The sequence below is a fragment of the Anaerostipes sp. AF04-45 genome (assembly GCF_003461725.1).
GTDB lineage: Bacteria > Bacillota > Clostridia > Lachnospirales > Lachnospiraceae > Anaerostipes > Anaerostipes caccae.
In genome coordinates, this window is the sequence record NZ_QTXQ01000005.1 from 1 (window position 1) to 115,343 (window position 115,343).

At 43.0% G+C, this 115,343-nt stretch carries 117 protein-coding genes, 6 tRNA genes, 1 CRISPR repeat array and 1 riboswitch (1 of these 125 running past the window's edge); of the genes, 9 read left to right on the forward strand and 114 right to left on the reverse strand.

The window, feature by feature from the left end; all coding sequences use genetic code 11:
• Nucleotides 1-793 precede the first annotated feature (793 nt).
• The 53 genes from DWV34_RS08585 to DWV34_RS08845 form a co-directional block, all read right to left on the reverse strand.
• Entirely contained in the window at nucleotides 794-1,516 is a 723-nt protein-coding gene (locus DWV34_RS08585) for a type III toxin-antitoxin system ToxN/AbiQ family toxin (RefSeq protein ID WP_118475970.1), read from the reverse strand.
• A 405-nt stretch (nucleotides 1,517-1,921) separates the two neighbouring features.
• Nucleotides 1,922-3,253, reverse strand: coding sequence for a hypothetical protein (locus DWV34_RS08590; protein WP_118475972.1), 1,332 nt, complete (start codon nucleotides 3,251-3,253; stop codon nucleotides 1,922-1,924).
• 15 nt (nucleotides 3,254-3,268) lie between these two features.
• The gene (locus DWV34_RS08595; protein WP_118475974.1) at nucleotides 3,269-4,669 is read right to left on the reverse strand and encodes an ArdC family protein; all 1,401 of its coding nucleotides are present in this window, start codon (nucleotides 4,667-4,669) and stop codon (nucleotides 3,269-3,271) included.
• Between the two features lie 240 nt (nucleotides 4,670-4,909).
• A complete protein-coding gene (locus tag DWV34_RS17185; RefSeq protein WP_158565680.1) occupies nucleotides 4,910-5,071 on the reverse strand; it encodes a hypothetical protein in 162 nt (53 codons plus the stop codon).
• 38 nt (nucleotides 5,072-5,109) lie between these two features.
• On the reverse strand, nucleotides 5,110-5,907 hold the full coding sequence (locus DWV34_RS08600; RefSeq protein WP_199485886.1) for a helix-turn-helix domain-containing protein: 798 nt from the start codon (nucleotides 5,905-5,907) through the stop codon (nucleotides 5,110-5,112).
• A 149-nt stretch (nucleotides 5,908-6,056) separates the two neighbouring features.
• Nucleotides 6,057-6,320 (reverse strand): hypothetical protein, encoded by a 264-nt coding sequence (locus DWV34_RS08605; RefSeq protein WP_118475978.1) that lies wholly within the window; start codon nucleotides 6,318-6,320, stop codon nucleotides 6,057-6,059.
• Between the two features lie 21 nt (nucleotides 6,321-6,341).
• Nucleotides 6,342-7,550 carry a lysozyme family protein gene (locus DWV34_RS08610; protein ID WP_118475980.1) on the reverse strand — a complete coding sequence of 403 codons (1,209 nt, stop codon included), beginning with the start codon at nucleotides 7,548-7,550 and terminating at the stop codon, nucleotides 6,342-6,344.
• Nucleotides 7,551-9,380, reverse strand: a complete 1,830-nt coding sequence (locus tag DWV34_RS08615) for a VirB4 family type IV secretion system protein (RefSeq protein WP_118475982.1) — start codon at nucleotides 9,378-9,380, stop codon at nucleotides 7,551-7,553.
• Nucleotides 9,381-9,989, reverse strand: coding sequence for a hypothetical protein (locus DWV34_RS08620; protein WP_147342253.1), 609 nt, complete (start codon nucleotides 9,987-9,989; stop codon nucleotides 9,381-9,383). It lies immediately after the preceding gene.
• A complete protein-coding gene (locus tag DWV34_RS08625) occupies nucleotides 9,913-10,173 on the reverse strand; it encodes a hypothetical protein (RefSeq protein ID WP_118475987.1) in 261 nt (86 codons plus the stop codon). The genes DWV34_RS08620 and DWV34_RS08625 overlap by 77 nt, the downstream gene beginning before the upstream one ends.
• A gap of 23 nt (nucleotides 10,174-10,196) precedes the next feature.
• On the reverse strand, nucleotides 10,197-10,613 hold the full coding sequence (locus DWV34_RS08630; RefSeq protein WP_118475989.1) for a single-stranded DNA-binding protein: 417 nt from the start codon (nucleotides 10,611-10,613) through the stop codon (nucleotides 10,197-10,199).
• A complete protein-coding gene (locus DWV34_RS08635) occupies nucleotides 10,606-10,980 on the reverse strand; it encodes a hypothetical protein (protein WP_118475991.1) in 375 nt (124 codons plus the stop codon). Before DWV34_RS08635 ends, DWV34_RS08630 begins: the two co-directional genes overlap by 8 nt.
• 60 nt (nucleotides 10,981-11,040) lie before the next feature.
• Nucleotides 11,041-14,691: an isopeptide-forming domain-containing fimbrial protein gene (locus DWV34_RS08640; RefSeq protein WP_158565682.1), complete on the reverse strand. Its 3,651-nt coding sequence runs from the start codon at nucleotides 14,689-14,691 to the stop codon at nucleotides 11,041-11,043.
• A 201-nt stretch (nucleotides 14,692-14,892) separates the two neighbouring features.
• Nucleotides 14,893-15,948 (reverse strand): serine/threonine protein kinase, encoded by a 1,056-nt coding sequence (locus DWV34_RS08645; RefSeq protein ID WP_158565683.1) that lies wholly within the window; start codon nucleotides 15,946-15,948, stop codon nucleotides 14,893-14,895.
• Between the two features lie 481 nt (nucleotides 15,949-16,429).
• Nucleotides 16,430-16,945: a hypothetical protein gene (locus DWV34_RS08655; RefSeq protein ID WP_118475997.1), complete on the reverse strand. Its 516-nt coding sequence runs from the start codon at nucleotides 16,943-16,945 to the stop codon at nucleotides 16,430-16,432.
• Between the two features lie 432 nt (nucleotides 16,946-17,377).
• The gene (locus DWV34_RS08660) at nucleotides 17,378-18,388 is read right to left on the reverse strand and encodes a hypothetical protein (protein WP_199485887.1); all 1,011 of its coding nucleotides are present in this window, start codon (nucleotides 18,386-18,388) and stop codon (nucleotides 17,378-17,380) included.
• A 10-nt stretch (nucleotides 18,389-18,398) separates the two neighbouring features.
• Nucleotides 18,399-19,595 (reverse strand): hypothetical protein, encoded by a 1,197-nt coding sequence (locus DWV34_RS08665; RefSeq protein WP_147342255.1) that lies wholly within the window; start codon nucleotides 19,593-19,595, stop codon nucleotides 18,399-18,401.
• A 277-nt stretch (nucleotides 19,596-19,872) separates the two neighbouring features.
• Nucleotides 19,873-20,199, reverse strand: coding sequence for a hypothetical protein (locus DWV34_RS08670; RefSeq protein WP_118476004.1), 327 nt, complete (start codon nucleotides 20,197-20,199; stop codon nucleotides 19,873-19,875).
• Between the two features lie 13 nt (nucleotides 20,200-20,212).
• Nucleotides 20,213-20,422 carry a hypothetical protein gene (locus tag DWV34_RS08675; protein WP_118476007.1) on the reverse strand — a complete coding sequence of 70 codons (210 nt, stop codon included), beginning with the start codon at nucleotides 20,420-20,422 and terminating at the stop codon, nucleotides 20,213-20,215.
• A 12-nt stretch (nucleotides 20,423-20,434) separates the two neighbouring features.
• Complete coding sequence (locus DWV34_RS08680; RefSeq protein WP_118476010.1) at nucleotides 20,435-21,277, reverse strand: conjugal transfer protein TrbL family protein; 843 nt, start codon at nucleotides 21,275-21,277, stop codon at nucleotides 20,435-20,437.
• 11 nt (nucleotides 21,278-21,288) lie between these two features.
• Nucleotides 21,289-21,636 carry an Mbov_0395 family pilin-like conjugal transfer protein gene (locus DWV34_RS08685; protein ID WP_118476012.1) on the reverse strand — a complete coding sequence of 116 codons (348 nt, stop codon included), beginning with the start codon at nucleotides 21,634-21,636 and terminating at the stop codon, nucleotides 21,289-21,291.
• Between the two features lie 5 nt (nucleotides 21,637-21,641).
• A complete protein-coding gene (locus tag DWV34_RS08690) occupies nucleotides 21,642-23,585 on the reverse strand; it encodes a VirD4-like conjugal transfer protein, CD1115 family (protein ID WP_118476014.1) in 1,944 nt (647 codons plus the stop codon).
• The gene (locus DWV34_RS08695) at nucleotides 23,569-24,867 is read right to left on the reverse strand and encodes a relaxase/mobilization nuclease domain-containing protein (protein WP_118476016.1); all 1,299 of its coding nucleotides are present in this window, start codon (nucleotides 24,865-24,867) and stop codon (nucleotides 23,569-23,571) included. Before DWV34_RS08695 ends, DWV34_RS08690 begins: the two co-directional genes overlap by 17 nt.
• Nucleotides 24,868-24,872: 5 nt before the next feature.
• Nucleotides 24,873-25,178 (reverse strand): MobC family plasmid mobilization relaxosome protein, encoded by a 306-nt coding sequence (locus tag DWV34_RS08700; RefSeq protein WP_118476018.1) that lies wholly within the window; start codon nucleotides 25,176-25,178, stop codon nucleotides 24,873-24,875.
• A gap of 24 nt (nucleotides 25,179-25,202) precedes the next feature.
• Entirely contained in the window at nucleotides 25,203-25,394 is a 192-nt protein-coding gene (locus DWV34_RS08705; protein ID WP_118476020.1) for a hypothetical protein, read from the reverse strand.
• A gap of 269 nt (nucleotides 25,395-25,663) precedes the next feature.
• The gene (locus tag DWV34_RS08710) at nucleotides 25,664-26,050 is read right to left on the reverse strand and encodes a hypothetical protein (RefSeq protein WP_118476022.1); all 387 of its coding nucleotides are present in this window, start codon (nucleotides 26,048-26,050) and stop codon (nucleotides 25,664-25,666) included.
• A 41-nt stretch (nucleotides 26,051-26,091) separates the two neighbouring features.
• On the reverse strand, nucleotides 26,092-26,439 hold the full coding sequence (locus DWV34_RS08715; RefSeq protein ID WP_118476024.1) for a hypothetical protein: 348 nt from the start codon (nucleotides 26,437-26,439) through the stop codon (nucleotides 26,092-26,094).
• Nucleotides 26,440-26,459: 20 nt separating this feature from the next.
• Entirely contained in the window at nucleotides 26,460-27,404 is a 945-nt protein-coding gene (locus DWV34_RS08720; protein WP_118476026.1) for a DUF3991 domain-containing protein, read from the reverse strand.
• 177 nt (nucleotides 27,405-27,581) lie between these two features.
• Nucleotides 27,582-27,842 (reverse strand): AbrB/MazE/SpoVT family DNA-binding domain-containing protein, encoded by a 261-nt coding sequence (locus tag DWV34_RS08725; RefSeq protein ID WP_118476029.1) that lies wholly within the window; start codon nucleotides 27,840-27,842, stop codon nucleotides 27,582-27,584.
• Between the two features lie 78 nt (nucleotides 27,843-27,920).
• Nucleotides 27,921-28,652 (reverse strand): hypothetical protein, encoded by a 732-nt coding sequence (locus tag DWV34_RS08730; protein WP_118476031.1) that lies wholly within the window; start codon nucleotides 28,650-28,652, stop codon nucleotides 27,921-27,923.
• 13 nt (nucleotides 28,653-28,665) lie between these two features.
• Complete coding sequence (locus DWV34_RS08735; protein ID WP_118476033.1) at nucleotides 28,666-29,568, reverse strand: ParB/RepB/Spo0J family partition protein; 903 nt, start codon at nucleotides 29,566-29,568, stop codon at nucleotides 28,666-28,668.
• On the reverse strand, nucleotides 29,561-30,337 hold the full coding sequence (locus DWV34_RS08740) for a ParA family protein (RefSeq protein ID WP_118476035.1): 777 nt from the start codon (nucleotides 30,335-30,337) through the stop codon (nucleotides 29,561-29,563). Before DWV34_RS08740 ends, DWV34_RS08735 begins: the two co-directional genes overlap by 8 nt.
• 130 nt (nucleotides 30,338-30,467) lie before the next feature.
• Nucleotides 30,468-30,668, reverse strand: coding sequence for a hypothetical protein (locus DWV34_RS08745; RefSeq protein WP_118476037.1), 201 nt, complete (start codon nucleotides 30,666-30,668; stop codon nucleotides 30,468-30,470).
• An 18-nt stretch (nucleotides 30,669-30,686) separates the two neighbouring features.
• Nucleotides 30,687-31,007, reverse strand: a complete 321-nt coding sequence (locus tag DWV34_RS08750) for a hypothetical protein (RefSeq protein ID WP_118476039.1) — start codon at nucleotides 31,005-31,007, stop codon at nucleotides 30,687-30,689.
• Nucleotides 31,008-31,255: 248 nt separating this feature from the next.
• Entirely contained in the window at nucleotides 31,256-32,161 is a 906-nt protein-coding gene (locus tag DWV34_RS08755; RefSeq protein WP_006566084.1) for a homoserine O-succinyltransferase, read from the reverse strand.
• Nucleotides 32,162-32,182: 21 nt separating this feature from the next.
• Complete coding sequence (locus DWV34_RS08760; protein ID WP_225103662.1) at nucleotides 32,183-33,553, reverse strand: ComEC/Rec2 family competence protein; 1,371 nt, start codon at nucleotides 33,551-33,553, stop codon at nucleotides 32,183-32,185.
• A 12-nt stretch (nucleotides 33,554-33,565) separates the two neighbouring features.
• Nucleotides 33,566-35,521, reverse strand: coding sequence for an NAD-dependent DNA ligase LigA (ligA, locus tag DWV34_RS08765; protein ID WP_022260746.1), 1,956 nt, complete (start codon nucleotides 35,519-35,521; stop codon nucleotides 33,566-33,568).
• Complete coding sequence (locus DWV34_RS08770; RefSeq protein WP_006566087.1) at nucleotides 35,511-36,239, reverse strand: pseudouridine synthase; 729 nt, start codon at nucleotides 36,237-36,239, stop codon at nucleotides 35,511-35,513. Before DWV34_RS08770 ends, ligA begins: the two co-directional genes overlap by 11 nt.
• 175 nt (nucleotides 36,240-36,414) lie before the next feature.
• The gene (locus DWV34_RS08775; RefSeq protein WP_006568586.1) at nucleotides 36,415-36,612 is read right to left on the reverse strand and encodes a heavy-metal-associated domain-containing protein; all 198 of its coding nucleotides are present in this window, start codon (nucleotides 36,610-36,612) and stop codon (nucleotides 36,415-36,417) included.
• Nucleotides 36,613-36,656: 44 nt separating this feature from the next.
• On the reverse strand, nucleotides 36,657-38,258 hold the full coding sequence (locus DWV34_RS08780; RefSeq protein WP_022260747.1) for an MBL fold metallo-hydrolase RNA specificity domain-containing protein: 1,602 nt from the start codon (nucleotides 38,256-38,258) through the stop codon (nucleotides 36,657-36,659).
• 2 nt (nucleotides 38,259-38,260) lie between these two features.
• On the reverse strand, nucleotides 38,261-39,328 hold the full coding sequence (locus DWV34_RS08785; RefSeq protein WP_118476043.1) for a GNAT family N-acetyltransferase: 1,068 nt from the start codon (nucleotides 39,326-39,328) through the stop codon (nucleotides 38,261-38,263).
• Nucleotides 39,329-39,883: a 2-C-methyl-D-erythritol 2,4-cyclodiphosphate synthase gene (gene ispF / locus DWV34_RS08790; RefSeq protein ID WP_118476045.1), complete on the reverse strand. Its 555-nt coding sequence runs from the start codon at nucleotides 39,881-39,883 to the stop codon at nucleotides 39,329-39,331.
• A 122-nt stretch (nucleotides 39,884-40,005) separates the two neighbouring features.
• Nucleotides 40,006-40,079 (reverse strand) — tRNA-Met (locus DWV34_RS08795).
• A gap of 27 nt (nucleotides 40,080-40,106) precedes the next feature.
• Nucleotides 40,107-40,179, reverse strand: a tRNA-Val gene (locus DWV34_RS08800).
• A 161-nt stretch (nucleotides 40,180-40,340) separates the two neighbouring features.
• Nucleotides 40,341-41,660 carry a C39 family peptidase gene (locus DWV34_RS08805; protein WP_009288978.1) on the reverse strand — a complete coding sequence of 440 codons (1,320 nt, stop codon included), beginning with the start codon at nucleotides 41,658-41,660 and terminating at the stop codon, nucleotides 40,341-40,343.
• 38 nt (nucleotides 41,661-41,698) lie between these two features.
• The gene (locus DWV34_RS08810) at nucleotides 41,699-44,230 is read right to left on the reverse strand and encodes an SbcC/MukB-like Walker B domain-containing protein (protein WP_118476047.1); all 2,532 of its coding nucleotides are present in this window, start codon (nucleotides 44,228-44,230) and stop codon (nucleotides 41,699-41,701) included.
• Nucleotides 44,227-45,363 (reverse strand): exonuclease SbcCD subunit D, encoded by a 1,137-nt coding sequence (locus DWV34_RS08815; RefSeq protein WP_009288980.1) that lies wholly within the window; start codon nucleotides 45,361-45,363, stop codon nucleotides 44,227-44,229. Before DWV34_RS08815 ends, DWV34_RS08810 begins: the two co-directional genes overlap by 4 nt.
• A 16-nt stretch (nucleotides 45,364-45,379) precedes the next feature.
• Nucleotides 45,380-46,207, reverse strand: a complete 828-nt coding sequence (locus DWV34_RS08820; protein WP_006566404.1) for a Cof-type HAD-IIB family hydrolase — start codon at nucleotides 46,205-46,207, stop codon at nucleotides 45,380-45,382.
• Between the two features lie 11 nt (nucleotides 46,208-46,218).
• Nucleotides 46,219-47,943, reverse strand: coding sequence for a single-stranded-DNA-specific exonuclease RecJ (gene recJ / locus DWV34_RS08825; protein WP_118476049.1), 1,725 nt, complete (start codon nucleotides 47,941-47,943; stop codon nucleotides 46,219-46,221).
• 78 nt (nucleotides 47,944-48,021) lie between these two features.
• Nucleotides 48,022-50,280: a protein translocase subunit SecD gene (secD, locus tag DWV34_RS08830; protein ID WP_118476051.1), complete on the reverse strand. Its 2,259-nt coding sequence runs from the start codon at nucleotides 50,278-50,280 to the stop codon at nucleotides 48,022-48,024.
• A 15-nt stretch (nucleotides 50,281-50,295) separates the two neighbouring features.
• Nucleotides 50,296-51,657, reverse strand: coding sequence for a thioether cross-link-forming SCIFF peptide maturase (gene scfB, locus DWV34_RS08835; protein ID WP_118476053.1), 1,362 nt, complete (start codon nucleotides 51,655-51,657; stop codon nucleotides 50,296-50,298).
• Between the two features lie 89 nt (nucleotides 51,658-51,746).
• Nucleotides 51,747-51,890 (reverse strand): six-cysteine ranthipeptide SCIFF, encoded by a 144-nt coding sequence (scfA, locus tag DWV34_RS08840; RefSeq protein WP_006566408.1) that lies wholly within the window; start codon nucleotides 51,888-51,890, stop codon nucleotides 51,747-51,749.
• 75 nt (nucleotides 51,891-51,965) lie between these two features.
• Entirely contained in the window at nucleotides 51,966-52,826 is an 861-nt protein-coding gene (locus tag DWV34_RS08845; protein ID WP_022260750.1) for a PHP domain-containing protein, read from the reverse strand.
• Nucleotides 52,827-52,872: 46 nt separating this feature from the next.
• On the opposite strand from DWV34_RS08845, the gene DWV34_RS08850 reads away from it, so the two are divergent.
• Complete coding sequence (locus tag DWV34_RS08850; RefSeq protein WP_118476055.1) at nucleotides 52,873-53,235, forward strand: TIGR04086 family membrane protein; 363 nt, start codon at nucleotides 52,873-52,875, stop codon at nucleotides 53,233-53,235.
• A gap of 23 nt (nucleotides 53,236-53,258) precedes the next feature.
• Here DWV34_RS08850 and DWV34_RS08855 read toward each other — a convergent pair whose 3' ends face one another.
• The 8 genes from DWV34_RS08855 to DWV34_RS08890 form a co-directional block, all read right to left on the reverse strand.
• Complete coding sequence (locus DWV34_RS08855) at nucleotides 53,259-54,389, reverse strand: 5-methyltetrahydropteroyltriglutamate--homocysteine S-methyltransferase (protein WP_009288985.1); 1,131 nt, start codon at nucleotides 54,387-54,389, stop codon at nucleotides 53,259-53,261.
• 111 nt (nucleotides 54,390-54,500) lie between these two features.
• Nucleotides 54,501-54,794 (reverse strand): preprotein translocase subunit YajC, encoded by a 294-nt coding sequence (gene yajC, locus DWV34_RS08860; protein ID WP_009288986.1) that lies wholly within the window; start codon nucleotides 54,792-54,794, stop codon nucleotides 54,501-54,503.
• 58 nt (nucleotides 54,795-54,852) lie between these two features.
• Nucleotides 54,853-55,980, reverse strand: coding sequence for a tRNA guanosine(34) transglycosylase Tgt (tgt, locus tag DWV34_RS08865; RefSeq protein ID WP_022260751.1), 1,128 nt, complete (start codon nucleotides 55,978-55,980; stop codon nucleotides 54,853-54,855).
• A 10-nt stretch (nucleotides 55,981-55,990) separates the two neighbouring features.
• Entirely contained in the window at nucleotides 55,991-57,088 is a 1,098-nt protein-coding gene (gene aroC / locus DWV34_RS08870; RefSeq protein ID WP_006566414.1) for a chorismate synthase, read from the reverse strand.
• 18 nt (nucleotides 57,089-57,106) lie between these two features.
• Nucleotides 57,107-58,018, reverse strand: coding sequence for a S1 RNA-binding domain-containing protein (locus DWV34_RS08875; RefSeq protein WP_022260752.1), 912 nt, complete (start codon nucleotides 58,016-58,018; stop codon nucleotides 57,107-57,109).
• 76 nt (nucleotides 58,019-58,094) lie between these two features.
• Entirely contained in the window at nucleotides 58,095-60,191 is a 2,097-nt protein-coding gene (locus DWV34_RS08880) for a hypothetical protein (protein ID WP_118476057.1), read from the reverse strand.
• Nucleotides 60,192-61,982: a serine/threonine-protein kinase gene (locus DWV34_RS08885; protein ID WP_118476059.1), complete on the reverse strand. Its 1,791-nt coding sequence runs from the start codon at nucleotides 61,980-61,982 to the stop codon at nucleotides 60,192-60,194.
• A 1-nt stretch (nucleotide 61,983) separates the two neighbouring features.
• On the reverse strand, nucleotides 61,984-62,733 hold the full coding sequence (locus DWV34_RS08890) for a PP2C family protein-serine/threonine phosphatase (protein ID WP_009288993.1): 750 nt from the start codon (nucleotides 62,731-62,733) through the stop codon (nucleotides 61,984-61,986).
• A gap of 150 nt (nucleotides 62,734-62,883) precedes the next feature.
• On the opposite strand from DWV34_RS08890, the gene DWV34_RS08895 reads away from it, so the two are divergent.
• From DWV34_RS08895 to DWV34_RS08905, 3 genes are read left to right on the forward strand one after another with little or no spacing between them, the layout of a single operon-like run.
• Nucleotides 62,884-63,231, forward strand: a complete 348-nt coding sequence (locus DWV34_RS08895; protein ID WP_006566419.1) for a GntR family transcriptional regulator — start codon at nucleotides 62,884-62,886, stop codon at nucleotides 63,229-63,231.
• Between the two features lie 17 nt (nucleotides 63,232-63,248).
• Nucleotides 63,249-63,947: an ABC transporter ATP-binding protein gene (locus DWV34_RS08900; protein ID WP_022260755.1), complete on the forward strand. Its 699-nt coding sequence runs from the start codon at nucleotides 63,249-63,251 to the stop codon at nucleotides 63,945-63,947.
• On the forward strand, nucleotides 63,941-64,723 hold the full coding sequence (locus tag DWV34_RS08905; RefSeq protein WP_118476062.1) for a hypothetical protein: 783 nt from the start codon (nucleotides 63,941-63,943) through the stop codon (nucleotides 64,721-64,723). Before DWV34_RS08900 ends, DWV34_RS08905 begins: the two co-directional genes overlap by 7 nt.
• A 68-nt stretch (nucleotides 64,724-64,791) precedes the next feature.
• Here DWV34_RS08905 and DWV34_RS08910 read toward each other — a convergent pair whose 3' ends face one another.
• The 7 genes from DWV34_RS08910 to DWV34_RS08940 form a co-directional block, all read right to left on the reverse strand.
• Nucleotides 64,792-65,082: a hypothetical protein gene (locus DWV34_RS08910; protein WP_006566422.1), complete on the reverse strand. Its 291-nt coding sequence runs from the start codon at nucleotides 65,080-65,082 to the stop codon at nucleotides 64,792-64,794.
• Between the two features lie 73 nt (nucleotides 65,083-65,155).
• Entirely contained in the window at nucleotides 65,156-65,839 is a 684-nt protein-coding gene (locus DWV34_RS08915; protein WP_022260756.1) for a DUF2461 domain-containing protein, read from the reverse strand.
• A 13-nt stretch (nucleotides 65,840-65,852) separates the two neighbouring features.
• On the reverse strand, nucleotides 65,853-66,704 hold the full coding sequence (locus tag DWV34_RS08920) for an RNA polymerase sigma factor (RefSeq protein ID WP_118476064.1): 852 nt from the start codon (nucleotides 66,702-66,704) through the stop codon (nucleotides 65,853-65,855).
• Between the two features lie 98 nt (nucleotides 66,705-66,802).
• Complete coding sequence (gene thrC / locus DWV34_RS08925; protein WP_118476066.1) at nucleotides 66,803-68,290, reverse strand: threonine synthase; 1,488 nt, start codon at nucleotides 68,288-68,290, stop codon at nucleotides 66,803-66,805.
• 154 nt (nucleotides 68,291-68,444) lie between these two features.
• Entirely contained in the window at nucleotides 68,445-69,584 is a 1,140-nt protein-coding gene (locus DWV34_RS08930) for a M20 metallopeptidase family protein (protein WP_009288999.1), read from the reverse strand.
• 9 nt (nucleotides 69,585-69,593) lie between these two features.
• Entirely contained in the window at nucleotides 69,594-70,025 is a 432-nt protein-coding gene (locus tag DWV34_RS08935) for a DUF1700 domain-containing protein (protein ID WP_006566427.1), read from the reverse strand.
• A 36-nt stretch (nucleotides 70,026-70,061) separates the two neighbouring features.
• Complete coding sequence (locus tag DWV34_RS08940) at nucleotides 70,062-70,667, reverse strand: histidine phosphatase family protein (protein WP_009289000.1); 606 nt, start codon at nucleotides 70,665-70,667, stop codon at nucleotides 70,062-70,064.
• Nucleotides 70,668-70,915: 248 nt separating this feature from the next.
• Between DWV34_RS08940 and DWV34_RS08945 the strand changes: the two genes are divergently transcribed.
• Nucleotides 70,916-71,305 (forward strand): thioesterase family protein, encoded by a 390-nt coding sequence (locus tag DWV34_RS08945; protein ID WP_006566429.1) that lies wholly within the window; start codon nucleotides 70,916-70,918, stop codon nucleotides 71,303-71,305.
• 74 nt (nucleotides 71,306-71,379) lie between these two features.
• On the opposite strand, the gene DWV34_RS08950 is transcribed toward DWV34_RS08945, so the two are convergent.
• Complete coding sequence (locus tag DWV34_RS08950) at nucleotides 71,380-71,988, reverse strand: ECF transporter S component (RefSeq protein ID WP_009289001.1); 609 nt, start codon at nucleotides 71,986-71,988, stop codon at nucleotides 71,380-71,382.
• A gap of 125 nt (nucleotides 71,989-72,113) precedes the next feature.
• Nucleotides 72,114-72,267: riboswitch (FMN riboswitch) on the reverse strand.
• A 210-nt stretch (nucleotides 72,268-72,477) separates the two neighbouring features.
• Here DWV34_RS08950 and DWV34_RS08955 point away from each other — a divergent pair.
• Entirely contained in the window at nucleotides 72,478-73,506 is a 1,029-nt protein-coding gene (locus DWV34_RS08955; protein WP_006566431.1) for a 3-deoxy-7-phosphoheptulonate synthase, read from the forward strand.
• Here the strand turns inward: DWV34_RS08955 and DWV34_RS08960 are convergent.
• The 10 genes from DWV34_RS08960 to DWV34_RS09005 form a co-directional block, all read right to left on the reverse strand.
• Nucleotides 73,477-74,040, reverse strand: a complete 564-nt coding sequence (locus DWV34_RS08960; RefSeq protein ID WP_006566432.1) for a hypothetical protein — start codon at nucleotides 74,038-74,040, stop codon at nucleotides 73,477-73,479. The two genes, DWV34_RS08955 and DWV34_RS08960, sit on opposite strands and share 30 nt — an antisense overlap.
• Before the next feature lie 102 nt (nucleotides 74,041-74,142).
• A complete protein-coding gene (locus DWV34_RS08965; RefSeq protein ID WP_009289003.1) occupies nucleotides 74,143-74,670 on the reverse strand; it encodes an NUDIX hydrolase in 528 nt (175 codons plus the stop codon).
• 15 nt (nucleotides 74,671-74,685) lie between these two features.
• The gene (locus tag DWV34_RS08970; RefSeq protein WP_009289004.1) at nucleotides 74,686-75,825 is read right to left on the reverse strand and encodes a mannitol dehydrogenase; all 1,140 of its coding nucleotides are present in this window, start codon (nucleotides 75,823-75,825) and stop codon (nucleotides 74,686-74,688) included.
• Between the two features lie 44 nt (nucleotides 75,826-75,869).
• Nucleotides 75,870-76,577, reverse strand: a complete 708-nt coding sequence (locus DWV34_RS08975) for a DeoR/GlpR family DNA-binding transcription regulator (RefSeq protein WP_006566435.1) — start codon at nucleotides 76,575-76,577, stop codon at nucleotides 75,870-75,872.
• Nucleotides 76,578-76,666: 89 nt separating this feature from the next.
• Entirely contained in the window at nucleotides 76,667-78,523 is a 1,857-nt protein-coding gene (locus tag DWV34_RS08980) for a PTS mannitol transporter subunit IICBA (protein WP_006566436.1), read from the reverse strand.
• Nucleotides 78,524-78,574: 51 nt separating this feature from the next.
• A complete protein-coding gene (locus tag DWV34_RS08985) occupies nucleotides 78,575-79,375 on the reverse strand; it encodes an SDR family oxidoreductase (RefSeq protein ID WP_009289005.1) in 801 nt (266 codons plus the stop codon).
• Between the two features lie 282 nt (nucleotides 79,376-79,657).
• Entirely contained in the window at nucleotides 79,658-81,205 is a 1,548-nt protein-coding gene (gene rny, locus DWV34_RS08990) for a ribonuclease Y (RefSeq protein ID WP_006566438.1), read from the reverse strand.
• An 80-nt stretch (nucleotides 81,206-81,285) separates the two neighbouring features.
• Complete coding sequence (locus DWV34_RS08995; RefSeq protein ID WP_009289006.1) at nucleotides 81,286-82,599, reverse strand: alpha-amylase family glycosyl hydrolase; 1,314 nt, start codon at nucleotides 82,597-82,599, stop codon at nucleotides 81,286-81,288.
• Nucleotides 82,600-82,628: 29 nt separating this feature from the next.
• Complete coding sequence (locus DWV34_RS09000) at nucleotides 82,629-85,766, reverse strand: FtsX-like permease family protein (protein WP_022260758.1); 3,138 nt, start codon at nucleotides 85,764-85,766, stop codon at nucleotides 82,629-82,631.
• 9 nt (nucleotides 85,767-85,775) lie between these two features.
• Nucleotides 85,776-86,480, reverse strand: coding sequence for an ABC transporter ATP-binding protein (locus tag DWV34_RS09005; RefSeq protein ID WP_006566441.1), 705 nt, complete (start codon nucleotides 86,478-86,480; stop codon nucleotides 85,776-85,778).
• 181 nt (nucleotides 86,481-86,661) lie between these two features.
• On the opposite strand from DWV34_RS09005, the gene DWV34_RS09010 reads away from it, so the two are divergent.
• Complete coding sequence (locus tag DWV34_RS09010; RefSeq protein ID WP_118476070.1) at nucleotides 86,662-87,495, forward strand: helix-turn-helix domain-containing protein; 834 nt, start codon at nucleotides 86,662-86,664, stop codon at nucleotides 87,493-87,495.
• Nucleotides 87,496-87,533: 38 nt separating this feature from the next.
• Nucleotides 87,534-87,989, forward strand: a complete 456-nt coding sequence (locus tag DWV34_RS09015) for a VOC family protein (RefSeq protein ID WP_118476072.1) — start codon at nucleotides 87,534-87,536, stop codon at nucleotides 87,987-87,989.
• Between the two features lie 174 nt (nucleotides 87,990-88,163).
• Nucleotides 88,164-89,041: direct repeats of the CRISPR family, unit length 30 nt; unit sequence ATTTCAATACAACTCTTGTTTTTATTAATC.
• Between the two features lie 212 nt (nucleotides 89,042-89,253).
• Here the strand turns inward: DWV34_RS09015 and DWV34_RS09025 are convergent.
• From DWV34_RS09025 to rd, 7 genes are all read right to left on the reverse strand, one after another.
• Nucleotides 89,254-89,427: a DUF4250 domain-containing protein gene (locus DWV34_RS09025; RefSeq protein WP_118476074.1), complete on the reverse strand. Its 174-nt coding sequence runs from the start codon at nucleotides 89,425-89,427 to the stop codon at nucleotides 89,254-89,256.
• 16 nt (nucleotides 89,428-89,443) lie between these two features.
• Nucleotides 89,444-89,647 carry a dihydroorotate dehydrogenase gene (locus DWV34_RS09030; protein ID WP_118476076.1) on the reverse strand — a complete coding sequence of 68 codons (204 nt, stop codon included), beginning with the start codon at nucleotides 89,645-89,647 and terminating at the stop codon, nucleotides 89,444-89,446.
• A gap of 15 nt (nucleotides 89,648-89,662) precedes the next feature.
• Entirely contained in the window at nucleotides 89,663-90,046 is a 384-nt protein-coding gene (locus DWV34_RS09035) for a DUF6512 family protein (RefSeq protein WP_233444251.1), read from the reverse strand.
• Nucleotides 90,047-90,088: 42 nt separating this feature from the next.
• A complete protein-coding gene (crcB, locus tag DWV34_RS09040) occupies nucleotides 90,089-90,454 on the reverse strand; it encodes a fluoride efflux transporter CrcB (RefSeq protein ID WP_118476080.1) in 366 nt (121 codons plus the stop codon).
• Between the two features lie 3 nt (nucleotides 90,455-90,457).
• On the reverse strand, nucleotides 90,458-91,015 hold the full coding sequence (locus DWV34_RS09045) for a beta-class carbonic anhydrase (RefSeq protein WP_006566450.1): 558 nt from the start codon (nucleotides 91,013-91,015) through the stop codon (nucleotides 90,458-90,460).
• A gap of 4 nt (nucleotides 91,016-91,019) precedes the next feature.
• On the reverse strand, nucleotides 91,020-91,511 hold the full coding sequence (ybaK, locus tag DWV34_RS09050) for a Cys-tRNA(Pro) deacylase (RefSeq protein ID WP_006566451.1): 492 nt from the start codon (nucleotides 91,509-91,511) through the stop codon (nucleotides 91,020-91,022).
• Between the two features lie 176 nt (nucleotides 91,512-91,687).
• Entirely contained in the window at nucleotides 91,688-91,846 is a 159-nt protein-coding gene (rd, locus tag DWV34_RS09055; protein ID WP_009289014.1) for a rubredoxin, read from the reverse strand.
• A 323-nt stretch (nucleotides 91,847-92,169) separates the two neighbouring features.
• On the opposite strand from rd, the gene DWV34_RS09060 reads away from it, so the two are divergent.
• Complete coding sequence (locus tag DWV34_RS09060; protein WP_118476082.1) at nucleotides 92,170-92,835, forward strand: Crp/Fnr family transcriptional regulator; 666 nt, start codon at nucleotides 92,170-92,172, stop codon at nucleotides 92,833-92,835.
• Here the strand turns inward: DWV34_RS09060 and DWV34_RS09065 are convergent.
• From DWV34_RS09065 to DWV34_RS09195, 28 genes are all read right to left on the reverse strand, one after another.
• The gene (locus tag DWV34_RS09065) at nucleotides 92,832-93,335 is read right to left on the reverse strand and encodes an O-acetyl-ADP-ribose deacetylase (RefSeq protein WP_118476084.1); all 504 of its coding nucleotides are present in this window, start codon (nucleotides 93,333-93,335) and stop codon (nucleotides 92,832-92,834) included. The two genes, DWV34_RS09060 and DWV34_RS09065, sit on opposite strands and share 4 nt — an antisense overlap.
• 14 nt (nucleotides 93,336-93,349) lie before the next feature.
• Nucleotides 93,350-93,736, reverse strand: a complete 387-nt coding sequence (locus DWV34_RS09070; RefSeq protein WP_118476086.1) for a hypothetical protein — start codon at nucleotides 93,734-93,736, stop codon at nucleotides 93,350-93,352.
• A gap of 117 nt (nucleotides 93,737-93,853) precedes the next feature.
• A complete protein-coding gene (locus DWV34_RS09075; RefSeq protein WP_118476088.1) occupies nucleotides 93,854-95,329 on the reverse strand; it encodes an AAA family ATPase in 1,476 nt (491 codons plus the stop codon).
• On the reverse strand, nucleotides 95,319-96,638 hold the full coding sequence (locus tag DWV34_RS09080) for a vWA domain-containing protein (RefSeq protein ID WP_118476090.1): 1,320 nt from the start codon (nucleotides 96,636-96,638) through the stop codon (nucleotides 95,319-95,321). The genes DWV34_RS09075 and DWV34_RS09080 overlap by 11 nt, the downstream gene beginning before the upstream one ends.
• A gap of 11 nt (nucleotides 96,639-96,649) precedes the next feature.
• Entirely contained in the window at nucleotides 96,650-97,633 is a 984-nt protein-coding gene (locus DWV34_RS09085; RefSeq protein ID WP_118476092.1) for a leucine-rich repeat domain-containing protein, read from the reverse strand.
• A 357-nt stretch (nucleotides 97,634-97,990) separates the two neighbouring features.
• Entirely contained in the window at nucleotides 97,991-98,317 is a 327-nt protein-coding gene (locus DWV34_RS09090) for a hypothetical protein (RefSeq protein ID WP_009289020.1), read from the reverse strand.
• A gap of 506 nt (nucleotides 98,318-98,823) precedes the next feature.
• On the reverse strand, nucleotides 98,824-99,399 hold the full coding sequence (locus tag DWV34_RS09095) for a helix-turn-helix domain-containing protein (protein WP_009289021.1): 576 nt from the start codon (nucleotides 99,397-99,399) through the stop codon (nucleotides 98,824-98,826).
• 121 nt (nucleotides 99,400-99,520) lie between these two features.
• Entirely contained in the window at nucleotides 99,521-100,294 is a 774-nt protein-coding gene (locus DWV34_RS09100) for an alpha/beta fold hydrolase (RefSeq protein WP_118476095.1), read from the reverse strand.
• Nucleotides 100,294-100,908: a TetR/AcrR family transcriptional regulator gene (locus tag DWV34_RS09105; RefSeq protein ID WP_006566464.1), complete on the reverse strand. Its 615-nt coding sequence runs from the start codon at nucleotides 100,906-100,908 to the stop codon at nucleotides 100,294-100,296. The genes DWV34_RS09100 and DWV34_RS09105 overlap by 1 nt, the downstream gene beginning before the upstream one ends.
• A 74-nt stretch (nucleotides 100,909-100,982) precedes the next feature.
• Nucleotides 100,983-101,729 carry a Nif3-like dinuclear metal center hexameric protein gene (locus DWV34_RS09110; protein ID WP_227032334.1) on the reverse strand — a complete coding sequence of 249 codons (747 nt, stop codon included), beginning with the start codon at nucleotides 101,727-101,729 and terminating at the stop codon, nucleotides 100,983-100,985.
• Nucleotides 101,730-101,872: 143 nt separating this feature from the next.
• Complete coding sequence (locus DWV34_RS09115) at nucleotides 101,873-102,361, reverse strand: hypothetical protein (protein ID WP_006566467.1); 489 nt, start codon at nucleotides 102,359-102,361, stop codon at nucleotides 101,873-101,875.
• Between the two features lie 94 nt (nucleotides 102,362-102,455).
• Nucleotides 102,456-103,829: an FAD-binding oxidoreductase gene (locus DWV34_RS09120; RefSeq protein ID WP_118476099.1), complete on the reverse strand. Its 1,374-nt coding sequence runs from the start codon at nucleotides 103,827-103,829 to the stop codon at nucleotides 102,456-102,458.
• 3 nt (nucleotides 103,830-103,832) lie between these two features.
• The gene (locus tag DWV34_RS09125; RefSeq protein ID WP_006566469.1) at nucleotides 103,833-104,495 is read right to left on the reverse strand and encodes a methionine ABC transporter permease; all 663 of its coding nucleotides are present in this window, start codon (nucleotides 104,493-104,495) and stop codon (nucleotides 103,833-103,835) included.
• Between the two features lies 1 nt (nucleotide 104,496).
• On the reverse strand, nucleotides 104,497-105,510 hold the full coding sequence (locus tag DWV34_RS09130) for a methionine ABC transporter ATP-binding protein (RefSeq protein ID WP_006566470.1): 1,014 nt from the start codon (nucleotides 105,508-105,510) through the stop codon (nucleotides 104,497-104,499).
• Nucleotides 105,511-105,535: 25 nt separating this feature from the next.
• On the reverse strand, nucleotides 105,536-106,387 hold the full coding sequence (locus DWV34_RS09135) for a MetQ/NlpA family ABC transporter substrate-binding protein (protein ID WP_243000841.1): 852 nt from the start codon (nucleotides 106,385-106,387) through the stop codon (nucleotides 105,536-105,538).
• Between the two features lie 200 nt (nucleotides 106,388-106,587).
• Nucleotides 106,588-106,719 carry a hypothetical protein gene (locus DWV34_RS17865; protein WP_006566473.1) on the reverse strand — a complete coding sequence of 44 codons (132 nt, stop codon included), beginning with the start codon at nucleotides 106,717-106,719 and terminating at the stop codon, nucleotides 106,588-106,590.
• Between the two features lie 98 nt (nucleotides 106,720-106,817).
• Complete coding sequence (locus DWV34_RS09140; protein WP_006566474.1) at nucleotides 106,818-107,210, reverse strand: VOC family protein; 393 nt, start codon at nucleotides 107,208-107,210, stop codon at nucleotides 106,818-106,820.
• 59 nt (nucleotides 107,211-107,269) lie between these two features.
• Entirely contained in the window at nucleotides 107,270-108,184 is a 915-nt protein-coding gene (locus tag DWV34_RS09145) for a helix-turn-helix transcriptional regulator (protein ID WP_118476103.1), read from the reverse strand.
• Between the two features lie 125 nt (nucleotides 108,185-108,309).
• A tRNA-Lys gene (locus DWV34_RS09150) sits at nucleotides 108,310-108,382 on the reverse strand.
• A 28-nt stretch (nucleotides 108,383-108,410) separates the two neighbouring features.
• Nucleotides 108,411-108,482 (reverse strand) — tRNA-Gln (locus tag DWV34_RS09155).
• A 107-nt stretch (nucleotides 108,483-108,589) separates the two neighbouring features.
• Nucleotides 108,590-108,662: transfer RNA gene (locus tag DWV34_RS09160), tRNA-Lys, on the reverse strand.
• 27 nt (nucleotides 108,663-108,689) lie between these two features.
• A tRNA-Gln gene (locus DWV34_RS09165) sits at nucleotides 108,690-108,761 on the reverse strand.
• A 143-nt stretch (nucleotides 108,762-108,904) separates the two neighbouring features.
• Entirely contained in the window at nucleotides 108,905-110,398 is a 1,494-nt protein-coding gene (locus DWV34_RS09170; RefSeq protein ID WP_158565685.1) for an Ig-like domain-containing protein, read from the reverse strand.
• 175 nt (nucleotides 110,399-110,573) lie between these two features.
• Nucleotides 110,574-111,440, reverse strand: coding sequence for a nitroreductase family protein (locus tag DWV34_RS09175; protein WP_227052008.1), 867 nt, complete (start codon nucleotides 111,438-111,440; stop codon nucleotides 110,574-110,576).
• Between the two features lie 217 nt (nucleotides 111,441-111,657).
• Nucleotides 111,658-112,266: a cytidylate kinase-like family protein gene (locus DWV34_RS09180; RefSeq protein ID WP_006566479.1), complete on the reverse strand. Its 609-nt coding sequence runs from the start codon at nucleotides 112,264-112,266 to the stop codon at nucleotides 111,658-111,660.
• Nucleotides 112,267-112,291: 25 nt separating this feature from the next.
• A complete protein-coding gene (locus DWV34_RS09185) occupies nucleotides 112,292-112,903 on the reverse strand; it encodes a cytidylate kinase-like family protein (RefSeq protein ID WP_009289029.1) in 612 nt (203 codons plus the stop codon).
• 136 nt (nucleotides 112,904-113,039) lie between these two features.
• The gene (gene asnB, locus DWV34_RS09190; protein ID WP_006566481.1) at nucleotides 113,040-114,890 is read right to left on the reverse strand and encodes an asparagine synthase (glutamine-hydrolyzing); all 1,851 of its coding nucleotides are present in this window, start codon (nucleotides 114,888-114,890) and stop codon (nucleotides 113,040-113,042) included.
• Nucleotides 114,891-114,957: 67 nt separating this feature from the next.
• Nucleotides 114,958-115,343, reverse strand: partial view of a dipicolinate synthase subunit B gene (locus DWV34_RS09195; protein WP_009289030.1) — the 3' portion only. Its footprint extends 196 nt past the window's final position; the window shows 386 of its 582 coding nt (coding positions 197-582); its start codon lies off the right edge, out of view — the gene reads right to left on this strand; it ends in the stop codon at nucleotides 114,958-114,960.

Sequence of the window (115,343 nt, forward strand, 5' to 3'; positions counted from 1 at the left end):
TGGCACTAAAATAACGTGCGGTTAGTACCTCCCACATTCTGCCGTCGGACAATATGAGGAACAACTTCTCCTTTTATTTATCTTCACTCCATATGTCCTAGATTATGTTAAAATAATTTCAAATCCTGTTTAACCCGCGACACTGGAAATGTATTTTTCTGAAAAATAGAATAGGATTTAAATGATTTATCTATTATATGTCCTTATCCCCCTTTACAAAGGAGAAGGATTATTTATGCACAAAAGAAAAAACTACAGCAAACTTATATATTACTTCAACCGATTAAATCAGGAAAATAAAGATTATATTATATCTCTTATGATTCAACTTTTCCGGGATCAGTTCAAAAACAATTGTCAAAGAAGTAAAACAAAAAACCTTGAAAATATTATTTATTTCTATAAAGAATAATTTGACAATAATTCAACTTATGTTCCATTGGAACATAAGTTAATCAATCCCAGTGTTTATGCGGGTCTACACTCTTTTCTCTATATATCAAAGTTTCTTTTTCTGTTACCGGCCTCTTCCTTATCAGCTAACTAATGAATCAAAGAAATATACTTCTGTCTTCTAGCAAGCTTCCTATTTGTATTACGATGTAATACAAATAGCTTGTTGGGGTATCCCCAATCCCCTTTTAAAATTTGGGAGGTTTCCCAATCCCTCTTTTTAAGGGCAAAAAAATAAAGCCCCCGAAGGGACTTTACCTTTCTAATATATCTTCCAAGCCCCGCATAAACACTGGGTTTCTTCAACTTATGTTCCAGTGGAACATAACTAGTTTTTATACTATAATTCCATATCTTGATCTAGGTTTATCCCCTGTTCTTTCATATGCTCTGGCTGTTCCAGCGTAACTTCTTTCGCTTGTATTGGAAGATCCTCCGCCCTTACTTGATTCTTCTCCTCTTCTGATCTTATATTCAACGTTTCTAATTTTCTATCTGTTTCTTTTAAATTCTCTAAACTAACATCAGTTTCAAGTGTTACCGCAACATCTATTTCTGGAGAGTTTATAAACCCTATATAAGCAGTCTCAAGCTCTTTGAAGTTACAACACCGTTTCTGTAACGCTTCGGATACATTATTTTGAGTCATTTTATTGTATAGTTTAAATGCTTTATTATAAATTTTATCCCGATTCGCATTACACCAACTAATCTGGTTTTTTAATAGATTTTTATAATTTTTTTCAGCTACGCTCTCTTCTGGTAAGTTTTCAATATTTATTTCATATAAAGTTCCTAGGTCTGCCGGAACCATATTATTCAAATTAATTGCACCTAATTCTCCCTGCTTAATTTTAATAAAGTCAATTTGATTTTTCATTTTTTGATGTTTTAATTTTGGTGATGTTAAAGGAGCAAAATAATTTAATTCTTTTATTGAGAAAACTACCCCAATAAATGGGCGATTTTCTTTTTCATCCTTTATGTAAGGAACTTTTTTATCAGTTTCTCTTAGATATTCGTTATAAATAGGATTCATTCGATACAGCTTTAATCGTTTCATTCATTTCCTCCATAAAAATAGGACTGGATAACTTACCAGTCCTACTTTTTTCATTCCCACTTACTGGTAGGGTACACCGCTTTTTTCATCCCCACTTACTGGTAGGGTACACCGCTTTTTTCATTCCCACTTACTGGTAGGGTACACCACTTTTTAGAATATTTCATACTAATAATGAGATAATCTTTCTATACCTTTATTCTAACACATTTTTTATTGCTGTCAATAGCTCTATTTATATATTAGTTTATTGTTCCTACCCAACTAACAAATATTATATGTCACCTATTTAACATCCAAATCTGAATAAATGCTATAATTCTTCAACTTATGTTCCACTGGAACATAAGTTATTTATCTTTTATTTTGCAAGTTAGGATACCTTATCTTTTGTATTTGTAATTTCTATGGTTCCAAATCTAATGCAGGTTCTTTTTGCGCCCCAGAAAGTGTTTCTTGTTGTAGCCCTTCATACTGTTTATTCAACAGTTTTTGTTCCAGTTTATCAAAGTCATAATTTCTCTCTTGAAAATTATGAAACTGATTCGGCTTGGGATTTCCTTTCTGATAATTTGAATTATTATTTGGATTAGATCTTTGATAACTTTTTCTTTGGGGAACTTCTTTCTTTTGGCTCTGTTCTTTAACCGGATAAATACTCTTCCATCCATTGACGACCGTTTGATTTAACATTTCTGCTTGACGATGAATATTTGGTTCAAGGAAAGCAACATGAGCTAGTGTTGCACCAATCTGAGATTTCATAAGTGGATGTCCACTTTCTTCTCTATAAAGTACATAATTTTTCATAGCTTCATTGAGTTCAGGATCCTCATGGTATTGAGGTTCTTCATCCTTCAGTGGCTCTTGCTGCTGATCCTCTTTCTCCTGCTCTTGCTGCGGTTCCTCTTTCTTCTCTGGTTCTCCTTCTTGCTGCGGTTCCTCTTCCTGTTTTTCTGGTGTCTGTTCATCCACAAGTTCTTGAGCCTGATCTATAGTCTGATCAGATATAATCTCCTCTTGAATCTCTGGCTGTTTGATTGCCTCGCTGACTTCTTCTACCACTTCCTCTAAGCTTTCCGGTTCTTTTTGTGCCTCTTGCTCAGAAATCTGTTCCTTGATAACTTCTTCGGAACGCTGCGCCAACATCTCTGAAATTTTAGGACTTATAGATGTTTCTGTTTCTCTGCTTGGAAAATGTACATATAACTTTGTAGCACGCAGCAAACTTTCTAAGATTTCTTTAAGTTGATCTTTGATTTTGTCTAAGACTTTCTGTGTCGTCATAGTCAAGCGGATATCCTTCATCTGGTCTGCCGTCATAGCTGGACTTTCAAAAGCCTTGATATCTAAACCGAGTTTCATTCCAAGTCGTACTTGTTCCATTTGTTGAGCAGAATAATTTAAGCTAACAAATTTGCTGACATCCAGGTCTTGTTCTTTACCTAACCGAATCTGCTCCATCTGCTTTGCATTTAAATCCGGATGAACATACATATCCACATCTAGATTTTGTTCCATCCCTAATCGGATCTGCTCCATTTGTAGAGCTGAAAATCTTGTGTGTGCATACTTTTCGACTTCTATACCATTTTCAAGGCCAAGTCGAATTTCTCGCATTTGATTTGGTTGAAAAATTGGGCTTTGATAAATGGTTGTATCTATATGATGCCGAACTCCCAGTTTGATTTCCACCATTTGAAGATTGTTGAATTGCTGTTTTTTTGTATCTGCCATAATTATGCTCCTTTCCTATGGTTCTAGTTCCTCTCCCAAATCCAAGTCCTGAGATTCTTCCATTGTCTTAAATTTAAAATCTACCAATGTTTGATTTAAGGTAGAAATAACACCTCGTGCCAAATCTTGAATAGTATCCGAATGTAATGGTTGTTTCTTAGGTAAACCAATTTGTCTTTTATTCAAAAATTCCTCTGGAGTCAAATCATATTCTGCCGCTTCATCCTTCAAGATTTCTTTTTCTGAAACTGTTTCTATGGCTGCCTGACTGCCGGGTACATGCTCCATGATTGGTCGTTTCTCTGCTAACTCTGGTTCTTGATCCGGAAAATTTTCCTCAACCCAAGTTCTAAATATCTTTTCCACCTCTTTCCCATCCAACTTTGGATATTTGTTTCTCCAGTCTTTAATGTGCTGTAATCCGATTTCAGGATCTTGATTTTTTAAACTCAGTTTCATGGCCCTTTTTACCACTGACACTTCCATATTGTTCGTAAGATTCTTAAATGGCTCATTTTCGATATACTCTTGATAATTCGATATTAAATACTCACTAATTTTTTCGGCACTTTGACAAGCCCGAAATAGTTCGTTTGGATCTTCTTGTAAGATCCGGATCCATGACTTAAGATAATTGGAATGATCCCGAAGGCCATCATGATCCGCCTCAAGTCCCAGGTCTGATTCTAAAAATGCAGATGAGATCTCTGCATTTAGTTCTTCCCTGGCATAGCCTTGTGTCCCAAATTGGTTCTTCAGCGGTCGGTTTAAACGAGACGTATGACCCGTACTATGTGCCATTTCATGTAAACCGACAGAAAGAAAAGCCTCTGGAGATTTAAAAAAACCACGTGGTGGGAGGACAATTCGGTCATTTTCTGGAGAATAATAGGCCTTTTCCTGCGCTGCCTCTACAATTTCACACTCAGAAGACGAAAAGAAGTGTTCAGCTAATTTTAATATCGCATCTTCCTGTAACGCCGCCTGTTTCGGCAGTGGCTCCACCCCGTCCATTTGTTCTGCGTTAAACACCCGGAAGTAATTGCACACTGGATGCTCCAGACACACTGTTTTTTTGACTTCCTGTCCCTGCTCATCCTTTTCTTTGATCTCCTTTGTGAAGATCCACTTTTCCAGTAGAACACTTTTTTCTCCTTTGCGGATGTGGTATCCCTGATCGGATGCCTGTTTGAAGGTCATCCACCTGGGATCCTGATAGCCTTTTTCTACCGCAGCCATAGAAAGCCGCAGCCGGTTACCTCCCTGGTAGTTTACACCGCTCAATGGATTCTGTGGCCGCAATGCTTTTGAATTCCATTTTTCCTTAGAAAACAGGTAACCTTGCTCCATGTTGGAGATTATTTTTTGAACCAACTCTTTTCTGGAACTTTTGACTAATTCTATTGCACTTGCCACCCTTATCCCTCCTTCTCTAAGAATGTTCGGAAGTCAATAATCTCTTCTCCTGTCAGCTCCTCTTCCGGAATATCCATTTCGTCTTCGGCAGCTCCTAACAGCTGTTCTTGCATTTCCTGCACAGACTACACCCCCTTTTATAAACTTTAGATAACTAAGGTTTATTAGTTTTTTTTCTGTTACCCTTTTTCTTTTGTTACCCATCGTTTCGATAGGGTGACATTGCTTGTCAAAAAGAAATCAGGTTTTGGCAGTTATTTCCATGTCATCTTCATTGATAGCTTCCAGACAAGCATTTAACCGTTCTTCTACGGTCATATTTCTTCTTGCAAAGATTAATGCCAGACGTTTTTCTACTTCCTGATCCGTCAGATAAGTCTGCTTTGCTTTTTTCTTATCCATTCCGTTCACCTCCCTTCTTTGATCGGTTATTTATCGTATTAGAAGACTGCCTGACGGTCAATTCCTTGCCTTTTAACAGCCTTTCTTTGATCGACCCAGGCATTGTACTGTCTGTAATTTATAAGAGCTAAAACAAGACATGTTCTTTGTATGCAATTTATTTCTCTTTCTATTTTTACTTCGGACTTTTCCTCAAACTGTTCTAAACATAATTGAATAATATTGATTTGTTCTCCTCTAATATTTTTCTGGAGTCGTTTGATATATCCCAGGGTTTCCAGTCCAGTAAGGATGCTCTCAAAAGCACTGTAAGGGATATTTAAGCGTTCAGAAAGCTCATGGGTAGAAAAGTATGCCATAGCCTCTTGATCGGCCGCAAAAAGGAAATACGCAAGAACCAGCCGTTCCCTTGCTGAACTCTTCTCTAGTGTGAAAACCTGACGGATACAGCGACATTTATATTGAGTTTCTGGTTTAAGTTCCTGTTGATCAATCCAATCTAAAAAATCTGGATCTTTTAGAATCCATGTTTTCCAAATTCCTTCGTTCTTACCGGAACAAAATGAGTGTTCTGGAAAAGTTAAATAATATTTATTTGTCGCCTGTTCTCCAAAAATAAATTGCGGAATTACTGCAAGATATCCTTTTTCCTCTAATGATTTGATCTGTCTTTGTACGGTTCGTTTGGCCAGGCCGGTTTTAAATGCTATCGTCTCAATGGCCGGATAGGAATATCCTTTCTGATCCGAGAGCTGACATAAAAAAAGAGCAACCGATTTTCCAGCAGCGGTTACTCTTGGATCTTCCAAGATCATGTTTGTTATTTGATATTTCATGTCAATTCCTTTCATAAAATTTTCAAAACACCATTGACATTACTTACGAAAGGAATTAAAATATAATTACTTTTAACGACTGTAAGCAATGCCAATGTATTGTTCTTATGTGTCACAAAAAGGGGCCTATTGCAACTAGGCCTCTTTTTTTATTGTACGCCGGGATTCGGATTTTGATTTTCTGTTGTCTCCCCTTCTTCTAGCGGTTTTTCTATCTCCCAGTCAGATGTATCTTTGGGAGCCTCTGTCATTTTTTCTTCTGTTGTTGTAGTTTTTTCTCTTTGCTGTACTGTGGTTGTGGAAGTTCCTGGCACTTCTTTCTTTTCTTTTTGCTGCAGAAAAACAGCGCAGGCAATGATCACAAGAACGAGCAGAAAAGATCCCAAGATTCCTATTAATTTTTTCTCTCTCATATGTTTTAATCTCCTCCTTCTTTACTTTGAGATAATCCAAAAAGGTCCGCCGGCGGATGCTCCGGAACGTGCTTCTGAAATAATCAAGTCCAGGCTCCAAGTTTGGCCAGTTCTTTGTCGGGATCCGCAATCTGCGACCGTTATTTTTCCATCTTTGATTCCGGATAGAACAATGAAATGACCACCTTTCGTAAAGTGCCCTGGAGCCATGATCGCAATAACCAATTTCCCGGATTTTAAGGCTTTGACAATTTGACTTTTGTTTTTTCCTACTCCCTTACATTTAAGACCATAGTTCCGGGTTAAGGCTGGAATCACATCGTGTTTAGAACCTGATCCGGCCACATAATATCCACGAGCGGCCGCCCATGTGCAAGTCTGGCGTGGTGTTACTCTCTTTCTGGATAACGTAGAAATACAGATAGCGGCTGATGTCGGCCCGCATCCGCTCTTTCCTATAGTACTGGAGCCATACGGAAGGGTCTTCCAAGCCGCATCCCCCTGATTATAATAGACCACTTTAAGTCCACAGTTGCCCTCCAACAATAATACTTCTGCAGAACTATCTCCCGTTGCAATCGAATAATACTTCATGACTTTTTCGGCATGATCCGGAGTACCTTTTGCTCCCGCCGGCATCATTGTGGCACTGTATTCCTGGCTTAGTGCTAAGGTATACTTTCCACCATGTTTTTTGATCCAGCTGATCCAGCGGTCCATGCCATAATTGTAACCTTGCACAGCGACTTTGATGTGATCAATATCGTAGGGGCTTTCCACATCTGCTTTCTTCAAAGCCCCTTTAAGCTCTTGAATACCAGCGTTAATACTGCATTCGGCATGGCCGACCGGGATTCCATTTGGTCCCTGCACATGCCCACCCTGCTTATTTTTTGTAATCAGACAGTATTTGCCGAAGGCTCCCTCTGCAGCCTGCATTGGATCCGGCTCGTGGCCCCCCGATTCAACCATCATAAGGGCTAATGCCAGATCTTCATATCCGGTAATTTCATACTTGGCACAATACTTTGTTACCATCGGCCGGTATGCTTCTACTTCTTTACTCAGGGGTTCTCCTGCAGTACCTCCGGAGGAAGAAAACATAGAAGCTACTCCGGCTAAGATTAAAATAAACAAAAAAATAGGAATCAAGAGAATTGTCAAGAGACGTTTTCTTGATTCCTGATCTTCCAACTGGCGTTTTAATAATAGCAGTAATTTTGGATCCATTTATCTGCCTCCTGCCTTTCCGAAATATGCCCATTTATAATCCGGGATGGTAAAATTGATGTGAAATCGTTTGGATCCAGCCATAAAAAGAGCATGGCCCCGGCGTTTACTTTCTAGTAATTCTCGTTCTGCCTCGGTCAGATGATAAAGGTCATTGGTTTCTTCCAAGTTTTTTCCATCTGTACCGAACAGTATTTTGTAACACGGTGTGTCCAGAAGAGCCTGGCCATACATTTTAATGCGTTCATCCAAGAAATCGACAATAAAGTGGGAGATAATCATCAAGCCCGCTTCATACTTTCGGTCTCTCTTTGCCACGTTGCGTAAGAACACCAGGTTCTGCGGTACCTGCGGATCGATCATTAGATATGCTTCATCACAGATTAACATAACTTTTTCGGTCCGGTCTGCAGACATGATGTTCCATGCCCAGGTCTCTAGGAGAAAGTATTGCGCACGAATGATGTTATCTCCGCTGTTCTGCAGATTAAACGTATCAATTACAATGCAGCGGCTGTCAGACTTTAAAGTTGTGTGTCCGTTCCAAAGCCGGCTGTCTGCTCCGATGGCTGCGTCTGCAAGCAGCATCTCTAACTCCCTCCAAATGTTCACATCGGCATCTTTTCTTGTCTTATCCAGCTGATCTGCGTGTGCCTGGACTAAGTAGTACAGGTTTTCCATAATCGGAAAGTCTTCTGCAGAAAGTTTTGTCACATCGGTATCCCAATCAATTCCATATTGTTTATATAATTTAATTAAGGCTTTTTTTAAATAAGCCTTTTTCATGTCATCCAAAGATGGAAGATATAGACTAAAAAATACTTCCAGATGCTTGATCCATAAGGCCAGGTCTCCTAAGCCTTGACCGTCATCCTGGTTATAGTAATTGTCTTTGTCCTCCTCATCTCTAGGAAGCGGAAAAACTTGCAAAGGATTAACTCGACCTTTCGGAGATCCGCCAGCATCAATCCAATCTCCATTAAGGTTATTACAAAGATCCCGGTATTCTCGTTCAGGATCAATAAAAATCAGCTTTGTTCCCATCATGTAATCTGATAGGACCAGATGTTTAACGGTTGCTGATTTTCCTATTCCTGGGACTCCCATAATAACAAAATTGGAATTGGTCCGGTCGTTTTTTCTTAACCAATGATCGATGACAATCAGCCCTCCATCGGCATCTTTGCCAAAAAAGAATCCTTGATTATCATTAAATCCAGAGCTGGAAAAAGGGAATCCTCCGATAAATGTTCGAAGGGGCATTACCCGGTTAACGATATCTTGAATTCTTTGATCCTGTGTATAGAACGGTGAAATTTGCTGTAACGCCTGTCTCTGCAGCATATTTAAACGCCGGACTTTGCAACGGGAGATAGAACAGGTCCCCCTCATTTTCTTCTCAACCTTTTGATAAATTTCTTTATTTTCGGCTAAAGGAAGAATCAGGGTGCTAAGTTCTCCAATGGATTCTCCATCTTGGTCAATTCGTTCGAGTAATTTTTCTCCGTTATCTACGGCTCTCTGACTGCGCTTTTGTGTGAGAGGATCCATAGAATCTAAATTTTGTCGATCCACCTTAATATTGTGGTTGATTGCATCAATGATCTCACCGTCATTATTTGGTGTATAAGTCATCGCTACAATGCTGGATGGAATATTTGTAATCCGGCCAAGCCAGCCATATTCTGGAGATGGAGGGTACTTAATGACGCCAAAGGCTTTCCCCATATTTTCACCCAGAATGATTTGATTTGTCTTACACTCCAGTCCCACAGGTGCAATGACATTTAACAGAGCTGCATTTACTTCTTCTTCTTTCTTCTTGGCCATTTAGCGCACCTCCTGTAACAATGGAAGAGCTGGCTCTACATCCTCATCTTCCAAAAGGACAACTGCCGGATTATTAACCAGGTTACAGAGCTGAATGATTTCTGCTTCTTCCAAAATCTTTGTTTTTACCTCGTTTATTTCAAACTTTGCTTGAAATTCTTCTATTCGTTTTTGTAAATCTTTATCACGGTTCTCCTCATATTTTTCATAAAGACAGAAATAAAACTGTCGTTCTACTTCTTCATTATAATAAGTTAAACGAGATATTTCTTTTGTTTCTTTTCTCAGTAAATCCCGCTGAACTGTATTTTCTGTCTTAGAGAGTAACTCCTGATATTGGTCAAGAAGCGGTGTAATATCGGTCGGCCGACTGACAGCCAAAAATTTTAGTGGTTCTTTTTCTGATGATATTTCTGCCGTTAACGATTTTGTAAAGTTTTTCCGTTCTCTTCTGGATAACAAATCCATAGAGATCGGAAAGATCTTTAAGTAGCAAAAAACAAAGCCATCACGAGTATAAAGGAATTCCCCTCTAATATCCTTTACGTTGGTGAACTCCTGAGCCGACAGTTGTTTTTGGCTTTGCTTTGCTTTTCCCTTCTTTCTCATTTTTTCTCTCCTTTGCCTCTTTTGCTTTTTGATTTAAATATTGGTCAACTTTTTGCTGCAGCTCTTGTGATTTATACCCAAGGTCGATCCACAACGGTGTGACATCGACCATAATTTTCCCCTCTACTTCCACATACTCAAACCCCATTTCAATTAAAACCCTTTTTGGTATTTTTACTCTCATGTGTATTCTCCTTTCCATTTTCCTTAGGAAAATGGCAATTCCTCCAATCCATCTGGAATGTTCATAAATCCGTCTTCGTCTGTTTTACCTGCAGGTGCTTGCTGCTGTCGCTGAGCAGAAGCTTTGCTTTCTGCAAAGTCCTGTTCTTCTATGATCACATCTGTTGTATAAACTTTTTGACCGTCTTTGTTTGTATAGCTTCCAGTTTGGATCCGACCGCTGATGACGATCTTTAATCCCTGGTGAAAATATTTTTCAGCAAACTCGCCGGCACGTCCAAATGCCACACAGTTGATAAAATCTGCATCTGGATTTCCATCTTTCTTAAATCTTCGATTCACTGCCAAAGTGTATCTGGCCACAGCCATTTGTTTTTCTCCTTGGCTATACCTAACATCCGGATCTCTTGTTAATCGTCCCATTAAAATAACTTTATTCATAATATCCTCCTTCTTGGACCAGTTCCAGGACCACTTCTTCCTCCATTCCTTCCTGCAGAGACGGTTCTTTATATGCTGCCTCTTTTCTCAATTTCTGTTCTTCTCTCAATCTCGGAGTCTCATCAATTCCAAGAAGCTCTTCCGCACCGTTACTAAGCTTCTTCGGTTCCTGTAGCTCTTTACTGATTGCCTCTAATTCTTCTAAAGTAACATACGTTTGTCCTGCACTTACGGCATCATACCATGGCCGTGGATCCGGAATAATTCTTCCTGTCTCTGGCTCAACCATGACCATCTGGAAAATTTCTTCTCCCTGCTGATTTCTCACTTTTCTTATTGCTCTTACTTGTTCAGCAACTTCTTTCATAGGCTCTTTCACCTTCTTTACATAAAAAGGGACATCAATTTGATGTCCCTTAATTAATAATTAACTGTTCTTTTTTCTTCTCCAAATTACAACGCCGGTGCCGGCGGCTGCAATCAGTATTCCTCCAAACAACCACGGTTTTGAAGCATCCATGGTTTTTGCAATTTCAGAAATGGTTTCCTTTACTCCTGGTTTCTTTTTTGGTTTCGGTATATGGATCGTATTGGAGGCATTATTTGGAACAACATCTTCTCCTGTAACCTCCACTTTATTTGTGATATCCTTTCCTACGGCAGAATCTAAAACTTTGACCTGGTATTTGATAACCGCTGTTTCTCCATAGGACATCTGATTAATTGCTATGGTCAGAGTCTTTCCTTCGACTTTTACTTCATAGTCTTTGACACCAGTCACTTTGATGGAATCTTTTTGCAATTCTAATTCTTCCGGAATCGGGTCAACAATTTTTACGTTTTTGGCTGTATCGCCTTCTTTGGTCAAAGCAACTTTAATGCTGTACGGAATCAGATCACCAACTTTGTAATCTTTTTCGGCTGCATCCTTTTTAACGGCCACTTCGGCATCCTTCTTTCCAATCTGCACCGTGTGATCCGTTTCCACCTCATCGGCATTGTCTGCTTTTGCCGTTGCGATGTTTTTTACTTCTTTATTTCGTAAAGAAGCATCTTTAAACCATACATCATAGGTAACTGTCATTACCTCAGTAGAAAGATTTGTATTTGTCTGCAGCTCATACTGTCCATCATCCTTCAATGTAAGTTTGCAGTCTTTAGTAATGTCTTGGCCTGCCACTGTTACCTTTACAGTCTCAGGATCTAATTCAGCACCCTTTTCTTTGATCAGATCAGTAATTACTATATTTTCTGCAGTGGCATCCAGACGTTCCTGTGAAACTGTAAGAGTGTACTTTGCACTCTCCCCGATATAATAAAGATCCTTATCTGTTTTCTTTACGATCTTTACAACCGGTCCTGCTCCGTTTTTAATCTGTACTTCATGATTTGTTTTCTTTTCTGCGGTATTATCTGCAGAGATCGAAGCAGTATTCGGTACAGTTTTTCCATCCAGCGAGGCCTCTTTAAATAAAACATTGTAAGTAACCTCTACTTTATCTGCATCGGTGATATCTTTGCCTGTCTCCATAACAAATCCTGTGTCAGTTACCTCCAAAGATTTTGGAGTAATTTCCTCACCATTAATGAATAATTTGATCGACTCTTTGTCGATTACACTCCCCTCAATGCCGAATTGATCTTTGATCACAACGTTTTTTGCGGTTTCTCCATCCCTTGTCTGACGGCCTATAATCTTATATTTTCCAGTCTCACCGACCTGGTATACTCCTGCATTGGAGGACTTTTCAATATCTAAGTTTGGCCCCTGGACCACTACGGTCTCTTCGTCTTCCTTAGGAAGCTTTTCATCGCTGGTCGCCGTGAGGACATTTTTTACATCTTGTCCCGCCAAGTCTTCATCTGTGATGGCCATCTGATACTCCAGCTTAAAAGCTGTTTCTTTCTCAATTCCCAGGGGATTGTACTTATCTTGGGTTTTCCCTATTTTTTGACCGACGTCAAATAAATAGTAGTTATCTTTTGTGCAGATTAGATTTTTCTTTGTGGTAATCTCAAAATCATTATCCTTAACTTTTATATCTGCATCCTTAATGATATTCCCAGCCCCATCCATTAAAACGATAGAGTTTTTCTGCAGTTTAACTCCTTCTGTGGCAATGGCATCTTTAATCACGATATTCCTAGCAACACAACCAATGGAGTCCATGCTGACATCTGCAGAATAGGTTACAATGTCACCTACCTTATATTTCTGCTTATCCGCTTTTTTATCCACCTTGAGTTCCGGACTATTGATCCAGATTTTTGCATCTGCTTCTTTTTCAGGGACACCTACGGCTGTTGCCCTTACCCGGTTTATCATTTCTACACCATTGGAAGTTTCTCCTGCTGTTGCATTGAAGGAAATGGTGATCGTGCTACCATATGGAAGTGCATAACCTCCTTTACTCCGTAAAATCCAGCCATTACCGGATTGAGATAGTGTATAGTTTGCTGCGTCGATTCCCGTGACTTTGACTGAGCTAAAGTCCAGCTTGATACATTCCGGTATCGTCAGGTCTGAAACTTGAAAGTATGCGGAATCCGCATTTGCATTGTTGTTTTTTACTGTTGCCGTATAGACAATCGTGTCTCCAACTTGATGTTCATATTTGTCTACAGTTTTTGTAACATCAAAACCGGTCCATGAATCGCTCCTTCCTGGTAATTCAGCAATCGTAACAACTTGATCTGTTTCCAAATTCGATCCGTCAATGATCGTCTTTGCTTTATTTGTATACATAAGTGAGCTATTCGCAGAAGCATAATGGCCGTGGTCTTCCCATTTCTTTTCCAGTGCTTTCTTCTGATCTGCCGTCCAGTTTTCCGGAATATTGATTTTAACCTTGATCTTCATGGTGTAGATCGTATTACTATAAAAATCCGGATTTTTTGGATTTTTTAATGTAGCAGTGACTTTATTGTTTTGATCAGTAGCAACCGTAAACATAGAGGTTACATCAGAAACGTTTGCATTTGCGTCCTCCGCCATGATCGTTACATTTTCCACTTTTAAACAGTCATCAATGGCATCCTCGAAAATGAAATTATCGAAGTAAAAATTTTCGGGTATGCCCTGAGCGATAGGCTGTGTTACAGAATAGGTCCATGATTCTGCCAGGTGCCGGATATAATTTTGTGTTACATTTGTCTCATCACTGTCAGTAATTGTCTTTTTCGGTTTGACCGGCGGCACTTCAAACATGTTCTGCCCGCTACCTACATACTGTTCCTGGTTTGACGGCTCATCCCTAGTCCTTCCGAACGTATAGTCAAAACTCGTAGACTCGAATGTAAAGGCTACGCAAGTAAACGCCTCAGAGTCATAGTTTTTTCCAGTCTGATCCGCATAGATCAAGGTTCCGTTATCTTCGGCAAAGCAAAGATTGGTATTGGAAGATACATACTGGCCAACCACTCTATCAGCTTTGATTCCAATGTACTGACCATCATCAATATCTTTTAAGGTTACATTACTTTTTATTTTAACTGGTGTCGTGGTCCCTGCCTTATAAAATGCATTATGGGTCTTCACTTCTTCTAAGCCTACATATGCGGTTGATGAAATGCCCTTTCCGAGTGCAATCCACCCTTCTTCGCTCTTATATTTTTCAAATCCAGTAATGGTTCGGACTAAATCAACATCGATCCATTTTCCATCCTGATATATCTTTAGATTTGTACGTTTAACCTGGATATTATTGGCGGTGTTGTTCTCTGTTTTAAACCAGAAGTAATCGTTCTTTAAGAAAGAGGGAAGATTCAGATCTGTTCCTTGGAAAGTTGCAGGAGCATTGGATTTATTACCTTCACTTACAGAAAATTTTGTCTTATTGGTTGCTTGCAGACGGAAGCCGTAAGATTGATCTACCTTCAATGCCTTGTTTTTAGCATCATCAAAGGAAGACCATCCTCCTTCTGGATTATTTCTTTTCCATGCTTCTCCACCTCCAGTACCTTTTTTTATTCCCACAGTGCCGGCAGTATCAATCTGGGCAGATACTATGGTCGGCATCATCAAAACCGCCATGGCGATCACTGCGATCGTTTGCAGCAAGCTTCTTTTTTTCTTCATTCTTTGTCGTCTCCTTTTACTTACATGTAAGTCAAATGTACTTTTAAAAGAAAAAAACATCGCTAGCTTCACGATGTTTTTTCTTTTCTAGGTAGGACTTCGATTTCTTGTATACATAGCATCAACTCCTTCACTTGAGGCACAAAAAAAGGACCACAGAAATTGTTTCCTGTAATCCTTGAATTATTTTTTATTTTCTTTCTATTGGAACATACTATCATTGTACCCAGCAATTAAATATTCTGAACTGGCTCTCATTATGACTAGCTTTCCGTTCTTATAGCCCTTTACCTTATAATATAGGTTGGTATCTGGTAATTCTTTAAATTCTGTTCCCTGAAATCGCCGGTTTTGTCCTGACTCCAATTTAAAGTCAAAATTTTCCTTGGTGGGCCAGTCAAATTTAGTCAAACGATTCGGACTTACTGTAAAGTATAGTGTAATTCCGTTTCTTGCTCCAAATTGAACGTGTGCACCATCGGCTTCCGTATAGAGATAGTTAAATACATATCCTACGGAAATCCATTCTTCAGTACCAACATAATACATATAACCTGCCCTATCATCTCCTCCTATGATCTCTTTGCCTGTCAGATTCACCTGGTCAATGTCCTTCTGAACTTGAGTTTCATTGATCGGGTCCTCTTTACTTGGCAATTTTGTATTTGTAGATGGTTTAGAATTTACAGCATTATACGCCTTTTTGCTGTAAGTCTTTACTCTTTTACCTTTGGTATTATACAATCGGATCGTAGCTGTTGCATTACCGGCGGCCTTTTTCATCTTGATAGAAAAAGAACCTTTCGTTTTACTTGCTTTCTTTTTATATATTTTTCCGTTGATTGTGACTTTTACGGTGTATTTTGGACGGGCATATCCCTTGATCACCTTAGATGTCCTTGAAAATTTGCTGACTGAGATCGTCTTTGCTAAAACATAGAACTTCTTTTTTGTATAGTATTTTTTGCCGTCTTTTTTATAGGCTCTGACATACAAGGCTTTGCCAGCTGCTTGTTTTGGAATTTTTACGCTGTAATTCCCTTTCTTACTGGCTTTTGCTTTGTAAGTCTTTTTTCCAATCTTGATCTTTACAACATATTTTCCTTTGGTTTTCCCTTTCACCTTAGTGGTTGTATTATATACTTTATTCACTGTCAGTTTCTTCTTGGCTGCCTGAGCTGGAACTGCTGGCAACAGAGAAACTGCCAATGCAGCACTCACAACTGTAACGACTGCTTTCTTTACAAATTTATTCATAATAATTTCCTCCTTATTTCTTCTTATACTCCTACTTTTATTATACTCTAACTTCTTGTTGCTGCAGCACGCACATGTATCATTGCTTCCCAGAGGATCCGACTCCTACACATGTAAAAACTACAACCATTGAAGTAAATATAGGATTTGCATAAACAATAATTAAAGTTATCAGTAAAAAAGCGTTGATGAATATCAGAATCAGTGCAAGCCCACTTCCTATCTCATCACGAGACTTGTAGTCCTTCACAGATAGAATAATTAGTAATGCAGCAAAGATCAGTCCTCCTACAAAATACTTGAAAAAATCATGCTCGCCTACTATATAAAATGACTGCATCAATTTATTTGTGTATTTAGATTGGATTGCACAGAGAACCTGGTTATATCTCCGCAAGAGGAAGATAAAAATGATCGCTGCTATATCAATGCCTAAATTTATACCAATTATGATTTTTCTAATATTACCATACAAATTTTTCTACCACACTTTCCCTATGATAAAAGCGATGATCGTCCATAAAAATGTCAGTTTCACCATGTTAAGTTGTTCATTTTCTGTTCCTGACTTCACCCACTGATACACAATATTTATTATTCCAAGAAAAAACCATGCGATGTAAATAGATGAGATCCAAATCACAACCATATAAGACAGAAAAATTTCTCCCCTCACAATGACTGTAAGCATACCAACAGCATCTGAGCAGAATGCCAATAAAAGAATTAAAATCTTTATTCCTGCATTTTCATCCCATTGAAAAAAAAGTGGGGCTGCCAGTAGCGCAAACAGGCTCACCAAAAGTATAACGGCTACAAATACTCCAATGCCAAAGTCCTGCGAAGCTCCATTTTGCATGATTTCTTTCATTTCTTTAGATAAAGGAAGTAATTTGATGACACTAAATTGTATCATATAAAAAGCTGCAATGCCCCCAAGTCCAAAGGATAAAAGCCCTTTTCCTATTCTTGCAGTTCCAATAAATCTACTTTCCATAGTTCACCTTCTTTCTTCTATTTTACCATATATTTTTCCATCATTCTCCCTCTTTTTTATTTTAAATTCATAATTGCTTTGAGTTGTTCCAATGTTACATTTTTCAATTTTACCTCGGTCCAAACTTCGGGATAGTGCTGCAATTCTTCATTGTAAAGGTACTTATCCCAAAATTTAAAGCTTTGGTGTTCCTCATTATATGTGAACATCAAAATTTGGGGATTGTTTACCTCCAGCAAATAGAACGGTTGGTATCCATGTTTTTGAATAGTTTCTCGTGTATACAATTTTGCATTATCTATATAAACAAACTGAATCTTTTTTAATAATTCTATCTGCCTCTTTTTTCCTGCTCTTTCGATTTTTAAACCAGTCTATAAAACTGCCGACAACATTAATAAACAGATCCATCTTACTTTCTCCTTTTATTCGTTATTTCCAAGCCAATCCTAAGAATGGCTGTTTGGCTGATGATTCGGTAAACTTTGTCATTAATCTATCCCATAATTCGTCGATTTTATCTTCCCCACTAAAATCCCTATTCTGTATTAATTCATCTTTCGTATAATATATCATTCTTTTGTACTCTTTTAAAATGTTTCTGGTTTCTTCTTCGAGATCATGGCTGATTTCAGCATAAAGTTTTAATTGTTGTTCGGTATTATCTGTTATGAGTTGATTTAGATTTAAAAGTCCATATTTTGTTTCTCCCGAACTATAATACTTCTTTATTATTTCTGTTGCCTGCTCCAGATCAGAGACTCTGCCATAAGGAAATGAAGTTTTAAATACAAGTTTCTCTGCAATAGTCCCTGCATAGGTTATCATAATTAGATTTTTGTAATATCCCTCTTCCACCATACGAGGAGAAATGAAACTTATACAACCACCATTGCCATTATTCAGAGGATCAATCGTTAATCTGTCAACTCTGAATCCAAGCAATTTGGCCACTATAAAGTGTCCTGCCTCATGAACGGCTGCAATCGCAAGCTCCTCTTCTGTTCTTGAATCAGATTTTCTTTTTTGTTCATCACCTTGACTCTGGTTACAATTCTGGCATGTCATTTGATCCGTAAATGTATTTAACAAAAAATTTGATGCCATTTTTACAACTATATTACATAGAAATATGATGAAAAAAATATTTGGATTGAATATATCAAATTTTTGATATTCAATACCCTGCCTCAATATCACGCTAAAAATAAATATAAAAATGATATTTGCTATCATTTTTTTGCGCCGATTATAAAGTAATATATCTATGCCATATGAAAGCATCATAATAGTATTTACCAAAGATATTATTAAAAGTTTTTCCTGTATATTAAGCTTTTGATATATGAAAAGAAATGTAATTCCATTGACAATTAATACTCCTTTTAGATAGTTCGCAATAAGATTGCTTGCATAGTTTATATATTTTATAATTTTCTCCATCATTCCTCTCCTATTCAGGACCATAGTTGATGTCAAACCGTTCCGTGGTTGTCGGTTTCGGTTTCCTAGTCGTTGTCGGCTTTGGTTTCCTAGCTGTCGTTGCTGGTTTTTTCTTCCTGGTGGTAGCTGCAGGCTTTTTCTTCCTGGTTGTTGTCACCGGCTTTTTATTTGTTCTTCTACTGTCTGTTTGTCTGGTCGTTTTTCTGGTGCTTTCATAATTTGTTTGGTAGGAACTGGAAGACTTGGATACAGACGTTTCTGTCTTTTCCTTTGGCCGTTCACTATCTTTCTTCTCTTTTGTACTCTTTTCTGCAGACTTTTCTGATGAAAATTGTACGGTTGAATCTGGATCCTGCTCTTGCTGCTTTTTCTGTACCGCTTCTTTAACTTTCTCTTCTTTCTTTTGTGCAGAATAGATTCTTATGCTGGCGGCTGATACGCTAAGCACTGCGAAAAATAGAATTATGAATAGGAGACGTCTTTTCGTCAACCAACCTTTGAATTCCAAATTTAGTCTAGGAATTCTTGATAGCTTCAACTCTAGTTTCTTTTTGCTCTTTTCTGCCTTTTGCGTCTTAACTTTTTTCTTCCGGAATACCGGCATCTTGTTTATAGTCTTTTCTTTTTTAACTTTCTCTTTTTTCTGCTTTTTTTGTTTTTGGGGTTTTTCTCTTTTAATCTTCTTAGGTTTTTTTTCTGTTACCCCGAAGTCGATCTCTGGTATCAAATCTTGAAATGTTTCTGAATGGATCGGCCGGAAGGGATCTTTCGGAACCTTTATAGCGATATCTATATCTCCCCGATGAATACGGATTTTATTTTTTTTCTCTGATTTAACAATAAGGGCAATATCACATTTCTTTATCATATTTTCTTTGGCTGCATCCCTGCAGCCGAAATCAAAAATCGCTATTTCCGTATCTTTAGCCAGGTTACTATAAAAAGGAATGCCTCGATACTCATATCCATGGTCTGTTTTCACCAAATGATATTTCTCTGCCCATTCCGGAAGCTTGGCTTCTTTTTCTACTTCGATGTAACAAAGATTGTCTTGCTCCTTTGCTAAACAGGAGATCATCTGAAAAGCAATGATGGCCGTAGCATCTGTTGTTTCATTCGCTATGATTCCAATTTTTTGATGTTTTGGCCCTTCTTTTAAATATTGTACTAATCCCTCGCTCTCCGTAAATGAAATACAACGTTGCATCCGGAACTTCTGTCCGGCCGGCACAAGGATTAGATATTGTGCCGCCGGGAAATTCTGAATGAGCACTGGAAGATCATCGGGAGAATCAAATGCTTTTAGATCGATGATAAAGGTATCTGGCTTTAATGTTGCCAGTTTACCATACTGTTCTTTGATAAATTTCTGTAATGGCTCCCTCCTAAGACAGTATTTCCAGATCCGTTCCTGTTCCAGGCCATTTAATATGTCCTGAGACTGTGTTGTGTGAATAAAGACAATCAAAATTCTCCCTCCCTTCTTATTTCTTTTCCCATTCATTCATATACCGATAATAAAACCGGTTTTGGCTTTTATAATAATCGATTGCAAACAGTAAATAATTTACAACACTGATGTTATCCGTTTTTGCAAAGATTACAAAACTAAAAAAAGCCCCTCCAAGTGCTGTTAAGGCTGCAATTACAAAATGATGAAATAAAAAATAAATCAAGACTCCAATAACTATGAAGATTAGTCCAAGTATCACTGCTGAAATTAGATCTTTCACTTGAAATCCAGGAATTATTTCCTTTTGTGTCTTGACTCCTACCGGCACATACAGCCGGTCCTCACTTTTTCCCTCCACAAGTTCTCCTTTCTCATTGAAAATAAGATAATGCCACCTTTTTTAACGGCAGGATACAGGTCGCGATGATCATGATTTTTAGTATAAAACGGATCCTTTTATTGATTCCGTCTGAACTATCAGAATCCACTTGGGCCTGTATTAATAAATAGATAATTCTGGCTATGCCGCCAACATTGATTAAACCAAGCATAAGATTGACCAATGAATTTAATGTTTTCATATCTCCCTCTTTCTAGCGGGCAAACATGGTCCGAACCATGTTGACTCCATAAAGTTTGCCCATAGCTCCGCCTCCCTGACGTACAAAGAGTAACTCTTGCATCAGCTTAGGTGTGCTCAAAGCGGTAACAGCGGCCGCTACGCTCCAGATCGGATGCATGGCCACCAGCAGCGCAATGGACATCCGAAGCAATACAATCTGAATCAGGCAAGTAAAACCAATCTGAAAAAATTTCTTAATGCCTATTTTAAAGACACCGCCGTCGCTGTCCATCAGGCCTACGGACAAAAATGGGATAGACAATTTTAAGATCATAAGCTCCAGCCCGTTCTGTATAAACTTCACATAGAGGAAGAGTACCAGCACAAGATACACAATCACCAACAATAAGTTTCCAATTCCTGATCCTACAATACTCGAAAAGACCAGCTTCCCCATCATTTCTGCCTCTGTTTTTCCGGACATGGCTTTTAACAATTCATTTGCGAAGCTTTTCAGAGAGCCAATCAATGGTGTATAGAGGCTCATAAAGGTAACTGAGATTGCAATGGATTGAAAAAAGCCAATGAGCAGCTGAGCCGGATCAGCATCCGGGTCTCCATCAGATTGAACGATATAAATAAAAAAAGCTTTCTGCAGAAACTTGATAACGATGACCACCAGCGCAAACTTTAGAATTACTCCGCTGATTTTATCCAGAGAAAAGCTTTTCATACCTAATGTTGATGTCATATAGTGTTCTGAGTTAAAGCAAATGTCCAATAGACTGACTAATAGCTTGTTAATCATTTTAAGTAAAGATTCTCCAAGATCTGTGAAAAATCCGCTGATCGCATCGGAAATAATACCTCCCATATAGACCTCCTTTATTTGAAGTAAGAGAGAATTATATTAATTAATACTCCTCCAAGGACTGCGATAACCGCATATACAACATTTTTTTTCATTTTTTTCTTATATTGTTTCTCTTCCATTTCATCATCAGCTGCCTGCATTTTGATCCCGTTGTATATGAAAAACAGAATCGCTGTACCAGCAATCAGGCCGGTTAATCCTTTTGTGAGATCTGATATAAGTTTTTTCCCTCCAGTAAATAGTTTTGAATTCACAATGCTTGCTGCATAAACGTTTTGTATAAAAATAGTTCCGAATAACCAAAATTGAAATAGTAATGCAGTCGCTGCTTTTTTCCAAAGTTTCATTTTTGTTTTCATTCCTTTCACTCCTTCATTCGTTTTTGTTGTTCTTCTTCAATCAGCCGGTCGATATGCCGCTTCCAGGTATCCCAGACACCCCAAAGCTGCATTTTTACGTTTTTCTCTCGCTCTGTTTTCTTTAATTCTTCTTCCTTTTTCATTCTAAGCTTACGGTTAAATTCTTCATCTCCCAGGCCGAAGAATTCATTAAACTGCCATTGGCTTAGGTCCGGTGCATAAGTGATCGCTGGATAGTTATCACTGCAGACTAGTGTATTCGGTCGTTTGATCCGTTCTACTTCATCCGGTGTTAAAAGTTCTCGCTTCTGTAAGCTAATGCTTTCTCCACGGCTCATACTTGAATGCATCCGTTCTTGTTGATTTGTTGACAAAGAATAAGAGGATACCGTATAAACGCCTAACTTCTTTGAAATTTCACTGAGTGTTTCCGGATTCGGGCTTCTTAAATAGGACAGAATATCACAATTATCCCGGATGATTTGTGCCTGTTCTTTCCCATAAATTTCTTCTAATTGGGCAAAAGATTGCACGTAAAGATTATGTCGAATCCCTTTTCCTGTACCGAAACTCAGCATATTAGTCATTGTTGGAATCTTTGTAAAGTTCCCAATTTCATCATCGATAAAATTCCAGCGTCGTTTGACACGTCCTCCCTGTCGATCGGCAGCCTTATCAATCTCATCGTTGATCTGCCGAATTGTTAATGAAGCCAGCGGAAAAAATGTCCTATCCCTCGGCGGCAGTGATAAGTAAATGATGGTAGGCTGATCACTTTCACACAGCTCCTTGATCGAAAAGCTGGATCTAGAGGTCATGCTATTAACAGATGGCATTGTAAATAATTTCAATGTCATAACGGCTGAAACATAAAAAGAGGACCTAGTTTTATATGCTGCCAATTTGGTAGCTGCTAACAAGATCCTTGATGGATGGTCCTCTGGTAAAGAGTCTATATAAAATTGTAATGGCAAGCCACCTCGATACTCTTGGCACATCTCCACAATAAAGAAAAAAACGTTTGTAACATTTTGGTACTCTGGTCGTTCCCGATTATCGTAAACAACAGCCATAACCGAGGCTGCCATGGTTGCTGCCTCTCCATTGTTCCAAAGTTTTTCACCGTTTTCTGGCGGCTCTCCTACCATTTGAGATACGAAAGCCCATGTTTCATTAATCGCAAGATCTATGTCGTTATCATTGACTGCATCTATAATAGATTCCAAATAATTATGCTCATCAGAACTATAGGGATTCATGAAGTTAATCGAAACACATCGGTAACCTTCTTTTTTTGCCCTATCTTCCGTATAATCTTTGACTTCACGCTTCATATCTACAGCAAAAATATTTTCTCTCGCCATAATCAGATCTGCGATTGTTTCCAAAACACTTGTTCTCGTTTTACCGGATCTGGTAGCTCCTACAGTAATGGAATGACGATCCCTAGTCTCATGATAGATCTTCTCTCCATTTTTTTTGTCCTCTTTTCCCAGTACCAGGCCGCCTGCAGGTATCCGTTGTTTCCCTACTTTCTTTAAATCTCCCGGTTTTAGCGTATAATGATCAAATGTCTGATCAAATTCATCCTTCTTTAGCCATCTGGCCGTTCCATGCTGGCCTTGACCAGCCGGCACTGGTGTATGGATATCTGGAGTAATTTCCATGACCTCACTGGCATAAGATTTCTTGTTATCTAAAATAAAAACCTGTAGGCTAATGATAATCATGACATAAAACCCACAGGTAATGACAAACTCTATTATATGTTCCTGATAATATGAAATCATCTGTATAGGGTTTGTGATTATTAAAAAAGTTTTTTCTCCAGGATGTAGCATGGAATAACATATAAAAATCCCCGCCACACAGGTTCCATAAAAACATAGAACAGCTAGTGAAATGTAACCGATCCAGACTTTTTCTTTGTTTTTACCTTTCCCAGTCAAGTCCTTCTCCTTTCTCTCTTTGTTTTTGATATTCTTTCATAGCCGCTTTACTCTTAGCTCCTTTTTGTAAATCTTGATGCGGATACTCCTGATTTCCTCCCTGGGAAACAGCTTTTAAAAATTTCAGAAAACTCCACCGGAATTGTTCTAGGGAACCTGTTGGCGTTTTATCTTGATTTTCCAGTCGATGCTCTTTTACTTTGTTTTTCTCAAATTTTAATAAAAGAGCCTCTTTTGTATACTCCTCTGGTGGATGAAAGTTTCGATTCCTGACGGTTTGGTGTCCCTCCCTCTGAAATGTTATGTATGTCCGGTCCTCTCTCCAGTCAACTTGATATCCTTGGCTTTCTAAAATTGAAAGGAAATCTTGTTTGCTTGTGGCCACGTTGGCTGCATCCCGTACCGCATAAAAAACAGTCGTCCGGTAGGACGGCTGCTTTCTCGGCTCCTGCTCTTTTTTTTGACCTGCTAGCACTTTTTTTTGATTTTCCCTCAATCGTTTTTCTAAAGCCAGTTTTGTATATTTTTCTGGCTGTTCAAGCTTGTTATTCCGGATTTTTCTCCCTTCCGGGTTAGTAAACAAAAGATATTTTCTTTGATTCCATAAAACTTTGTATCCCTGCAGTTGCATATTATGAAGAAACTGAGCCTTTGAAACCGATATATCTAACGCTGCGTCAACAGCCAGCTGAGTCTCCACTTTCCAGCTAGTACCGTTTTCTTTTGCATTTGTAAAGGTTTGAGGGCTATCCCTGCTTCGTTTTTCCGGTAGCACAGAAAAACCGTGTTCCCTGCAGATCTGATCAGAAATGCCCCGGAGTTCGTACAGTTCCTCTGTGCTGCACTGCCATTTATAACCCGTCTCAAAGTTCACAGTATTAATGACAAAATGCGTATGAATGTGCGGCCGATCCGTGTGTGTTGCATAGGAAATCTGAAACCCTACAAATTTAGCTTTTTGTACAAACTCTTCTGCAATTTGAAAAGCTTCCTGCGGAGTAATCTTTTCTTCTGGATCAAAAGACTGAATTAAATGGATGCACATTCTTCCATTCGTTTTTCCCCAGGCTTCTTTTGTGAGCATGAATTCCTTAAATGCATTGTCAGGATCTAGTAAGTATGTTCCTCCTCTGAGATTTTGCTCAGTCTTTTTTAGATTATTGATATATTCTAAGACTTTTTGCATTTTCCCTGTGGTATTATATTTAATTGGAGGACCTTCTTTTGCTTTTCCATTTTTCCCCTTCATTGGCCGTTCCGTTGCAAACTTCAATGTTGCCATTTTTGCTACCCTCCCTTAATCTGCAGCAATAAATCAAATATATCTTTGACTAATTTGGTTGTTTCATCTATATCCGGATTTATGATTCTTCCCTCGTGACATAATTTTGTCAGCTGATTTAGATTATTTCCGACCTTATAAAGCTGCCGTTGAAACTCCTTTAGGTCTTCAATGACAACAATTTCATGATCTAATGCAGCTTCCCGGACATATACCGAAAACTTATCTCCCATTTGATTAGCTTTTTTCTTTATTTCTCTATATTCTTCCTGTGAAAACCGGACTGTTTTAACGATGTCTTTGGTATTCATTACGTTCCTCCAGCCATTTCAAAATCATTCTTTCTCCCCACTTTCTTTACTTTCTTTATCTGTAACCCCTGTTTCCTTCTTCCACTCTGGAAGCCCTTGTTCCTTACAGAATTTTTTCATTTCTGCATCAGAAAAGGGATTTTTGTAGAAAAATTTTCTCCAGATTTTGTACTCCAAAATAAAAATAATAAAACCCAAAATTAAAAATTTGATCATAACACTTATCACCCTCTTAGATTTCATAAACTTTCGTCTGATAAACTGTATAAAAGTTCATTTAGTTCTTTTATCTGCTTCAATAGACATTGAAACTGATCTCCGTTGAAAATAAAATCAGGAATTTGCTTTATATTTTCCAGATTCAAACAAAGATCTCTCATTATAGATTTTAGAACCGGTAATTTTCTGCTATATAGTCATCAACCGCTCTGTTAAATCCCAATAGAAAATTTTTTCGCCTTTTTCTTAATTAACTCCCATTCCCCCTAACTCTTAAATTTCTCTTTTATCTCTAATATTTTATTAATTAAAAAATAAGTTATAAAAAAAGCATAAAAGCAAAACGTTAAAAACAATCCACTTGCGTGAATTCTATTCATATGATACAGAAATTTTTCACCTTGAAAAAAAACTGGTGTATATTCTTTATAAATACTATTTTCAAAAAATTGTAAATTCCATAATTGCGAGATGCAGAAACCAATTTTACATACCATACAAAATTTCAATTTTCTTTTTTTCACTGCAATAAACAAGAATCTTATCATTAAACTTAGTAGAATGACTAAAAAAATCACCTTACTAAATTTTAATATTTCTATTAATTTTTTGTATAGATCTTGTGAAAAATATAATTCTCCTAAATAACTCATATTTTATCCTTTTCCTCCCAAACCTCTTCCAAACTTCAGATCTATTGCGGATAATCATAATATTTTATGGTGTTATCAGAATTATCCTGATATACCTCATATACAGAAGTAATTTTTCCTTTACTTTTCTTATAAGTAAATCCTAATAGACGGGAATTATGCAGTGGTTTAGTATATAGGCGATCACCTTTTTTCATTTTTTGTATACAGATTCCTTTCTTTTCAACCAGCTCTAGTAAATTTGTTAGATACTTTTTATACTCGTCTGGCAAATCAGTTTTGTACTGGTCTCTTAATTTTCTTTTATAAAGCCCTATACGAATGATATAAATTATAAAAAGTGTACTGATTGATGATATTGTAAATACAACTAAAAAGTAGTAATTCATTTAAAATCTCCTTTCATCCATCATTTTTTAATTTCCACTAGATATTCATTCCAATCTTTATATTCTTTAGGGGGTCGATGATCCCATACCCGATAATTTTCTCTATATTTCTCTATGTATTCTTGAGTATTCTTCTCCCCCCATTTATCATTATCAAAATGTAAAAAAATAGAATTTATTTGATAATTCTTTAGATACTCTACAAGTGCAACATCAGCCAAACAACATAATGCAAGGTGATGATCTTCCCATTCTTTTGAATGGAGAGACAAATAGCTCATTAAATCAATAGGAGATTCAAAAACATGCAAAGTTTTTGAATCTCCTGGTTTAGAAAATGAATACATTTTATTGCTGCCTTCTGCCTCTCCTTTAAATACTCTATATGTTAAGGTCCCTCGAATTGCACAATGTTTTGGATTTCCTTCCGGATCCATCCCTACAAAAACACAGCTATGCATATCATTTTCGTAAAGCCGATTTGTCTTTATGAAATATTCTATTACTCTTCTGTCAATTTTTCGGGTTTTACATAAATACGCAAATACATGACGAAAAGTTGCTGATTTATTAGGTAAGACTAATTCCTTTTTCTCTGGTTCAATTTTAAATTTTGGAATTTTGCTCACTTTATTCTGTACTTTTTGTGTAGTTTGTATGTTATCTTCGTATTGTGTTTCTAGCGTGATATTATACATATCAGCTAGAATTTTTACTGACTCTATAAAACCTGTGCCAGTCATAAATTCAATAAATCCGATTGGCCCCCTTGGGATTTTCTCATTCAATGTGAAACAGTGCCAACAATTTTTTATCGGATTTATTGTTAGGCCGCCGAAACCAGGAATTTTATAATCTCTTCCTGCTCTTTTTGAACTCAATCCAAGGTCTTTTGCAATTTGTAAGATCGGAATCTCTTCCAATTCTTTAATACATTGATCTGTAAATTTTTTTCTTCTTTTCACACTTTTCCTCCTTGGTTCTAAAAAGAAAATTTGGGCTACCTAGAAATACTATAAGGAGATAGAGGAAATCTTAGGGGTATTCTATCAATATCTCTAGGCAGCCCGAATCCACTTTGGTCTACTTTATACTCTCTAAAAAAGGGATCCGATCTTAGATCGGATCCCTTAATCTTATGGTTATACAATTTTTAGCCCAGCAAGTTTCGCCAAATCAATGATTGAACTTTTTGAAACTTTCTTGCCTTTGTACTCAACGAGATCATCCATTTCGCCCGTGAAGATGTCCGCTGGATTATACTTCTTCAATATGATTGTATCTTCGTCAACGAAGATCTCAAGGGGATCCCTCTCATTCACATCCAGATTACGTCTTAACTCGATTGGTAAAGTAATACGTCCCAGCTCATCGAGCTTCCTCACTATTCCTGTGCTTTTCATTTTTTTCTCCTTCCTGTACATAGATATACAAAAAATATAACATCTGAACAATAATTAAAAAAATCATTATCATCCATCTTATTTCTTTTTTTCAGTTTCTTCTGCATATTTTTTAGTGTTTAGTGGAACCAAAAACTCGCTTGTTACAGAAGTACAGCGATATTTCTGGTCTTTCTTATTTTTTATTGCCAAATCGTAAATGATTGTTACTTTTTGTGCATATGCATATCCGTCTACAATTAAACTTTTTTCAGTTAAGCGTTTCTCTTTCAAGGACATACTACCATAAGTTCCAGTAATATGTCCCCATCCTTCAAAAAGAGTTTTAGAATATCCTTCAATCGCAAAAGTATTAATATACTTTGTATGATTGTTGATATAAAATCCATCTTGACTACTTCCATGAAAAGTATCGTCCATATTATCTTGGACAAGTCCATCAACTGCAGCCAAGGTAGATTTAATGCTAATATCAGCATGCATATGTTCAATTAGGACCTCTGTCCCTTTTGGCACATTTATTGTATGGACTTTCATATTTAAAGTTTTGCTGTCTGTAATTCTCCATTTAGACAGCTGATATCTGCCAGTATCATAAGTACATGATAACTTAAATTTTTCTTCTGGAACAGATAATTTTTGATGTAAATTTGGCAATTCCAGTCCAGTATTTGATTTCTTATTGTTAGTTTCTATCTTATTTATACTTTCCTCTTTCTCAACAAACTCCTGCTCTTCGCAACCTGTAAGTCCCAGCGTAAGAATTGCTATACAAAGAATAACAGTACATTTTCTTCTATATTTTATCATAATCTATTCTCCTCTATCGTTGGTTGAAATATAATTCTAAAGCTTTCTCTACAATTTCTTCAACTTCCTTTGGATTCTGATTTTGAAAATATTTTTGATAGACTTTAGGTTTCATTTTATAACTGGGACTTTTCCTTTTTTTTGGTTTTAAGTCTCCCTCTAAAATCTGTACCAGCGTTTCTTCATTTAATTTTCCTTTTTCTGCATAGGTCCGGAGATCCTCTGCCTTTTTCATGTCCAACTTCTTACCTTGAATTAGATATTCAAAAAGCTTATTCTGCATTTCTGCAGTCAAATAAGAGAGTTCAACTGCAGATCTTAATGCAATTTCTTTCTGATCTAATAATTCTTTTAACTGATCTGTCAGCTGATAAATTCTTAGATATCGTGTGATTGTGGATCGACTCAGATTAAATACTCCTTCCACGGATGTTTCCTCCAGAGTATCATGGACCTCCTGTATTAGATCAGTTCGCTTTCCTTGTGCTTTTACTGCTTCTTGATGCCGATAAATTAAATCTGCTTTCTCAGATTCAGGTAGATTTTCAAACCCCTTTTGAAGATTTGATTCTAAAAATAATAGCTCTGCCGTTACATCATCACATTCCTTTATTACTGCCGGCACTACCTGCAAATCTGCCAAAATACCAGCGTCCCTGCGATGCTGACCAGCGATAATTTCATAATGGTCATTTTCTAGGGGCCGAACTAGCAATGGCTGTAAAATGCCATTGGCCTTAATGGATTCTACCAAATCCTCCATATCCTGATTTGTATATCGCTCAGATTTTGTATTTTTATGATAATTCACTAGGGAATCGATTGGTAAATCAACAATTTTATTTGCTGGTGTTTGCGCAGGCTCTTCTTGAGTTAATCCAAATATATCGTCAATGCCTTTTAATCCATTATTCATGTTTCATCACCTCCTGTGCAAAAGCATGGTATGCCTTTGCTGCTTTATTATTCTTTTGGTATTCCATAATAGTAATATTTTTTAAAACAGCTGATCCAACTGCAACACTTCGTGGAATTTTGCTATTGTATATATACAGCTTACCGTAAGCCTCTTCGATCATAGCCGTTACTTCCCGGCTGAGGTTGGTTCTTTCCTGGACCATAGTCAGTAAGATTCCTTCAATTTTTAATGCAGGATTTAACTTTCTCTTAATCTTTGCGATTGATTGAAGCAAAAGTTCCAATCCCTTTGCACTGAGATATTCCGGGGAGGCCGGAATTAAAACGCTATCAGCAGCGGTCAAGGCATTGATTGTCAACATGCCCAGACTTGGTCCACAATCTATTAGAATATAATCATATCCTGATTTATATTGTTCCAAAATACTTTTTAATACCATTTCTCTGCAGGTGGTGTTTACCAAGCTCACCTCAGCCGCAGAAAGTACAATATTGGAAGGAATTAGATCTATTCCTTTTATTCTTTGTATGATTTTTTCTTTTGCCGGCAACGCCTGATCCTGCATCTCCAGGCTCATTAACTCTGAAATTGTTAAAATTTCTTCTGAGTCAATACCCAATGCCAGCGAAAGACTCCCCTGTGGATCAAAATCAATTAGCAGGACTTTTTTTCCTTCCTGCTCCATCTCTTTACCGAGATTTAAGGTCGTGGTGGTTTTTCCCACTCCCCCTTTCTGGTTTACAATAGCAATCGTTTTCTCTTTCATAATGCTTCTCCTTTTCTTTTTCTGTTACCGTATTTTCTCTCTTATATAATGAAAAGAGGACAGCTGCAGCTGTCCCCCATTATAAAAGAGAAGCCCGTTTTTTAAGGGTCGATAGCCCAACCCTGTATTACTAAATACTTTTAGCTCTCTCTGCATCAAATAATTTCTTCATTTTATCATCTAGTTTATCAGAGGTTTCTATCTCCTGTATTTTTCTCCATGCATAGTGCTCTTCATTTCTGAATAGTGGATTGTTTAATGCTCTTGATAATTCCTCAATCTCCAGTATCTCTTCAAACGTTAACTTTCTGCCATGATAGTTATTTTTCATATTAGATGTCCTTTCCTTTCAAATCTCCATATCATTGTCGAAATTCTTATTTTGAACCTGCCTAAACTCTTGTAAAGACATATCCCCTTGATATACAAAAGGATTAAAATCTTCTTCTGCATCATAAAGATTCTCGCTCCAAGCTACTCCTTCCGTCAGTTGCTCAGGTCTTTTACACCTCACTGATTTTTCTAACGCTGTTGTTGCCTCTTTTATCGAACCTAGAATTTTTTCATAATCAAATGAGTAACTTTCATCTGTATAGTTTTCATAAAGCTCCTGCAGATCCAAGATTGCCTCCTTTATTTCTGTCTTTTTTTCATCATTATAATTATTCATGTTTTGACTCCTTTCATAGCAGAGGTTAAAAATTTTGTATATAAAAAAAGAACCATTGATTTTTTCAATGATTCTTTAAATTTCCATTATATTAAAGTCCTTTTATTGACACCATGTTAAACTTTCGTTGACACCAATTTCACACCATTTTCGTAAAAACTTATAAGAATTTACGTGAAATTATGTGATATTTGGCTTTTTCTTAAAATCCTACAAATCTATTATTCTCTCTTAAATTCACTGTTTTCCTACAAATCGTAAGGGGTTGCCTGATAAACATAGTAGTTCAGCCAATTATAATACATCGCATTGGCATGGCATCTCCATGACTTTACCGGTCCCTTTTTCGGATCGTCATCCAGATAATAATTCTTTGGAATCTCCGGATTTAACCCGCGGTTCATATCCCTAATATATTCCTGATGGAGGGACATGACATCATACTCGGGATGCCCCGTGACGAATATCTGGCTTCCAGTCTCATTTAAGATCAGGTATGGTCCTGTTTCCTCTGACTCTGCCACTACAGTTAATTCTTTGCACTGTTTGATAGCCTCGCCGTCGACACCGGTGTTTCTGGAATGAGGAACAAAAAAGTAGTCGTCAAACCCTCTTACCAGCAGAGTCTTTTTGTGAAGCGGATAGTGCCGGTACACACCGGATATCTTTTGGTCCAGAACGTTTTTCTTAACCCCATAGTGATAGTAAAGCCCTGCCTGGGCAGCCCAGCAGATATGTAAAGTGGAAGTGACATTTTTCTTCGTCCATTCCATGATCTCCGCCACTTCCTCCCAGTAATCCACTTCTTCAAATTCTTTCAGCTCCACGGGAGCACCGGTTATGATCATTCCGTCAAATTTTTTGTCCCGCACCTCATCAAAATACACATAAAATTTCTCCATGTGGGATTCCGGCACATGTGTGGGCTCATAAGAGGCAGTCTTTAAAAATGTGATGTCGATCTGCAGCGGGGTGTTGGAGAGACTCCGGAGCAGATGCAGCTCTGTGTCCAGTTTATTCGGCATCAAATTCAGGATTGCAATCCTAAGCGGCCGGATATCCTGCGTCACCGCCCGGTCTATATCCATCACAAAGACATTTTCCTCCTCCAGGATGGCCCTGGCCGGCAGGTCTGTATCAATTCTAATCGGCATATTCACACGCTCCTTTGTTCTCTACTTTTTTTTCTTTTTAATTACAAAACCTTTTGTCTTCACAATCGTGCTTCCGGAAGTCGTATTGTATTTTATGTAAAGACGTCCTTTAAATCCTTTTTTAACCTTGACCTTCTTTCCGGTCTTCCATCGGTATTTGGCACTGCTCTTCCCCTTTTTCACCAGCTTATACTGGACATTCTTAATCCTAGTAAATGACTGGGGCGTGGCCTTGATTGAGATTTTCAAAGGTTCCTTCTCTTTGATCTTATACTTGTTTTTCGCATTGACTGACACGATAGACAGTTTTTTCTTCCCGTTGGACTTCACCGACATCTTTTTCAGAAGCAGTGATGACTTCTTGGAAGAAACATAAGTGCTGGCCTTGGCCGGCTCATTTTTATTTCTGGATGTGCTGACACTCAGCCTGCTTCCATTGGAAGTAACGATAATATTGCCATTGTCACCTGTCGTATAAATATTCGACTTGGCAAGTTCCCTCGTGATCAGACCGGACGGAACTCTGTCCTTATTCCGGTATCCATTGCTGATAATCGATATGGCAGGCTGCACTTTGTCAAAAAACTTCTTGTGATTGGACGAAAACTTTCCTTTCGCATCCTTATTGCGCACATCCTCATATCCGTGGTGCGGGACCTTCAGAACCTGGGATTTGAGTTTCAGCCTCTGGCTTATCATATCGTACTCAGACTCCTGCTGAGTATCCCCGGTCATCAGAAATGAATTTTTTCCGTAAGTAATTCTGCATACAAGAGAAAATTTGTTGACCTGCCGGGAATTAAAGTCAACTTCCCGCCCATATTTAAAATTGGTCCGTCCCGGTGAGTAAAATGTTAGCTTTGCTTTTCCAAGATATACGGATGACTTCATCCGCGGTACAACAACCGGTATCCCCCGCTCCGCGATCAATTCATTTACGGTGCGGTACGTTTTTGTACTGTAAAAATCATCATCTCCCGAATAATGATTGTAAACCGGCTGCTGAGTCGCATAGACCTTTCCCACAGAAATGGATCTGTCCTCCAGTATAGAAATAAATCCCCCGATGTGGTCCTTATGAGGATGCGTCATGATGATAAATTCCAGCCTGCGGATCTTATATTTCTTTAAATAGTTATGCACTCTGCGGCTGACATCAATGGTTTTTCCTCCCAGAAGCTGTGTTGTCTGAGGTCCTGCATCGATCAGCGCATATTTTGCACTTTTCCCTGATCCATACTGAAGCAGGGCACCGTCTCCGGTGCCTACCTCGATGAAATGCACTTTAAATGAAGCAGCTGCTTCTGCCTGTTTCTCATTTCCCATCCATACTGCCGCAGATGTCATGACCATCACTGCCGCCAGCATCCATGAAATTATCCTTCGTTTCATATTCTTCATTCCTTACTTTATCATGTCCATAAATTCCTCTTCTGTTATGATCGGTATGGAGAGTTCCATGGCTTTTTTATTTTTAGAAGAAGCGGAATTTTTATTGTTGTTGATCAGATAGTCTGTTTTTTTCGTCACGGAGCCGGTCGCTTTTCCTCCCAGAATTTCAATCTGTTCCTGGAGCTGCTTGCGGTTTTCATAGTGTTCTAGAGAACCTGTGATGACAAAGGTCTTGCCGTCCAGCAATTTCTCTGTCTCTTCCGTCTGTCTTTTCTCAATCTCTACATACTGAAGCAGTCTGTCCACCGTCTGTTTATTGTTTTCCAGCCGGAAATATCCGCTGACCGCCTCACCGATGATCGGTCCAATGCCGTCGATCGCTGTGAAGTCTTCGGCTTCCGCATTTCTGATAGCATCCAAATCATCCTCAAAATACCGGCAGATCAGTTTTGCATTAGACAGACCTACATTGGCAATGCCGAGGCTGTATAAGAACTTAGGAAGTGTCACTTTTTTTGCCCTCTCAATGGCATCCGCCAGATTATGAAAGGACTTCTCCCCGAAGCCTTCCATCTCTATAATTTCTTCCTTGTGTTCTTTCAGGGTAAATAAATCGTACAGTTCGTTTAAAAGCCCCTTGTCCATCATCTTATGCAGAGATGCCTCTGAAAGTCCGTCTACGTTCATGGCATCCCTGGATACAAAGTGCGAAAACAGCTTAATCTTTTTGGCACTGCAGAATTGATTCGGGCAGACCAGGGTACGGATTCCGTTTTCTTCTTCGATCTCCGTCTTTCCTCCGCAGGCCGGACAGGTATCCGGAATCGGTGCATCGCCGCTCCTTGTCTGATTTTCTGCAAGCTGCGGAATGATCATATTGGCCTTATATACAGAAATCTGATCTCCTACGCCAAGTTCCAGCTCTTCCATCACGCTGATGTTGTGGAGACTGGCCCTGCTGACCGTAGATCCCTCTAATTCCACAGGATCAAAGATCGCCACAGGGTTGATCAGCCCTGTCCTTGAGGGACTCCATTCGATCTCTTTCAGTGTCGTCTCCGCGATCTCATCCGCCCACTTAAAAGCGATGGAATCCCTCGGAAATTTGGCTGTCGTTCCAAGACTCCTGCCGTATGCAATATCATCATAGATCAGCACCAGGCCGTCGGAAGGCTGATCATTGTTCTCGATGGCCTGTGAGAAGCGCTCCACTTCCTCTGCCACCGTATCTTTCGTCACCGCCACGTAATCCACGATATCAAAGCCAAGAGATCTTGCCCAGATGAATTTCTCCTCTACAGAATTATGAAAATCCACATCCGGAACATCTGCCACGGAAAAACCATAAAAGCGGACGTTTCGTTTGGCCGTCACTTCATTGTTCAGCTGCCTGACAGAACCGCTGCAAAGATTCCTCGGGTTTTTATATCTGCTGTCCAGGTCTTCCATATCTTCGTTCATCCGCCGAAAATCAGAATAATGAATCACGGCTTCTCCCCGGATTACAAGGGTTCCTTTATACGCGATCTTTTTGGGCAGATTTACAAATACCTTTGCATTGTTCGTGACGACTTCGCCCACTTCCCCGTTCCCCCGGGTCACGGCTTTTAAAAGAACGCCTTCCTGGTACGTAAGAACAATGGTAAGCCCGTCCAGTTTCCATGACAAAAGGCCCTTTTGGTCTCCCAGCCATTCTTCCAGCTGTCCCACCTCTTTTGTCTTGTCCAGGGAAAGCATCGGGGAGGAGTGGGATTCTTTTTCCAGAGAAGTTAGAAGTTCATATCCCACATGAATCGAAGGGCTGTCGGCCAGCACCGTATCTGTCTCTTTCTCCAGCTCCAAAAGTTCATCATAAAGCTTGTCATATTCAAAATTACTCATGAGCTCTCTGTTTTCCTGATAATAGGCTTTGGATGCCTCGCTCAGGATATGGATCAGCTCTTTCATTCGGTCAAACTTATCTTTCACGGATCAGTTCCTCTTTTAACATTTTTATTTCCTCCGGCGTAAGCTTCCGGTAGGATCCTTCTTTCAAATTGCCGAGCCTGATATTCATGACCCGGACTCTTCTTAGTTTGGTAACCCTGTATCCAAAATATTCACACATTCTGCGGATCTGCCGGTTTAACCCCTGAGTGAGAATAATTCGGAAACTATCGGGCCCCTCTTTCTTCACAGTACATTTTCTCGTCACTGTGTCAAGCTCTGAAAGGGGCACTCCGTTTCTCATCCCCTGGATAAAATCGTTGGTGATCCTTTTATTGACCGTTACCTCATATTCCTTTTCATGATAGTTCCTGGCTTTCATGATCTCATTGGCGGCTTCCCCGTCATTGGTCAGCAGGATCAGTCCCTGGGAATCTTTGTCCAAGCGGCCCACAGGATAGATTCTAGAGGGATAACCGACAGCGTCAATAATATTGTTGGCTTCCTCTTTGCTTGATGTACAAACGATACCTTTCGGTTTATTGTATGCAAGATATACTGTCTGAGTATCCATCCGGACCGGCTTTCCATTAAAACAGACTTCCTGCCCCTCACAAACCTTTGTCCCCGGCTCGGCTGTTTTTCCGTCAACCGTCACTTTGCCCTGCTCTACATAAAAATCAGCCTGCCTTCTGGAACACAGGCCTGCCTGACTTAAAAATTTATTAATCCTCACGGCGGAGTTTATAGTCTCTCTCATTCTTCATCGTTACTCCTATGTTTTTAAAAATGTAATACCTTATCACACAAAGCGTGCACACCCGAAGGGTATAAAATACGGTATGCTCTGTGGAAAATGTCATACTCAATGATTGTATCACGATTGCCTGAAAATTGCACGTCTCTATGGACAGTTCCCGGATCATCCGGGTATTTTACATTTCCTGTGCAAAATATCCCAGATCCCCCAAAACTTCTTTTGCTTTTTCGATCAGTGTATCATCATCTTCCGGAAGGATGATGCTTTTATCACTCAGTTCAACTTCCGCTTCAATGCCCGCGTCCATAAGACCGATCTTGATCCGGTCCACACAGTGGTCGCACAGCATCTCCTCGGACTTTAAAACCTTCATCTGTTTCCTCCTTCATGATCACATCTTCTAATACTCTTATACTTTCATCGCTCCCATTTGTCACAGAGAGCATTGATCTGATCCGCAAATCTGGCCAGATCCTTGTTGGCCCCGCCCTCACTTTTCCGTATAACAGACATCAAGCGCTCGCCTGCAGCCAGCAGCCTTGCAAATACAGCATTGGCTCTTCTCGTGCCCTTCCTGCTTTCCGGCACTTTCTTCGGCGCAACCCTGAGCTCCCACTCTCCTGCAGCCAGATCAAAAATATCCCCGCTGTACGGTGCTTCTGCCTTCCTGCCGCATTCACTTTCCAGGTATTGGGCAAAGTTGTCACAGGTCTCATCCTCTCCGTGAACGATGAAAAATTTTTCAGGCTGGTCTTTAAAAGCCTCCGCCCACACAGAGAGTCCTTTTTTGTCCGCATGTCCGCTCATTCCTTCCAGGCGCACCACATCGGCTTCCACTTTGATGGTCTCACTGAACAGCCGGACTTCTTTTGCCCCTTCCACAAGAGCACGGCCCAACGTGCCGTAAGCCTGGTATCCGACAAACACAATCGTATTTTCAGGCTTCCACAGATTATGCTTTAAATGATGCCGTATCCTTCCCGCCTCACACATTCCGGAAGCGGAGATGATCACCTTCCGTTCTTCATCAAAATTGATCGCCTTGGAATCATTGCTTGTGATGGATAATTTCAGATTGGAGAAAGTGATCGGATTGATGCCCTGATTGATCAGCGCCATGGCATCCTCATCAAATGTGTCATGTATGTTTTCCTGAAAAACGTTGGTGGCCTCCACTGCAAGAGGACTGTCTACATACACGGCAAAATCCCCATGGTTCTTCACCCTGCGCTCCTCTTTGATCTGGCGGATATAGTACAGAAGCTCCTGGGTCCTTCCCACCGCAAATGACGGGATCACCACATTTCCGCCCCGGTCAAAGGTCTTTTGAATCAAACCGGCAAGTTCTCCGACATAATCGGGATGACTTTCATGAAAACGGTCTCCGTAGGTAGATTCCATCACCACATAATCTGCACTCTCCGTATAATGGGGGTCTTTGATCAGAGGCTGATTATTATTTCCGATATCACCGGAGAAGACAATCTTTTTCTGGGTGTCCGCCTCAGTGAGCCATACCTCAATGCTGGCTGAACCGAGCAGATGTCCTATATCTGTAAAACGTACGCTGATACCCCGGCTCACTTCTAATTTCTCGTTATACTGACAGCCCTTGAACTGCTCCATAACACTTACCGCGTCATCCATCGTATACAGAGGAGGCTCTTCCGGCTTCCCTGACCGTCTGGCCTTCCGGTTCTTCCACTCCGCCTCAAACTCCTGAATGTGGGCGCTGTCACGGAGCATGATATCACAGAGATCTTTGGTGGCCTTCGTCGCAATAACACTGCCCCTGAAACCATTGGCATATAAAAGCGGAAGCAGCCCCGAATGATCAATATGGGCATGAGTCAGCAGCACAAAGTCAATTTCTGACGGATTCACCGGAAGTTCTGCATTCTCATAAACATTCTTTCCCTGCTCCATTCCATAGTCGACCAAAAAACGTTTCCCGCACGCCTCCACGTAATGACAGCTGCCCGTTACTTCATGGTCTGCTCCGATAAACATTAATTTCATAGTCATACCTCCTCGGTAATATATACGGCGTCCAATGGTATCAGTTCTCTCAGAAACGGATGCCTCTCCAATACATCCTCCCCGCTGTATCCAAATACTGCTTTCGAAAAATCTCCGATCGACAGTTCACCCTCGGCTTTTTTGGATGAAGGACAGATTTCTGTCCCGTCTTTTGAGGCAGAAAACAGGAAAGTTCCGTTATTCTTCCCGATCACAGGGTCCGTCACGGTAAGAACAAATTCTATTTTTTTTCTGCTTCTCAGGCAGCGGCACAGCGCCTCAAGAGATGTAATCCTGAACATGATCTTCGGCACCTTACTCCCCCGTTTCACACAGCCCGCCGATATCTCGATTTTACTGCCGGGAAACGTGCGGCTGATCATCTCTAAAAACCTTTTTTCCTCTGTTCCGAATCCCAGCCGTACATATATGGTATCTTTTTCTTTCCCGTATACAAAGACTCCGGCTATCTCACCGTGTTCTCTAAACACCATCAGGTCTCCGTCCTGGCTTTTTGCTTCCTTTGCCGCCTGTTTTAAATAATCCGGGTTTATCACCGTATAAATATCATATGACCGGATCTGCCGGTTTAAGAACCGGAGAACTTCCTGTGTATCATCTTCCCGAAATGGTTCCAGGGAGCCTGTAACCGCACCCTCTTCCCCTGTGATCTCTGTCTCTGTCCAGTCCATCACAAATACAAAGTCAAAGGGTTCATAGTAAGCCTTATCGGCAGGAATCAGATATGTGAACGGCTCATTGCGCTCTGCCATATCATTGAGAACTCTGCAAAGCATTTTTCGCATGACTCCTTTTCTCCGCATTTCTTTCCTTGTGGCCACAGCTACGATATAATGGGCGTCAAACTCCTTATCTGAAATTTTCATGCGGTACGGATTCAGATGGATCATCCCTTTCGGCCGGCTGCCGTCCCATGCCATGAGCACCTGATTTTTAGGATAGATTACATCAAAATAATATTCCGCAAACTTTTCAGGGTCCTTAAAAACATCCTGATACATCTGAAAAATCAGATCTCTGTGGCTTTTGTCGTCATAAACAAGTTCCATCTATTCCCCTTTCCGGCATCCCTGGCATCCCTGACATCCGGTCTGTGCGCCGGGCCTTAAGACGTCTTCATAGATATAATTATCTACGGTGGTCAGCATGCAGACTGCCTGGGCGCTGATCCCAAGTCCTTCCCCGGTAAATCCCAGATGTTCTTCCGTGGTTGCCTTTACGTTGACCTGTTTTCTTCCGACTCCGAGTGTCTCTGCGATCTTCTCTCTCATCTCTTCGATATAGGGTGCCAGCTTTGGCCTCTGTGCAATCACAGTGGCATCTACATTTTCAATGAGATAACACTCTTTCTCGACCAGTCCCCTGACCTGCTTTAACAGTTCCATGCTGTCTGCGCCTTTATATTTGGGGTCTGTATCCGGAAAATGCCGGCCGATATCTCCCAGAGCCGCGGCTCCGAGCAGTGCATCACAGATGGCATGCAGAAGCACATCTGCATCAGAATGGCCTAATAGTCCTTTTTCGTACGGAACATGCACACCTCCTAAAATCAAAGGGCGTCCTTCTGCCAGCTTATGCACATCATATCCCATTCCTACTCTCATATCCCATACCTCACTTTCCTATTTTTCTGTCGTCTATATAGAATATCTCATTTTCTTTATTATAATATAATTCTCTGCAAGATACAAAAAAAAGGCATGTCCCTAAAAAACATGCCTTTTCATAGCGATGAGCAGATTCGAACTGCTGACACTACGGGTATGAACCGTATGCTCTAGCCAACTGAGCTACATCGCCATATCTTTATGCATTCCGCATAAAGAATGGGACCAATAGGGCTCGAACCTATGACCCTCTGCTTGTAAGGCAGATGCTCTCCCAGCTGAGCTATGATCCCTTGTCTCGCGACAAAAATTAGTATATAAAATAATGCGAAAAATGTCAACAACTTTTTGAAAAGTTTTTAAAAAAGTTTCCAAATTCACGATTTCTTTCAAAAACAAAAAACAGCCTGACCGCGTCTTTCAGCGGTTCAGACTGTTTTGCTGACTGTTCTGTTTAATTTTTCAAGAAATCAGAGAGCGTAGGTCTCTGGCTCTTTTCCATCGGATGGGTCATCTCCCAGAAGGTCTGGCTGATTGCCTTTGTCTGCAGCTCATCCACAACCGTCTTTAAAGAATAATCTTTGATCTCCTGTTCTTTTAATTCTACAGACACATGATCTTTAGAATCAATATCCAGCAGAGTTACAAAGCTTTCTTCCGTCACAATGGTTCCTTTTTTCAGCGGAACAACAACGCTCTGATTCTGAGACAGGACTGCCTTTAAGTCATTATAGCGGTGCTGTTTCTGCAGCTGTGCCTTCAGCTTAGCTGCATCTGCTTTGGCTTTCTTTACCTTCATTGCAGCTTTTTCTTTCTCTCCGGGTTTATAAATCTCCCAGAACGGGCCGCCTGCGGATGCGGATTTAGACTGCTCGATCACATCTTTTAAATGGTACTTGTATGTACTGCGCTGTCTGCTTCCCACGTCTGCAACTGTCACCTGATCTTTGTCATCGATCGCCACCAAAGCTATAAAATGTCCTCCTTTGGTAAAATAACCGGGTCCCATGAGGCCGACTACCGGATGCTTCTTTTTAAGCGCATCCCTGATCTTCTTATAATCTGTCCCGAGTCCACTGCATCCCAGCTGATAATTTTTTGCCAGTGCCGGCACGACTTCATGGGCGGAACCTGCATTGCTGTAATAACCATGCTCGTATGCCCAGATGGTCGTATCAAGCGGGGTTACCCATTTGCCGGTCAGCGAGGTAATACAGACTGCCATGGCAGTAGGTCCGCAGCCGCTGCTCTTGATGCAGTAGCCATTCTGGTTCCAGGCGGAATCTCCCTGATTAAAATAGGTAAAACCTGCGATGGTTTCCTTCTGATCCTTCATGCTGAGACGCGTGTCATTATAGATCTTAGGGATAATGTTGGAAACTACCTTTTCTTCCTTAAGATTTTTGTTCTTTTTCAGCTTCTTGACTTTGTTTTTCTGTTTGATCTTTTTTGCTTTTTTCTTTGAAGCCTTGGATGTCTGGTCCTTTTTTTCTGTCGTTTTCTGGTCCTTATGCGCCGTTGTCGACTCCTGTTTCGTCGTCTCCTGCGGCTGTGCCGTGGTCGTGGCTTCGGTCTGTGCAGCCGTTGTCGATGTACTCTCCGACGCTGTTGTCTGCTCTGTTGCTGAGCTCTGTTCTGTTGTCTTTGCCGTTGCTGCCGCTTCTTCACCGTATGCAAACGTGCTGCTGCCCACTACAAGGCAGCCGCATAGTACAGCAGAGCAGATGGATTTCATGTGCCTGTTCATTCTGTATTCACTCCTTAGCTCACTCATTTATTCTCCATCCCCCAAAGTTCATTATAATCCTTTTCTCACAATTTCTCAATGCTACTCCCCATATTTTTCTTACGAACCGTGATTTTTTCTTCAATCCGCTCAGACAGCTCCGGAACATGGGAAATAATGCCGATCATCCTGTTTTTTCCGGAAAGCTCCTGGAGACAGGAAACCGCTTGTTCTAAGGATTCACTGTCCAGGGAACCGAATCCCTCATCTACAAACAAAACTTCGATCTGAATGCCTCCGGCGCTGTTCCTGACAATATCCGAAAGTCCTAACGCCAGGCACAGTGCCGCCTTAAAGGACTCGCCTCCCGAGAGAGTTTTTACAGACCTGCGCTTTCCGGTATAATAATCCATCACTTCTATTTCCAGGTTATCTTTTTTTCTGGCATCCGTGACTGTCTCACTCCGAAACATCTCATACCGGCCTCCGGTCATTTTCACAAACCTGATATTTGCGGCCTTTAAAATATCCCGGAAATATGTAATGAGAATAAACTGCTCAAAGGTCAGACGAAGCGCATTATTTCCGCTCAGAAGCCGGTCCACATCTCCAACAATACCGTAGCTCTCTTCAAGCTTTTCTTTCTTTTTCTGCTTCTCTTTTAAAGAGCAAAGTGCCCTCTGTCTCTGATGCACAAGCACAGCGAGCTGTTCTCTTTCCTCCTCTGTTTTTTTGATCTCTCCTTCCAAATTTTCCAGATCACCGCTTGAAACCTTCTCCTGTTCAAGTTCAGCGCGTTGTTTCTTCCTTTCCTCAAACTCTCCACGGCGTTCCTCCAGAAGAGTCCGCGTCTTGGAAAGAGCCGTTTCCAACTCGATATTCTCCGCCGTCAGCCGGTCATTCTCTGAATCATATTCTTCCAGTTCTTTTGAAAGAGCGAGATGCTCCTCCTTTAGTTCCTCCGCTCTGCCCCACGATTCCAGCTGTTCTCTAAACGCTCTCATCCGGCCTTCTGCCTTCATCCGCTGTTCTCTGATATCCGCCAGACAGTTTTCTTCCTTCTGTCTGGAGAATTTCTCCGCTGAACAGGCTTCCTCTCTCGTAATCCCCTCATATTCAGGTTCTTCTCCGAGCTCTTCCTGTTTTCTTTTCCATTCGGTCTGTGCCGTATTCTTCTGTTCTTTCAATTTCAGCATTTTTTCATACCATTTGCGGAAAAGCTCTTCTGCCTTTTCTGCCCGGTCTTTCTGTGCCTCCAGCTGCTCCCTGTCCGGAGCTTCTGAAGGAATCCCGGCGGGCTTTGGGTGTTTCGTGGAACCGCAGACAGGACATGGTTTTCCTTCCCTTAGATCTTTTGCCAAAATGCCAATGCTGCACGCATAATAAGCGGACTGCATCTCCATATAGATGTCCTGTTCCTCTTTTCTTAAGTCATCTGCCCTTCGGTACTCACATTCAGCCTGCTCAAATTCTTCTGAGAAACGCTTAAATTTCTCAGAGGAAGCCTTTGCCTCCCCCTCTGCTTCCAGCCATTCCTGGTAAACTGCCATTCGGGTTCTCCTGATTTGCCGTGATTCTTCCTGGCTGGCTTCTTCATATTCGGTTTCCAGCTGTCCCAATCGTTCCAGCTGTTCATTGATCTCCTTTAAAACGCCGAGACGTTCCTTTTTATGATCCATCACATCTCTTAGACTGTAAAGATCCTGCTTCTTCTTTCGGATATTCTCTCGTTTTTGTTTAAGCTCTCCTAATTCCTCTTCCAGACTGCAGATCTTTGAAGCCAAAGTTTCTGTCTCTGCGGATAATTTCTTTGCCTGTTCAAAAATCTGTTTCTTCGAATCAAACTCTTCTCTCTTATTCCTGCTGTTTAAGAAAGCCTCGGATGCCAGCTGTTTCTTTTCCTTATAATCGTCCTCAAGAAAAGTGATCACCGCCGAAAAATCTTTCTTTTCTCTCATTTCTTCATATGCCGGATCTTCTCCCGACAGTTTAGCTGCCTCTTCCATCTGATTTGTGATCTCACGTATTTCGCCAAGCAGGGCTCTCGCCTTCTCGCCTGCAAGACCTTGGATTTTTTTATAGATCTGCGTATGAAAAATAGAGCGGAATACTTCCGCCCGGTCACTGGACTTTGCTGTGAGCAGCCTTTGAAATTCCCCCTGTGCCAGCATGGAGATCTGGCGGAACTGGTCATAGTCGATGGAGAGAATACGGGACAGCTCCTCGTTGACTTTGGACGTTCCGGCTTTTACAGTTCCATCGGGCAGAGTCAGCACGGCATCCTCTTTTTTTACCGTCGTTCCCGAACCTTTTCTTTTGGCTCTCCTGTATTTCGGATGGCGCTCTACCCGGTACTTTTCATTCCTGTGTGTAAATTCAAGAATCACATAGGTATCTTCCTTCTGTGAAGCGAAATCGCTCCTGAGGCTTTCCTTCGTGCGGACGCTTCCGCTGACTTCCCCGTAGAGAGCATAGGTCAGCGCGTCAAATATCGTAGTTTTCCCGGAGCCCGTAGGCCCGGTGATCAAAAACAGTCCACCCTGGAATTTGGAAAAATCAATCTGATTTTTGCCCGCATAGGGGCCCCATGCGCTGATCTCAAGAAATAATGGCTTCATATATTCAAGCCTCCTTCCTCCAGAAGTTTTTTAAGAAATTCCATCCTCTTTTCTTCTGCCTCACCGCAGGTCAGCTCAAGAAACGATTCCCCCAGTTCCAGCGGTGTCTTTTCACGGACGTCGGCGTACACCTCATCACCGCCGGACCTCTGTCTCTTTTCCAGGTTCAGTTCCATAATATTCGGATAAGAGGCACGGAGCTTCTCCATAGGATCTGCAAGTTCCTCCTCGTCCGTCAGCACGGCGCTGATATAGTCTTCACAGTCTGCAGCTTCAACCACCTGCGGATCTAAAAGATCTTCAAGTTTTCCTTTGATCCGGCGCATATCATGTCTGGGCTTAAGCGGGTAAACCGTAACTGTTATGCTGCCTTTTTCTTTCAGCTCAACCAGTGTCACAGATTTCTTGTGAAACTCTTCAGAAAAAGAGTACTTAAGAAGGGAACCGCTGTATCTTACAGTCTCTCTTCCCGCTTTTTGAGGGCCGTGAATGTGCCCAAGCGCAGTATAGTCATAGTCTTCAAAGACAGTATAAGAAATCTGTTCTGTCCCTCCCACACTCAGCAGCAGTTCCGAGTCGGACTGTGTGACGGGTTCTGTCCCAGTGACAAACTGATGGGTGACCAGCACATTCCGCTCTGTTCTGTCCACAGGATGACGGGCGAGGACAGAGCGCATGGCATCTTCATGCGTGCGGATCTCGTCTTCAGGAAATAATGCCCTTGCCTCAGCAGGCTTAAAATACGGAAGCAGATGCAGGCAGACCGGCCCGTATTCATCTTCCAGCCTGATGGCAGGGAATTCTTCTCTTAATGTCCCTTCCACGTAAATATTCTGCTGCCCGAAAAGTTTCTGTCCAAACTCCAGCCTCTCGCCCGAATCGTGATTTCCCGCCGCTAAAAAAACAGGCACCATAAGCTCTGCCGTACCTGTCAGAAACCAGTCAAACAAGGTCACAGCCTCTGCCGGAGGGATGCTCCGATCATAAATATCTCCTGCCAAAAGGAGCCCGTCAACGGGCTCCTTCTCCATCAGTCCCAGCACCTGTGCCAGCACATGTCTCTGATCTTCTATGAAATTCATTCCATTGACCGTCTTGCCCAAATGCAGGTCAGCCATATGCAAAAGCTTCATGATTTTCCGTTCCCCTCTAGTTCAGCACGAACCGCTCGATGGCATAGGCGACTCCGTCTTCCTCATTGGATTTTGTAACAAAATCTGCGATATCTTTCAGTTCGTCCATTCCATTTTCCATCACTACACCGAATCCCGCTGCCCGGATCATAAATGTGTCATTGGCCGCATCTCCGCACGCCATCGTCTCCTCGATCGGTATGGAGAGATGTTTGGCTAACTGTGTGATCCCGTCTCCTTTGTCACATCCCAGCTGGGTGATCTCTACATTGTTAAACAATGCAGTTGAAACGCTGGCAATTTCCAGATCGCTCAGTTCCTTCATGACACGTTTTCTCTCCTCAAGGTCACCGAAGAAGGCACTGATCTTTTCAATGCCGTCACTGTTTTCTTCCACATAGGCCTCCAGATCACCGACCTCCTGTCTGGTCCTTAAAATAAGGTCTTTCTGCTGGCCCTTAATATCAAAATCTTCTAAATGGTTATAAAATTTCCCTTCCATATAGCCCTGGCCGTTTCTGTAAATATCTCTGGTACAATTATATTCTGTGAGTTTCCTGAGTAGAGACAAGGCTGTCTCCTTCGGAATGTGGTTCTTGTATATGATCTTATCTTCCAGAGCGTCATAGATCGTCGCCCCATTGCAGCAGACGGCATACCGGACTCCCTCTAAATTTCTGATAAAATCAGGGATTGCTTTATAGATCCGTCCTGTGGCCGGCACAATATGTACGCCTCTTCTGGCTGCTTCTTCGAGCACTTCCCTCGTATGCTCCGAAATCTGCTTCTGGTCATTCAGCAAAGTTCCGTCTAAATCCATGGTTACCAACTTAATCTGGCTCATAACTGTCCTCCCTATGTAAAAAAGTAATGCTGTATCCGTATCTGCAGGCTCTCATTTCCCCTGTATACGTTAATATCCGGATAGTAGGTGCAAGTGATGTACTGCTTTCCCTCTCCCATCTTTTCACGGAATATATCTTCCTCTTCAAAGATCATGCCCGTCATTCTTGTTCCCCTGTCACTTAAAAGCGACAGCCGGATTACATTTCTATTATCGCCGAATACCTGGATTCTTTCAATGAAAAGTTTTCTGTGGGCGAACAAAGGCCTTTTATTTTCCTTCCCAAACGGCTCCAGCACTGCCATCTGGCGCACCAGTTCTGCTGAAATATAGTCAATCGGCATATCCACATCAATCGAAACTTTTTTTATGAAATCATTTTCCTTAAGCTCACAGCAGCCATTGATCCGTCTGCGGAATTCCTCCACTTTCGATTCGTCTGACAGAGAACACCCCGCGGCCATGGCGTGTCCCCCGAATCTGGCAAATACATCCTTTACTTCATTCATGGCTTCAAACATGTGATAGTTCTCAATGGAACGCCCGGAACCTTTGATTCCCTCTTTCCCTTTGGTCAGTACAAAAACCGGCCTGTGCACTTTGTCTTTCACCCGACCGGCAATGATTCCCGCGATGCTCTCATGGCAGTCCGGAAGATAAATCACGAGGACCTTGTCCTTCCCGTATCCATTTTGTTCTATCTGATCCAGCGCTTCTTTGACTCCCTCGTTGGTCATTCCCTTTCTCTGGTCATTGAGATCTTTCAATTCCTGAGCCGTCTCTTCTGCGGCGGCCACATCCTTTTCCAGGAACAGTCTTAAAACCTTTTCCGCCGATTCCAGCCTTCCGCTGGCGTTGATACACGGGCCGATGACAAAACCTAAATGATAAGAATTGACAGTTGTCTCTTCCAGATTGTGAACCCTTAAAAGCGCCCTCAGACCAGTATTTTGCGTAAGACCGATGCGGTTCAGTCCTTCTCTCACGAAAATTCGGTTTTCCTCTGTGAGGTCCACCACATCACAAACTGTGGCTATGGCCAAAAAACAGAGCAGCGGTTCCAGCTCCTTATCCTCCCTGCCCTCCGCCCGGTAAAGTGCTCTCATGAGCTGAAACGCCACTCCGGCTCCGCAGAGTTGTTTATAGGGATATGCGCACGTTTCCTGTTTTGGATTCACGACCGCATCTGCCGGCGGCAGCATCTCTCTCTTTCTTCCTTCCTCCATTTGATACGGAACTTCATGATGGTCTGTGACAATGACTTCCATGCCCAAATCTTTTGCTTTTTTTACCGGATCAAAAGCGGCGATTCCATTGTCGCAGGTGATCATCAGTCCGATACCCTCCTTCTTGGCGTTTACCGCCATCTCTGAATTCATTCCGTAGCCGTCCTGGATGCGGTCGGGAATGACAAAATCCACAGTTCCTCCGAGATCGCTGAGACTTTTCCACAAGATATAATTGGATATTACCCCGTCCACATCATAGTCAGAAATAATCCTGATTTTTGTGCCTCGGCGGACCGCCTGACGGAGCAGTCTGCATGCTTCTTCTGCATCCTTCATCATGAACGGATCTGAAATGTCCGAAAGAGTCCCTGATAAATACCTGCGTATGTCTTCCTCTCCCGTGATATCCCGGTTCCGGATCAGCCTGGCTATGACCGGATCAATGCCGAACGTTTCTCCGATCCGGACAAAATCTGCTTTCTTTTTGCTGATAAACCATTTTTCCATAAGTAACTTTTTGTCCCCTTCCCGTGATGTAAGAAAACTGCAATCAAACCTATTGTCTGATTACAGTTTTCAAATGTTTTATCGGATTCCTTTTTTCTTTTTCTTCTTCTTTTTCTTGGCCTTTGATCCTGCCGTCTCCTGTACGTTGTGTACTTCCGTTTTATCTTCCAGGGCTTTCGCCGGCTGTTTCTTAAATCCCGTCTTCATAAAGTACCAGAGCGGTCCGGTAATACACACAGAAGAAAATGCACCGCACACAACGCCGACCATCAGGGTCAGGGCAAACTGGCGGATGGATGACACTCCCATAATAAACAGCACAAACACCATGATAAACGTAGTGAGCGACGTGTTGATGGATCTGGTCAGCGTCTGAATGATACTCTTATTTACAATGCCTTTCAGCTGTGTATTATCCGCCTCCTGCATATTCTCCCGGATACGGTCAAATATGACGATGGTAGAGTTGATAGAGTATCCGATGATCGTAAGCATACACGCGATAAAAGTTCCTCCGACGGAGAGCCTTCCGATTGAGTATGCTGCAAATACGATAAGCACGTCATTCAGCAGTGCAATGATGGCACTGGCTCCAAATTTCACATCCTTAAACCGGATGGCGATATAGATCAGCATACAGATACTTGCAATCACCACGGAGACGATCGCATCCCTCTGCATTTCATTGCTGATAGTAGAACTTATATTTTCAGTGGCAACGGATTTCGCCTTAAAATCTTTTTTCATGGTGCTCTCGATCTGCTTCCGCTGGCTTAAGTTCAGCTCCACAGACTTGATCACCATCTGATTATTTGCTTTTACTTTCTGTCCCTGGACTGAAGTGGATTTGCTTACTTTTTCGTAAGCGGATACGACCTTCTTCTCGAGACTGTCATCTACTTTCACACTCTTATCAAATGTGATCGTAGAAGAGGTTCCTCCGGAAAATTCCAGATCAAAATTAAGCGGTGCTCCGATCTTTGACTTGTTGATCGGAAGGAACGCCAGACCTACAACGATTACAAGCAGCGCTGCCGCCATGCACCGTCTGCTGACTCCGATGAAATCCCGTTCTTTTAAAGCTCTCGCTTTTCCATAGAGTTTCGGGCTCCTCAGGCCAAACTTGTATGCGGCGGTAACCAAAAATCTGCTGATAACCAGGGCTGTAAACATGGAAATCAGTACACTCATACCCAGTGTCTGAGCAAATCCCTTGACCGTTCCAGTGCCCTTAAACCAGAGGACTGCCACGGCGATCAGTGTGGTCACATTTCCGTCGATGATGGCTGAAGCGGCCTTATGGAATCCTGCCTTAATGGCAGTCCCGACATTTTTGCCCATCGCCACTTCTTCCTTAATTCTGGAGTAAATGATGACATTGGCATCCACGGCCATACCGATACCGAGTATAATACCGGCCAGACCCGGCAGGGTCAGCGTCACATTAAATCCATTCAGCGCCAGCAGCGTCATGAGCACATAAATGGCCAGCGCAAGACATGCGATCACTCCCGGAAGATAATACAGGGCGATCATCAGGATACAGACGAGTGCAAATCCGATGGCGCCGGCTTTGACACTTGTCTGAATAGCATCCACTCCTAATTTGGCGGAAACCACATTGGAGCGCAGTTCCTTTAATTTTACCGGAAGTGATCCAATACGGATAGAAGATGCCAGATTTTCGGCCGCTTCATAACTCTCCATTCCTGTTATGCTGCATTCCCCTTTGGTAATGACGGTCTGCACATTCGGTGCGCTGATGATCTGGTTGTCATATATAATATAGATGGGTTTGCCCACATTCTTCTTTGTGGCATCTGCAAATGCCTTAGTTCCTTTTTTGTCAAACTCCAGGGCTACGACATAGTCCTTGGCCCCATTGTCTCCCTCAGTTGTCTGAGCTTTTGCGGATTTGACGTTATTTCCGGTCAGGACCGTCTTCATGGATTTGCCGTCCTGGACCATGAATGCCAGAGTTCCCGGCTGTCCCAGTTCATCCAGGATCTTATTGGCGTCTGTCACACCCGGGATCTCGATGTTGATTCTGTTTTTACCCTGGCGGTAGACTTCAGATTCTGTACTGTACCCTTCCACACGTTTCTGAAGCTTGTATACCGTATCGTCAATGTTTTTATCAGATACATTTTTGCCGTCCACTTCATAGGTAATGCTGACTCCTCCGGCCAGATCCAGACCCAGTTCGATGTTTTCTGCACGGCCGATCTTATTTTTCCCAAGCCCTTTTGCGGTGATAAAAATTCCAAACGCACACAATGCGGCCAGCAGGATTATCCCGGCAGCGTATCTTCCCTTCTTATTTTTGTTCGTCTTCATAAGTTTTCTGCTCCTTTATTCTTCACTCTGATCAGCCAATGCGGCCTTTATCATCAGTGCACACTCCACTCGCTTTCTCTCCAGCTGACAGCCCACTTCATAGGTACCGTTGATCGTACCATTCAGTTTATGAGAGTTCGCACTGCATCCCCCGCTGCAGTAAAATCTGGCGAAGCACTCCCGGCAGTCTTCTTTCGAGTAAACACTGGTCTTCTTAAACTCAGAGACAATATCACCGCGGGTGACTCCGTCAAACACATTTCCTACACAGAACTCATCTTCCCCCACGAACTGATGACACGGATACAGATCTCCCCATGGCGTCACCGCGAGATATTCGGTTCCCGAACCGCACCCTGAAAGGCGTTTTGCCACACAGGGACCTCCGGTCAGATCGATCATAAAGTGGAAGAACGTAAAGCCCTTTCCTTCCTTCTCCCTCCGGATGATTTCTTTTGCCAGAAGATCATATTCTTCCATGATCTTCGGAAGATCGGCTTCTTTGATCGTGTACCGCTCCTCTTCGGGTCCTACCACAGGTTCCACGGAAATCTGGTCAAATCCTTCGTCCGCCAGATGCAGTACATCTTTTGAAAAATCCAGGTTGTCATGGGTGAAAGTGCCTCTCACATAATAACTTTTTCCGTTTCGCATCTCTGCAAATTTTTTAAATTTATCAATGATCAGATCGTAGCTGCCCTTGCCGTTTCTTGTAGGCCTCATCTTATCATGGACCTCTCTCCGCCCGTCAATACTAAGGACCACGTTGGCCATCTCACGGTTTGCAAACTCCATCACTTCGTCATCCAGAAGGACGCCGTTGGTCGTCAGAGTAAACCTGAACTTTTTACTGTGCTTCTCCTCCAGAGACCTGCCGTAAGCCACCAGCTGCTTTACGACCTCAAAGTTCATCAGCGGCTCTCCTCCAAAGAAATCCACTTCCAGGTTTCTCCTGCTGCCTGAGTTTTCAACGAGGAAATCCAATGCCTGTTTTCCTACTTCAAAACTCATCATCGAACGATCTCCGTGATATTCTCCTTCTTCAGCAAAACAGTATCTGCACGCTAAGTTACAGTCATGAGCGATATGCAGGCAGAGTGCTTTGACCACGGTTGGACGCCTTTTGAACTCCGTTATGTAATCCTCATACTCGTCCTTTGTAAAGAGTGCTCCTTCGCTCTCCAGACGCCTGATTTCCTCATAGACTTCCTCGATCTCCCCGGCTTCGTATCCGGAAAGCTCTTCTTGTATTTCCTTTAAAGTGCGGGTGCCGTAAAGTCCGATGACGTCATAGCTCAGATCATCCACGACGTGGACTGATCCGCTTTCCACATCCAGCACCATATTATATCCGTTATTTTTGTATTGGTAAACCACGCTGCTTCTTCTCCTTTATCTGTCCTTAACGAAAAGAGACGGTTCAAAAAGGAACCGCCTCTCATTCTTCTGCTCTTTCCCGCCGTGGGTTATTTGCTGTGTTCGCAGCTCTGGTTTCCTACGGTGCAGGATGTCTTGCATGCTGACTGACAGGATGTCTGGCACTCACCGCATCCGCCTTTCTTTACTGTGTTCTGCAATGTTTTATTCGTTAGAGTCTTAATGTGCTTCATGCCAAGTTCCTCCTTCAATATGAATCTCTCTTATTCCCTTTTTAACTTGCCCATTATATCATATTCATTTCGGAATTACAATAAGTTCTTCAGTTCATCGTAGAGGTGATCCGGGACCTTTAAACTGCCCCGTCCCGTCCCGATCTCAATGTCCGGTTTATTGCTGCCGTGAAAGTCCGAGCCTCCTGTGGCCAGCATCCCATATTTCCTGCACCACTGCCTGAGTTTCACCGTCTGTCCGTGATGATGGGATGAGTGATAGACTTCAATTCCCCCCAGCCCGAAAGAGATCAGCTCCCTGATCAGCTCCTCTAACTCCGCGTTGGAAAGATGATATTGGAACGGATGCGCCAGTACCGCAGTACCTCCTGCATCTTTGATCAGCCTGACCGCATCCGCGGGCGCAAAATAAGGCTTCGGAATATAATATCTGCATCCGTCTCCTACATACTTTTTAAATGCCTGCTCCTTATTGGCACAGTATCCTTCCTCGATCAGCACTCTTGCAAAATGTGCCCTGGTGATCACGGTCTGTTCGTTGCCGTGCAGAAGTTTTTCAAGCGTCATTGGTATCCCGTCCTCACGAAACTTTTCAATCATAGAAAGATTTCTCTGCCTTCTTCCTCTCCGCAGTCCCTCCAGTGTGTTTAGTAAGTTCTGATTACAGATATCAATATGATAGCCCAGTATGTGAATCTCGTGTTTTTCCGCCTCACATGAAAGCTCAATTCCCGGCATAAAATGAATGCCTGTAAGTTCTCCCGAATGAAGGATCGGCGGAATTCCTGCGACTGTATCGTGATCAGTGAGTGCGAACGCATAAAGTCCCTTTTCTTTTGCTGCACGCAGCACCTCTGCCGGTTTCAGTGTACCGTCCGAGGCATCCGAGTGCAAATGTAAGTCAATCATCGTCTGTCCTTTCTCCCTATGTGTCATAGAATGACCCTCTCCTGCATAAAATCTTACTAAAAGGAGGCATCCCATGGAAAATAAAAATATCGGTATTTCAATCTTAAAAAGCTTAATCTTCTCCTACATATTGACAGGAATTATTCTATGTATTCTGGCTTTTATTATGTATCAGACCGAAGTCAGCACAAAAGTCGCAAACCTTGGCGTAACCTTTACCTATGTGGCTGCGTCTGTATTTGCAGGGTTTATCATCGGCAAACAAATGGGAAAGAGAAAATTTCTCTGGGGCCTGGCCGTGGGCCTTCTGTACTTTGCCGTACTCTTTCTGATCTCCCTTCTCCTGGATCAAAACCAGGCACTGATGAGCGGAGAGCGCATCACCGCAATGCTTCTGTGCGCAGCCGGAGGAACCCTGGGCGGAGCCCTGGCATAATCTTTTACCGCCGGCAGCGGGCTTTAAGCCCCTGCCGGTATCTTCCATACTTCCTCCGCAATTCTCTTCATATTCCTGATCTTTTCCCACTGCTGTTCATCTGTCAAAAACCTCTGCTGTTCTTCTGATGCAAACCCGCACTGCGGACTTAAGCAAAGCTGAGTCAGCGGAACATAAGACGATGCCTGCAGAATTTTCTTTTGAATTACATCATCCTTCTCCATCACAGGAGACCTGACAGATATTAATCCAAGTGCAACCTTTTGATTCTTTATGTATCTGAGAGGCCTGAAATCCCCTGACTGTCCGCTGTCATTATATTCCAGAAAAAATCCGTCCACAAGACAATGACCGAATAACTGCTCTGCCACTGCCTCATAGCTTCCTGATATCATACGGGCAGAATAAAAATTTCCCCGGCAGACATGAAGCGTCACCGTCATATCCTCCGGTTTTACCCTCAGCACCTGATTGATCAGCCAGACATAACGCTCTGACAGTTTCTCTGTGTCAATCCCCCTGCTTCGGTAAACCTCCCTCCGTTCCCAGGAACAAAATTCTCCCCATGAGACATCGTCAAACTGAAGGTATCTGCAGCCTGCATTGTAAAAAGCCCTCAGAGCTTTCTGGTAACTCCTGATGATATCTTCAAACAAAACTTTCTCATTCCTGTAAATTGGAATTGGCTGGTATGACTCAGGATGTACACAGCAGATTAAATGGAGCATCGCCGGTGACGGAATCGTCATCTTAGCCGCCGCATCCCCGGAAATTGACTTTAGAAACCGGAAATGGTTTAAAAACGGATGATTGCCGAAGCTGATCCTGCCGCAGACTGCGAGCGTCTCCGGCTCCGTCTCTTCTTCCCTGAAAATGTCCGGTCTCCGTTTATATTTCTTTCTCTCGATTCCGTTCAAATACCAGAGAAAATCCAGATGCCACCATCTTCTGCGCAGTTCTCCGTCGGTAACCGCCTTAAGCCCCGCTTCCTTCTGTTTTCTGACCAGTTCCCTGACCGCCTGATTTTCAATTCTCTTTAATCTTACGGCACTCATATCACCTTGTTTGTACTGTCTTTTAGCAGCTTTCAATGTCTCTGTGCGCAAAAAGCTGCCAACGATATCATAATAGTAGGGAAACGATGTCCTGTCCATGATCAATCCTCCTGGATGCATTTCATAACCAATGTCTTTTGAGTCATTCCTTCTTAAAGCCGTCCTCTTTGGTACAGAAAAGACGGCGCAAAAAAGCGCCGTCCCCCAATATTAATCTTCTTTTGTTCCCTGATTCGGTTTCTCAACCTGAGAAATAGCAGCACGTTCCATAGGAATACGGCAATGTTTGTCATTTCCGAATTCTACAACGATCGTTTTGTCATCTACGGCATCCACGACCACACCATAGAAACCACTGATGGTAAGTACACTGTCCCCAACTTCCAGAGAAGCCGCTAATTCCTTCATCTGCTGGTCTTTTTTCTTCTGCGGACGGATCAGTAAGAAATACATACCTCCGAACACAATAATGAGCCACAGAATCATACTAAATTGTGATTGCATTTGTTCTTTTCCTCCATTTAGAATAATAATATATCAAATTCAATTTCTTGAATCCTGATCACTTATTTTCCATACCGGAAAGCTTTCTCTCTTTGTACTCTCTGTACTGCCCCTGTTCAATAGCATCCCGGATCTCTTCCATCATTGTATTATAAAAATATAAGTTATGCAAGACACACAGTCTCATACCCAGCATTTCTTTTGCCTTGAGCAGATGTCTGATATAAGCCCTGCTGTAACTTCTGCACGCCGGACACTGGCAGCCTTCTTCTATAGGCCTGTGATCCAGCTCATACTTTTTATTGAACAAGTTCATCTTGCCGTGGTTGGTATAGACATGTCCATGCCTGCCGTTTCTTGTCGGGTAAACACAGTCAAAAAAGTCTACTCCCCGGTCCACCGCTTCCAAAATATTGGCGGGAGTGCCTACTCCCATCAGATAAGTAGGTTTTGCTTCCGGAAGATACGGGACGGTTTCATCCAGAATACGGTACATCTCTTCGTGGGATTCCCCTACCGCCAGACCTCCCAGTGCATAGCCGTCAAGGTCAAGCCTGGAAATCTCTTTTGCATGAGAGATACGGATGTCCTCATAAGTTCCCCCCTGATTGATTCCAAACAGCATCTGATGCGGATTCACCGTATCCGGCAGACGGTTCAGACGGTCCATCTCTTTTTTACAGCGGTACAGCCATCTGGTCGTACGGTCCACAGAATCCTGCATGTACTTTCTCTCCGCAGGATGGGGCGGACACTCGTCGAAAGCCATAGCAATAGTAGATCCCAGATTAGACTGGATCTGCATACTCTCCTCAGGTCCCATAAAAATCTTTCGCCCGTCGATATGAGAAGAAAAAGAAACACCTTCCTCCTTTATCTTACGCAGCTTGGCCAGGGAAAAGACCTGAAATCCCCCCGAATCTGTAAGGATCGGGCGGTCCCAGTTCATAAACTTATGAAGGCCCCCGAATTCCTTGATCAGCCGGTCCCCCGGCCTCACATGGAGATGATAGGTGTTGGAAAGCTCCACCTGGGTTCTGATCTCTTTTAAGTCATCTGTGCTCACCGCACCCTTAATCGCAGCCACTGTACCCACATTCATAAAAACCGGGGTCTCTATCGTCCCATGGACAGTTGTAAACCGCCCTCTTTTTGCTTTACCGTCTTTTTTTATTAACTGATACATATATTCACCATTACCCGTATATTTTTTTTACAGAGTCCATACTGGCACTCAGATTCATAAGCAGCCCGTCTGCAATCGTGACCGCCGCCATGGATTCAACCACTACCACAGCTCTCGGAACAATCATCGGATCATGTCTTCCCCCGATGGAAAGGTCGAAATCTTTCCCGTCTTTTCCTGCTGTGGACTGAACCTTGGCGATAGACGGAGTCGGCTTGACTGCTGCCCGGAACACGAGAGGGCTGCCGTCACTGATGCCTCCCAGAACTCCTCCTGAGTGATTTGTCTTTTTTACAAATCCGCCTTCCCGATATTCATAAGCGTCATTATTCTGTGATCCGCAGGAGGAAGCAGCCGCAAAACCATCACCAATCTCAAATCCCTTTACGGCACCGATCGAAAGCACCGCCTTGGCCAGATTGGCATCCAGCTTTTCAAACACCGGATCACCAATGCCAGGCTTTAACCCTTGTACGGTGCACTCGATAATCCCGCCCATAGAATCCTGTTCTCTCATCATGCGGTCCGCATATTCCTGCACTTTCAGTGCTGCTTCTCTGTCGGGCATGTAAAACGGATTCCGAAAAATCTCTTCCAGATCAAATCGCTTCTCGTCTGCCGTAATGCCGCCAATCTCTTTTGCATATGCCGTTACCGTAATTCCAAGTTCCTTTAACAGCTTGACAGCCACTGCTCCGGCAGCCACACGGCCGATGGTCTCTCTGCCGGAAGACCTTCCCCCGCCTCTGTAATCCCTGATTCCGTATTTGGCATCATAAGTATAATCCGCATGTCCGGGCCGGTAAACATCTCTGATCTGGCTGTAATCTCTGGATCTCTGGTTCTTGTTATAGACTGCCATAGAAATGGGAGTTCCGGTTGTTTTTCCTTCAAAAACTCCGGACAGGATCTCTGCCTGATCATCCTCTTTCCGGGGTGTCGTATATTTTGACTGTCCCGGTTTTCTGCGGTTTAAATACTGCTGAATATCCTCTTTTGAAATAGGAAGTCCGGCCGGGCATCCATCTACGACGACTCCAAGCCCCTCTCCATGGGTCTCCCCCCACGTTGTAATTCTGAATAATGTGCCAATGCTTGAACCTGCCATCTTTTGATTCCTCTCTGATTATAACTTAAGATTTGCCAGTAAGTCTCCAAGGCTGGTCTGTGCCTTTTCCTCTTCTTTATATTCGATCCCGGTCTCGACTTTTTCAGCTTCTCTGGATTCCTCCAGTGCCTTCATGCTGAGACTGATCTTGTTGTCGGCAATTTTTAAAACTTTTACTTTGACCTTCTGTCCTTCTTCTACCATTTCTTTCGGGCTTTTTATTCTTTTTTCGCTGAACTGTGATATATGGATCAAGCCGCTGAGTCCATCGCCAAGATCCACAAACGCACCATACGGCATGATATTTTCGACAGTGCCTTCCAGCACCATGCCGGGACGCATCATCGCCATCTTGTGGTTCAGCTCTTCCTGAGCTTTTGCCTTTTCCACTTCTTTGGCTGAGAGTACAAGTTTATTCCTGCTCTCATCTACGGTAATGATCTTGGCCTCCACTTCTTTTTTGAGCCATGTGTTCAGGTCTTCCACATAGTTTAAGGAAAGCTGGGAAGCCGGGATAAACCCACGGATTCCTTCTACATATACAATCACTCCTCCGTTGACAACTCCGCCAACAGTGAGACTGAGAACCGTCTCCTCTTCCATAAGCTTCTGGAGGCGGTCCCAGGCCAGAACCTGATTGGCTTCCCTTTTAGACAACATAATATTCCCCTCACCGTCATCTACAGAAATAACCTTGGCCTTTACCCGGTCTCCCTCATTAAGAGCTTCTGTCAAAGTAACATTTGGATCATCACTGTATTCAGAAGCTTTCAGGATACCCTGAGCATAATATTTTAAATCGATGACTGCCTCTTCGTCGCTGACGCTCAGGACATCACCCTCAACTATATCTCCCTCATCCATCTTACGGAAGGATGCTTCCAATTCATTCTCATACTGTTCCATTGTTTCTTTCATTTCTTCTGCCATTTTTAAATCTCCTTTCACGAAACCTCTGCATTAAGCCTAATTATAACACAGAATAAAGAAGATTTTAACTTGTTTCTTATGATTTTCGGCTTCGGAAAAAGAAAAATATGAGATAAACCGCAGTGAAGTAATAGATCCCGGAAATCACAAACCCAAATGGACGTTTTGATTGTCCTCTCTGTTTCGTACTGATCTGAAACTCCACTGTTCGGTCGGACTTAAGCCCCGACTTTCCCACAGCCTCAGCCTTTAGCCTGTGTTTTCCGTCAGTGCCGCACCGGATCACCGTTTGTCCGTCTGAAAACCTTATCTTCCTGCCGTCCATCCATAAACCGGTTATCCGGTCCAGGTCATCCTGAACTTTTACCTGGATCAGTTTTTTCTCCCGATAAGTATTTCCGTTTCTAACCCCGGATATGAGGATCACGGGAGGTTCCGCATCATAGTAAAAATCCAGCGGCTTCTCCAGTGTACTGACATGGCCGGTCATATCCTTTGTCTTCACTTTCACCTTGTTTGAACCGTTCTTTAAATATTTATTACTCACATAGATATAATCTCCCTCTCTCTCATAAGGTACGGTCCGGCCATTCACAATAAATTCTGTCACATAAGAAGGCACTACATTTTTCATCCGGAATCCAAATGATCCCTGATCCTTCTTTGAACCACTTTTATACACGGTATTTCCGGCCGGTGCAATCTGTGTCCCCTTGCAGCTGACCGTAAAGAAAACTTTTTCTGATGCCTTATTTCCGGCACTGTCTCTGGCCCGGATTTCAGCACAATAGTATCCGTCTTCTGACAGCACCGGGTATGCTGATTTCTTGTTATCTCCCGGCTTTACATTCTCTCTCTTTAATAATTTTCCGTTTAAATACAGGGAAACTTCCGTGGGAGTATCATCCGTACAGATCACTTTGGCCTCCGACGCAGAGTTATAGATTCCGAGAGAACTGATCCCTGTGACTTTAAGTTTTGGTTTCGTTTTATCTATGAAAAAATGCCCAACAGAAGCCTCTGCGGAATTTCCGGCCTGATCCCGGCATGAGACTGACAGCTTTTGCTCCCCTTCTTTTTCAAAATATATATCTGCTTTCAGCACTCCTTCTTTTACTGTTTGATTCACAACTTTCCCCGTAGTCTGCCACCGTATGCTCTCTGCATCCAGATAGGAATCTTTTATGGTCACCTTGAGTTTGCAGCCATCCTTCTCATATCGATTCACCGTTTTTCCTTCCAGGCTGATCAGGGGCTTACTGCCGTCTATATAAATATTCTTTTTCCATTCTTGCTTTGAGATATTTCCTGCCTCATCCTTCTGAACCACTCGGATCTGGTATTTCCCTTCTTCAGAAAGCAAAAGACTGTTTTCTTCAATAGTTTTTTTCCTCCCCGTATCCAAATCCTTTGCTGTGATAAAGGTTTTTAGTCTGGGACCCTTTTTCTTCCTTTTCTCTGCACAGATCCTCACCTCTTTTTTGTGCCACTCTCCATCCGCGGAGCCGGGGCAGTTTACCTTTGGTTTCCCGGGCTGTTTATCCCAGAACTTCACAAAGACATTGGCAGCGGCACTCCGGTTCCCTGCCTTGGAAACCGCGCGCACTTTGTATCTGTGCATCCCGTTTGTCTTAACTGTAATACTGTCTCCCTCAGCTGCTTTCCACTCTCCCTGTTCTGATTCCAGGTATTCAAAGCCGGATCGTCCTGAAAAAGAGCTTCCCTGAGACAAATTTATATGCACAGGGCGGTTTGTCCATTTGCCCTGCATATAGGAACCCGTATCCGCCTCCGGCTCCTCCGGTTTTGTTGTTTCCAGACAAAATTCCTGAAGCATACTGGATTCACCATCATATTCCACACTGACTCTGTACCAGCCCTCCCTCCGAAAGATAACCCTGCCCTCTTTTTCTGACAGCCAAGTTATATTTCCTGCATCCCACTTTTCTTTACCATCGTTCCCTTCGGCGCGGCAGATTACTTTGTCCCTGTCTGCTCCTTCCTTCAGCAGAGTAATTTTTAGTTCCCGCTCCTTTGCTGTATAAGTTTCCTGCTCTCCATCCGCGAACTCCGCCCTCAAAAAAGATTCCTCTTTTTCTTCGCCAAAAACCGTGTATCCCGCCGCAGCAAACACGATCATAAACAGTCCTGCTATCTTTTTTCGATTCAGCATCTAATCATTTCCCTCCCCCAAAACAGCCCCTAGTTTCTGAAGTTCCGTACCCTCTCCTGCACCGAGCCCCTTTGCCCTGCGGTACATATCCTGTGCCATATCCCTCTTTCCTGCTTTTGCAAGATAAAAACCATATGCTATATATCCCTCAGGCCATCCTGAATACTGTCTGATCACTGCCCGGTGCACTTCCTCCGCACTCTTTTTTCTGCCATATACGGCGAGCAGTCCGGCCTTTTTCAGCTGCAGCTCTGCCTTTTCCTTCTCCCGGTCCAGCATATCTGTGTACCGATCCGCGGCCTCTATCCATGGCTCAAGACCGCGGCTGTCTATCATACGCTCATAAAATGCCGCTTTTTCGTACAGTGCAGTCCTCTTTTCATCATTGTTCTCAGACAGTTTTTCCATGAGATCCGCCAGTTCCTCCTGCTTTTTCTCAGCATCTCCGTACTTCTTTAATTCCTGCTCCTTTTGCCGGCAAATCTGAAATAAAAGGTAAGCCTGCTGAAAATCTTCTGTTTTTTGCCCGCACCGGTCCAGAATTCTCCACAGCCTGTCTCCCTGACAGCTCTTTCCTGATAAAATCCCCGCAAGTTCTGTATAATCTTTTTGGGTGTCTGTGGGATGCTCCTGCATCGCCAGATACCGGTATGCCAAAACCGGGTCCGGCGGGAATCCTCCCTTTCCCTCTTTTCCCTGGAGATATAAAAGACCCATTCTGAATAAAAGTTTGTCCTTCCCCACAGCGTCAAAATCTTTAGACTCCACATACTCTGCCAGAACTGTAAGGCCTTCTTTTTCTCTCCCTGCAGACTGATAGTATCTCAGCAGCCGCTCATATGCGGCTGCCTGATCCGGTTCCCGATCCACCGCCAGCTCATAATATCGAACTGCTTTCATCGAAAATCTGCTCCCCGCCTTTGACCGTTCTTCTTCGGCTTTAGCTAGCAGCACAGCATATGCAGGCTGCTCTTTTTTGTATCCGGACTTCCAGCAAACGCCTGCCGCAAGAATCAAAGAAACTGCTGCCCCAGCCCAGACAGCGGCCCGCTTTCTTAAAACTCTCTTAAGCCCGCGTCTCACTTCTGATACTGTCTGATAACGGTCTTCCTTGTCCGTTCGTATACACTTTTTCAATACTCTCGCAAATCCCCTGGAAAACCCATAGTTTTTATCATCTTCCCATGGTTTTTTACCAGGGTGATGCCCTGTAACCATGTGATATAGGGTCATGCCAAAACTGTAAATATCACTCTGTTCATCTGCATATCCGAGTCCGTCCATCTGCTCCGGTGCAGCATATCCGCAGGTCCCCAGCTTTTGATTCCCGTCCTTCCCCAGAACTGCCGTGCCATAGTCGATCAGAAAGAGCCTGCCTCTCCTCGTGATTATCAGATTGGATGGTTTAATATCGCAGTGGATCACCGGCGGAGATCTCCTATGAAGATAGTCTAAAATATCCAGCAGCTGTATGCCCCATACAGCTGTCCGGCGTTCGGGGATCTTCTCATGAAGCCTGATATACTCTTTTACTGAGATGCCCGGAATATATTCCATAAAAAGATCTAAGTGTCCGTCTTCCAATCTCCGTCCAAGATACTTCGGTATCCCCGGATGACATAATGACTCCAGTATACGCGCTTCCCTGATCCCTTCCAAGAGCCGGCTTTCAAACCTTTTAACCGCTGTGTAGCTTGATTTCTCTTCATCCCAGGCTAAATAGATCTCTCCCTGTCCTCCCCTCCCCAACTGCTTTAAAAGTATACAGTTTCCTGCACAATCTCTGTCCATGTCAGGAAACTTTTACGACAATGCATGATAAGTTGTCCAGTTCCCCTCTTTCTTTTACTTTGTCAAAGCACTCTCTCACCCATCGTTTCATCTCATCTTTGGATGCTTCCACTTCGTAAATCTCCTCCTCCCTAAGCATGCCGTAGAAACCGTCTGTACAGAGCAGAAATTCCATCCCCGGCTTAATTTTCCCGTTGTAACAGTCAATGGTGATCTCCTTTGTAACGCCAATACACTGCATCAGAATATGTTTTCTGGCATCTGTCCTTGCTTCCTCTATGGTCAGCAGTCCGCGGCTGACTTCTTCCTGGACCAGGGTATGATCCCTGGTGACATACTTCTGTTCCCGGTCAAACCAGTAGGCTCTGGAGTCACCGATGTTCAGAACAAAAAAACGGCGGTCTGCCGCAAAAAGAAGCGTCAGAGTACTCCCCATGGTGTCCCCGTATTCCCGGCTCAAAAGGATCAGCCGGTGATTGATCTTCTTGATGGCAGCCACCAGTTCCTTTTGAATCCTCATAATCTTCATCTTTTGTTTGAGGAGGACCGGGAGTGTGTGGGTAAACCATCGGTCCAGCGAACCTACAATATAACCGCTTGCGATCTCTCCTCTGCTGAGTCCTCCCATACCGTCGCACATAGCCGCCATCAGTATCTGCTGTCCGCAGATCTCCTCTTCTTTCAAGAGATAAGAATCTTGATTGGAATCCCGGCCATTGCCCATATCTGTCATATCTACAATTTGAAACATAATGTAAATCCTCCTTTTATTTCCATTTATTAATCTCATTATACATATTTTTCCAGCACCAGTCAATTTATTTTTAAAAACTAATTGACTTTTTTTCCGGTTTATTATACCATTGTACTAGATACTTAATACAAGAAAGCGAGGTTTATTATGGCATGGGAATTATCTGATGACCGGCCGATTTATCTTCAGCTGATGGAACATATTCAAGGCGACATCCTTTCCGGTGTCTATCCTCTCGGAGGAAAGCTGCCTTCCGTCCGGGATCTGGCGGCCTGTGCTTCTGTGAATCCGAATACAATGCAGAAAGCACTGTCCGAACTGGAGCGCAGCGGCCTGCTCTATTCCCAGAGGACCAGCGGACGCTTTGTCACCGAAGATGAGCAGCTGATCCAGTCACTGCAGGCTTCGATTGCCGAAAAGGAAATTGCGGAGTTCCTGAAGAAGATGGAACGATATGGTCTGAAAAAAGAAGACATTATCAAACTAATAAGATAGCAATGAGAGGTATGTATATGAATTATATTCTTGAATGTAATAATCTTTCTAAGGTCTACTCAGGTTTTTTAGCCTTAGACAGACTCAACTTAAAAATTCCCTCCGGACGTATTATTGGTCTTTTAGGCCCCAACGGAAGCGGCAAGAGCACACTGATCAAGCTGATCAACGGCCTGCTGACAGCAACCGAAGGAGAGATCCTGTTTGACAGTCAGCCCCTGGGCATCCATTCCCGGGAACACATTTCCTATCTCCCGGACCGGATGTATCTTCCGGAGTGGATGAAAATCCATGAAGTATTTACCTACTTTGATGATTTTTATAAAGACTTCAACAAAGAAAAGGCGCTCTATATGCTGAAGGATCTTGGTATTGACGAAAATAAGCGCCTGAAAACATTGTCTAAGGGAACAAAAGAAAAAGTACAGCTCATCTTAGTCATGAGCCGGAATGCAAAATTATATCTTCTGGATGAGCCGATTGCCGGTGTAGATCCTGCTGCCCGTGATTATATTTTGAAAACGATTATTTCAAACTACAATCCGGATGCCAGCCTGATCATTTCCACCCATCTGATCAGCGACATCGAAACCGTCCTGGACGACGTCCTGTTTTTGCAGAACGGAAAGATCACTCTGTCTGCAACCGTCGACCAGATCCGGGAAGAGAAACAAAAATCTGTGGACCAGTTATTCAGGGAGGTATTCAAATGCTAGGAAAACTACTGAAATATGAATTGAAAGCCACCGCCCGGTATTTTGTGCCTCTGCTCGCAACATTCGGCGGGATCACACTGTTATTTAAACTGTTTATGATTATGATCGGGTTCGGCAATGATCCGCTGCGCATGACTTTCAGCATTTTTATTGTAACCATTTATGTGGTGGCCGTGATCGCTCTGTTCCTCATGTGCTTTATTATATCTTTTTACCGGTTTTATAAGAACTTTTATACCGATGAGGGATACTTAAGCTTTACGCTTCCTGTTTCCGTCAACCTCCAGATCCTGAGCAAACTTCTGATCAGTATCTTCTGGGTTGTAATCTCCTCCGTCGCCTTCATGTTCTCTATTTTTATTTTCCTGGCAGGTACGCCATACTGGACTGATTTCTGTCAGGTGCTGTCCCTTTCATTCCAGGAATTTAACAAGATTGACCCGGGAATCAGATTTTTATTTATCACCGAGACTTTGTCTGCATTGATATTGAATGCCATATCATCACCATTGTTTATTTACCTTTGTATTACTATCGGAGGTCTTTTGCCGAATCATCGTCTGGGAGCATCCATAGGAACTTATTTCCTTGCAACTGCGGCGCTTTCACTTGTGACCAACATCTTCTCGTCCATCTTCCCGAACTTCATGAATTTTACCGGACTTGAGGAATTCTGCTACTATCTGATGCCTATGATGATCATCGGCAGCATCATAGAGATTTTCGTCTGCTTCTTCCTGACAAGATATCTCATGGAAAGAAAAACAAATCTCTGATCACACTATACTAAAAAGCCGGCAGGAAGTTTAATCCTGCCGGCTTTTATATTTTACTAATCACACTCTTACGATTCTTCTTCTCTGACCATCTCAAGGTCTGCTTCCATGACTTTGATATCTCCCCGGATCTTTTCGATCAGATTAAACAGATCAATATATTCCGCTTCCGGATAATCCATATGAGACTCAAAATACTGCCGTCCAACCTGCTCATACAAATCATTTAATTCACGCTTTGCAACTCGGATGTCATTTTTAATCTTTGCCGTATCCGCTACTTCCCTTGCTTTTTTCGCCGCTGCTTTCCCAGTAGTCGTTATGGTCTGCTCGATCTTATCAAATAAATCCTTTGGCATAATTCACCGTCTCCTCACATACTTTTTCTTAAATTATACCTTAACACGCGAAGCGTGTCCACCCATTGTAATTTTATCTCTGGGGCATTTCAAAGCCTTCCAAAGCTTTGTTCAGATAATCATTAAACGGTTTCATCTTACGAAAAACGTCCACTGCTCTGTCCAAAAATTGTTCCTCATTCAGGAGTTCCTCGTCTTTTATGAAATATTCCAGATACCAGCTTTTATTCTTCAGATATTCGGCCTGCGGATGATCCTTATCATAGCCTGCAGGCACATTTTTCAGCGCCGTGCCCTTTACAGCAAAACAGCTCTGAAACTCATCAGACCCGATGATTTGTTCCCACTCCTCAGGATGTTTTGAGAGATAATCCCTCACCATCCTTGTAGCGTCTTTAAACATATCCGCAAATAAACCTCCGCCTAAAAAAGACTGATCCCCCGGCCGGATCATAATATAATATCCGACGGGAACCGGCAGTTTGCCTCTTGATGAAATGTGAGCGCGGAAACAGGGATTATACGGAGACTTATCACGGCTGAACCTAGTGTCCCTGACCAGTTTGAATGTGAGTTTTTTAGGAATATTCCCAAGGATGCTGCTGTCATTTTCCCCGATTCTCAAAATCAGCTCCTGAATAAGCGACTCAAATTCAGCATTGGCCTCTCGGTACTCTTCTTTATGCTCATGATACCACTCCCGGTTATTATTCCGGCTGAGTTCCGATAAATAATTTAAAATCAGTTCCATATTCATATCTAATACCTCCTCACGATTCTTTCACGACAGAAAACGAAGCAGAATCCAGAAACTCCCTGATAAACTGTTTCATTTTCTCCGGTGATCCATAGGATTTGCAGAAAGAAAACTTCATTGACAAGTCGTCAATATCTTCCATAGCATCCTTTACATGAAACATTGTCTGCTCTGAAATTTCATCTGCCGCCGTATATTGAAGCCTGCCCGGGTCCAGACGGTGATTCTTTATGGCATAGTTGAGCCTGTCTCTGCACCTGCATGTCCCCCGTCCAAATTCGCCGCAGTAGTGATCGAGGAAATCTGCCACTTTGCTGCGTATCCTGGAAAGTCTCTTTCGGTATGCTTCCGGTGTCAGGCCAAGGATATCACCTGCGATACGGCTGTCCAGTTTAAACATTGTCCCCAGAATAAAAATACATCTGCTCTCGCTGTCCAGACACTGCAGCAGCACATTGGTACATGACATTTTCAGTTCCTCTTCTAAAATAGATTTCTCCACATTCTGTGTCAGATCAGGAATATCGCGGATCTGAGCATTTTCAATATCATCCCCGTAAAACTCCAGGCTCAGAGGACTGTTGACAAACATATGTTTTTTGTAATCTTTCAAATGATTTACCGCTATCCTGTAGACCCATGTAGAAAAAGCACTCTCTTTTCTGAACGATGACAAGTGGGTGATGACTTTCACTATGATGTCCTGTGACGCATCCTCTGCATCCGCGAAAGTCCCAAGCATCCTGAGAGAAAGATTGAAGATCAGGTCCTGTACGCTCATGATCACTGTTTCCAGAGATTTTTTGTCTCCGTCTACGGCTCTGCCGATAAGCAGTTCAAGTTGTTGATTTGTTATCTTATCCATAAATTTTACCTCCTGCTGTATTAGACTACAAAAATACTTTTTTGTGACAAAAAATACGGCAGAGAATTTAACTCTGCCGTATTTTAATCATCTTTATCTTAAATATTCAGGATTTTTTTCACTTCTTCTTCCATAGCCGCCGTCTCACAGACTGTGTCGTGGAGGATCGGAGCCGTCCTGATCTCCTCGATGGCATTCGGAACAGCCACACCGGAAATTCTATGTAACTCATCCACTAGTTCAAAATCAGACTTTACATCATATTTTGGATCGATGGCATTCATTACGCTTCTGGTAAACTTATACGGGCTTGCGGTGGAGGCTATGACTGCCGGTGTCTTATCACCGCTGTCTTTCACATATTTGTCATATGCCACGGATGCCACTGCCGTATGGGTATCCAGTACATAATGTTCTGACTCATAGACCTGTCTGATCTTCTCCATAGTCTCTTCTTCTGTGGCATAGGCCCCGAAGAACTCTGTGAGCTGGTCTCTCATCTCCTGTGTGATCTCATATGCACCGTCTTCTGTCAGGGCATTCATAAACTTCGCACACTGTTCGGCATCATTTCCTGTAATTCTGTAAATCAAACGCTCCAGATTGCTGGAAATCAAAATGTCCATAGAAGGAGATGATGTCACAACAAACTCACGCTTTCTGTCATATTCTCCGGTCTGGAAGAAATCAAACAAAACTTTATTTTCATTGGACGCACAGACAAACTTTCCGATCGGAATTCCCATCTGTTTTGCATAAAACGCTGCCAGAATATTTCCAAAGTTTCCGGTAGGCACTACGACATTCATCGGACCTCCTGCCTTTACTGCACCCTTTTTCACCAGATCCGCGTAGGCTTTTACGTAATATACGATCTGAGGAACCAGACGTCCGATGTTGATTGAGTTTGCAGATGAAAACTGATATCCGTTCCCATCCATCACTGCGGCCAGTTCCCTGTTGGAGAACATCTTTTTCACTCCGGTCTGGGCATCGTCAAAATTACCTTTGATGCCGATAACGTAAGTGTTTTCACCCTTCTGAGTCAGCATTTGCTTTTCCTGAATCGGGCTGACCCCGGATTTCGGGTAAAAGACAATGATTTTCGTTCCCGGCACGTCTGCAAAACCGGCCAGAGCAGCTTTGCCCGTATCTCCGGAAGTGGCTGTCAGGATCACAATTTCATTTTCCACATGATTCTTCTTTGCGGAAGTAACTAAAAGATACGGGAGAATGGAGAGAGCCATATCCTTGAATGCGATGGTGGAGCCGTGGAACAGCTCAAGATAGTATACGTCCCCTGCTTTTACGATCGGGGCGATCTCCTCTGTGTCAAACTTACTATCATAAGCATTGGCAATACAGGTTTTTAACTCTTCCTCTGTAAAATCTGTGAGAAATTCCTTCATAACCGCATACGCAATGTCCTGATAAGTCATTTCTTTCAAATCTTCTACCGAAACCTGAAGCTTTGGAATAGAATCCGGCACAAAAAGTCCTCCGTCATTCGTCAGTCCCTTAAGGATCGCTTCAGAAGCAGATGCTGTCTCTTCCCTGTTTCTTGTACTACGATAAACTAAATTCATAATTACCCGCCTTTTCCCTGGTTTATAATCTGCAAGGCCGTAAATGAGGCCTATTTTTTCTTTGGCTATGATTATAGCATACTTGTGAATTGCGGTCTAGCACGAAATACTGTACATTCTGCCGTTTTTTGTACCGCTCATCCCTGCAAACCGCCTACTCTTCCATGACATAAGCAAGCATCAGTTTCACTCCGCTTTCCAGTGCCTTTTCATCCATATCAAATCTGCTGTGGTGATTGGGAAACTGATCTTTACCCCCGCCCACAAATGCAAACGCTCCCGGAATCGTCTTTAAATAGTTGGAATAATCTTCTCCGAGCATCATCGGAGGCACATGCACAAAATCTTTCTCGGAAAAAATCTTTCCTGCTCCCCGCATGGCTCTCTCCACCGTCGGTTTCCCGTTGACCAGAGGCGGATGGCTGGACGGCGGATAATCTACGGCCGCTTCTCCTCCCAGCTGACCGGCTGTTCCCACGGCGATTTCGATGACCCGTTCCTTCACCATTTTTTCAGTCTCTTCCGAAAATGTCCGGACTGTTCCCTCGATTCTGGCAGAGCCGGATATGACATTCCTGGCTGTACCTGAGATCATCTTTCCCACGGTAACTACAGCCGAGTCCAGAGGATCGGTATTTCTGCTCACGATCGTCTGAAGGTTCATGACTGTGGCCGCAGCGATTACCGATGCATCTGTACAAAGATGCGGTTTTCCGGCATGACCGGATTTTCCTCTGATGTCTATAGAAAACCAGTCCGTGGCAGCCATTCTCGGCCCCGCCTCCAGAGAAATCTTCCCGGCTTCGATTCCGGAAAAAATATGGAGTCCGAATATTTCTTTTACGTCTTCTAAAAGCCCTGACTCCAGAACCAGTTTTGCTCCCTGGGCAGTCTCCTCCGCTGGCTGGAAAACAAGAAATACTTTTTTTGATAATTCCTTTTCATGCTTTTTCAGAATACCGGCTGTGCCCAAAAGAATGGCTGCATGCCCGTCATGTCCGCAGGCATGCATATATCCCTGATGTTCTGACCCAAAAGAACATCCTGTCTCCTCTTCTACTTTTAATGCATCAATATCGGCCCTTAGTGCAGCAGCTTCCCTGCCCTTCCCGATCTCCGCCACAATGCCGGTGGGATACAGCGGCTTATAGGATATCCCCATGGCATCCAGCTGCCGCTTGATATAGGCTGTAGTCTCATATTCTTCAAAAGCCATCTCCGGACATCGGTGAAGATCCTGCCTGTACTTTACGATCTGCTCTCTGGCCTGGTTTACTTCCTGAATGATATTCATTTTCTGCCCTTACCTCTTTCCGAAAACATTTTTGATCAGATAAATAAGAAGGAGGATCATAATGATCGGTCCGATAAACCGCAGCGCTACGGCGAACATACTTCCAATCAGTATGATGACAATGATCACTGCTGCCAGACATCCAATCTTCGTCAGAAAAGAATCAAACACAAAAACTTTCGGAGAACCTTCCTCTTCATTCACCTGCTCTTCATAGGTATCTTCATAATAGATCTGCTCCCCGCCCTTTGTCTCGATAATGGATTTTGCAATCAGCCTTGGGCTGCCGAGTTCTTCCAAGATCTCCTGCTCGCTTCTTCCATCTGCCTCCTGGCGGCTGAAGTAATCTCTGTAATAGGAAATGGAATCCTCAATTTCACTCATCGGCACCTGTCCCTCCAGCGCTTCCCGGAGTTCCTTTAAAAACTCATATTTCGTCATTGTATGTCTCCTTTAGCTTCTTTCTCTTTCTGAATTTTAATACAGGACCTCTGCCTCACTGAGCACACAGAAACAGCCGTCTTTTACTTCTGCCGTACTAATGGAACAATTCTTCAGCTTGGGCCCCTTCCAAAAATCTCTCACATCTCTCTTATACATGTTTGTCAGCATTCCGTGAATAAACGCCCCATGTGTAAATAAGATCACACTCTCTGCTTCTTTTTCCATCGGGAGAATAAATTCCTCCAGAAATATTTTCGACCGCTCTACGACCTGTGCCGGGGTTTCCGCACCCTCGATCAGCGTCATCTTATGCGGACGGTCAAAAAAGTCCAGAATGGGTTCTTTTTTTTCGTATAATTCATTCAGATCGGCCCCTTCATACGGTCCAAAATTGGCCTCTTTCAGGCGTTCGTCCTCGATGAGCGGGATATCTCTTCCCGCAAGTACGATCTCTCCTGTCTCCCTGGCCCTGCTGAGCGGACTCGTATAGGCTGCGTCGAATCTGAAATCTTTCAGAGCCTCACTCGTGAGCCTGGCCGCCTCTCTGCCTGCCTCATTCAAATCAATGTCCGACTGTCCCTGAATTCTGCGTATTTTATTCCATGAAGTTTCTCCATGCCTCATCATGTATAATTTCAATAAGATTCCTCCTCACCTTAATTTTAATATTATATCCGTCAAAAACTATTTTAACGTATTTACCGGCTTTACACCATAGCCTTTTCTGGACTTTTACAGCCTCACACTGTATGAACCGTCTTCAGACATACACAGATTACAATAAATTCTTAAAAAACTATAGCATTTTTATCTTATTTTGCTATACTAAGTGTATGAAATGTTACCTATCCTAAAACGATACGGAATAAATCAAGAGAGGACAACTTATGAAGATTGAAATTGGAGACAAGATCACCCTGTCAGAAGAGGTTACTGACGAACTGACTGCCGCCCACTGGGGGAGCGGAAGCCTTCCTGTGTATGCCACACCTGCCATGACACTCCTGGTAGAAAGAGCTGCCGTAAAATTATTAGAGGGAAAGCTGGATGAGGGCATGACCACAGTCGGCACCAATTTAAACATTTCCCATGTGTCTGCCACTCCCGTAGGGTGCCAAGTCACCTGCCAGTGTCACCTGACAGAGATCAACCGGAAGAAATTAGAGTTTCAGGCGGAAATTATGGACAATAAAGGCCGGATCGGCATCGGCACACACGAGCGCTATATCGTGGCCGCAGATTCATTTTTAGATAATGCAAAACAAAAATTAAATTAAACATTCATCAAAAAACGTCAATCCTTAAGTTCGGATTGACGTTTTATTATATTCTGTGATAATTGTCTTAAATCTTAATGTTTTCCTTTTAAGATCGGAGATATCCTCTTATATACCAAAAATGTAATTACAACGCTGAACATTCCTTTTACGAAGGTAAACGGCATGTTAAACCAGATCAATGCATCCCATAAGTTTCTGACATTGTGGTTGATCGCCTGGTAAGCTCCGATAATTGCTTCCATCGGCATGAAGTTTTCATAGACCGGATAGACGACAAAATAGTTGGAAAACACACTCACCACTGCCATTATGACAGCACCTGTCAGGGCACCGATCAGTGCTCCTTTCTGTGATTTGTTTCTCTTGTAGATCAGACCTGCCGGAAGTACAAAGCAGACTCCAAGAATGAAGTTGGAAATCTCCCCTACTCCGCCGGACGTAGTGTGCAGAAGATTTACAATATTTTTAATGAAGCACACTGCGATGCCTGATACCGGCCCCATGGAAAATGCGGCGATCAGAGCGGGAAGTTCTGAAAAGTCCATCTTAATGAATCCCGGCATGATAAACGGCACGCTGAATTCAAAAAACATCAGAATTGCGGCCAGCGCTCCAAGCATGGCGGTCACCGTGATCTTTCTTACATTTACTTTACTCACTGCTGCTGTTTCATTCATCATTTTCTTTCTCCTCCATTTAACAATTCTTTTATTCTGAGGGGGATGTCTGATCCAACCCTGCAAAATAAAAAATGCCCTTGTCACCAAAGACAGGGCTGTGCTGAACGATACAAAAATACCGTCCATGGTTACTTCTTTCATCCAGACTATACTGTTGGTTTGAGATTCACACTCAATCGGCCTTTCGGTTCGCGGACTTGCCTTCTGCTCTATAAAAAAGGATCACCGCCAGTCGAGAATTGACGCTTTAAAACGTCTCACTCTGCCCTGAAGTTGGAGAATCATTATTCTCTACTTCGATATGCAATTTTATACTATGTTTATTATAGACAAATTTTTCCCGTTTGTAAAGGCATCTTCAGGATTTTTTCGGGTACACACCGTTTTGCCTTTCCTTCTTTACAGCACTGTGAACATTTGGTAAACTTATAACAATCGGCTTTATGAGCCGTCTACATACAGATTGAGAAATAAAGGAGAGATAAGATTATGGGTATGCATAGAATCAATAAAATGCCGTCTCCTGAGGAACTCCAGCAGGAATTTCCTTTGAGCGGAGAGGCACGGCAGATAAAAAAGGCAAGAGATGAAGAAATCAAAAAGGTCTTCACCGGGGAATCGGAAAAATTCATCGTAATCATTGGTCCCTGCTCTGCCGACAACGAAACAGCGGTGATGGACTATCTGGGACGCCTGGCCGGCGTTCAGGAAAAGGTTTCCGACAAGCTCCTGATGATCCCAAGGATCTATACAAATAAACCGAGAACAAACGGCGCCGGATACAAGGGAATGGTCCACCAGCCGGACCCTGAGAAAGCTCCGGATATGGCCGCAGGTCTCCGTTCCGTGAGAAAACTCCACATCGACGCTCTGGAAGCATTCCATATGCCTGCGGCTGATGAGATGCTTTATCCCGGAAACTGGCCCTACATGGAAGACATTTTGTCCTATGTAGCCGTAGGCGCCCGTTCCGTGGAAAATCAGCAGCACCGTCTGACCGTCAGCGGTTTCGACATTCCCGCAGGAATGAAAAACCCAACCGGAGGCGATCTCACCGTGATGATGAATTCTATCGTCGCCGGACAAAGTTCCCACAATTTCATCGCCAACGGCTATGAAGTAAATACAGACGGAAATCCTCTGACCCATGCGATTCTCCGCGGCTCCGTCAACAAACACGGCAACAATGTACCGAATTACCACTATGAAGATCTGGCAAGAGTTGCTTACATGTATGAAAAATTCGGCCTTGCGAACCCGGCCGTCATTGTGGATGCCAACCACTCCAACTCAGGAAAACAGTGGGATCAGCAGCCAAGGATTGTCCAGGAAGTCCTCCACAGCCGAAGCTTTCTCCCCGAGATCAATTCTCTCGTCAAAGGCATCATGATCGAAAGCTATATCGAAGACGGCAGCCAGCCGATCGGAAACGGCGTGTACGGCCAATCCATCACAGACCCCTGCCTTGGATGGGAAAAGACAGAGGAATTACTTTATAAGATGGCTGAACATGTTTAAGATTCCGGGATTGACATAGCTCTCTAAAAAGCATCCCAGCACCAGCAATATCAGTTCCAGATGAATGGAAAACTTTTTTAAGAAGGAATGACCTGTATCAAAGGTTATTTCTTCTTTTTTTTCATCTCTTACATTTCGCTGATACAGAAGATACATGGAACCGCCGTAACAGATATAGTGCGGAAACAGGCTCAGTATCACAATCAGCAGACCTGCGATCCCTAAATTCATTACCTGCAGAGACAGGATCGAACCCAGAAAAAAAGAAAGACAGAAAAGTCCGCCGTATAAAAGCACCACCGGCTTCAAAATAAAACCGATCAGAAATAAAATGCCGTACTGCTTTCCCCTCTTAAATAAAATATAGGGCAGAAGGCTGCTGCCTGATATGTAAAGTCCTTTCCCGCTGAGGACAAGGGAATCCATCTGTCCCCCATACTCCAGATAATCCTTATACACTGCATTTGTAAAAAGGCTTCCCAGCACAAGGCCGGTCAGCACGAACACACCGATGAAAAATTTTTTCCGCTCCATCTAAATTCCCTCCCAGATATCATTTGCTCCGCGGATATAAAAAGGTAGCACATAAAATTATATGTGCTACCTTTTTTCTTTATGACACCCGGTATTTCATCCTCACAGCGTACTCAAATATGTCATGATTCCGGAAATCGTCTTGGCATCCACAATCTCTCCTTTTAAGATCATGTCCTTCACTTTCTCAGGCGAAAATTCATATACATCGATAAACTCGTCTTCGTCCAGATTCTGCTCTGTCTTATGAAGTCCTGTCCCTACAAAGATTGGAATTTTTTCATCGCAGAAGCCAATGGCGGTTACAATCGTGATCAGAGGTTCAATCTTTTCTGCCCTGCACCCTGTCTCTTCCTCGATCTCCCTTTTTACACAGTCGTATCCGCTCTCCCCCCGCTCAATACCTCCGGCCGGTATCTCATAAGTCATTGCGTCCAGGGCATTTCTATATTGACGGACCAGCAGGATATTCCCTTCCTCCGTGACCGGAATAATTGCTGCGGCTCCCGGATGCTTTACCAGGTCCCAGGTGACAGTATTGCCATTGGGCAGTGTAATGACATCTTCATAAAACCCCACTACTTTTCCCTGATGTACGAGATTCTGTCTGATCTTTTTATATCCGTCCATATGCTCCTCCGCCTTCTATCTTGCAGACTGATGATAATATTCGATGACACGTTTTGCAATCGGGCTGTCTGCGTCCAGACCAGTATATTCAGATACGGCCTGTTCAATTCCAATGTTTTTAATCTCCTGCTGAAGTTTCTGTGCGTTTGCGTCCCTGGGCTCCGCATATTGGAATCCGGCCGCCATGGCTTTGGCGATCGAATCAAAACTGACGCCGTGTTTCAGGCACAGCTCGGCGGCTCCTGTCAGACGGTCTCCTTTTGATAATTTACGGATCGGATCGTATCCTACCCGGTAGATAGAATCTGGAAGCACGCCCTTGGCCGGTGCAAAATAAACGAGGTTGTGCAGCTCCTCCGGTGTAATCGGATATTCCTTCATGACGGCTGCCGTAATCTCCTCTACTACTCCTTCCACAACTTCCGCGATCTCAGGATCAGCCTCAGATTCCGGAATCGTACTGTACCCCTTTAAATATCCCATATAGGCCAGTGTTGCATGGGGACCATTGACTGCGGTGACTTTAATGTCTTTGAGCATCTCAATCTTGTCCGTAAGTTCCATCCATTCCACATCACTGAAATCGTTATTGACCGGCTGCTGGATCAAAAGTGAATTTACTGCAACCGTATCAATATGGACATCATAATTACTCTTGGCATCTGTACTCCTGCGGATAATAGAGTCCCGGATCACTACATTCTGATCGAACCACTCCTTTGCTTCTTCGGACAAGTCTTTTCTGAATGCCTCCGTAATTCCAGGGATCAGATAATTTTTATTTGTAATACAGATCATAGTCAGTCTGCGGTCCGGATGCACCCTGTAAAATTCTTCAAAGCACTTCGTCAGATAACCTGCCGCCTCTTCAAAGTCTTCCGGATAAAGCGGAAGTACGATCACATCCGTCTCCAAGAAAGCCTCCATGCATGAGTATTCTTCATCACAAGTATATGCTTTAAAATTTTTGACCGTACGGTTTTGTATTTCATCCACCCGGTGTACCTTCACATAATAACAACCGTCTTTTCGTAATTCTTCTGTAACTCTCGGGTCCTTATCCAGGAATGTAAGATTCCATCCCGCATTGTCAAAAGTTTCGCCTACAAACCCTTTTCCTAACCGTCCTGCTCCCACAATCAATACATTCTTCATTTTCCCCTCCTGATCTGTGTTTTGTCTGAAAAACAGCTCTATATTTACTGATCAGAATCTGTGATCAAATATGTAATGTCACCTGTCTTGCATATGACATAATTTGACACAGATCCGATCTTTTCCTTGGTCACAAGTGCCGCAGTCTGATAAGAGACAGAGAGCATCTTCTGTTTCAGCTGGCATTCTTCCATGGATGAATGACTGATGCCCACTTCACTGCTCATACAGTAAATCCCCATAAAATACAAATCCGGATGAAGCAGCTCCAGCTGTTTGATGACCTCATAGCCATAGGTAGCCATGGAAGATTTATACAGATTCCCGCCCAGCGTGATCACATCGATGTTTGGATAATCTCTTAAAAGAAGGATAATCGGAATACTGTTCGTAATAACCGTACAGCGCATGTGTTTATCCAGCTGCTTGATCACCTGATAGTTAGTTGTTCCGTCATCGATCAAAATCACAGATCCGGGTTTGATCAATTCTGCGCCCTTTTTGGCCAGACGAATCTTTTCTTCCAGATTCAGATCAATCCTTGCATCAAAATCTTCCTTCAAAGGTCCGTTTTTTACGGCTCCGCTGTGCACCTTTTTCAAAAGACCTCTCTGGTCTAATTCTTTAATATCTCTGCGGATCGTATCCTCAGAAACTTCAAGCCTCACACTTAATTCGCTGGCAATAATTTTATTTTCGAGGGACAGAATCTCCAGGATCTTATCCTGCCTCTCTGCTTTTAACATCTTCATCGCTTTACCTTCTCCTACACATACATTCTGTTGATTAGATTAATATTATTATAACGAATCCGCTGGAAAAGGGAAAGCAAAAGCGGCCATTAAATATTCTTTAATAGTTCCATAATCTCTTGTTTATTTTCAGCATGCCTCATCTTTTCAATATTCTCTTCCTCAGCACAGATCAGCGCTATGTTGCTGAGCATGTTCAGATGAGTGCCGTCTTTCCCGGCGATACCTATGACAACGTATGCAATATTTCCATCACCAAAGTCAACGCCTTCCGGAATCTGTACTACAGACAGGCCTGAAGTATATATTTCCGAATCTGATGACTCTATCCCATGAGGAATCGCCAGATGGTTTCCGATATACACAGAGAATCTCCTCTCCCTCTCCATCATATGTTCAATATACTTCGGAGTCGTATACGCGTTTTCCACCAAAATTTTTCCGGCATACCGAATGGCCTCTTCTTTATCCTTTACCTTCACATTTAACGCAATGTTTTCTTCTGATAAAATAGGTTTTGCTTTTTCTTTGCCGTTTCTGTCTTCAATCACTTCCAAAGCCCGGTCGTAATCAGCTTCTTTCAGAAAGTTGTTGATCGCCAGAAATTCCCTGCCTGTATTGTCTACACTCAGTTTTGCCCTCTCAATCAGCCCTTCCAGCGTGATAATCATGTCCGCATCAGGATCAATCCGGCTGGCCGATGAATTCTTTACCTTAATATCTTTATATCCTTCTTTCTGGAGACGGTTCTTTAAAACCGATGCTCCCATGGCGCTGGAGCCCATTCCTGAATCACAGGCCACGATGATATAACGGATGGCACCTCCTGAGGAAGGCTTATGTTTCTTTAAGGCCGCTTCCGGTTTTGCCGTCTTTGTTCCCATATCAATACCGGCTACGGCAAGATCTGCCTCTTCCTCCGGAGAGCCTATGGTCTTCAGAATAAAAGAACCGATCAGCAGCGCCACCGCAAATCCCGCTCCGATTGCCAGAACATTTGCCACCGCAGCATCCTTTGGTGTCATAAGGGCTATATTGATCAGACTGCCCGGAGACGGCATGCCGACCAGACCGCCGCCCAGCACGACCAGGAGCAGAAGGGAGGTTGCAAGACCGCCCATTGTAGCAAAAATCATGATCGGATTTGCCAGAATAAAAGGAAAATACACTTCCCCGATACCGGCGATTCCCGCAATAAACATCGCCATGGGAGCTGTCTCTTTTGCTTTTCCCTTTCCAAAAACAGCAATAGAGCATAAGGTGCCAAGCAGCGGACCACAGTTAGAATCGAGCAGGAACATCAGGGATTTACCGGCCTCCTGAGCCTGAGCGAATGCAATCGGTGAGATAATTCCATGGTTTACTGCATTGTTCAAAAACAACACCTGGGCCGGGCACATAAATACAGCCAAAAGCGGAATCAGTTTCTTCGCGATCAGGAAGTTGATTCCTGCCGTCAAAAAAGCGATAATCGCATTTACCACCGGCCCGATGATCAGATAACCGAGGATAGCCAAAGCAAATCCAAGGATTCCAAGGCTGAAATTATTGATGAGCATTTCAAATCCGGGTTTGATTTTCCCCTCCACGGCATGGTCAAACTTCTTTAGAAGCCATGAAGAAAACGGGCCCATGATCATGGCTCCGCTGAACATAGTGATATCAGAACCTACAATCACTCCCATGGTAGTAAATGCACCGATAACACCTCCCCGCTGTCCATGGATATTATAGCCTGCCGTATAGCCAATCAGAAGCGGCAGCAGATAATTTAATATGGGTCCTACCATCTCATTTAATTTTTCATTGGGAATCCACCCTGTCGGTATGAACAATGCTGCCAGCAGTCCCCAGCCCACAAATGCACCCAGATTCGGCATAACCATCCCGCTCATATGCCCGCCAAATTTACGGATTCTGTCCAGTGCCCCTGCTTTTGTTTCCATATCTTACACCTCCGGTTCTCATACTTTGACTTTTTACTATTGAAATACTTTTTAACGTGTAGACTTTGCCCCGCTGATATTTACAGTAGTTCCGGATATGTAGCTTGCGCGGTCGGACATCAGGTAGCAGATCAAGTCGGCAACTTCATCTAATTTCCCCGGTCTTCCCATAGGAATAACTTTTTCATAATCGGATGAAACATTATTCTTATCCTGTCCTCTTGTATACGCAAGCGCTTCAAATGCTGCGTCGTTATTCATAGGAGTTCTCTCATTGATTGACGGTGCCACACCGACAACGCGGATATTATAGGGGCCCAGCTCCTTCGCCCATGACATTGTGTAAGAAAGGACTGCTCCTTTTGTGCCTGAATAGCAGCTCTGGCCTTTGGAGCCCTGCATCCCCGCCTCAGATGACATATTCACGATCACTCCGGATTTCTGTTTTATCATGTAACGTGCAGCAGCCTGTGAGCACAGGAATACTCCTTTTTGATTGACATTGACCATAAAATCAAAGTCTTCTTCTGAAAGTTCATATTCCGGCCGTTTTCCGTAAAAATCAACCAGCAGTCTCGGACGGCTGACTCCTGCATTGTTCAGAAGGCCATCTATTTTTCCATATTTCTTTATTACCTGTTCCATCATCGAATCCACGCTTTTCTTGTCGGCAACGTTGCACTCAACAAAAAAGATGTTCTCATCCTTTTCAAACGTCTCATTGTTTCTCAAGTCCGCAACCACAACTGCGGCACCGTTATTTCTCAGTGTTTTTACTACATGTTCACCGATCCCCTGGCTTCCTCCTGTGACGATCATGACTTTCCCGCTTAAGTCCATCCACTTTTCCATACTTGTTTTCCTTTCTTTCTGCATTTTTTTGCGCTTTCATCTGCATTTTATGCATCTGTTTGCCTGTTTTGTTTGCTGTACCTTTATAATACCAGCATATTTTTGCATTGTCAAGGCTATTTATTGCAGTTATATGCGTTTTTATAATAAATTAACCGCATTTTTCGTACGAAAATGCGGTTATCTGCATGTTTTTTGCGTTTTAAATATGTGTGAAGGATTTTTCTCATCAGAAAAAGACAGCAGATGAACGAATTCATCTGCTGTCTCACTTTCCATTGATTATTTCGCGTAGTCCACAACCCGTGACTCACGGATAATATTGACTTTAATCTGTCCCGGGTAATCCAGGTTATCTTCCACCTGTTTTGAAATATCCCTGGCCAGTAAAATCATGTCATCGTCACTGATTTGTTCTGGAACTACCATTACACGAATCTCCCGACCTGCCTGTATCGCAAAAGTTTTATCAACACCCTGGAAGGAATCTGCGATCTCTTCCAGCTGTTTCAGTCTCGTCGTATAGCTTTCCAGTGTTTCGCTTCTCGCTCCCGGTCTCGCTGCGGAAATCGCATCTGCCGCCTGAACAAGACAAGCGATTAATGTATCTGGTTCTGCATCCCCATGATGGGATTCCACTGCATTGATTACAATTGGATGTTCCTTGTACTTCTTGCACAAGTTCACTCCAAGTTCTACGTGGGAACCTTCCACTTCGTGGTCGATAGCTTTTCCAATGTCATGGAGCAGCCCAGCGCGTTTTGCCATCCTGACATCGACTCCGATCTCAGATGCCAGCAGCCCTGAAAGCTGTGCCACCTCCATAGAGTGCTTCAGTGCGTTCTGTCCATAGCTGGTGCGGTATTTCATCTTGCCCAGCAGACGGACCAGTTCCGGATGGATGCCGTGAACTCCAAGTTCCAGAGTTGCAGCCTCCCCGTCTTCCCGCATCTTCGTCTCCACTTCTTTTGTGGCTTTTTCCACCATCTCTTCGATCCTGGCCGGATGAATTCTTCCGTCCACGATCAGCTTTTCAAGAGCAATCCTTGCAATCTCTCTCCTGACCGGATTAAAACTTGACAATACGACTGCTTCCGGGGTATCATCGATGATCAATTCTACTCCTGTCATATTCTCAAGGGCACGGATATTCCTGCCCTCCCGGCCGATGATGCGTCCTTTCATCTCGTCGTTTGGAAGCTGTACAAGAGAGATCGTCGTCTCGGCCACATGGTCTACGGCACACTTCTGAATGGCTGTAACCACATACTCCTTGGCTCTCTTTCTCGCATCTTCCTTTGCTCTGGATTCCATCTCTTTTACGAGCATCGCTGTCTCGTGCTTTACGTCTTCCTTCACTGCTGATAATAGTTGTTCTTTTGCCTGATCAGAGGTCAGCCCAGAAATTCTTTCTAATTCCTGTAAGTGTTTGGACTTGAGCTCCTGCACTTTTGCCTTGTCTGCCTCAAAATTCTTTTCTTTGGCAGTCAGAGACTGTTCCCTGCGCTCCAGCATCTCTGCTTTCTTGTCAACAGTTTCTTCCTTGTTGAGTACGCGCTTTTCGTACTTCTGCAGTTCACCCCTGCGTTCCTTTGTTTCCTTTTCAAAGTCATGTCTCGCTTTTATAGTTTCTTCCTTGATCTCAAGTGAAGCTTCGCGTTTCTTCGCATCCGCTGCTTTTATGGCTTCATCTATAATATCTCTGGCTTTGCTCTCTGCGTTTCCAATGGTTACTTCCATAGCCTTCTTGCTTCTTTGATTGGCAACATAGGCGGAAATTGGCGCAACAATGACCAGAGTTGCGATAATGGCAATAATTATATATACCACAGGCCTCCTCCTTATTCAATTTTTTGTGCATAAAACACTTCTATAATTTTATATGTTTTTGCACAAAAAGTCAAGAAAGCCTAACGCTCAGGTTGAATAATCATGGCCTGATACGGAGGAATCAAAAGCCCTCCCCCAAAATCTTTCTCTTCTCCGGTCAGAAGATCCGTGCCTTTTCCCGCTCTGGCGTCAAAATGCAGGGTATATTCCTCCGATCCCGCATTTAAGGCAAAAATCATTCTCTCTTCTCCCGCTTCTCTCTCAAAGGCGATGATATCCTGTTCCGTACGTATTTCTCTGTAACCGCCGTCTTTCAGCGCCTGACTGTGTTTCCTCACTTCTGAAAGCTTTGCGATGTATTGATAGAGTTCTCCCTGCTTAAGATCCTCAGGTTTTACTCTCGGACGAAGTGCGTCGTCACTGCCGGGTTCTTTAAATCCCTCGATTCCCCACTCACTTCCGTAGTAGACGGACGGTACCCCCGGCATGGCAAACATGAGTGCATTGATCAGAGGCAGATGTTTTTCATCCGTAAGCTGGGTGGCAATCCTCATCACATCGTGGTTATCCACAAAACTGTACAGAGGGAGTCCCTGATAAAGTGTCCATGGTTCCGGGCCAAACTGCCGGTTCAGAGAATAACCGATCTCGTGCATGTTGTGGGTATTAAAACTGGAGTACAGACCCTTATAACATTCATAATTTGTGGCAGAATCAAGCATATGGTGATTGACCAGAGTGCTGTAATCCCCATGCAGCATTTCTCCTATAAAGACCATCTCCGGATTTCTGTCTCTGGCAAAATCCACAAGATTCTTCATAAATGTCCGGTTCAGCATATAGGCTACATCCAGACGGATACCGTCAATCCCGAACTCATCCATCCACATACCCACTGCATCCAGAAGGTGGTCTCTGACTGCGGGGTTATCCAGATTTAATTTTACCAGTTCAAAATGGCCTTCCCAGCCCTCATACCAGAATCCGTCACCATAGTTGCTGTTTCCGTCAAAATTGATATAGAACCAATCCTTATATTCAGAATCCTGCCTCTTTTCCAAAACGTCCTGAAATGCCCAGAATTCTCGGCCCACATGATTGAATACACCGTCTAAAATAACTTTGATTCCTTCTTCATGCAGTGCATCGCATACTTCTTTAAAATCTTCGTTCGTTCCAAGCCTTTGGTCGATCACTTTATAATCTTTCGTATCGTATCCGTGGCTGCTGGACTCAAAAACCGGAGAAAAATAAATGGAATTGGCTCCCAGCCCTTTGATATGAGGTATCCATTCCTTTACTTCCAGTATCCCATGTTCTGTCTCATCATCCACAAAAGCTCCCAGCGGAAAAATGTGATAAAAAATCAAGTCCTTCATTGTTAATCCTTTCATAGTCAATCTCCCTTCCTACCTTTGGGGTGTCACTCTGTGCTCTTTAAAGATTCCACCATGCTGATTTTCCGAAGCTGGAAAAACATCATGAAATTAATCAGCGCCGCAAACCCTATGGTGAGCAGAACACTGTATAGATAACTGGCCGGCAGGATCTGTCTTCCAAACATGATCAGATCTACCTCCGCAGTTAAAATCACATATCGGTGGAGGAGGATGCCCAAACCCGCTCCCACGGCTGTGCCTATGACGGTGAGCAGGATATTTTCCCGGTAGACATAGGCCGCGGTCTCCAGGTCATAAAAACCCAAAACTTTAAGGGTTGCGAGTTCCGCCTTCCTCTCAGCGATATTAATGTTGTTCAGATTATATAATACTACAAAAGCCAGGAGTCCGGCAGATACAATTAAGACAAACACAACAATATTCAGATTGTTCAGCATATCGTTCATCTCTTTCTCAAAATCAGAGATAAAGGAAACAGATGCCACCCCCTCCTGCTTCAGCAGACCTTTTCCAAGATCTGTCTCTGTTTTTTCGGATCTGTCTTTGTCTTTTAAAAGAATTTGATTGTACTCCGGCTCCTCTCCATAAAGCTTTTGGTATAGATCTTTGGACATATAGATATTGTGATGCATATAATTTTCTGTAATATGCTCCACTTTCGCCCGGACAGTCTTTGTCTCTCCTTCTTTAATAATGACGGTATCTCCGATTTTGATGCCCAGCAGGCTGCATACTTTTTCCGTGAGAATAATGCCGTTGTCAGAGAGCCGGTATTTCTCCCCGGATATCCGGTCCTTAAACCGGATATAAGATGAAAGTTCTTTCGCATCTTCTGGCACAAACAGAGAAGCCGACTTGCTGTCCCCGTCAAACTCCACATCTACTGAGACGCTGCGGATTTTGGTGCTGCTTGGTATTGTATGCTGTTTTTGTATCCAAGATGCAATTTCCTGCTCCTTTTTTGCAGACAGATCGTCTTCCAGTGTGACCGATGCATCATAAGTCATAATGTTTTGATACTGATTTTTTGATATGGCAAAAATAGAATCTTTCAACCCAAAACCGACGAGCAGCAGCGCCATACACCCGCCGATTCCGAATATGGTCATAAAAAACCGCTTTTTATACCGGAACAGGTTTCTCAGGGTGGACTTCCACGTAAAGTTTAAATGCCTCCACAGAATTCCGATCCGCTCAAGCCAGATCCGTTTGCCCTCCTTCGGTGCCTCAGGACGCATCAGCTGCGCCGGTTTTTCCCTCAGTTCTTTATAACAGGCAAACATGGTGGCTCCAAGCGTGATACACACAGAGGCCGCGGAGGCTGTCAGTGCAAACCTGGTCTCAAACGGATGTTTTACCGGACCGATCCCCGTATACATCATAGAATACGCCTCGATGATGATCTTAGGAAGGATTGTCTCTCCCACAAGCACGCCTGCGATACTTCCCCCTGCTGTGGCGAGCAGGGCGTACAGTCCATACTTCTTTGCCACATCGAAGCCTGTGTACCCCAAAGCCTTTAAAATTCCGATCTGGGTTCTCTGTTCCTCCACCATCCTGGTCATGGTCGTCAGACTTACCAGTGCGGCTACCAGGAAGAAAATCACCGGAAATACTTCTCCGATCGCCCCGATTCTTTCGGTGTCCCCTCCGTATTCCACGTAAGACTGGATCTTGTTCCGGTCCAGCACATACCATTTGGGCATCTTTATATCATCTATCTCTTTCCGGGCATCATCGATCTTCTTCTTTGCCTTGGCAAACTTACGGTCAGCCTTCTTCTTAGAAGATCTATATTCTTTTTCTCCCTTTTTGAGCTCCTTTCGGGCATCTGAAAGCTTTTTCTCAGCCTCGTAAATTTTAAGTTCTCCGTTCTTAAGTTCTTTTTCCTTCTTCCTCAGCAGAGAGGCAGAACTGTTTAACTTTTTTTTGCTTGCCTGAAGTTCATTTTTTCCTTTGGCCAGATCCTTTTTAGAGGCTTTTAAAACTGCCTCCTGTCTTAATAGTTCCTTCTCTGCCTGTTCAAATTTCTGCTGCATCTCCGGTGGAATCTGTCCCATAGCTCCTGCCTGCTGCATCTGCTGTTTTAACTGTTCTTTCGCTTTGGCAAGCTCTTTTTCTGCTTTCACAAGCTTTTTCTCATTGCTTTTAATGTCTTTCTCTGCCTTAGAAAGCTGCTTCCTGCCGTCTCTGTAACTCTGCCATCCCTTTTGTATCTCCTTCTCGCCTTGGGATATCTTATATTTCTGGGAAGCAATCTCTTTTTGTCCGGCGTTTATTTCCTTTTTTGCATCTTTGAGTTTCTGCTCTGCTTCTGCGAGTTTTTTATCCGCTTTTTTCTTTTCTTTTTTATATTGATTCTCAGCCTTTTTTACTTCCTTTTCAGCCTCGTCCTTTATTTCCCTTTGTCTAATCTCACAGCGGCTGTCTGAAATATTCTTAATCTTTTTTTCTGCTTTTTCTACGATATCGTCATAGTCATCTGTATATGCAGTCTTCCCTGCCGCCCCTTTCACAGTGATATACAAATCCGTGCAGACATCCAATTTAAAATTTTCTTTCGGCACCACAGCAAAACCGCTGATCTGCCCATTTCCTATAGTGGCCGTTCCCCTGTCTCTGGAAAGATAATAGGAGGAACTTCCCACTCCGACTACTTTCAGTGAGGATTCTTTTAATGTCTCCCCAATATCATCATCCGTCCCCGATGATACTGTAATCGTATCGCCGACTTTGATATCCGAATGGTCCATCAGATAAGAATCCACCAGGCACTCGCCGTTCGTCTTCGGCATCCTGCCCTCTGTGACTTTGATCTGGTTAAGCCGGCCGGTCGCCGCCATGACTTTTAAGACCTTTTCTGTGTCATTCAATTTACAGATCGTGTCCACAGAGTAGCTTGGTTCCGCCACGGAAATCCCGGAAATTTCTCTGACCGCTTTTACATCTTTCTCTGTGATACCCATGGTGCCAAGGACTCTTAAATCCATAAGCCTGCTCTCGTCAAACTGGGCATCTGCGGTTAACTTCATATCGGGTTCTGTAACCCGGACTCCGGAAAAAAACGCTACTCCCAATGCAACAATAAAAAAGATCGACAAAAATCTCGGCAGTGTCTTTCGGACCATCATGAAATTGTCTTTATGAAGCGCTTTCTTCATATGGTCCACCTACCATTCTATCGTCTCTACTGATTTAGGCTCCTGATTGATCCGCATATCATGTACTTTTCCGCTCTTGATCTCGATCACACGGTCTGCAATCGGGGCGATCGCAAGATTGTGAGTGATAACAATCACAGTTTTATTTCTCTCACGGCAAGTATCCTGCAAAAGTTTTAGAATCGATTTTCCTGTCTTATAGTCCAGAGCCCCGGTCGGCTCATCGCAGAGCAGAAGCTTTGGATTCTTGGCAAGGGCCCTGGCAATGGAAACCCGCTGCTGTTCTCCTCCGGAAAGCTGGGCAGGGAAATTAGAGAGGCGCTCAGAGAGCCCCACATCCGAAAGAATCTGTTCCGCATCCAGCGGATTTTTACTGATCTGAAGGGCCAGCTCCACATTTTCCAGCGCCGTCAGATTAGGCACCAGATTGTAAAACTGAAATACAAATCCGATGTCATTTCTCCGGTACTGGGTCAGCTGTCTTCTTGAATACTTTGCGATATCATTTCCATCTACAAAAACAGAACCGGAAGTTACGGTGTCCATCCCACCCAGAATGTTCAGAATCGTGGTCTTTCCGGCGCCGCTGGCTCCTATGATGACGACAAATTCTCCCTCACTGATGGTAAAATTAATCCCATCTACGGCCTTGGTAACGACCTGTCCCGTCTGATATATTTTCCTCACTTCTTCCAACCGAATAAAATCATCCATATGCAGTTCCCTCCGCTATCCGAGATACATAAATTTTAACATATTTTCGCAAAAAATAATACCTATATGCTCTGCCGTGGTCAGACAAAAATGATTTCCATTAGATTTCATCATTTGATATGTTATGATAAGGTTATAAAACGAATGTCTGGTATATAAATTTTGAAAGGACTGGCAGCTTATGATCACGAAAGATGACCTGAGATTTTACCGCGAACCCCATCGTGTTCTGGAAAAAGGAGAGGATTATATGTATCTCCTTCCTCATCCGGCACTGCGGGATTGGATTTCTAATTACACTGTCACCTTCCCCGGCAGTGACATGATCTCAAATCATTACACCGTCATCCCCCACGGGTGCGCAACTCTGGTATGTTCATGTGATGAAACCGGGATGAGCAGCCGCTTGTTTGGCCCGGCCACGGCGGCCTGCAGCGTCGGTGAGCAGGCAAATCAGGCAGAAATGTTATTTATTATTGAGTTCCAGCCGGCCGGTTTATACGCATTTACAGCTGTTCCGCAAAAGGAGCTTTCTGATCGTGCTTTCTCTCCTTCTGACCTAAGTTTCGGGTTAGATAAACGGATCATTGAAAACATCGAAAAAGCCCGCAGTGCATATGAAATGATCAGGGACATCGACAGCCTGCTGCTGACAAACATAAAAGCTTCTCTGTCCCCCGAACTGCATTTTTCTGTTCAGAACATTATTCAGAACATGGGCAGTCTCTCTGTAAAAGAGTTGTCGGATACTGTCTATTACAGCCAGCGGCATTTAAACCGGATATTTTCTCGGTGTATCGGAATGAACGCAAAGACTTTTTCCCGCCTGGTCCGCATCAATTCGGCAATCCACCTCCTTCAAAATCCTCAAAACAGCATCACCAATGCCTGCAATTTATCCGGATATTATGATCTGCCTCACTGTATCCACGATTTTAAATCTGTATGCGGAATTTCTCCACAGGAATACCGCCGTGAGATGTCCGATTTTTACAGCGAGATTGCTAAATTCTGATCTATAATGTAGGTACAAAGCAGAAAGGAGCAGAAAATATGATATACGGAGGTACGTTGATTTCGGTATCTGATATGGAAAGGTCCAAAAATTTTTATGAGAAGGTAATGGAACAAACGGTAGAGATGGATCTGGGGGTTCATGTTTCTTTTCAAAATGGCCTGTCTCTGCAGTCTAGCTACGAAGAATTGGTCGGAGTGAAACTGGAGCCTCAGGAGAAACCTGATAATTTTCAGCTTTATTTTGAAGTGGAAGATTTGGACGCCTGGGAAGATAAGCTGAAAGCTCTGGAAGGGATTGAATTTCTCCATGGAATCAAAGAATATCCATGGGGCCAGCGTGTTATGCGGTTTTATGATTATGACAAATATATCGTAGAAGTGGCAGAGAGCATGGAAAGTGTTGCAAAACGTTTCTTGTCACAGGGGCTCTCCGCAGAAGAAACTGCGGAGCGAACGATGCTTCCGGTTGAGTTTGTTGAGCAGTTTTTATAAATGTATCGAATCAATAGGATATGAAAAAGTAAAAATTTAGGCATTGAGTTTCTTGTGAAATTAAAGAAGATCAATGCCTTTTCATGGTTTGTATTTGTAGTAAATATAAATCTTGTGCAACTCTTGTTTTTATTTATCTGCGCTTGTATTGTTCGTTTGTGTCCTGGTTGCAGAATTTCAATACAACTCTTGTTTTTATTTATCGGATATGATTTAAGAGACGCACTTGATTATTTAGTATTTCAATACAACTCTTGTTTTTATTAATCCGTGCGGTCGGAGTCTTTCACCTTTATTTCCCCGGATTTCAATACAACTCTTGTTTTTATTAATCCACGACACTCTGCTGTGCCTCGTATTTATTGTATAAATTTCAATACAACTCTTGTTTTTATTAATCGGAATCAAACATATAGAACTTAGGAGGATGGAAGAATTTCAATACAACTCTTGTTTTTATTAATCTCAAAGGCTTTGACGTTCCCGGTCATCGCCTTTTATTTCAATACAACTCTTGTTTTTATTAATCCAGATCAGCTTCTCGGATAAGTTATCCAGTACCCCATTTCAATACAACTCTTGTTTTTATTAATCGGGACTACAGGGTGAACCGGGGACAAATGGTGTAGATTTCAATACAACTCTTGTTTTTATTAATCGGGTGTTCAAAGGAAGTAAAAGAATACAACATTGAATTTCAATACAACTCTTGTTTTTATTAATCCTCTAAGAAGCGGGTAGTTTGTCGTAAATTTGTCGATTTCAATACAACTCTTGTTTTTATTAATCGCTTGGTCTGCATCTTCCCTGCTCAGCCCCTTTTGCTATTTCAATACAACTCTTGTTTTTATTAATCGGGCAGTCTGTCAGCCATAGGGAAAGCCATGGGGTTATTTCAATACAACTCTTGTTTTTATTAATCATAAATCCATGTTTTTTATAAAGAACTCTTTCAAATTTCAATACAACTCTTGTTTTTATTAATCTCATTCGGACTGCATGAATTGCATAACTGACTGTAAATTTCAATACAACTCTTGTTTTTATTAATCCAACGTATTTCCGCCATTCTTTATTTCCATTATAGTCATTTTCCCTGATAAATTCAACGTTTCTCTGAATATTTCCCAACCGTTTCTATTTTTCCGGCATTTTCTTTCAAATCGGCTGCAAACCGCCATTTTAAGCGGTCTCCCGGCATTTCGTCTCTTTTTGAGGTTGGGAAAACTAATAAAAGCCGCCATCCGGCAGCCCTTACTCTCCACTATCTGAATTGATTTGTCTCAGAATGATATTCATAACCGATACCCGAAAGCTTTACAATGATATCCCCTGAGTCTACACACAGACTCTTGCACAACTCCTCAAAACTATCGTAATAGTCCCTCAGCTGTGTGTTGATGTAGCTTAACAGTATCACCGGATCATTCGGCAGCATTTCTTTTCCTCCTCACTTATGTCACAACTACAAAAAAGCAGTGTTCTTTTCCAAATTCGTAATATATCTTTTGTTTTTCAATGTGATGAATCACATAAATCAGCCCAAAGCCATGTTCCGTAAGCCAGTGTTCCATGGCTCTCCATATTTCTTTATCTTCCTGCGCTTCGGCAATGAATGTCTCTGTTCCCCGCTCACGGTCACAATAATACAGCTTCATAAGCAGGCACCTCCTTTAACTCCTTTTTAAGAAGAATGCATAGGATACCAATATACTGACGGCAAATACGACTAAATCCATGATCAGCATATCATTCTTTAACACAGCGGTATATGCGTCAAACAATCCTCTGATTGCCACGCAGCCCAGACCGATCCCCAGGGTCAGGCGGAGCCAGTAATATCTGATATGCCTGTACATAAACCGAAACATCAGAAGGCCGTATATCAGATTCGGATAAATCAAAAGCTTATAGTGCTCTTCCACTTTCTCACTGACCGGAAACAGCCACCAGAAAAAGTCCGGTCTTCCAATCCAGTCATAAATAAAATGCCAAAGGCTGCCCACCACAGCCGTAAACAGAATGCCTCCAAGAATAAACTTTTTATTTCTGGACATAACCATCCCTCCTTTTGGATAGTATATGCAAATTTTAGGTTCTCATCCTGCAACGGCCCGTCCTGCAAAAACTGCAAGGACGGAAAACAGCACACTCAGCACTACATATAAAATACCTTCACTCACTCTTCCCTCTGAGACAAGGGTCCCTGTCTCAAGAGCAAACGTAGAAAATGTAGTGAATCCTCCGCATAATCCCGTCTTTAAAAACAGGATCAGATTAGGATTTTGGGCCGGTATCCTACCGGTCCACCCGGCGATCATGCCGATTACAAAGGCTCCCAGCACATTGATCCCCAAAGTGATCACTGGAATCCTTAACTGCGCTGAAAGCGGGATCAGTCCGAGAAGATAGCGGAAGACTGCGCCGAGAAATCCTCCCAGCCCTACAAATACACACTGAATCATGTATTATTCTCCTTTGAATTCTTCTGTTGTCATAAGCTCTCCGGTATCTGTATTCATCACATACCCGAATATCTTAATGTCATCCGGAATCAGCGGATGGGTGCTTAAAAGTTCCACAGTTTCATTGACAGAGTCAGAGACACAGTCAAATCCTGCCAGCCAGGAATCAAAGTCAATCCCACAGTGCCGGATGAAATTAATCTTGTCTTCTTCTATCCCCCGGTCGATCATGTGCCGGATCATGCTGTCGCTGTCCATGTGGCCGACACCGCAGTCCGTATGACCGATGACCATGATCTCTTCAATGCCAAGTTCATATATTGCGATCAAAAGACTTCTCACCACACTTCCAAACAGATGACTGGTAACTCCTCCCGCATTTTTAATGATTTTTACGTCCCCGTTTTTTAAGCCAAGGGCTGCCGGAAGCAGTTCCGTAAGCCTGGTATCCATACAGGTTAAGATCGCAATCTTCTTGTCCGGATATTTGCTTGTCTTGTACTGTTCATACATCTTATTTTTCACAAACACCTTGTTATATTCCAAAATATCTTCAATCATTTTTTTATCCTCTCTTATCTTTTACCAGATCCGCCGTGCTTCCCTTACAGGCTCTCAAATAATCCGCGGGATTAAGTTCTACCTGTGTTCCCCGCTTTCCGCCGCTGACGATGAGTGTCTCCAGATTCTTCACACTCTCATCCACCACAGTGCGGTAGTCCTTTTTCATTCCTATGGCGGTGCAGCCGCCTCTTATGTAGCCTGTGACTTTGTTTATATCCTTTACATGAATCATTTCCACTGATTTTTCGCCCACGGCTTTGGCTGCCTTTTTCAAATCCAGCTCCTCGGCAATCGGAATGACAAACACAAAATACTGGCTGCTCTTTCCTTCCGTAACCAGTGTCTTAAACACCTTATCGTAGGGCTGTCCAAGCATATCCGCAATGGCCACTCCGTCAGTAAATTCTTCACATTCATAGCGGTGGATCTCAAACCTGATTTTTTCTTTCTCCAAAATCCTCATCGCATTGGTCTTCGGCTCTTTTTTTGCCATGTTCCTTCCTCCCAACATTCATAGAATGTATGTTGCTGTCTATTATATCACATTTTTTCAGCAGGACAATAGGGGCCTGAAAAGCAGAAGAAAGCTTCTGAACGAAAAAACGTCCCGCAAAAATCAGCGGGACGTTTTCAACTCCGGTTATAATGAATACTATGCAAAAGAAAAATTTAAGCTTCTACAAACACGTCTTTTCCAAGGCCGCAGATCGGGCAGACCCAATCTTCCGGAAGATCCTCAAAAGCTGTTCCCGGTTCGATTCCCTGACTCGGATCACCTTCTGCCGGATCGTATTCATAGCCGCATGGTTCGCAAAGATATTTTTTCATTGTTGTTACCTCCATCTATTAACTTATTCATATTGTGATGTAAGGGTCAAAAGGTATTTTGACCCCCAGATACCTGCGGATTGTTCCGCACTTTGTGCTCCCACAATCCTAAAAACATTCGAAATCCGCCCTAATCGGGCTGCTTTCTCATGTTTTATGGGTCCCAAAGCCCTGCTTTTTCATACAAGCATGAAACGCATGCCCTTTTGACCCTGGTATCATATTATCTTTCATCTGTGACGTAAGTATACCATGCTGCCCATGATTTTTTCTGTTGCATTTGCAACATTTATATGCCATATTTAAAAAAAGGAGGTTTTTTTATGCAGTACAATGAAAATCCGCTGTTCACAGATATCACATCCAAGGACTGCCTGAAAATGCTGAACTGTTTTCACTCTGAGGAAAAACTGTTTTCTTCCGGTGAAATGATCCATCATTTTTCTTCCCAAAAACCTGTCATGGGCATTCTTCTCTCCGGCACTGCTTCCGTGCTGCGCTATGAATTCAACGGAAGCCGGACCATTTTAGAGAAGCTGGAACCAAACAGCGTGTTTGGTGAAATTCTGGCTTTTCATTCTGAAGAATATGAAGATATTCACCTAAAATGTGATACCGAATGCAGGGTTCTCATGATCGATTATGAGTCTCTTATGAAGCCATGCACCAATGCCTGTGCCTGCCATACACGGCTGATCCAGAATGTCACCTGGCTGATATCGAAAAAAACGATGAGTCTCAGCCAGAGAGTCGAGGTTTTAAGCAAGCGCACCATCCGCGAAAAGTTATATTGTTATTTCATGCAGGAATCCCTGCGGCAGAAATCCAATTTCTTTCATATCCCGTTTACCATGTCGGATTTGGCGGATTACCTGTCCGTAGACCGGAGCGCAATGATGCGGGAGCTGAAAAAAATGAAAGAAGACGGCATCCTTTCTTCTGAAAAGAGAATGGTCCGCCTTCTCCCGGAACATACTGCCGGTGTTTAATCCTCCAGTGCAGTTTCATATGCTTTTTTTGTCTTTTCGTCGAAACAGACGAATTCAATGCAGTCAAAAATATCTTTGTTTTTGCAGAATTCTTTTATGATCCTCACCGCAATCGGCGCAGCCTTTGAAAGCGGAAACCGGAACAGGCCCGTGCTGATGGACGGAAAGGTCACATGCCTGCATCCATGCTCTGCGGCCAGCTTAAGACAGCTTTTGTAGCAGTCAGCTAAAAGTTCTTCCTCACAGTCATCCCCGTCTCTCCACACCGGTCCGGGGGTGTGAATCACATATTGTGCAGGAAGTCTGTATGCTTTCGTAATTTTGGCATCTCCGGTATCACATCCGCCCAGGGTGCGGCACTCCGCTAAAAGTTCGGGTCCGGCCGCCGCATGGATAGCACCGTCCACACCCCCTCCGCCCAGAAGCGTCGGATTGGCGGCATTGACGATGGCATCTGCCGGAACCTTTGTGATATCACCCAGGGTTATCTTTATTTCCATGTTACATTTCCTTTCTAGCGCGCAGATAAGCCGTAAAGCATCGCTACATAGCAGGCAAAATCGCCAATCCGTTTTCTCTGGTCACCGAGCTGCTTCCTCCATGAAATATCCAGCCCTCTCTGCTCCATCATACCGCTTAACAGATTCAGCGTGTGTATGACATTGTCATGCTTTCTCGTCCTTCCGTCATTATCCCGCTGGCCTTTCCTGATCTGCTTCCAATTTGCCCTGAGATCCGCATAGACCGTCATTGCACTCAGAGCCAGTTCCCAAAATTCTTCAAACTCCTCGTCATCCTCCGGCGAATTCTGAAGGATCGCCTCATAAATCTTCATTGCTTCCTCAAAAGGAAGTGGATTCGGCTGTGTCAGATAATTCTCATACTTTAGATCTTTGTTCATAAAAAGGCTCCTTTCCTCTGCATATCTGCTGATCTGCCCTGCGCTTTCCCGGTTGGTCTTCCATCACTTTATATCTCTAGTTTAACTTGCTTTCAGGTCTTTGTAAATCTAAAATCCTTATCTCACCGCGTCTTTGATCTGCTCAAGGATCCCTTCCTGTCTTTCATCAAAAAGCAGACCTTTATTATATTTATAATAAGGATCACAGCCGTTTTCTTTGATAAATCGGACGCTGTAATAATTCACATTCAGCTCCGTGATAAAGACTACCATTTCCTGTCCGTCCCCGAAGGCTGCCTCCATAAAATCAAAGGCATAAAGAAGAGCATCCGATATCTTCTCCACCAGCTGTTCCCTGCTTTCTGTCTCTGCTTTAAACCAGGTCCGAACCGCTTTCGGCTCATCCTGCGGTTTTTCTCTCTTCAAATCTTCAAGATAAGTCTCCAGTCTCCCGATCACCTTCTTCCAAATATGTTCTTCCTCCTTTGATATCTGCTCTGCTTTCTTCCTCTCCCGGTATTCTGACTCGGCTTTTTTCAGCGTTTCCTCCATGGACCCATGCTCCATATAGTCTTTCAGCCATGAAAACAATTCGCTTACATAGGCATCTGTTTTCGCATATTCCATGAAAAACTCATTTAATTTTCCATTCAGCAGATGGACAATACTGAGCCGCTCGTCAAACGGAGCAAATTTCAGTTTCTCCAGCATATCTTCTGTGAAAGAACCCTCAAGGATCTCGTCAATCTTATAGTCCTTTCTGTATTTTCTGTAAAGTTCCAAATAATTTGCAAACTCTTTGGCAATCCCTAAATGCCGAATATACTGATAGATTACATCCCGGTCAACCGTCTTTCCAAGCCCCTCATATGCTTTCATAAAGTCGGACAAATCCTCCCATCCCCTGGCAGTCACAAAGGCTTTTCCGTCCACGGTTGTCTCCATCCTGTAAAAATGATGTTTCCGAATTTCAAGATAAGCCATAATGGCCGAATGGATTCCGGCTTTGTATGCATATTCTTTCCACACATCATAGTCAGCTTCCACATCGATCAGTTTGATTCGGTCCAATGTCACCACATCAAACTCACGGACAGACTTATTGTACTCCGGAGGATTGCCGGCTGCAACAATGACCCATCCCTCCGGTACTTTCTGATTTCCAAAAGTCTTGCACTGTAGAAACTGCAGCATCGTCGGCGCAAGTGTCTCAGAGACACAGTTGATCTCATCGATGAATAGGATCCCCTCCCGAAGGCCGGTCTGTTCGATTTTTTCATATACCGAAGCGATAATCTCGCTCATCGTATACTCTGTCACGGAATATGTGACATCTCCATAGGTTTTTTCTTTAATGAACGGAAGCCCGACCGCACTCTGCCTTGTGTGATGGGTGATCGTATAAGCCACCAGTCCAATGCCGCATTCCTTTGCAATCTGTTCCATGATCTGTGTCTTTCCGATCCCGGGAGGCCCCATCAAAAGGACCGGCCTCTGTCTTAGCGCCGGTATCCGGTATTCCCCGTACTCATTTTTATTTAAATACGCTTCCACAGAATCTTTGATTTCCTGTTTCGCACGTTTAATGTCCATAATCTTCTCCTTCAAGTTCTTCTTCGCAAACAATCAGTTTCATCGCCCATGGCGGCACCTGGGCATCCTCGTATTCTTCTTCCATGAAAATAAAGGCAGTCTCAAAGAGCGGCTTTTTCTTCGGATAAATGCCCTGGCCGTCTGTGAAATACAAAACTCCCTTGAGGCTGTAAAATTCTCCTTCTTCCATGAGTCTTGCTATATATTCAAATGCCGGGCGGAAGTCTGTACCGCCTTCCCCTTTGAGCTCCAAATGTTCCATATATTCTTTCAATTCTTTTTCATCCCGGATCTTTTTATCTTCCTGGATTTTTTCATCGCATTGAATGATATGGATGTTGACCTTATGAAGAAATGTCTCTTCTTCCTTTAAAATTCCATAGGTCTCTTCCAAAAACTTCTTTACCAGTTCACCGGAACAGGACATGGACGTATCAATGACGATCGCAAATTCTTCTACTTTTTTTACTTCTTTCCACTCCTGCGGCTCCACCAGCGGCATGTTTCCGTACATGCGAAGCCCGTAGGTGTAAAACACATAGTCAAAAGAATCCTCGTCCACACCGATTTCCTCTTTCAGCACCGCAAATTTTTTCAGAAACTCCCTATAATCATACCTCTCCCTGTTTTCGATCTGCATCTGCCGGACCATATCCCCTGTGTCCGCAGACATTTCCTGAGAGAAAGTTTCCATATCCAGCTCCATCTTTTCACTGATGTCCTGCCACTGATTCTGGATCTCCTGCTGCATCTTGGGCTGGTCTTTCGCCGGCCAGAAGCTGTGGCTGTCCATGACAAACTCTTCCCCGATGCGCTTTATTTCCGCTTCTGTGAGTTCCCATTCCCGGATCCTTTTATAGATGCCTTCCGCCGTCAGCACCTTCAAGTCTTTTCTGAGGCGTTTATAAATATCTTTGCGGAACGCAGTGCCATATAAAGAAACTGCCCCGGTCTTCCACTGGTCGATGACGGATTCCACAGCAATATCACAGCTGATGTCCCACAATTCTTTTTCCCTGTTTTTCTGCCCGGTCAGATGGTGAAAAAGACAGTGCAGTACCAAATGGAGATACATCCGGTTCACCATTCTTCTGTCCTGTGCATACAGCTTCGCCAGATACCCCGGATGAAAGTATATCACCCTGCCGTCAGAGGCGATTCTCTCTGCGTCTGCATGGCTTGTATAAAAAAAGCTGCTCAACGCCAGATCCATGAACCTCATGTGCAGATAAAGTTCATCTCTTGAAGCCATAAGGATCTGCCTTCCGGCTTCGGCAAGCCTTTCTGCTTTTTCTGTTTCTTTCTGCATATTTCTCCTAACTATAACTCAAAAATTTTCTTTTTCGGAGGAAACAGGCGCTGCTTTTCATTCATCAAAAAACTCATAGTTTCTCCGTCTTTCTGCGAGGATGCCTGCTCAATGGCCGCTTCCATGGCATTCTCATTCCAAAGACCCTCTTTCGATAAGAACCGCAGTGCTTCCATATCACGCTGTTGGGCAAATCCTTCTGCTATATTCTTTGCATGGTCTTTTACATATGCTGTATACTCTTTTCTTGCTTTTTCACTCAGTTCATATGGATATCTGAGCCGCCGGACGGCAATTTCCGATACCAGCTCCGGCCGTTCTTCTATCTCTGCCACAGAAAACAGCCTGTCATAGGCCTGATAGTCCACTTCCCTTTTCTGAAAACACTGACGATACTTATAGCCCGACCCGTTAAAATATTTCTCAATGATCCTTGCCGGAGTATTTTCTACCGCCTCTTCATAAAATTCGGGAAAAACCAGCTTTGCTGTCTTTTGATGCCCATCTTCTGTGCGGTAATGCAGGTCGGCATACAGCTCATATCGGATTTCTCCGACGATATCTTTCAGGCACGTGCTTTTCCCGTTATTGCAGAAAATCTCCACGTAACGGAGCCTGCATCCGTTAAACACTCCGGTTCCGGTGCCTTTCAGTGCATCTGAAAACGTCAGTTTTTTGAGATTGCTGCATCCGTAGAATGCATATTTGCCCAATTCCTCTGTTTTATCAGGAAGATGCACTGCTTCAATCAGATTCCCACAGAGCAGTTCCTTTTCATCGTCCTGCAATATATTATTTGTTACATCATATATTTCTACATCTTCCTCTTCCTGTTTCTTCCACTGGGAAAATGCATAGTCTCCTAATATTTTGAAAGGCTGTCCGTCCACAGTATCCGGCAGCGAAACAACACTGTCATTTCCATAACAGCGGACCAGCCTAAGCCCTCTCTTTTCTTTCCGGTAATGAAGGGTAAGCCCCATTGCACGTCCCATCCTTTCCGCAAATTTGTCTGATAATTACAGTCCTATTATACTACATAAGAAAAAAAAGAAAACAGCCTTATTTTGGGGTGAAATGAATGTACTCTGTGAGAAATACGTTTTGTTTCAATGCTGACGTCTTCGAATGAAAAAGTTTCTCAAGAATTCCCTCACTCATAGACGTAACAGGGGCTTGACAGCTTTGCGTACCAGATGCGGTTTGACGTAGTCAAATGATTTCCTTACGCATCTGTGTACAGCCCGCGGAGCGTTTTTTATGTCATAGGGAAGGTCGTAGAACTTTCCTATGACATAAAAAAATCCGGGATTCCCGGATTTAACAGAGCTGTACTATTTACTAAAAAATATTTAGGGCTTCTTTCGATATTTTTTCTCTATCACTGTCACATAGACGGCCATAGCCACAATGGATTCTGCCATAACTCCTAAAATTGAAAGCAAAATATATGGTGAGTTTTGTTCTTTCAGAAGCGGCAGACCTAAAACAGCCAAAATGGCCCCAAAGGTACACCATAGTTTTCCCATGGCGCGATTGTATGACTTTATATTATTTACCGGGAAAACCTCTGCATTTGCCCAGAAACCAAAGGCAGCTTCCTTCTTTGAGTTAAAGGCATATATCCCAAGAATAATGAAGGAACAGCTTATAAACAGCCATATTAAGAAAACAAGCATTGTTACGCACTCCTCTTCTGCAAACCTTATAATGCAAAGCATATATCCCGAATGATATGTACTATCGTGTGATCTGTGAGAATATTTTAACTTTAATTAATATATAGGTGAATTCTATTTTCGCCTCCACGGCTTTGAATATTAATACAACTCTTGTTATTGTTTATCAGTGGCACTGAGTAAAGACATTCTTATCCAATACAGATATTAATACAACTCTTGTTATTGTTTATCTGATGCTCACAGCCTGAGACGGTTTCATTTTTCCATATTAATACAACTCTTGTTATTGTTTATCCAACGTATTTCCGCCATTCTTTATTCTCATTATAGTCATTTTCCCTGATAAAATCAACGTTTCCCTTATTTTTTCCCAACCGACAGCAGTTTTTTTAATTTTCTTTAAAAACAATCTCTAACCCGCAGTTTTATGCGGTTTCTTCGTACCCGCTAAATTTACCGGTTGGAAAATCGAACAATTCTTTTTGAAAAAACATGAAACTTCCCTATCGGAGTAAAAAGATCATTACTGCTGAAACTGCCAATGTCAGAAGCCCTGCGCAGACTGCCAGCAGCAATTTCTGATACGGACGTTTTCCAGATTCCCGGTATTTCTCTATTTCATCGAGTTTTTTTCCTTCCGTAAAAGCCATGATCTCTTTATACGTCTGAATATCATGTGTCTTTTTCTGTTTCTCAACGCGGCCTGCATAATAAATTGCACATCCGAAAATCATGAGCCAGATCACGATTCCAACCACGTCTCCATACAATGAAAGCGGTACTGCCAGCACTGCTGTTGCTACGAGAAGCAAACCGAAGATGAGGCTGTCGCGATTCCATTTTTTAATATCCTCTGCTTTAATCTGTTCTCTCATCTCTTCTAAATCTCCTTTCACTAAGGTATCAAGAGAAATATGAAAAAGAGTGCTCAGCAGGAGCAGACTTTTTACATCGGGATAGTTCTTACCGTTTTCCCAATTTGAAATTGTCTGCCGTGTGACGTATACCTTCTCTGCCAATTCATCCTGTGAGAGCTTTGAATCAAGCCTGTATTTCTTTATCTGTTTGCTGAACTCCATGTTCTGATTCCTCCTGCTTGTGTTTTATGTTGTATCGACATTATACCGATTGAGATGCAGATCTTCTATCAAAAATGTTTGACATCCCCGTTTTTTCAGCATGTAAAATAGATTTGACATGTCATTTCCGGGCCAAAAACGGCCCTGCAGCCTTCATCCATTCATCCGGCAGGTAAACAGCCAGATATCCATGACCATATCCCTCTGCCTCATAGATCTCGCAGGAAGGAACCAATGATTTAAAAAGGGCAGCGGAATTCTTTACACATTTCATCTCCTTCGATCCGTACCAATACATCACCTGCGCTGTCACATGTTTGATCCTGTCGTCCAGTTGGTAGTCTCCCATATAAGTCCGGTAAATGGTACACATGGTTTCTTTTCTGAAATTAGGCATATCTTTCATATAATAATCTATGATTTCCTCCGGAAGCCGCATGGCGGGCATATATTTATTCAGCACTGCCAATTCCAGTCTGCTTGCTGACCTGCTAAACAGCAGCGGCCAGAAGCAGCGCACAAAAGCAGTGCAGCATTTCGCAAGCTTGGGCTGAGGATAACAAAGGCTCCCGTCAATGATCGCTTTTTGTGCAATATCCGGCCTTTGGGAAAGTATTTCTATCACAATCTGCCCTCCCAAAGAGACACCGCCGATGGCAAAAACAGAACCGCCGCAGCTTTCATTGATATATTTAATGATTTTCCCGGCACTATCTTCTGTGGACACATACTCCGTCATGTATTCTTCTCCATGTCCATCCAGCGTGGGCAGGATCACATGATAATTTAAAGACAGCATACGGGCCTGTCTTAAATAGTCCCACCAAGCCTGTCCTCCTCCGTGTATGAGCAGTACATGCGGCAGTTTCCGGCCCCCAAACTCATGAAACTTCATCACTTCCACCTCCTCAAATATACCTTTTTCCAATGTTTAATCAGAACATCAAATTCTTCTTCCATCCGGCCAATATCGATCTGTCCTTTCTGAAAACATCGGTATAAATAACCTTCACAGGCAAGCGCAATTTCATAATACATGGTCTCTGTCTCTATATCCTCCCGAAACATACTGTTGCCGAATGTCCGGAAAAATTTCTGCTCAGCGTTCTGATTTGTCTTGGCGATCAATTTGTGCACATCCTTTTTCACTTCCGGATGCTGCTCATAGTAGGCTTTCACTGAAAACATACAGATCTCCGGATACTTCACCGAAAGAGAACATTTTGCCCGGACATTCCGACGTAACATTTCAAAAAGATCTTCAGTCTCCCATACGCCATAATCCTGCACCGCACTGCGTGTAAGGTTTTCAGCGTGACAGACAAGATATAAATACAGCTCCTTCTTGTTCTTAAAGTAATAAAATAAAAGCGACTTTGAAATTCCTGCCGCATCGGCTATCGCCGACATAGAAGCTCTCTTATATTCATTTCTTGAAAACACCTGATAAGCAGATCTTATGATCTTTTCCCGTCTGCCGCATGGCAGCTGATAAAATTTCTCGTTCATGCTGTCCTCCCCTGACCGATTCGTCTAATATAGACAGCATAAATCCATTGACCGATTTTGAGAAGACCCCCTTTTTAATAATTCGGCTCATCAATTTTTATAATCTGGATTTCTTTATCCCCGGATAATTTTTGAACCAACGATTCCACTCCCAGAATTTCCGTATTCGTATGACTTCCCACAAACAGATTCATTCCCACATGCTGTGCATACTGTTGTGAATAAAGTACGTATTCCCCTGTGACATATGTATCACATCCAGCCTCTGCGGCAATCCTCATCTCTGTGGTCATGTTTCCCCCTCCTGCGGCCACAGCCACTTTTCTTACCGGATTTTCATTATTTTGATAACAGCGCACTTGCTCTGCAAGGATATCGGTCAGCCTTTCTCTGAACACATTGAAATCAACGGGCTCGATCTCACCTATGACCCCGCCATAATAGATTTCCGCATACGGCATCACCTTCTCAAGACCTCCCATTCCAAGTTTCTTTCCCAGTGACGCACTGGTCCCAAACTCCGCGTCATCTAACGGTGCATGAAAATAAGCATGGGTGATTCCGCTTTCTTCTAACATCTTACTGCAGCTTTCTTTCAGTCCAAAAATAAACTCCCACGAATCATGATGGGTCACAAGAAATTCTATCTGTTGCTGGCGGGCTTTTTCTATAATTTCTTCTGTCAGATTTACTGCATACCCGATGATATTAATTTCTCTGTCAAATTCATTAAAAAACCCCCATTCCTCTGGGAGCATATGCAGCTTCTTTTCGTCAAACATATCCATGAGATCTGCTTTCAGTTTACTGTACTTCATCATAACTCCTTCCCTGATCTGTCAAAGTTTGAGATATCAGTCTATCACCCCGCCGAAAGAATTGCAACAAGGCCTCTAAACCGAAAAAATCCCTGAACACAGGATCTGATCTATACAGCCCTGCACACAAGGATTTTTCATGTGAATTATTTCTTTGCTTTGTATTCTTCTACTTTTTTTGTATCTGTATTTTTCTTATAGATTTTTCCGTTGTCTTTGTCAACGTAGAAATCACCGTATTTTTTACCGGAGTCTTTGGATGTGTCATAAATTTCAAAGTGATATCCTTTTGCTCCATCTCTGTACTCTGTGACATCTTGGTCTTTATTTCTCACTTCATACTGACCGTTTCCGTCAGAACCAAGTTTATTGATCAGATAGTCATGGGCATCATCATAATCATCAAACCCATTGGCTACATCGTCCGCCAGATCTTTTGCTCCGTCTGCCACATCGTCAGCCGCATCTTCCACGTCGTCACCCAAATCATTGTTTGTTGCTGTAGTGGATGAACCGCCTTCTGTGGTTTTTTCTGTTGTTGTGGCATCATTTTTGTTTGAACATCCTGTAAACATCGCAGCGACACTTAATGTGAGGACTGCAACCATTGTAAGCATCCAACATTTCTTTTTCATTATGAATTCTCCTTTTCCTTTGGAATAATTATTTGATACCACTATTGTTTCCAATGAAAAGGAAAATATACCTTAACAAATTCTGCGATAATTTTTAATCAAAAATTTTATTTGGATTTAAAATATTTTTCGGGTCCAGGGAAAGCTTCACCTGCTTCATCATTTGAAGAATTAAAGGATCTGATGCTTTCTTTAAATATGTTTTCTTGCTCAGCCCGATCCCGTGTTCTCCTGATGTCAGGCCGCCAAGCTCACTGCTTTTATCGTAGGCAGAAGCCAGCACTTCTCTCCGGTCTTTTTCCCACTGCTCCTGTGTCCTGCCGCCCCGGACAACACAAAGGTGTACATTCCCGTCTCCCGCATGTCCGAAACTTACCATTTGAACTCCGGTCTTCTGTTCTAAATCATTGATATATTCTATGAATTCGGCAGATTTATTGATGGGAACCACAATGTCCACCGGCTCCTGTTCCGATTTTGCCTCAACAGCTTTTACAAGGGCTCCCCGGATCTTCCACACCGCATCAATCGTCTCTTCGTCTTCCAGCACGAGCGCATCCTTAGCTCCGCTTTCCTCGGCGATTGTTTTGAGTTTTTCGACCCGTTTATAAATTTCCTCCGAGTCATCTCCGTCAAAAGTCAAAAGAATATATGCCGCTGCATCTTGATAAGGAAAAGCAAGACCAACATATTCTTCTCCGAGAGCGACTACCTTCTTCTCCACAAATTCAATGGCCGTCGGGTCAAGACTGCCCCGAATTACGTTTAAGACTGCCCGTATCCCCGTATGAAGATCATCAAAAGGCAAAAGAACGCTCAATGTCTTCTGAGGTTTTGATGTAAGCTTCACAATGGCCTTTGTGATCACTCCGAGGGTTCCCTCTGAGCCGATCATCAGATGTTTTAATGAAAGACCGGAACTGTCTTTTACAACTTTCCCGCCAAGCTCTGCCACACTGCCGTCGGCCAGCACTACTTCCAGCCCACGGATATAATCTCTGGTGACACCATATTTTACGGCGCGCATTCCTCCTGCATTGGTGCTGATATTTCCGCCGATGGTCGCTGTCTTCTCGCCCGGGTCCGGAGGATAAAATAAGCCTTCCTGCTCCACCAGCTCCTGAAAATCTTTCAGCACGACACCGGATTCCACTGTTGCCGTAAAAGTATCCTTATCGATCTCCAGCACCCGGTTCATGCGGGACAGATCCAAAACGATCCCTCCGTCCGCCGGTACCGTAGAACCTACTAAATTGGTCCCTGCTCCTCTCGGTGTAACCGGAATCTTATGTTCATATGCATATTTCATAATATCGCTGACCTCTTTTGTGGACTCAGGGAATACCAGGGCTTTTGCCCGTCCCCTGAGTCTTCCCAGAGTGTCCGATAAATATTTTTCTTCTATATTAGAGTCAAAGATCACCCGACTGCTGTCGGGAATCAAACATTCAAGTCCTGTCAAAGCCATCACCTACCGTTTCGTAAATTTTAATGCCACCTTATCTCCGAGCCACTGTCCGAGCTGGACAATGATAATCAATACAATCACTGTAAATGTCAGAACACCGGTCTCGTACCGGTTATATCCGTACCGGATCGCCAGATCTCCGATTCCGCCTCCTCCGACACTTCCTGCCATGGCAGAGTATCCGATGATGCTTACAAATGTCACCGTAAGTCCGCGGATCAGACTCGGAAGAGCTTCCACAAATAAAACCTTGCGGATGATCAGGGAAACACTTGCACCCGTAGCCACCGCTGCCTCCACGACTCCTTTGTCCACTTCACTGAAGGATCCTTCCACCAGTCTCGCATAAAAAGCTACAGATGCGATGGAAAGAGGAACCGCCGCCGCTGCCGCACCGATGCTGGTGCCTACTAAGATCCTTGTCAGCGGAAGGAGTACTACGAGCAGAATAATAAACGGCATGGAACGGATAATATTTATAATGGTACCTGCCACCGCATTGACCGCCCGGTTCTTAAAAAATAAGGGATTAGCTGTCAAGTGTAGCACTAGGCCAATGAGCATTCCGAATACAACGGCCGCAGCCATGGCAATCAGCACCATCTGTATGGTCTCTATCGTCGCATTTCCAAATTCTAATTTTATAATCTCCATCGTTTCCTTCATCTTATCGTCCTCCCTCTAATTCTTCTACACGGTACACATTTTCTTTCATATAACGAAGGGCTTTTTCCCGTTCTTCATTTCTGCCTCTTACAATCACGATCAGCACACCCAATGGTTTCCCATGAATATAGTCGATCTTTCCGTTGATGATATCGATCACCACGTCGAATTGTTTGGAAACCTGGCTGATCACAGATGCATAAGCCTTTTCCCCGGTATAACAGAGTTTCACGAGTTCTTCTTCCTCCGAAAGCTTCACCTCATCGGGAACGCCCACATTGAGCACACGCTCCACAAGACTTTTGGTAATCTCTTCTCTCGGCTCTGCAAATGCAGAATATATATCCCGTACTTCCTTGATTTCACCGTTTTCCATGAAGGCGATCCTGTCAAATAATTTTTTTGCAACTTCCATCTCATGGGTGATGAAAACTATGGTAATATGATATTTTTCATTGATCTCTTTTAACAGAGACACGATTTCTTCTGTATTCTCCAAATCCAATGCGGATGTCGCCTCATCACAGAGCAGGATTTTCGGATCGTTGGCCAGCGCTCTAGCGATTGCCACTCTCTGTTTCTGCCCGCCGCTTAAGTTGGCCGGATAGGAATCCGCTTTTTCCGGCAGATGTACCATTTCGAGGAGTTCTTTCACTCTTCCCTGTATTTTCTCTTTCGGATAATGGTTTGCATGAAGGGCAAACGCCACATTTTCCGCGATCGTGGAACCGCTGATCAAATTAAAGTGCTGGAAGATCATTCCGATGTCCAGACGGACCTTACACAGCTCTTTTCTTTTCAGGGAAGTGATCTCATTCCCTTCGATCAGCACCTGTCCGGCAGTAGGCGGCTGAAGCAGATTGATCACTCTGACAAGCGTACTCTTTCCGGCTCCGCTGGGTCCTACAATGCCAAAGATTTCTCCTTCCTCAATGGTCAGATTTACGTTCTTAACCGCCTGAAAATCCTGTTTATTCTGCTGAAATGTCACTCCAATATTCTTTAATTCAATCACAGTTTCTCACCTTTCTCTCTTATGTTTATTTTTCTTTATATTTTTCTGTCCACCAGTCTGGTTTCTGGAAGGACTGAAAGCTGCTCTTTTTGTCTGACACCGCTTTATAAAAATCTTCTGACTCCACAGCCTCTTTGAGGTCTTTCCCCAGCTGCCCTTTCACGTCATCAGTTTTTACAGCAATGACATTTTTATATTCTTCTGCCAGAGTCTCGACCGCCAATGCTCTGGAAAAGTCCAGTTTTGCCGCATATGCATAATTTCCTGGAACTCCCCCCGCCGCAACACTGTCCAAACTCCTTGATATCTGGGCCGCATCCAATGTTACAAATTTTAAATTCTTAGGATTCTGGGCAATGTCCTTCTCCGTTGCCTTCGTCTGGTCGATTCCTTTCTTAAGGACAATGACCTTTTCTTTGCCAAGAATACTGAGGGCCCTTGCAAGATTGGAAGGATCATTCGGTATCCCGATCTTGTCACCCTTCTTCAGTTCTTTCAAAGATTTTATGCTGTCAGAAAAAATTCCTGCTCCCGCAGTCGGCACCGCAATGACTTTGCTTATATTCAGATCATTATCTGCCGCAAACTTTTCTAAATATGCCGTGTGCTGCATTAAATTTGCATCGATCTCACCGTTTGCCAGGGCCTGATCCGGCAGTACATAATCACTGAACTCTCTCACCGATACTTTGTATCCCTTTTTCTCCAAAGAAGGCGCGATCGCTTTTTTCACCATGTCTCCGTATGGTCCCGCACAGACACCGATGGTAATGTCTTTTGCAGCACTGGCTTTTTGGCTCCCGCATCCGGTCAAAGCACCCAGTGCCAATACTCCAATCATAACGATTCCTGTCAGCTTTTTCAACGATTTTTTCATAATACGTTCCTCCATTTTTATACAAATCCTATTTTTTTAGTATGGAATTAATAATTTCAAGCTTCAGCTCTGTCTGCGGCCGTTCAGACATGGAGCGTTTTTTATTTCACAGAAAAGGTCGTAAACTTTTTTATGAAATAAAAAAAGGAGGCCATGCATGGCCTCCCAATACTTAACCGCTATGTACTTTCTCTCAGCTTTTAAGATATCTCCATACAAATATGATGTTCCGGTATTTGATTGTACGCAAAAGAACTGCACATGCTCTGCATCTGCATTTCCATACCCATCATATCCATCATGAAATTCTTATATGCCTTGATAAAATTCATTGCGGTATCTCCTTCTTGCTGATTTCCTATCTTGCCTATAGGTTATTTGGAATCTTACACGGTTTCTTTCTATTTGTCAATAGGTTTTTTTGATTTCATCACTCTTTTCCAAAAGATCCGATCTCTATCAGATTCCCGTCAGGATCTGCAACATAGCTTGTTCTCTGTCCCCATGGTTCCGTTACCGGTGCGAGAACCGGTTCGGCTCCTGCTTCCAGTACTCTCTGATACTCCCGGTCCACGTCTTCATAGGAAGGCAGATCAAAGGCGAGTTCCACCGTCCCGTTTATTTTGTCCGGATAGCCAAAGTTTCTGCCGGTCATTTCTTCAAAATCTTTTCTCCCAAACATAATCAGACACATGTCGCCGGAATAGAGTTCAGCGTTGGGAGTTCCTTCCCAATCGGTCTTCATACCCATCACATCCCTGTAAAACGCGACCATTTTCTCCATATCAGTAACAAATAATCCTGCTGCTGTCATTTTTAACATAGCACTTCCTCCTTCTTTGAATACATTCAGTATATCAGGAGGAACCAGACAGCTTTATGTCATGTTCCTGTATATCTGTTTAAATTCTTTTTCAATTCCGACACAAGATCATCCGCAAGGCACCTGGGTTCTATGACCATTGCCTGGCTTCCAAAACTCAAAATCCACTGCTTCATGTTATCATAATTCACGAAATCCCATTCAAAGATCAGCCGGCCCTGCTCATCTTCGGTATAACAGCCGGCCCCGTATTCTTCCACAAGCCTGTATTTTGCTTCTTTTTCAAAGACCGCTCTAAGTTTGACTGCATCCTGTCTGAAATAGTCCTGAAAATTTGCCTCCGTTTTACCTGCATTTCTCATCAGGAAACTGTTTCCTGTCTCTTTGAGCTCCCACAGCCTGTTAAGTTTAAACATACGGAAATCCTTTCTCTTTCTACAGAAGCCATAGACGTACCAGGATGACCACCGGAATACCAGAAGATACGGCTCAATCTCCCGGTATTCTTCTCCCTTGCTGTAATAATACAAAAAGTTCACCGTATGCCGGCTGGAAACCGCATGTTTTATGATCCCGATCTTCTCTTTCAGTGATTCTTCATAGTGAGAAGCCAGATCGATCAGGATCATTCCTTCTGACAGGACCGAATCTTCCGGTTCTAAAGAGAGCTTTTCCATGAGACTTAACGCAGCGGAAGTCCCCGATACGCTGTCAATTCCTTTCAGCCCTTCAAAAACTGCTCTCAGCTCTTCTTTCGTAAAAACAGTTTTGTCAAGCTTATAGCCTTCTGCGATACGGATTCCGCCGCCGTATCCCTGTTCCGTGATCAGAGGGATCCCCGCACGGCAGATCACGTCAATGTCCCGGCTGATGGTCCTTCTGGACACTTCGAATCTCTCGGCCAGTTCAGGTGCCGTGACTTTGTCGTTTCTGAGCAAAAGTGTGATAATTCCGATTAAACGGTCTATTTTCATTGAGATGCCTCCTGCAAGATAACAAATGATTTCATATAAAAGGATAAAGTGGCAAGCCCACCTCATCTCCCCACCCCTCATCTATGTAAATGAAAAAACTCCGTTTCATCTGAAACGGAGTCCTATGAGCGTGCGGGGATTCGAACCCCGGACAACTTGATTAAAAGTCAAGTGCTCTACCACCTGAGCTACACACCCTGATTATTCTATTTTAATTCTGATGAAACTGGGCTAGCTGGATTCGAACCAGCGGATGCAGGAGTCAGAATCCTGTGCCTTACCACTTGGCGATAGCCCAACAGCTTTATCAATATATCACAGCAAAAATCTTATGTCAACTACTTTTTTACTGATTTTCCAAAAAATATGATACAGATCTTCGTCTGTGATTTCCTTATAGGAAACTGAGCGTGCGGGGATTCGAACCCCGGACAACTTGATTAAAAGTCAAGTGCTCTACCACCTGAGCTACACACCCTGATTATTTATTTTAATTCTGATGAAACTGGGCTAGCTGGATTCGAACCAGCGGATGCAGGAGTCAGAATCCTGTGCCTTACCACTTGGCGATAGCCCAACAGCTTTATTAATATACCACGGAATTTCGACAAGCGCAATGGTTTTTTATATTTTTTTTAATTTCTTTTGTTCTCATATGCCGAATAAAAAATGTTGTAAAACTGTCCTATTTAGTTTTACAACATTTTCTTTCAGCATTTTTTATTTTACCGTTACGCTGACCTTTTTATACTTTCCATTCTCACTGATCACATAAATAGCTGCCTTGCCGGCTTTCTTTGCTTTGATCTTTCCTTTGCTGTTCACGGATACTACAGAACTTTTTGAAGTCATGTAACGAATCTTTGCACCGTGATTTTTCGGCTGTTTCTTGCCGGACGGGACCTTTACCTTTGCTTTAATGACAGCTGTCCTGCCCTTTTTCAGCGTAATTGATTTCTTCTTTACAGAGACGGAAGATGCATTTGCATACCGTGAACCGGCTCTCATCAATACATGTGCCGTATTAGATTTTCCAATGTTCTTTTTCTGTTTGTTCACATTTTGATATGGTCTTACATAAAACTTATAGGAACCTTTGGATTTCAGTTTTCGCTTTCCAATCTTTGTGATGGTAGTCTTCGTTCCCTTCTTTACTGTCTTTAAATATTTTGGTGTAGATTTCTTTCCACATTGATTACCGTAAATCCGGTATCCGTCCGCACCCTTCGTCTTTGTCCATGACAGCTGAACCTTCCTGGAAGTCTTGGCCGTACCAGTTGCTACAATGACCTTCTTTGCGGTACTGGCTGCTGTATTGAGAGTGAGCTCCTTAGTTTTGGCACCTGCTGCCAGACTTGGCATATCTGCACCTGTTGTAGGATACTGCACCTTTACTTTAAATTTTCCGTTCTGCGCACTAGTCTGAGATAAAGCGATATAATTTGTATCTGCTTTCCCCCATTTTACATCTTTACTGTTTTTCTTATTCACATATTTTGCATAGACCGTAAAATCCGACTTTTTGATCACTTGGTTCTTCTTATAAGTCTTTGTATTCTTTACATAAATCCCGCTTAAAACATACTCGCTGGCAGATGAACCATGATATAAAAGAATTGGCTGGCCGGCTACTCCGCCGTTGTCACATCCATAGCGGGAATACTTCCCGTCCGTGGTATTAATATTGCTTCCCTTAAAAGTCTCGTTAAATGCAATGGTTCCATTACAGCTGTCAAACAGATTTACAAATTCTGTATTGTCTTTACTGTTTAAAGCAAAATAAGTATCGCCTTTCTGTACCTTATTGTAGCTTTGATCGGGTGAATTATACCAGGTAGGGCTGGAAACCTTTCGGCCAAGTTTTACAGGAAGCAGACTTGCGCTTACCGTTACCCATGTATTCTGTTTCAGCACCCTTTTATAATCCGGCCGCTGTTCCCCATAACCGTCTGCGAGACGCAGTGCATAATATGTCTTTCCCGTCTTAAGCTCTCCTCCTGATTTTACATAGGAGCCTACTTTGATCATCCTTGCGCCTTTTGCATTGTTTACTGTAACCGTCTCATTCGCTCTGCCATCCATATTGGCATCGACTTTTTTGCCGGAAGCCCCGGATACAGAAGTCTTCGTTCCCCCAAAAACACCAAACATCATTACTGCAGATAAAGCCGCAGCCATTCCCTTTTTCCATAATGAACTGCTCATCTTCCTCATAATCATTCCTCCTTATTCTGTAAAACATTTTATCATAAGAAGCTGAAATAATAATGAGATTGAATCTATGTTGTTATTTGTTGTTTTTCAGTCGGAAAAAAATACAGTTAAACGAAGAAAACTCGTTTAACTGTATTTGGTCATTTTTATAATATTACGGAAATCCTTAGGGGTATTACATACTGCAGGATGCCACAATCTTATAGTTATCCGGTATATTGTATTTATTTTCCACAGGTTCGAGATTCCAGCTGATCTCACATAAGGTCTCCCTCATCACCTTCTTGCAGTAAAGCATGACGATGCCCGCGTCGATCTGTTCCTCGTAGAGATTCGTATCCTCGTCGTCCCTGACTGTAAGAATCAGCAGTCCTCCGTCAATGATAAATCTCCACGGCTGGCGATTTAAAGTAGAAGGCGCCATCCTTGCATAGTTTAACGGTTCGTATACAGCCCGGTTCACAAGCTCATCCACCGTTGCTTTATTGCCCCATGTATCAAGAAAAACAATCTCTTCTAAAGGCATCCTTGGAGATATAACGCTGTCTTTCACCTGAAAATCCGCATTGGCATATCCTTTTCCCAATGTGACATTCCCTGTAACCTTTTTAAACCGCTTCTTTCCGTATCCCAATGCCATAATCGCCACCACTTCTTTATCCGTGACAATGTTCAGCTTTTCAATGACTGTACGGCTGTCTTTGAAGGTAATCCAGCAGGAATCCACTCCCAGAGAATGAGCTTTAACAGAGATAGATTCACCCACATATCCGCCATTTTCAATATAATGATCCTTTTTCTCTGACAAAACGATCATATAGTGCGGCGCATTGATCAAAATCCCTTTATATCCTGCATACCCGTCCAGCTGGCGGTAAACGGTATCATTATCCATAAAGCGGATATCGATCCCGATACTGTCATCCAGGCGCTCACAGGACTGGGCAAAATCCCGGATTTTCTTAACGGTAGCGGCATCGACTTCCTTCTCTTTATAATCCCTGACGGAGTTCTTGCTTTCAATCAAATCTTTATATTCCATAGTCATACAACCTCCCTTATCCAGTAAAAATATCTTCCTGCTACTTGTTATATTATACCTTATCGCGCAAAGCGCGTCCACCCGAAGGGTATAAAATACGTGATGCCCTGTGGGTATACATTATCGTATAAAGTACGTCCACCCAAAGGGAATGAATTACGGTGTGCCCTTCGGATATACAAAAAGGACAGGTGGATTTCCCATCTGCCCTTTATATCTATTCTTCCAAGTAAGATTCTATGACTTTTACCGCTTTATCTATACCTGTCCGGCCGGTGTTGATGACCAGTTCATAATTGCTCGGATGTCCCCACTTGATTTTTGTGTAGTAATTGTGGTAAGAAGCCCTCTCCTTATCCACCTTTTTCATGAGACGTTTCGCCTCCCGCTCAGAGACGTCCTCCGTGTCCATGATCCTCTGAATCCGCACTGCCTCAGAGCTGTGGATAAAGAAAGAGTGGCAGCCGGGAAGTTTCTGAAGGATAACATCTGCACACCGCCCCACAAAGATGCAGGACTTCTCCTGCTCTGCGATCTGGCGTATGGCAATGGACTGAATGACAAAAAGCTTCTCAGGTGTCAGGATACATTCATCCATAGGAGTCGTGGCCGGATGTCCGATGGGAACTCCGAAGATATAGGCATAATCACCGGTCTCTTCCCTTTGGCTTATATACTCTTCAGACACGTCCGCCATCTTTGCCACTCTGGCGATCAGTTCTTTGTCAAATAGCTTGATCCCTAAATCCTCTGAAAGCTTCTCCGCAATTTCATGGCCTCCGCTTCCGTACTCTCTGGATATGCATATAATCGTATTCGGCCTCATATCATCTCTCCTCTCTGTATCATATTCAGCGTTCTACATAGTAAGAAATCAGATCCACCGCATTTTCCATGCCCAGTTTTCCCATGTTAAGAACCAGGTGATAGTTGCTCGGATGTCCCCACTTGATCTTCGTGTAATAGTTGTGGTAAGAGGCTCTTTCCCGGTCAGTCCTCTTAATCAGTTTCCTTGCTTCCTTTTCTGTAATCTGCCGCAGATCCATAATTCTCTGAATCCTGTCTTCCAGCGGGCTGTGGACAAAAACTGAGATGCACTCTGCCTGATTCTGCAGAATAACATCCGCACACCGTCCCACAAAAATACAGGAACCTTCGTCTTTAGCCATCTGCCGGATGGCAATGGACTGAAGGGCAAACAGTTTCTCCGAAGTAACTACAAAGTCTCTTGTAATGTCCGCTGCAGCATGTCCGGACGGCATCACTCCCAGGAAGCCCCGGAAGTCTCTGACCTCCCCCTGTTCTTCCACAAAGTCTTCAGGCACATTGCCAAGCTCGGCTACCTTTGTTATGATCTCGCTGTCGAACAGCTTGATCCCCAGCTTCTCTGACAGGTGTTCTCCCAATTCATGGCCGCCGCTTCCGAATTCTCTGGAAATACATATGATTCTGTTCTCTTTCATAAACATCACTCCTTTGCTCATAAACAGTGATTGCTAAGATCAATATCTTATCTTCATTATACCATGACAGAGTGGAAAAAACATAAAAAACAGAAGGAATTGTTCTTTTATGAAAACAATCCCTTCTGTTCTCTTCTTATATGACAGCGATATGATACGTTTCCAGCCAGTAGTTGACCTGGAGCATAAACGCCACCATCTGCGGTCCTGCCATCAGCTGTCCATACCAAGGTTTTCCGTAGTCCGACGGACTCTCTAAAAATTCTTCCGTTTTCTTTTTATCGATCAAATTCCGAATCGGAGCATTGGGATCTGCGATCACTTCCCGCAGCCGGTCTCCCAGCATTTTTTCATATTCAGGATGATACGTTTTCGGATACGGACTCTTCCTCCTGTACAATACTTCATTCGGAAGATCTCCTTCACCTGCGGCCCTTAACAGTCCTTTGACCACACCGTCCGGACATTTCATTTCCCACGGCACATTCCACATATATTCCACGATCCTGTGGTCGGCAAACGGTACTCTGGCTTCCAGGCCGGAATACATGCTGGTGCGGTCCATCCGGTCCAGAAGTGTGACCATAAACCATTTAAGATTCAGATAGGAGATCTCTCTCCTCCGGCTTTCTGTCGGATCTTCTCCAAGAAGTCTTGGGGTTTCCCGGATCGTCTTTTCGTATGCCCGCCGTGCATGGGCTTTCAGATCTACCGCCTGAAGCACATCGCCGCTTAACAGGGCCTCCCTGGGCTCCATATCCATAGACCACGGAAATGCATGGGCTTCAAAACATTCTTTTTTATGAAACCACGGATATCCTCCGAAAATCTCATCCGCACATTCTCCGGTCAGAGTAACCTTCTTTGTCTCGGCAACTTTTGAACAGAAGTAGAGAAGGGAAGACTCCACATCAGCCATGCAGGGAAGGTCTCTTGCATCCACAGCCCTGTACAGGTTCTCAATCTGCTGCTCGTTATTACACTCCAGGTACGTGTGATTGGTTCCCGATGCCTCTACCATACGGTCTACCCATGGACGGTCCTGAGACGGCTGAAAAGAATTGGCCTTAAAATACCGGTCATTGTTTACAAAATCAAAAGAAAAGGTATTCAGCTGTTTCCCCTGTCTGCCAAGCTCTTTGGCACAGATGGCTGTCACAAGACTGCTGTCCACCCCTCCGGATAAAAACGTACAAATCGGAATATCAGAGAGCATCTGCATCTTTACCGCATCGTGGACCAGATAAGACAGTTTCTCTACCGTCTGATCATAAGATTCTTCATGAGGCCGGCTCTCAAGCTTCCAGTAAGTGTGATCATTAAGCCCCTCCGTGCTGTACTCCAGAAAATGACCCGGCAGTACTTCTGAAACGCCTTTGAATACTCCTTTTCCATAGGATTTTGCCGGTCCCAGTCCAAAAATCTCACCGAGTCCGTCCCGGTCGATGACCGGTTCTATCCCCGGATACTGAAAGATACCCTTGATCTCGGATGAAAATACAAGGGTCTGGCCGGAAAAAGAATAAAACAACGGTTTGACCCCAAGCCGGTCTCTGAACAAAAACAGCTTCTTTTCCGCAGAATCCCAAATACTGACCGCAAAAATACCGTTCAGTTTCTCCACAAAGGCCGGTCCGTGAAGGATGTACCCCGCCAGGATCACTTCCGTATCGCTCGCTGTCCTGAAGATCGCCCCTTCCTTTTTCAGCTCCTGTTTCAATTCCTTCATGTTATAAATTTCACCGTTATACACAATGACAAACTTACGTCCGGATTCCTCTCTTACCATGGGCTGATGACCGGTGTATAAGTCAATGATCGAGAGACGGACATGGGCCAGGCCGCACCCATTTTCCAAAAACGTTCCCTGATCATCCGGGCCCCGGTGCTTCTGAACTTGATTCATACGGTCCAGAACATCTTCCCACTGTCCTTTCTTTTCCAGATACCTGTTATGAGGATTACAAAATCCCGCAATACCACACATATGTGCCACCTCTTCAACTTTTTTTCATACAGGCCCCGCGGTGAAGCATCACCGGGAGCCTTACGTTCTATCCCCGGATAACCGGCTGATATTGTCTGCCTTCCAGCGCTTTTTCCACAGTCGGGATCAAAAGGCTGGTATCGGCGATCATGGAGTTCGGTTTTTTCACCGGATCATCCTGCCCAAACGGTACAAAATAAATATTTTTCATATTCATCAGAGCTCCGATGTTCTTCATATTTATTCCCAGAGCGTCATTGGTTGATACAGAAATCACCAAAGGTTTATCGTTCCTTAAATGGGCTTTTGCCGCCATCAGGACCGGTGAATCTGTGATCCCGCTGCACAGCTTTGCAAGCGTGTTTCCTGTACACGGGAAGATCACCAGAATATCCAATAGACTCTTTGGACCGATCGGTTCAGCCTGGGCGATCGTTTTCATCGGGGTAATCC

Excerpts from the sequence above, each read along its gene's own strand:
- DWV34_RS08745 (WP_118476037.1), bottom strand. The coding sequence starts at position 30,668 with ATGAAAAATAACTATCATGGCAGAAAGTTAACGTTTGAAGAGATACTG.
- DWV34_RS08740 (WP_118476035.1), bottom strand. The coding sequence starts at position 30,337 with ATGAAAGAGAAAACGATTGCTATTGTAAACCAGAAAGGGGGAGTGGGA.
- DWV34_RS08665 (WP_147342255.1), bottom strand. The coding sequence starts at position 19,595 with ATGCAACGTTGTATTTCATTTACGGAGAGCGAGGGATTAGTACAATAT.
- DWV34_RS09185 (WP_009289029.1), bottom strand. The coding sequence starts at position 112,903 with ATGAAAGAGAACAGAATCATATGTATTTCCAGAGAATTCGGAAGCGGC.
- DWV34_RS09110 (WP_227032334.1), bottom strand. The coding sequence starts at position 101,729 with ATGATGAAGTACAGTAAACTGAAAGCAGATCTCATGGATATGTTTGAC.
- DWV34_RS08590 (WP_118475972.1), bottom strand. The coding sequence starts at position 3,253 with ATGGCAGATACAAAAAAACAGCAATTCAACAATCTTCAAATGGTGGAA.
- DWV34_RS09035 (WP_233444251.1), bottom strand. The coding sequence starts at position 90,046 with ATGTCCAGAAATAAAAAGTTTATTCTTGGAGGCATTCTGTTTACGGCT.
- DWV34_RS08885 (WP_118476059.1), bottom strand. The coding sequence starts at position 61,982 with ATGGACAGAGATTGTGCAGGAAACTGTATACTTTTAAAGCAGTTGGGG.
- DWV34_RS08955 (WP_006566431.1), top strand. The coding sequence starts at position 72,478 with ATGGGTATGCATAGAATCAATAAAATGCCGTCTCCTGAGGAACTCCAG.
- asnB (WP_006566481.1), bottom strand. The coding sequence starts at position 114,890 with ATGTGTGGTATTGCGGGATTTTGTAATCCTCATAACAGGTATCTGGAA.
- DWV34_RS09180 (WP_006566479.1), bottom strand. The coding sequence starts at position 112,266 with ATGAGGCCGAATACGATTATATGCATATCCAGAGAGTACGGAAGCGGA.
- DWV34_RS08780 (WP_022260747.1), bottom strand. The coding sequence starts at position 38,258 with ATGAAATTAATGTTTATCGGAGCAGACCATGAAGTAACGGGCAGCTGT.
- DWV34_RS08680 (WP_118476010.1), bottom strand. The coding sequence starts at position 21,277 with ATGGGAGGTATTATTTCCGATGCGATCAGCGGATTTTTCACAGATCTT.
- DWV34_RS09025 (WP_118476074.1), bottom strand. The coding sequence starts at position 89,427 with ATGCTGCCGAATGATCCGGTGATACTGTTAAGCTACATCAACACACAG.
- DWV34_RS08625 (WP_118475987.1), bottom strand. The coding sequence starts at position 10,173 with ATGAGAGTAAAAATACCAAAAAGGGTTTTAATTGAAATGGGGTTTGAG.
- DWV34_RS09070 (WP_118476086.1), bottom strand. The coding sequence starts at position 93,736 with ATGAACAAAGATCTAAAGTATGAGAATTATCTGACACAGCCGAATCCA.
- DWV34_RS08945 (WP_006566429.1), top strand. The coding sequence starts at position 70,916 with ATGAAGATTGAAATTGGAGACAAGATCACCCTGTCAGAAGAGGTTACT.
- DWV34_RS09080 (WP_118476090.1), bottom strand. The coding sequence starts at position 96,638 with ATGCAGAAAGAAACAGAAAAAGCAGAAAGGCTTGCCGAAGCCGGAAGG.
- DWV34_RS08725 (WP_118476029.1), bottom strand. The coding sequence starts at position 27,842 with ATGAAAAGCACAGGAATAGTGAGGAAGCTCGATGAGCTGGGACGTATT.
- DWV34_RS08675 (WP_118476007.1), bottom strand. The coding sequence starts at position 20,422 with ATGAAAACATTAAATTCATTGGTCAATCTTATGCTTGGTTTAATCAAT.
- DWV34_RS08910 (WP_006566422.1), bottom strand. The coding sequence starts at position 65,082 with ATGCCAAAGGATTTATTTGATAAGATCGAGCAGACCATAACGACTACT.
- DWV34_RS08640 (WP_158565682.1), bottom strand. The coding sequence starts at position 14,691 with ATGAAGAAAAAAAGAAGCTTGCTGCAAACGATCGCAGTGATCGCCATG.
- ispF (WP_118476045.1), bottom strand. The coding sequence starts at position 39,883 with ATGAGAGTAGGAATGGGATATGATGTGCATAAGCTGGCAGAAGGACGC.
- DWV34_RS08735 (WP_118476033.1), bottom strand. The coding sequence starts at position 29,568 with ATGAATAATGGATTAAAAGGCATTGACGATATATTTGGATTAACTCAA.
- DWV34_RS08685 (WP_118476012.1), bottom strand. The coding sequence starts at position 21,636 with ATGAAAACAAAAATGAAACTTTGGAAAAAAGCAGCGACTGCATTACTA.
- DWV34_RS09175 (WP_227052008.1), bottom strand. The coding sequence starts at position 111,440 with ATGGAATATAAAGATTTGATTGAAAGCAAGAACTCCGTCAGGGATTAT.
- DWV34_RS08770 (WP_006566087.1), bottom strand. The coding sequence starts at position 36,239 with ATGAGAGAGACTATAAACTCCGCCGTGAGGATTAATAAATTTTTAAGT.
- DWV34_RS08585 (WP_118475970.1), bottom strand. The coding sequence starts at position 1,516 with ATGAAACGATTAAAGCTGTATCGAATGAATCCTATTTATAACGAATAT.
- DWV34_RS08710 (WP_118476022.1), bottom strand. The coding sequence starts at position 26,050 with ATGAGTTATTTAGGAGAATTATATTTTTCACAAGATCTATACAAAAAA.
- DWV34_RS08960 (WP_006566432.1), bottom strand. The coding sequence starts at position 74,040 with ATGGAGCGGAAAAAATTTTTCATCGGTGTGTTCGTGCTGACCGGCCTT.
- DWV34_RS09105 (WP_006566464.1), bottom strand. The coding sequence starts at position 100,908 with ATGAACGAGAAATTTTATCAGCTGCCATGCGGCAGACGGGAAAAGATC.
- DWV34_RS09000 (WP_022260758.1), bottom strand. The coding sequence starts at position 85,766 with ATGAAGAAAGCGCTTCATAAAGACAATTTCATGATGGTCCGAAAGACA.
- DWV34_RS08820 (WP_006566404.1), bottom strand. The coding sequence starts at position 46,207 with ATGAGCCAGATTAAGTTGGTAACCATGGATTTAGACGGAACTTTGCTG.
- yajC (WP_009288986.1), bottom strand. The coding sequence starts at position 54,794 with ATGCAATCACAATTTAGTATGATTCTGTGGCTCATTATTGTGTTCGGA.
- DWV34_RS08760 (WP_225103662.1), bottom strand. The coding sequence starts at position 33,553 with ATGAAACGAAGGATAATTTCATGGATGCTGGCGGCAGTGATGGTCATG.
- DWV34_RS08775 (WP_006568586.1), bottom strand. The coding sequence starts at position 36,612 with ATGAAGGTTTTAAAGTCCGAGGAGATGCTGTGCGACCACTGTGTGGAC.
- aroC (WP_006566414.1), bottom strand. The coding sequence starts at position 57,088 with ATGGCAGGTTCAAGCATTGGCACATTATTCAGAATTACAACGTGGGGG.
- DWV34_RS09135 (WP_243000841.1), bottom strand. The coding sequence starts at position 106,387 with ATGAAAAAATCGTTGAAAAAGCTGACAGGAATCGTTATGATTGGAGTA.
- DWV34_RS08965 (WP_009289003.1), bottom strand. The coding sequence starts at position 74,670 with ATGGACGGATATAAAAAGATCAGACAGAATCTCGTACATCAGGGAAAA.
- DWV34_RS08995 (WP_009289006.1), bottom strand. The coding sequence starts at position 82,599 with ATGAAAGGATTAACAATGAAGGACTTGATTTTTTATCACATTTTTCCG.
- DWV34_RS09075 (WP_118476088.1), bottom strand. The coding sequence starts at position 95,329 with ATGGACATTAAACGTGCGAAACAGGAAATCAAAGATTCTGTGGAAGCG.
- scfA (WP_006566408.1), bottom strand. The coding sequence starts at position 51,890 with ATGAAGCACATTAAGACTCTAACGAATAAAACATTGCAGAACACAGTA.
- DWV34_RS08975 (WP_006566435.1), bottom strand. The coding sequence starts at position 76,577 with ATGAAGATGTTAAAAGCAGAGAGGCAGGATAAGATCCTGGAGATTCTG.
- DWV34_RS09085 (WP_118476092.1), bottom strand. The coding sequence starts at position 97,633 with ATGGGACGTGCAATGGGGCTTACCCTTCATTACCGGAAAGAAAAGAGA.
- DWV34_RS09010 (WP_118476070.1), top strand. The coding sequence starts at position 86,662 with ATGATCACGAAAGATGACCTGAGATTTTACCGCGAACCCCATCGTGTT.
- DWV34_RS09005 (WP_006566441.1), bottom strand. The coding sequence starts at position 86,480 with ATGGATGATTTTATTCGGTTGGAAGAAGTGAGGAAAATATATCAGACG.
- ybaK (WP_006566451.1), bottom strand. The coding sequence starts at position 91,511 with ATGGCAAAAAAAGAGCCGAAGACCAATGCGATGAGGATTTTGGAGAAA.
- DWV34_RS08915 (WP_022260756.1), bottom strand. The coding sequence starts at position 65,839 with ATGAATATGGAACTGATTTTAAATTATTTATCGGAACTCAGCCGGAAT.
- DWV34_RS09125 (WP_006566469.1), bottom strand. The coding sequence starts at position 104,495 with ATGAAGGAAACGATGGAGATTATAAAATTAGAATTTGGAAATGCGACG.
- DWV34_RS08620 (WP_147342253.1), bottom strand. The coding sequence starts at position 9,989 with ATGAGAAAGAAGGGAAAAGCAAAGCAAAGCCAAAAACAACTGTCGGCT.
- DWV34_RS09140 (WP_006566474.1), bottom strand. The coding sequence starts at position 107,210 with ATGTTAAAAATGACAGCAGCAGGATTATTTGTTACTGATATGGAGAAA.
- DWV34_RS08610 (WP_118475980.1), bottom strand. The coding sequence starts at position 7,550 with ATGGATCCAAAATTACTGCTATTATTAAAACGCCAGTTGGAAGATCAG.
- DWV34_RS08645 (WP_158565683.1), bottom strand. The coding sequence starts at position 15,948 with ATGAATAAATTTGTAAAGAAAGCAGTCGTTACAGTTGTGAGTGCTGCA.
- DWV34_RS09115 (WP_006566467.1), bottom strand. The coding sequence starts at position 102,361 with ATGAAAAAGAAATGTTGGATGCTTACAATGGTTGCAGTCCTCACATTA.
- DWV34_RS08695 (WP_118476016.1), bottom strand. The coding sequence starts at position 24,867 with ATGGCAACATTGAAGTTTGCAACGGAACGGCCAATGAAGGGGAAAAAT.
- DWV34_RS08810 (WP_118476047.1), bottom strand. The coding sequence starts at position 44,230 with ATGAAGCCATTATTTCTTGAGATCAGCGCATGGGGCCCCTATGCGGGC.
- DWV34_RS08635 (WP_118475991.1), bottom strand. The coding sequence starts at position 10,980 with ATGAAAGAAGTTGCTGAACAAGTAAGAGCAATAAGAAAAGTGAGAAAT.
- thrC (WP_118476066.1), bottom strand. The coding sequence starts at position 68,290 with ATGAATTTAGTTTATCGTAGTACAAGAAACAGGGAAGAGACAGCATCT.
- DWV34_RS08785 (WP_118476043.1), bottom strand. The coding sequence starts at position 39,328 with ATGGAACTTGTTTATGACGACAAAAGCCACAGAGATCTGATTTTTCAG.
- DWV34_RS09120 (WP_118476099.1), bottom strand. The coding sequence starts at position 103,829 with ATGGCTTTGACAGGACTTGAATGTTTGATTCCCGACAGCAGTCGGGTG.
- secD (WP_118476051.1), bottom strand. The coding sequence starts at position 50,280 with ATGAAGACGAACAAAAATAAGAAGGGAAGATACGCTGCCGGGATAATC.
- DWV34_RS08985 (WP_009289005.1), bottom strand. The coding sequence starts at position 79,375 with ATGGAAAAGTGGATGGACTTAAGCGGGAAAGTCATGATCGTCACAGGA.
- DWV34_RS08705 (WP_118476020.1), bottom strand. The coding sequence starts at position 25,394 with ATGATCAAATTTTTAATTTTGGGTTTTATTATTTTTATTTTGGAGTAC.
- DWV34_RS08855 (WP_009288985.1), bottom strand. The coding sequence starts at position 54,389 with ATGGACAGGACATCGTTTCCCTACTATTATGATATCGTTGGCAGCTTT.
- DWV34_RS09015 (WP_118476072.1), top strand. The coding sequence starts at position 87,534 with ATGATATACGGAGGTACGTTGATTTCGGTATCTGATATGGAAAGGTCC.
- DWV34_RS08875 (WP_022260752.1), bottom strand. The coding sequence starts at position 58,018 with ATGGCAGAAGAAATGAAAGAAACAATGGAACAGTATGAGAATGAATTG.
- DWV34_RS08880 (WP_118476057.1), bottom strand. The coding sequence starts at position 60,191 with ATGCTGAATCGAAAAAAGATAGCAGGACTGTTTATGATCGTGTTTGCT.
- DWV34_RS09170 (WP_158565685.1), bottom strand. The coding sequence starts at position 110,398 with ATGAGGAAGATGAGCAGTTCATTATGGAAAAAGGGAATGGCTGCGGCT.
- DWV34_RS08905 (WP_118476062.1), top strand. The coding sequence starts at position 63,941 with ATGCTAGGAAAACTACTGAAATATGAATTGAAAGCCACCGCCCGGTAT.
- DWV34_RS08890 (WP_009288993.1), bottom strand. The coding sequence starts at position 62,733 with ATGTTTCAAATTGTAGATATGACAGATATGGGCAATGGCCGGGATTCC.
- DWV34_RS08605 (WP_118475978.1), bottom strand. The coding sequence starts at position 6,320 with ATGAGAGAGAAAAAATTAATAGGAATCTTGGGATCTTTTCTGCTCGTT.
- DWV34_RS08615 (WP_118475982.1), bottom strand. The coding sequence starts at position 9,380 with ATGGCCAAGAAGAAAGAAGAAGAAGTAAATGCAGCTCTGTTAAATGTC.
- DWV34_RS08660 (WP_199485887.1), bottom strand. The coding sequence starts at position 18,388 with ATGGAGAAAATTATAAAATATATAAACTATGCAAGCAATCTTATTGCG.
- DWV34_RS08850 (WP_118476055.1), top strand. The coding sequence starts at position 52,873 with ATGGAAAATAAAAATATCGGTATTTCAATCTTAAAAAGCTTAATCTTC.
- DWV34_RS09145 (WP_118476103.1), bottom strand. The coding sequence starts at position 108,184 with ATGAAAATAGACCGTTTAATCGGAATTATCACACTTTTGCTCAGAAAC.
- DWV34_RS08845 (WP_022260750.1), bottom strand. The coding sequence starts at position 52,826 with ATGACACATAGGGAGAAAGGACAGACGATGATTGACTTACATTTGCAC.
- DWV34_RS09045 (WP_006566450.1), bottom strand. The coding sequence starts at position 91,015 with ATGATTGAAGATATTTTGGAATATAACAAGGTGTTTGTGAAAAATAAG.
- DWV34_RS08935 (WP_006566427.1), bottom strand. The coding sequence starts at position 70,025 with ATGACGAAATATGAGTTTTTAAAGGAACTCCGGGAAGCGCTGGAGGGA.
- DWV34_RS08815 (WP_009288980.1), bottom strand. The coding sequence starts at position 45,363 with ATGAAGCTTTTGCATATGGCTGACCTGCATTTGGGCAAGACGGTCAAT.
- DWV34_RS08750 (WP_118476039.1), bottom strand. The coding sequence starts at position 31,007 with ATGAATAATTATAATGATGAAAAAAAGACAGAAATAAAGGAGGCAATC.
- DWV34_RS08600 (WP_199485886.1), bottom strand. The coding sequence starts at position 5,907 with ATGAAATATCAAATAACAAACATGATCTTGGAAGATCCAAGAGTAACC.
- DWV34_RS09100 (WP_118476095.1), bottom strand. The coding sequence starts at position 100,294 with ATGAAGTTTCATGAGTTTGGGGGCCGGAAACTGCCGCATGTACTGCTC.
- DWV34_RS08655 (WP_118475997.1), bottom strand. The coding sequence starts at position 16,945 with ATGGAAAGTAGATTTATTGGAACTGCAAGAATAGGAAAAGGGCTTTTA.
- DWV34_RS08950 (WP_009289001.1), bottom strand. The coding sequence starts at position 71,988 with ATGATGAATGAAACAGCAGCAGTGAGTAAAGTAAATGTAAGAAAGATC.
- crcB (WP_118476080.1), bottom strand. The coding sequence starts at position 90,454 with ATGATTCAGTGTGTATTTGTAGGGCTGGGAGGATTTCTCGGCGCAGTC.
- DWV34_RS17865 (WP_006566473.1), bottom strand. The coding sequence starts at position 106,719 with ATGAATTTTATCAAGGCATATAAGAATTTCATGATGGATATGATGGGT.
- tgt (WP_022260751.1), bottom strand. The coding sequence starts at position 55,980 with ATGTATCAGTTAATAAAAAAAGACGGTAAAGCAAAAAGAGGGCGGTTT.
- DWV34_RS08630 (WP_118475989.1), bottom strand. The coding sequence starts at position 10,613 with ATGAATAAAGTTATTTTAATGGGACGATTAACAAGAGATCCGGATGTT.
- recJ (WP_118476049.1), bottom strand. The coding sequence starts at position 47,943 with ATGGAAAAATGGTTTATCAGCAAAAAGAAAGCAGATTTTGTCCGGATC.
- DWV34_RS09060 (WP_118476082.1), top strand. The coding sequence starts at position 92,170 with ATGCAGTACAATGAAAATCCGCTGTTCACAGATATCACATCCAAGGAC.
- DWV34_RS08730 (WP_118476031.1), bottom strand. The coding sequence starts at position 28,652 with ATGATAAAATATAGAAGAAAATGTACTGTTATTCTTTGTATAGCAATT.
- DWV34_RS08920 (WP_118476064.1), bottom strand. The coding sequence starts at position 66,704 with ATGGATAAGATAACAAATCAACAACTTGAACTGCTTATCGGCAGAGCC.
- DWV34_RS09030 (WP_118476076.1), bottom strand. The coding sequence starts at position 89,647 with ATGAAGCTGTATTATTGTGACCGTGAGCGGGGAACAGAGACATTCATT.
- DWV34_RS09095 (WP_009289021.1), bottom strand. The coding sequence starts at position 99,399 with ATGGAGTTCAGCAAACAGATAAAGAAATACAGGCTTGATTCAAAGCTC.
- DWV34_RS08895 (WP_006566419.1), top strand. The coding sequence starts at position 62,884 with ATGGCATGGGAATTATCTGATGACCGGCCGATTTATCTTCAGCTGATG.
- DWV34_RS08930 (WP_009288999.1), bottom strand. The coding sequence starts at position 69,584 with ATGAATATCATTCAGGAAGTAAACCAGGCCAGAGAGCAGATCGTAAAG.
- DWV34_RS09065 (WP_118476084.1), bottom strand. The coding sequence starts at position 93,335 with ATGGAAATAAAGATAACCCTGGGTGATATCACAAAGGTTCCGGCAGAT.
- rd (WP_009289014.1), bottom strand. The coding sequence starts at position 91,846 with ATGAAAAAATATCTTTGCGAACCATGCGGCTATGAATACGATCCGGCA.
- DWV34_RS08755 (WP_006566084.1), bottom strand. The coding sequence starts at position 32,161 with ATGCCGATTAGAATTGATACAGACCTGCCGGCCAGGGCCATCCTGGAG.
- DWV34_RS09090 (WP_009289020.1), bottom strand. The coding sequence starts at position 98,317 with ATGCTTGTTTTCTTAATATGGCTGTTTATAAGCTGTTCCTTCATTATT.
- DWV34_RS08715 (WP_118476024.1), bottom strand. The coding sequence starts at position 26,439 with ATGAATTACTACTTTTTAGTTGTATTTACAATATCATCAATCAGTACA.
- DWV34_RS08900 (WP_022260755.1), top strand. The coding sequence starts at position 63,249 with ATGAATTATATTCTTGAATGTAATAATCTTTCTAAGGTCTACTCAGGT.
- DWV34_RS17185 (WP_158565680.1), bottom strand. The coding sequence starts at position 5,071 with ATGGATAAGAAAAAAGCAAAGCAGACTTATCTGACGGATCAGGAAGTA.
- DWV34_RS08805 (WP_009288978.1), bottom strand. The coding sequence starts at position 41,660 with ATGAGTGAGCTAAGGAGTGAATACAGAATGAACAGGCACATGAAATCC.
- DWV34_RS08980 (WP_006566436.1), bottom strand. The coding sequence starts at position 78,523 with ATGGAAACAAAAGCAGGGGCACTGGACAGAATCCGTAAATTTGGCGGG.
- DWV34_RS08970 (WP_009289004.1), bottom strand. The coding sequence starts at position 75,825 with ATGAAGAATGTATTGATTGTGGGAGCAGGACGGTTAGGAAAAGGGTTT.
- DWV34_RS08700 (WP_118476018.1), bottom strand. The coding sequence starts at position 25,178 with ATGAATACCAAAGACATCGTTAAAACAGTCCGGTTTTCACAGGAAGAA.